101 protein-coding genes, 1 tRNA gene and 1 pseudogene (1 of these 103 running past the window's edge) are annotated in these 114,395 nt (G+C 71.8%); 35 read left to right on the top strand and 68 right to left on the bottom strand.

Annotation, left to right across the window (positions count from 1 at the left end):
• From IH09_RS19080 to IH09_RS19060, 5 genes are all read left to right on the top strand, one after another.
• Positions 1-712, top strand: partial view of a M48 family metalloprotease gene (locus IH09_RS19080; RefSeq protein WP_052857701.1) — the 3' portion only. It extends 224 nt beyond the left edge of the window; the window shows 712 of its 936 coding nt (coding positions 225-936); its start codon lies off the left edge, out of view; the stop codon is at positions 710-712.
• Between the two features lie 153 nt (positions 713-865).
• Positions 866-1,579: an ATP-binding cassette domain-containing protein gene (locus tag IH09_RS19075; protein ID WP_205379647.1), complete on the top strand. Its 714-nt coding sequence runs from the start codon at positions 866-868 to the stop codon at positions 1,577-1,579.
• Entirely contained in the window at positions 1,576-3,090 is a 1,515-nt protein-coding gene (locus tag IH09_RS19070; protein WP_052857697.1) for a hypothetical protein, read from the top strand. The genes IH09_RS19075 and IH09_RS19070 overlap by 4 nt, the downstream gene beginning before the upstream one ends.
• Positions 3,087-3,521, top strand: a complete 435-nt coding sequence (locus IH09_RS19065; RefSeq protein WP_190233339.1) for a hypothetical protein — start codon at positions 3,087-3,089, stop codon at positions 3,519-3,521. Before IH09_RS19070 ends, IH09_RS19065 begins: the two co-directional genes overlap by 4 nt.
• Positions 3,522-3,816: 295 nt before the next feature.
• Positions 3,817-4,074: a hypothetical protein gene (locus IH09_RS19060; RefSeq protein ID WP_052857693.1), complete on the top strand. Its 258-nt coding sequence runs from the start codon at positions 3,817-3,819 to the stop codon at positions 4,072-4,074.
• 30 nt (positions 4,075-4,104) lie between these two features.
• Here the strand turns inward: IH09_RS19060 and IH09_RS19055 are convergent, their stop codons facing one another.
• From IH09_RS19055 to infC, 9 genes are all read right to left on the bottom strand, one after another.
• Entirely contained in the window at positions 4,105-4,635 is a 531-nt protein-coding gene (locus tag IH09_RS19055; RefSeq protein WP_052857691.1) for an NUDIX domain-containing protein, read from the bottom strand.
• 49 nt (positions 4,636-4,684) lie between these two features.
• Positions 4,685-6,022 carry a hypothetical protein gene (locus tag IH09_RS19050; protein ID WP_052857690.1) on the bottom strand — a complete coding sequence of 446 codons (1,338 nt, stop codon included), beginning with the start codon at positions 6,020-6,022 and terminating at the stop codon, positions 4,685-4,687.
• 351 nt (positions 6,023-6,373) lie between these two features.
• Positions 6,374-8,899, bottom strand: coding sequence for a phenylalanine--tRNA ligase subunit beta (gene pheT, locus IH09_RS19045; RefSeq protein ID WP_052857688.1), 2,526 nt, complete (start codon positions 8,897-8,899; stop codon positions 6,374-6,376).
• Positions 8,899-10,023 carry a phenylalanine--tRNA ligase subunit alpha gene (gene pheS / locus IH09_RS19040; RefSeq protein ID WP_052857687.1) on the bottom strand — a complete coding sequence of 375 codons (1,125 nt, stop codon included), beginning with the start codon at positions 10,021-10,023 and terminating at the stop codon, positions 8,899-8,901. Before pheS ends, pheT begins: the two co-directional genes overlap by 1 nt.
• 187 nt (positions 10,024-10,210) lie before the next feature.
• Positions 10,211-11,365, bottom strand: a complete 1,155-nt coding sequence (locus IH09_RS19035; RefSeq protein WP_052857685.1) for a sensor histidine kinase — start codon at positions 11,363-11,365, stop codon at positions 10,211-10,213.
• Between the two features lie 82 nt (positions 11,366-11,447).
• Positions 11,448-12,302 carry a TrmH family RNA methyltransferase gene (locus tag IH09_RS19030; protein WP_052857682.1) on the bottom strand — a complete coding sequence of 285 codons (855 nt, stop codon included), beginning with the start codon at positions 12,300-12,302 and terminating at the stop codon, positions 11,448-11,450.
• 119 nt (positions 12,303-12,421) lie between these two features.
• Entirely contained in the window at positions 12,422-12,805 is a 384-nt protein-coding gene (gene rplT / locus IH09_RS19025; RefSeq protein WP_052857680.1) for a 50S ribosomal protein L20, read from the bottom strand.
• A gap of 104 nt (positions 12,806-12,909) precedes the next feature.
• On the bottom strand, positions 12,910-13,104 hold the full coding sequence (rpmI, locus tag IH09_RS19020) for a 50S ribosomal protein L35 (RefSeq protein ID WP_052857675.1): 195 nt from the start codon (positions 13,102-13,104) through the stop codon (positions 12,910-12,912).
• 124 nt (positions 13,105-13,228) lie between these two features.
• Positions 13,229-13,846, bottom strand: coding sequence for a translation initiation factor IF-3 (infC, locus tag IH09_RS19015; protein WP_216362898.1), 618 nt, complete (start codon positions 13,844-13,846; stop codon positions 13,229-13,231).
• Positions 13,847-14,239: 393 nt separating this feature from the next.
• Between infC and IH09_RS19010 the strand changes: the two genes are divergently transcribed.
• A complete protein-coding gene (locus tag IH09_RS19010; RefSeq protein WP_052857671.1) occupies positions 14,240-14,638 on the top strand; it encodes a DUF1844 domain-containing protein in 399 nt (132 codons plus the stop codon).
• 70 nt (positions 14,639-14,708) lie between these two features.
• Here the strand turns inward: IH09_RS19010 and IH09_RS19005 are convergent, their stop codons facing one another.
• The 4 genes from IH09_RS19005 to IH09_RS39145 form a co-directional block, all read right to left on the bottom strand.
• The gene (locus IH09_RS19005) at positions 14,709-15,464 is read right to left on the bottom strand and encodes an MIP family channel protein (protein WP_052857669.1); all 756 of its coding nucleotides are present in this window, start codon (positions 15,462-15,464) and stop codon (positions 14,709-14,711) included.
• A 134-nt stretch (positions 15,465-15,598) separates the two neighbouring features.
• Complete coding sequence (locus tag IH09_RS19000) at positions 15,599-16,330, bottom strand: SseB family protein (protein WP_052857667.1); 732 nt, start codon at positions 16,328-16,330, stop codon at positions 15,599-15,601.
• Between the two features lie 121 nt (positions 16,331-16,451).
• Positions 16,452-17,624 carry a type VII secretion-associated serine protease mycosin gene (gene mycP, locus IH09_RS18995; protein WP_052857666.1) on the bottom strand — a complete coding sequence of 391 codons (1,173 nt, stop codon included), beginning with the start codon at positions 17,622-17,624 and terminating at the stop codon, positions 16,452-16,454.
• Positions 17,621-18,691 carry a hypothetical protein gene (locus tag IH09_RS39145; RefSeq protein WP_205379646.1) on the bottom strand — a complete coding sequence of 357 codons (1,071 nt, stop codon included), beginning with the start codon at positions 18,689-18,691 and terminating at the stop codon, positions 17,621-17,623. The genes mycP and IH09_RS39145 overlap by 4 nt, the downstream gene beginning before the upstream one ends.
• A 1,064-nt stretch (positions 18,692-19,755) precedes the next feature.
• Here IH09_RS39145 and IH09_RS18985 point away from each other — a divergent pair.
• Positions 19,756-20,973, top strand: a complete 1,218-nt coding sequence (locus tag IH09_RS18985; protein ID WP_052857663.1) for an amino acid deaminase/aldolase — start codon at positions 19,756-19,758, stop codon at positions 20,971-20,973.
• Positions 20,974-21,038: 65 nt separating this feature from the next.
• Here the strand turns inward: IH09_RS18985 and IH09_RS18980 are convergent, their stop codons facing one another.
• From IH09_RS18980 to IH09_RS18965, 4 genes are all read right to left on the bottom strand, one after another.
• The gene (locus IH09_RS18980) at positions 21,039-22,331 is read right to left on the bottom strand and encodes an HAD family hydrolase (RefSeq protein WP_052857661.1); all 1,293 of its coding nucleotides are present in this window, start codon (positions 22,329-22,331) and stop codon (positions 21,039-21,041) included.
• 132 nt (positions 22,332-22,463) lie between these two features.
• Entirely contained in the window at positions 22,464-23,276 is an 813-nt protein-coding gene (locus IH09_RS18975; protein ID WP_381682286.1) for a 3-oxoacyl-ACP reductase, read from the bottom strand.
• Between the two features lies 1 nt (position 23,277).
• Positions 23,278-24,657 (bottom strand): aldehyde dehydrogenase family protein, encoded by a 1,380-nt coding sequence (locus tag IH09_RS18970; RefSeq protein WP_052857659.1) that lies wholly within the window; start codon positions 24,655-24,657, stop codon positions 23,278-23,280.
• A gap of 10 nt (positions 24,658-24,667) precedes the next feature.
• Positions 24,668-26,035, bottom strand: coding sequence for a glutamine synthetase family protein (locus IH09_RS18965; RefSeq protein WP_052857658.1), 1,368 nt, complete (start codon positions 26,033-26,035; stop codon positions 24,668-24,670).
• Positions 26,036-26,108: 73 nt separating this feature from the next.
• On the opposite strand from IH09_RS18965, the gene IH09_RS18960 reads away from it, so the two are divergent.
• The 3 genes from IH09_RS18960 to IH09_RS18950 all read left to right on the top strand — a co-directional run bounded on the left by IH09_RS18960 (position 26,109) and on the right by IH09_RS18950 (position 29,179).
• Positions 26,109-26,840: a FadR/GntR family transcriptional regulator gene (locus IH09_RS18960; protein ID WP_052857656.1), complete on the top strand. Its 732-nt coding sequence runs from the start codon at positions 26,109-26,111 to the stop codon at positions 26,838-26,840.
• A gap of 101 nt (positions 26,841-26,941) precedes the next feature.
• Positions 26,942-28,414 carry an ethanolamine permease gene (gene eat / locus IH09_RS18955; RefSeq protein WP_052857654.1) on the top strand — a complete coding sequence of 491 codons (1,473 nt, stop codon included), beginning with the start codon at positions 26,942-26,944 and terminating at the stop codon, positions 28,412-28,414.
• Between the two features lie 63 nt (positions 28,415-28,477).
• Positions 28,478-29,179, top strand: a complete 702-nt coding sequence (locus IH09_RS18950; protein ID WP_052857652.1) for a gamma-glutamyl-gamma-aminobutyrate hydrolase family protein — start codon at positions 28,478-28,480, stop codon at positions 29,177-29,179.
• A 46-nt stretch (positions 29,180-29,225) separates the two neighbouring features.
• Here IH09_RS18950 and IH09_RS18945 read toward each other — a convergent pair whose 3' ends face one another.
• Entirely contained in the window at positions 29,226-30,170 is a 945-nt protein-coding gene (locus IH09_RS18945) for a LysR family transcriptional regulator (RefSeq protein ID WP_094794613.1), read from the bottom strand.
• 156 nt (positions 30,171-30,326) lie between these two features.
• Here IH09_RS18945 and IH09_RS18940 point away from each other — a divergent pair, with 156 nt between their 5' ends.
• Positions 30,327-31,481 carry a TDT family transporter gene (locus tag IH09_RS18940; RefSeq protein ID WP_052857650.1) on the top strand — a complete coding sequence of 385 codons (1,155 nt, stop codon included), beginning with the start codon at positions 30,327-30,329 and terminating at the stop codon, positions 31,479-31,481.
• Positions 31,482-31,535: 54 nt separating this feature from the next.
• On the opposite strand, the gene IH09_RS18935 is transcribed toward IH09_RS18940, so the two are convergent.
• From IH09_RS18935 to IH09_RS18925, 3 genes are all read right to left on the bottom strand, one after another.
• Entirely contained in the window at positions 31,536-32,288 is a 753-nt protein-coding gene (locus tag IH09_RS18935) for a helical backbone metal receptor (RefSeq protein ID WP_052857648.1), read from the bottom strand.
• 129 nt (positions 32,289-32,417) lie between these two features.
• The gene (locus tag IH09_RS18930) at positions 32,418-35,030 is read right to left on the bottom strand and encodes an ABC transporter permease/substrate binding protein (RefSeq protein ID WP_052857646.1); all 2,613 of its coding nucleotides are present in this window, start codon (positions 35,028-35,030) and stop codon (positions 32,418-32,420) included.
• Positions 35,023-36,183 carry a quaternary amine ABC transporter ATP-binding protein gene (locus IH09_RS18925; protein WP_052857761.1) on the bottom strand — a complete coding sequence of 387 codons (1,161 nt, stop codon included), beginning with the start codon at positions 36,181-36,183 and terminating at the stop codon, positions 35,023-35,025. The genes IH09_RS18930 and IH09_RS18925 overlap by 8 nt, the downstream gene beginning before the upstream one ends.
• Positions 36,184-36,410: 227 nt before the next feature.
• Here IH09_RS18925 and IH09_RS18920 point away from each other — a divergent pair, with 227 nt between their 5' ends.
• Together IH09_RS18920 and IH09_RS18915 are read left to right on the top strand one after the other, a co-directional pair.
• Positions 36,411-37,322: a 5'-3' exonuclease gene (locus tag IH09_RS18920; RefSeq protein ID WP_052857644.1), complete on the top strand. Its 912-nt coding sequence runs from the start codon at positions 36,411-36,413 to the stop codon at positions 37,320-37,322.
• A gap of 49 nt (positions 37,323-37,371) precedes the next feature.
• On the top strand, positions 37,372-38,226 hold the full coding sequence (locus IH09_RS18915; protein ID WP_052857642.1) for an SIP domain-containing protein: 855 nt from the start codon (positions 37,372-37,374) through the stop codon (positions 38,224-38,226).
• A gap of 97 nt (positions 38,227-38,323) precedes the next feature.
• Here IH09_RS18915 and IH09_RS18910 read toward each other — a convergent pair whose 3' ends face one another.
• Complete coding sequence (locus IH09_RS18910; RefSeq protein ID WP_052857640.1) at positions 38,324-39,004, bottom strand: MerR family transcriptional regulator; 681 nt, start codon at positions 39,002-39,004, stop codon at positions 38,324-38,326.
• Between the two features lie 214 nt (positions 39,005-39,218).
• Here IH09_RS18910 and IH09_RS18905 point away from each other — a divergent pair, with 214 nt between their 5' ends.
• Both IH09_RS18905 and IH09_RS18900 read left to right on the top strand, forming a co-directional pair.
• Positions 39,219-40,202 (top strand): hypothetical protein, encoded by a 984-nt coding sequence (locus IH09_RS18905; RefSeq protein WP_110952412.1) that lies wholly within the window; start codon positions 39,219-39,221, stop codon positions 40,200-40,202.
• Positions 40,203-40,206: 4 nt separating this feature from the next.
• On the top strand, positions 40,207-40,713 hold the full coding sequence (locus IH09_RS18900) for an ABA4-like family protein (protein WP_052857639.1): 507 nt from the start codon (positions 40,207-40,209) through the stop codon (positions 40,711-40,713).
• Between the two features lie 149 nt (positions 40,714-40,862).
• Here the strand turns inward: IH09_RS18900 and IH09_RS18895 are convergent, their stop codons facing one another.
• Both IH09_RS18895 and IH09_RS18890 read right to left on the bottom strand, forming a co-directional pair.
• Complete coding sequence (locus tag IH09_RS18895) at positions 40,863-41,582, bottom strand: PadR family transcriptional regulator (RefSeq protein WP_318279486.1); 720 nt, start codon at positions 41,580-41,582, stop codon at positions 40,863-40,865.
• Between the two features lie 63 nt (positions 41,583-41,645).
• Positions 41,646-42,065, bottom strand: a complete 420-nt coding sequence (locus IH09_RS18890) for an L-rhamnose mutarotase (RefSeq protein ID WP_110952411.1) — start codon at positions 42,063-42,065, stop codon at positions 41,646-41,648.
• A 370-nt stretch (positions 42,066-42,435) separates the two neighbouring features.
• On the opposite strand from IH09_RS18890, the gene IH09_RS18885 reads away from it, so the two are divergent.
• A complete protein-coding gene (locus tag IH09_RS18885; protein ID WP_052857638.1) occupies positions 42,436-43,536 on the top strand; it encodes an LLM class flavin-dependent oxidoreductase in 1,101 nt (366 codons plus the stop codon).
• Between the two features lie 67 nt (positions 43,537-43,603).
• Here the strand turns inward: IH09_RS18885 and IH09_RS18880 are convergent, their stop codons facing one another.
• The 11 genes from IH09_RS18880 to IH09_RS18830 form a co-directional block, all read right to left on the bottom strand.
• The gene (locus tag IH09_RS18880) at positions 43,604-46,420 is read right to left on the bottom strand and encodes a DEAD/DEAH box helicase (RefSeq protein WP_052857634.1); all 2,817 of its coding nucleotides are present in this window, start codon (positions 46,418-46,420) and stop codon (positions 43,604-43,606) included.
• 223 nt (positions 46,421-46,643) lie between these two features.
• Positions 46,644-47,609 (bottom strand): twin-arginine translocase subunit TatC, encoded by a 966-nt coding sequence (gene tatC / locus IH09_RS18875; protein WP_052857632.1) that lies wholly within the window; start codon positions 47,607-47,609, stop codon positions 46,644-46,646.
• Between the two features lie 64 nt (positions 47,610-47,673).
• Positions 47,674-47,973 carry a Sec-independent protein translocase subunit TatA gene (gene tatA, locus IH09_RS18870; protein WP_052857630.1) on the bottom strand — a complete coding sequence of 100 codons (300 nt, stop codon included), beginning with the start codon at positions 47,971-47,973 and terminating at the stop codon, positions 47,674-47,676.
• 209 nt (positions 47,974-48,182) lie between these two features.
• Positions 48,183-48,386 carry a hypothetical protein gene (locus IH09_RS18865; protein WP_052857627.1) on the bottom strand — a complete coding sequence of 68 codons (204 nt, stop codon included), beginning with the start codon at positions 48,384-48,386 and terminating at the stop codon, positions 48,183-48,185.
• A gap of 56 nt (positions 48,387-48,442) precedes the next feature.
• Positions 48,443-48,703: a hypothetical protein gene (locus IH09_RS18860; protein ID WP_052857624.1), complete on the bottom strand. Its 261-nt coding sequence runs from the start codon at positions 48,701-48,703 to the stop codon at positions 48,443-48,445.
• 40 nt (positions 48,704-48,743) lie between these two features.
• Entirely contained in the window at positions 48,744-49,694 is a 951-nt protein-coding gene (locus tag IH09_RS18855; protein ID WP_052857622.1) for a helix-turn-helix transcriptional regulator, read from the bottom strand.
• Between the two features lie 17 nt (positions 49,695-49,711).
• Positions 49,712-50,680 (bottom strand): helix-turn-helix transcriptional regulator, encoded by a 969-nt coding sequence (locus tag IH09_RS18850; RefSeq protein ID WP_052857611.1) that lies wholly within the window; start codon positions 50,678-50,680, stop codon positions 49,712-49,714.
• 117 nt (positions 50,681-50,797) lie between these two features.
• Positions 50,798-51,169, bottom strand: coding sequence for an FKBP-type peptidyl-prolyl cis-trans isomerase (locus IH09_RS18845; RefSeq protein WP_052857609.1), 372 nt, complete (start codon positions 51,167-51,169; stop codon positions 50,798-50,800).
• 57 nt (positions 51,170-51,226) lie between these two features.
• Positions 51,227-52,216 carry an FKBP-type peptidyl-prolyl cis-trans isomerase gene (locus tag IH09_RS18840; protein WP_052857607.1) on the bottom strand — a complete coding sequence of 330 codons (990 nt, stop codon included), beginning with the start codon at positions 52,214-52,216 and terminating at the stop codon, positions 51,227-51,229.
• Positions 52,217-52,352: 136 nt separating this feature from the next.
• Positions 52,353-53,714: a Pup--protein ligase gene (pafA, locus tag IH09_RS18835; protein ID WP_052857604.1), complete on the bottom strand. Its 1,362-nt coding sequence runs from the start codon at positions 53,712-53,714 to the stop codon at positions 52,353-52,355.
• Between the two features lie 9 nt (positions 53,715-53,723).
• Positions 53,724-54,983: an MFS transporter gene (locus tag IH09_RS18830; protein WP_052857602.1), complete on the bottom strand. Its 1,260-nt coding sequence runs from the start codon at positions 54,981-54,983 to the stop codon at positions 53,724-53,726.
• 228 nt (positions 54,984-55,211) lie between these two features.
• Between IH09_RS18830 and IH09_RS18825 the strand changes: the two genes are divergently transcribed.
• Positions 55,212-56,369 (top strand): LacI family DNA-binding transcriptional regulator, encoded by a 1,158-nt coding sequence (locus tag IH09_RS18825; protein WP_052857752.1) that lies wholly within the window; start codon positions 55,212-55,214, stop codon positions 56,367-56,369.
• Positions 56,370-56,412: 43 nt separating this feature from the next.
• On the opposite strand, the gene prcA is transcribed toward IH09_RS18825, so the two are convergent.
• From prcA to arc, 6 genes and pseudogenes are all read right to left on the bottom strand, one after another.
• Positions 56,413-57,357, bottom strand: coding sequence for a proteasome subunit alpha (gene prcA / locus IH09_RS18820; RefSeq protein ID WP_052857599.1), 945 nt, complete (start codon positions 57,355-57,357; stop codon positions 56,413-56,415).
• A 66-nt stretch (positions 57,358-57,423) separates the two neighbouring features.
• Positions 57,424-58,269: a proteasome subunit beta gene (gene prcB, locus IH09_RS18815; RefSeq protein ID WP_052857597.1), complete on the bottom strand. Its 846-nt coding sequence runs from the start codon at positions 58,267-58,269 to the stop codon at positions 57,424-57,426.
• Positions 58,221-58,395: pseudogene (locus IH09_RS37450) on the bottom strand (endonuclease domain-containing protein); the annotation flags it as partial. The pseudogene IH09_RS37450 and the gene prcB, both read right to left, overlap by 49 nt.
• 170 nt (positions 58,396-58,565) lie before the next feature.
• A complete protein-coding gene (locus IH09_RS18810; RefSeq protein ID WP_052857596.1) occupies positions 58,566-58,784 on the bottom strand; it encodes a ubiquitin-like protein Pup in 219 nt (72 codons plus the stop codon).
• Between the two features lie 188 nt (positions 58,785-58,972).
• Complete coding sequence (gene dop / locus IH09_RS18805; RefSeq protein ID WP_110952410.1) at positions 58,973-60,484, bottom strand: depupylase/deamidase Dop; 1,512 nt, start codon at positions 60,482-60,484, stop codon at positions 58,973-58,975.
• Between the two features lie 277 nt (positions 60,485-60,761).
• Positions 60,762-62,528, bottom strand: coding sequence for a proteasome ATPase (arc, locus tag IH09_RS18800; RefSeq protein WP_052857749.1), 1,767 nt, complete (start codon positions 62,526-62,528; stop codon positions 60,762-60,764).
• A gap of 249 nt (positions 62,529-62,777) precedes the next feature.
• Between arc and IH09_RS18795 the strand changes: the two genes are divergently transcribed.
• Positions 62,778-63,074: a ferredoxin gene (locus IH09_RS18795; protein WP_052857593.1), complete on the top strand. Its 297-nt coding sequence runs from the start codon at positions 62,778-62,780 to the stop codon at positions 63,072-63,074.
• A gap of 68 nt (positions 63,075-63,142) precedes the next feature.
• On the opposite strand, the gene IH09_RS18790 is transcribed toward IH09_RS18795, so the two are convergent.
• The 3 genes from IH09_RS18790 to IH09_RS18780 form a co-directional block, all read right to left on the bottom strand.
• A complete protein-coding gene (locus IH09_RS18790) occupies positions 63,143-63,727 on the bottom strand; it encodes a hypothetical protein (RefSeq protein ID WP_052857591.1) in 585 nt (194 codons plus the stop codon).
• A gap of 177 nt (positions 63,728-63,904) precedes the next feature.
• Positions 63,905-64,834 carry a tRNA (adenine-N1)-methyltransferase gene (locus IH09_RS18785; protein ID WP_052857589.1) on the bottom strand — a complete coding sequence of 310 codons (930 nt, stop codon included), beginning with the start codon at positions 64,832-64,834 and terminating at the stop codon, positions 63,905-63,907.
• A 67-nt stretch (positions 64,835-64,901) separates the two neighbouring features.
• The gene (locus IH09_RS18780; RefSeq protein WP_052857586.1) at positions 64,902-66,158 is read right to left on the bottom strand and encodes a site-2 protease family protein; all 1,257 of its coding nucleotides are present in this window, start codon (positions 66,156-66,158) and stop codon (positions 64,902-64,904) included.
• Positions 66,159-66,357: 199 nt separating this feature from the next.
• Here IH09_RS18780 and IH09_RS18775 point away from each other — a divergent pair, with 199 nt between their 5' ends.
• Together IH09_RS18775 and IH09_RS18770 are read left to right on the top strand one after the other, a co-directional pair.
• Complete coding sequence (locus IH09_RS18775; RefSeq protein ID WP_052857585.1) at positions 66,358-67,341, top strand: RecB family exonuclease; 984 nt, start codon at positions 66,358-66,360, stop codon at positions 67,339-67,341.
• Between the two features lie 13 nt (positions 67,342-67,354).
• Positions 67,355-68,026: a response regulator gene (locus IH09_RS18770; protein WP_052857583.1), complete on the top strand. Its 672-nt coding sequence runs from the start codon at positions 67,355-67,357 to the stop codon at positions 68,024-68,026.
• Positions 68,027-68,141: 115 nt separating this feature from the next.
• Here the strand turns inward: IH09_RS18770 and IH09_RS18765 are convergent, their stop codons facing one another.
• The 3 genes from IH09_RS18765 to metH all read right to left on the bottom strand — a co-directional run bounded on the left by IH09_RS18765 (position 68,142) and on the right by metH (position 74,572).
• Entirely contained in the window at positions 68,142-69,749 is a 1,608-nt protein-coding gene (locus IH09_RS18765) for an ABC transporter substrate-binding protein (RefSeq protein WP_052857581.1), read from the bottom strand.
• Between the two features lie 374 nt (positions 69,750-70,123).
• A complete protein-coding gene (locus IH09_RS18760) occupies positions 70,124-70,825 on the bottom strand; it encodes an HAD family hydrolase (protein ID WP_052857578.1) in 702 nt (233 codons plus the stop codon).
• A 219-nt stretch (positions 70,826-71,044) separates the two neighbouring features.
• Positions 71,045-74,572 (bottom strand): methionine synthase, encoded by a 3,528-nt coding sequence (metH, locus tag IH09_RS18755; protein ID WP_052857576.1) that lies wholly within the window; start codon positions 74,570-74,572, stop codon positions 71,045-71,047.
• A gap of 262 nt (positions 74,573-74,834) precedes the next feature.
• Between metH and IH09_RS18750 the strand changes: the two genes are divergently transcribed.
• The 6 genes from IH09_RS18750 to IH09_RS18725 all read left to right on the top strand — a co-directional run bounded on the left by IH09_RS18750 (position 74,835) and on the right by IH09_RS18725 (position 81,985).
• Positions 74,835-75,599 (top strand): IclR family transcriptional regulator, encoded by a 765-nt coding sequence (locus IH09_RS18750; protein ID WP_052857574.1) that lies wholly within the window; start codon positions 74,835-74,837, stop codon positions 75,597-75,599.
• 228 nt (positions 75,600-75,827) lie between these two features.
• A complete protein-coding gene (locus IH09_RS18745; protein WP_052857572.1) occupies positions 75,828-76,634 on the top strand; it encodes an MIP/aquaporin family protein in 807 nt (268 codons plus the stop codon).
• A 50-nt stretch (positions 76,635-76,684) separates the two neighbouring features.
• Entirely contained in the window at positions 76,685-78,277 is a 1,593-nt protein-coding gene (gene glpK / locus IH09_RS18740; RefSeq protein ID WP_052857570.1) for a glycerol kinase GlpK, read from the top strand.
• Between the two features lie 2 nt (positions 78,278-78,279).
• Positions 78,280-79,884 (top strand): glycerol-3-phosphate dehydrogenase/oxidase, encoded by a 1,605-nt coding sequence (locus IH09_RS18735; protein ID WP_052857569.1) that lies wholly within the window; start codon positions 78,280-78,282, stop codon positions 79,882-79,884.
• Between the two features lie 233 nt (positions 79,885-80,117).
• Positions 80,118-81,188 (top strand): LLM class flavin-dependent oxidoreductase, encoded by a 1,071-nt coding sequence (locus tag IH09_RS18730; RefSeq protein WP_052857567.1) that lies wholly within the window; start codon positions 80,118-80,120, stop codon positions 81,186-81,188.
• A gap of 125 nt (positions 81,189-81,313) precedes the next feature.
• Positions 81,314-81,985: a FadR/GntR family transcriptional regulator gene (locus tag IH09_RS18725; RefSeq protein WP_052857565.1), complete on the top strand. Its 672-nt coding sequence runs from the start codon at positions 81,314-81,316 to the stop codon at positions 81,983-81,985.
• Positions 81,986-82,026: 41 nt separating this feature from the next.
• On the opposite strand, the gene IH09_RS18720 is transcribed toward IH09_RS18725, so the two are convergent.
• The 8 genes from IH09_RS18720 to IH09_RS18685 form a co-directional block, all read right to left on the bottom strand.
• Positions 82,027-82,818, bottom strand: a complete 792-nt coding sequence (locus tag IH09_RS18720) for an SDR family oxidoreductase (protein ID WP_052857563.1) — start codon at positions 82,816-82,818, stop codon at positions 82,027-82,029.
• 134 nt (positions 82,819-82,952) lie between these two features.
• Positions 82,953-83,786 carry an amidohydrolase family protein gene (locus IH09_RS18715; RefSeq protein ID WP_190233337.1) on the bottom strand — a complete coding sequence of 278 codons (834 nt, stop codon included), beginning with the start codon at positions 83,784-83,786 and terminating at the stop codon, positions 82,953-82,955.
• A complete protein-coding gene (locus tag IH09_RS18710) occupies positions 83,786-84,802 on the bottom strand; it encodes an aldo/keto reductase (RefSeq protein WP_052857561.1) in 1,017 nt (338 codons plus the stop codon). The genes IH09_RS18715 and IH09_RS18710 overlap by 1 nt, the downstream gene beginning before the upstream one ends.
• 12 nt (positions 84,803-84,814) lie before the next feature.
• Positions 84,815-85,849, bottom strand: coding sequence for an ABC transporter permease (locus tag IH09_RS18705; RefSeq protein WP_052857559.1), 1,035 nt, complete (start codon positions 85,847-85,849; stop codon positions 84,815-84,817).
• Positions 85,846-87,474 (bottom strand): ATP-binding cassette domain-containing protein, encoded by a 1,629-nt coding sequence (locus tag IH09_RS18700; RefSeq protein WP_052857557.1) that lies wholly within the window; start codon positions 87,472-87,474, stop codon positions 85,846-85,848. The genes IH09_RS18705 and IH09_RS18700 overlap by 4 nt, the downstream gene beginning before the upstream one ends.
• Positions 87,475-87,479: 5 nt before the next feature.
• Positions 87,480-88,511, bottom strand: a complete 1,032-nt coding sequence (locus tag IH09_RS18695) for a sugar ABC transporter substrate-binding protein (protein WP_052857555.1) — start codon at positions 88,509-88,511, stop codon at positions 87,480-87,482.
• A gap of 43 nt (positions 88,512-88,554) precedes the next feature.
• On the bottom strand, positions 88,555-89,361 hold the full coding sequence (locus IH09_RS18690; RefSeq protein ID WP_052857553.1) for an SDR family NAD(P)-dependent oxidoreductase: 807 nt from the start codon (positions 89,359-89,361) through the stop codon (positions 88,555-88,557).
• Positions 89,358-90,755: an enolase C-terminal domain-like protein gene (locus IH09_RS18685; protein WP_052857743.1), complete on the bottom strand. Its 1,398-nt coding sequence runs from the start codon at positions 90,753-90,755 to the stop codon at positions 89,358-89,360. Before IH09_RS18685 ends, IH09_RS18690 begins: the two co-directional genes overlap by 4 nt.
• A 262-nt stretch (positions 90,756-91,017) precedes the next feature.
• On the opposite strand from IH09_RS18685, the gene IH09_RS18680 reads away from it, so the two are divergent.
• Positions 91,018-92,232: a PAC2 family protein gene (locus IH09_RS18680; RefSeq protein WP_110952408.1), complete on the top strand. Its 1,215-nt coding sequence runs from the start codon at positions 91,018-91,020 to the stop codon at positions 92,230-92,232.
• A 570-nt stretch (positions 92,233-92,802) separates the two neighbouring features.
• Here IH09_RS18680 and mshC read toward each other — a convergent pair.
• The 4 genes from mshC to IH09_RS18660 form a co-directional block, all read right to left on the bottom strand.
• Positions 92,803-94,032 carry a cysteine--1-D-myo-inosityl 2-amino-2-deoxy-alpha-D-glucopyranoside ligase gene (mshC, locus tag IH09_RS18675; protein ID WP_052857551.1) on the bottom strand — a complete coding sequence of 410 codons (1,230 nt, stop codon included), beginning with the start codon at positions 94,030-94,032 and terminating at the stop codon, positions 92,803-92,805.
• A gap of 118 nt (positions 94,033-94,150) precedes the next feature.
• Positions 94,151-95,080: an SCO1664 family protein gene (locus IH09_RS18670; protein WP_110952407.1), complete on the bottom strand. Its 930-nt coding sequence runs from the start codon at positions 95,078-95,080 to the stop codon at positions 94,151-94,153.
• Positions 95,044-95,634: a DUF3090 domain-containing protein gene (locus IH09_RS18665; protein WP_094794588.1), complete on the bottom strand. Its 591-nt coding sequence runs from the start codon at positions 95,632-95,634 to the stop codon at positions 95,044-95,046. Before IH09_RS18665 ends, IH09_RS18670 begins: the two co-directional genes overlap by 37 nt.
• 121 nt (positions 95,635-95,755) lie before the next feature.
• Positions 95,756-96,454: a histidine phosphatase family protein gene (locus tag IH09_RS18660; protein ID WP_052857530.1), complete on the bottom strand. Its 699-nt coding sequence runs from the start codon at positions 96,452-96,454 to the stop codon at positions 95,756-95,758.
• A gap of 58 nt (positions 96,455-96,512) precedes the next feature.
• Here IH09_RS18660 and corA point away from each other — a divergent pair, with 58 nt between their 5' ends.
• Positions 96,513-97,505 carry a magnesium/cobalt transporter CorA gene (gene corA / locus IH09_RS18655; protein ID WP_052857519.1) on the top strand — a complete coding sequence of 331 codons (993 nt, stop codon included), beginning with the start codon at positions 96,513-96,515 and terminating at the stop codon, positions 97,503-97,505.
• A 31-nt stretch (positions 97,506-97,536) separates the two neighbouring features.
• Here corA and IH09_RS18650 read toward each other — a convergent pair whose 3' ends face one another.
• Together IH09_RS18650 and IH09_RS18645 are read right to left on the bottom strand one after the other, a co-directional pair.
• The gene (locus IH09_RS18650) at positions 97,537-98,325 is read right to left on the bottom strand and encodes a hypothetical protein (protein WP_052857740.1); all 789 of its coding nucleotides are present in this window, start codon (positions 98,323-98,325) and stop codon (positions 97,537-97,539) included.
• A gap of 264 nt (positions 98,326-98,589) precedes the next feature.
• Positions 98,590-99,639 carry an LLM class F420-dependent oxidoreductase gene (locus IH09_RS18645; protein ID WP_052857517.1) on the bottom strand — a complete coding sequence of 350 codons (1,050 nt, stop codon included), beginning with the start codon at positions 99,637-99,639 and terminating at the stop codon, positions 98,590-98,592.
• A gap of 127 nt (positions 99,640-99,766) precedes the next feature.
• Here IH09_RS18645 and IH09_RS18640 point away from each other — a divergent pair, with 127 nt between their 5' ends.
• The gene (locus IH09_RS18640) at positions 99,767-100,750 is read left to right on the top strand and encodes an aldo/keto reductase (RefSeq protein ID WP_052857515.1); all 984 of its coding nucleotides are present in this window, start codon (positions 99,767-99,769) and stop codon (positions 100,748-100,750) included.
• On the top strand, positions 100,747-103,524 hold the full coding sequence (locus tag IH09_RS18635; RefSeq protein ID WP_052857513.1) for a helix-hairpin-helix domain-containing protein: 2,778 nt from the start codon (positions 100,747-100,749) through the stop codon (positions 103,522-103,524). The genes IH09_RS18640 and IH09_RS18635 overlap by 4 nt, the downstream gene beginning before the upstream one ends.
• Positions 103,525-103,656: 132 nt before the next feature.
• On the opposite strand, the gene IH09_RS18630 is transcribed toward IH09_RS18635, so the two are convergent.
• On the bottom strand, positions 103,657-104,349 hold the full coding sequence (locus IH09_RS18630; RefSeq protein ID WP_052857511.1) for a hypothetical protein: 693 nt from the start codon (positions 104,347-104,349) through the stop codon (positions 103,657-103,659).
• 47 nt (positions 104,350-104,396) lie between these two features.
• Here IH09_RS18630 and IH09_RS18625 point away from each other — a divergent pair, with 47 nt between their 5' ends.
• The gene (locus tag IH09_RS18625) at positions 104,397-104,585 is read left to right on the top strand and encodes a DUF5703 family protein (protein WP_052857509.1); all 189 of its coding nucleotides are present in this window, start codon (positions 104,397-104,399) and stop codon (positions 104,583-104,585) included.
• Positions 104,586-104,719: 134 nt separating this feature from the next.
• Here IH09_RS18625 and IH09_RS18620 read toward each other — a convergent pair whose 3' ends face one another.
• The 3 genes from IH09_RS18620 to IH09_RS18615 form a co-directional block, all read right to left on the bottom strand.
• Positions 104,720-105,553 carry a chaplin gene (locus IH09_RS18620; RefSeq protein ID WP_052857507.1) on the bottom strand — a complete coding sequence of 278 codons (834 nt, stop codon included), beginning with the start codon at positions 105,551-105,553 and terminating at the stop codon, positions 104,720-104,722.
• A gap of 138 nt (positions 105,554-105,691) precedes the next feature.
• Entirely contained in the window at positions 105,692-105,856 is a 165-nt protein-coding gene (locus IH09_RS37440) for a chaplin (protein ID WP_094794582.1), read from the bottom strand.
• A gap of 196 nt (positions 105,857-106,052) precedes the next feature.
• Positions 106,053-107,378, bottom strand: a complete 1,326-nt coding sequence (locus IH09_RS18615; RefSeq protein ID WP_052857505.1) for a M20/M25/M40 family metallo-hydrolase — start codon at positions 107,376-107,378, stop codon at positions 106,053-106,055.
• 233 nt (positions 107,379-107,611) lie between these two features.
• Here IH09_RS18615 and IH09_RS18610 point away from each other — a divergent pair.
• Positions 107,612-107,699: transfer RNA gene (locus tag IH09_RS18610), tRNA-Leu, on the top strand.
• Between the two features lie 205 nt (positions 107,700-107,904).
• Here IH09_RS18610 and IH09_RS18605 read toward each other — a convergent pair.
• The 3 genes from IH09_RS18605 to IH09_RS18595 all read right to left on the bottom strand — a co-directional run bounded on the left by IH09_RS18605 (position 107,905) and on the right by IH09_RS18595 (position 111,193).
• Positions 107,905-109,248 (bottom strand): hypothetical protein, encoded by a 1,344-nt coding sequence (locus IH09_RS18605; protein ID WP_240150728.1) that lies wholly within the window; start codon positions 109,246-109,248, stop codon positions 107,905-107,907.
• A 122-nt stretch (positions 109,249-109,370) separates the two neighbouring features.
• Positions 109,371-110,720, bottom strand: coding sequence for a KGGVGR-motif variant AAA ATPase (locus IH09_RS18600; protein WP_052857502.1), 1,350 nt, complete (start codon positions 110,718-110,720; stop codon positions 109,371-109,373).
• Entirely contained in the window at positions 110,717-111,193 is a 477-nt protein-coding gene (locus IH09_RS18595) for a hypothetical protein (protein WP_052857500.1), read from the bottom strand. The genes IH09_RS18600 and IH09_RS18595 overlap by 4 nt, the downstream gene beginning before the upstream one ends.
• A gap of 329 nt (positions 111,194-111,522) precedes the next feature.
• On the opposite strand from IH09_RS18595, the gene IH09_RS18590 reads away from it, so the two are divergent.
• The 3 genes from IH09_RS18590 to IH09_RS18580 are packed head-to-tail and all read left to right on the top strand — an operon-like array spanning position 111,523 to position 114,292.
• Complete coding sequence (locus IH09_RS18590) at positions 111,523-111,768, top strand: hypothetical protein (RefSeq protein WP_052857498.1); 246 nt, start codon at positions 111,523-111,525, stop codon at positions 111,766-111,768.
• 11 nt (positions 111,769-111,779) lie between these two features.
• Entirely contained in the window at positions 111,780-112,688 is a 909-nt protein-coding gene (locus tag IH09_RS18585) for an ATP-binding cassette domain-containing protein (protein WP_052857496.1), read from the top strand.
• Positions 112,688-114,292 (top strand): hypothetical protein, encoded by a 1,605-nt coding sequence (locus IH09_RS18580; RefSeq protein WP_052857737.1) that lies wholly within the window; start codon positions 112,688-112,690, stop codon positions 114,290-114,292. The genes IH09_RS18585 and IH09_RS18580 overlap by 1 nt, the downstream gene beginning before the upstream one ends.
• The last annotated feature ends 103 nt before the right edge of the window (positions 114,293-114,395 follow it).

Here is a 114,395-nt window from a genome sequence, read left to right as displayed (position 1 = left end):
CGCCTGGGGCATCAGCAACGGCATCACTGACGCCGACCCCGCACACATCCTGTCGGCCCTCGGGTCGCAGCTGATACTGGCGGCCTCCGTCGTACCGCTGGTGTCACTGGCCGTATCGTTCGCGGCCGGTGCGCTACGCGTGGCGCGCACCGCACGTACGGTCACGATGCTGGCGCCCCGCCAGTGCGGCGGCATCTGGATCGTGGACGACGACGCCGGGTCCCCGCGGAGCCTGGCCAGTACGGTCGGCCTGGTGCGCCCCCGGATCATCCTGGCCGCCGCCGTGGCGGAGTCCGCCGAGGCGTCCGCGATCATCCGTCACGAGCGCGCCCACGCACGGGCGCATCACCCATTGTGGATCTTCCTCGCCACCTGTGCCCTGCGGTCGTGGTGGTGGATTCCCGGGCGGAAGGCGATCCTCGGCGAGATGCGGCTCGCCGCCGAACTCCGGGCCGACCAGGAGGCCCGTGAGACCTACGGCGCCGCGGCCGTGGCCCGTGCCCTGTGCGCGCAGATCGAGGCCGGCTCCCGGGCGGCCGGTCGCGGCCTCGCGCCTGCCGGGGGCGGCATAGCCTTCCTCGACCCCGGCATCGAACTCACCCATCGCGCCAGAGCGCTGGCCGACCCGCCCCGGACGCTGCCGGCCTGGCAGGCGTGGTCGGTCCGTGCCGTGATCGTGGCGGCCGTCGGCGCCGCGGCCATCCTGCTCTGAGACTCCCGCGCGGGCCGCCCCCGGCGGCCCGCCGAGCGCTCGCCACCGTCAACGCATGAGGCATCCCCACACCCAAATGTGCTACAGCGCGTAGCAGAAAGGAGTGCCATGCAACCGGCACCGGTTCCCCAGACGCCCCCGGGAGCGCTCCCGGTGATCGAGACGCGGGGCCTGACCAAGGTCTTCCGCCGCTCGACCGCCGTCGACTCCGCCGACCTCCTCGTACGCCCCGGCAGGGTCTACGGCCTGCTGGGCCCCAACGGTGCGGGCAAGTCGACCACGCTGAAAATGATCCTGGGCCTGCTGCCTCCCACCAGGGGGGAGGTGCGGCTGTTCGGCCGGCCGTGGGACCGGCAGGCCCTGTCCCGCATCGGCGCGAGCGTCAACGGGCCCAGTTTCTACGGCCACTTGTCCGCGCGGCGGAACCTCATGGTGCACGCACATCTGCTCGGCCTGCCCGAGGAGGAGGTGGAGCGGACGCTGGCGGCGGTCGAACTCGCCGGCACGGAACGGAAGAAGGCCAAGACCTTCTCCACCGGCATGAAGGGGCGCCTGGCCTTGGCCATCGCCATGCTGGGCAACCCGGACCTGCTCATCCTGGACGAACCGCAGAACGGTCTCGACCCGGAGGGCATCGCCGCGCTGCGCGCCATGATGCGCCGCTTCACGGACACCGGCCGCACCATCGTCCTCTCCAGCCATCTGCTGGGCGAAGTCGCCTCCGTCGCGGACGACATCGGCCTGATCGCACAAGGGCGCCTGCGCTACCAGGGAAGCCTGGCCGAACTGGCGCCGGACGGGGATCTCGAACGCGCCTATTTCACGCTGGCCGGCCACCCGCAGGAAGCCGGGACGGTGGTGTCGTGACCACCGCCGCACCGACGGCGCCGGTTCCCGGCCTGCCCGCGACCTTGCGCGCCGAGTTCGCCACCTGGCGACGCAGCGCCGTGGCGTATCTGCCGCTGGGCGGACTGGCCTTCGGCCTCGTCAGCAGCGCGGTGTTCGTCTCGGCCGGCCCCGGCAGGTCCTGGCAGGACGTCCTCGGGTACCAGAACCTGTGGGCGATGTTCGTCGGCCCGATGCTCACCGTGCTGCTGGTCGCCACGGCGGCCCGCATCGACCGCGGCGCCCGCGGCGGCGGCACCCGGTACCGGCCCGTCCGCCCGGCGTACCGGCAGCTGAGCCGGTTCGCCGTCCTGGCCGTACGGTCACTGCTGCTCAACGTGCTCGGCGCCGGTACGCCCCTGCTCGTCCTCGGGGCGCTGTCCAGCGCGCAGCGCGTCCCCGCCGACCGCGCGCTGGAAGCCGTCCTGGTGCCCTGGATCTCGCAACTCGGCATGCTGGCGCTGATCTTGTGGCTGGCACGGCAGACCTCGTGGCGGGTGGCGCTCGCCGTGGGACTCGTGTGGACGGTGCTGGGGGTGGTGAACGCCGAGTCCACCGCCTGGGCGGCGTTGCCGTTCACCTGGCTCGACCGCGGAGCCCTGCCGGTGATCGGCACGCACGCCAACGGTGTCGCCCTGGAGGCCCACTCCGCGCTCATCAGCGCCTCCCCGTGGCCATCCGCCCTCCTGGGGGCGCTGCTCGCGGTGCCGTTCCTCCTGCTGCCGCGGCTGCGCCGACCCGGCACCCGGACCGTCGAGCACCGGACGGCGCCCTCGCCGACGGCTTCCGCGCAGGGGGCCACGGCGATCCTGGGCACGGTCACGGAGCCCGCCCCGCACCTTGAGCCGGGCGGTCCCCGGGTGGTGGCCGCCGTGCTCGGCATGCTCCGCGGAACCGCGCTCACATGGCTGTGCCCCGGCTCGGTCGGCCTGATCGCGCTGTGGCTGTCCTGGCACGCCCCGGATGCCAGTGTCCAGTTGTTCACCCTGCTGGTGCTGCCCATCGGAACCCTCGTACTGGGCCTGGTGGTCTGGAGCGCCGCCGGCCAGGGCTGGCGGGCGGTCGCCTCGCGGGCCACCGGCACCCGGGGCCCCGCTCTCGTACTCACCGGCGCCGCGGTCGCCGTCACGGTCGCCGTATCGCTGGTCACCGCCCTCCTCTACCTGACAGCCGGCGTCCCGGCCGGGCATGCCTGGCTGCTCGCGCTCACCGGCGCGGTGGTCGGCGCGATGCTCACCACCTTCACCCTCTGGCTGGCCATCCGTACCTCGCAGGCCGTCGCGGTGGTCGTCGGGATCATCGGCATCCTCTTCGGCGTGCTCGTCGGCGGCACCGCCATGCAGCAGAACCTGTGGGCGCTGATCCCCTACTCCTGGGCCAACTACCTGGATCTGCACCGCATTTCGGTGACCCTTCCGGTGAGCCTCGTCGTGACGGCCCTCTGCACCTTCGGCATCACCCACGCCACACGAAAGGCGGCGGAAAACTCATGACCGCTCCCACTCGCACGTCACGAGCCCGCGTGCTGATCGCGACGGCCGCCGGGCTGGCCGTCCCGCTGCTCGTCTCGGGCTGCTCGGCGCAGGAGGGCGACGCCCTCACGAAATGGCCGGCGGTGACGACCAATCCGCAGCACATCACCGCCGGCCAGCTCGGCTCCGCCTGGCCCGTGCAGCCCGAGGAGGGCGAGGTCCGCTGCGACAAGACCCGATACAGCGGCTTCGCCATCACCTTCACGACGCCCGAGGGCAAGGTCTACGCGCTCAACAACGTCGCCCACGACGAGAAGGGCTACCCCAACGCCGACGCCATCCAGAAACCCTCGACGAAGACCCTGTGGCGACTGCGGTCCTTCGGAATGCAGGTGTGCAGCGTCGACCGGGCCAAGCACCTGCAGGCGTCCCCGACACCGTCGGCCCACTGAACCGGCGCGCACCGAGCGCGTGCCCGCCCGCCACAGGCGCCCGCTGGTTCCGGGTGAACACGCGCGGTCCCGCGTTTCCGGGCAGCGGATGACCGTCCTGAACGTGGACGGTGCACACCCCGCACGTAGGCCGCCCGCACCACTCCCCAATCATCACTCTCCGTAATTTCACACGGGGTGTGCGCCGGTGACTCGCAGCGTCGCTCCGCACACGCTCCCGCCTTTCGCCGCAGGGCAGTTGACTGGTAGCCGTACGGAGAACGAAGTCGTTCGCGAGAGGAATGAGGAGCGGACCGTGACCGCCCACCCCGAACCCGATCTGGTGGCCGCCGACCTGGCGGAGCTGAGGCGCCGCCTCGATGTGCGCACCGCCGAAGTCGAAGGCCGGCTGGCGCTGATCGCCCAGCGCTCGGCACAGTACGAGCGTGACGCGGACGAACTCCACGCCCGCGTCACGCAGTTGGAGAGCGGCCGCTGGCCGCTGCCGTCCCTCGCCGCGCTCACGGGGCTCGCGGCGTTACTGGTCACCCTGTGGCAGGCCGTGGCCCGGTGAGAGAGGGCCGGCAGCGGCGGGGCGGGCCGGTCAGCCGAGCCGGATGTGGTGCAGCATCAGCAACGCCGCCGCCATGTTGGCGGCCGGCACCTCCCCCCTCGCCACCATGTCCGGCACCAGCTTCAGGGAGACCCACTCCCGCCGGTCGGACTCGAAGTCGTCCTGCGGCTGGCCGACGAAGGCGCCCTCGTCGGACCAGTAGATGTGGTGCCGGGCATCGGTGAGGCCGTTGGACGGCTCCACCGTGAGGAGGTGCCGGAGGGGGCCGGGGCGCCACCCGGTCTCCTCCTCCATCTCCCGCGCGGCCGCGGCCGCGATGTCCTCGCCGTCCTCCACGACACCGGCGGCCAGCTCCCAGCCCCAGGCGTCGGTGATGAACCGGTGGCGCCACAGCAGCAGCACCTCATTGGCCTCGTTGACCACTGTGGCCACGGCGACGGGCCGCATCCGGATCAGGTAGTGATCCAGGTGGCGGCCGTCGGGGAGTTCCACGTCGGCGAGATTGACCCGGAACCAGGGGTTCGCGTACACGGTCTGTTCGCTGAGGTTGTTCCAACGCACTTGATGTCACCTTCCGCCGTTTTGAGCCGGCAAGGTGACACGAGCCCGGTCACAGCGGAACGCGCAGCACCTCGTCGATGAGATCGGCGGCCGCGTCGGTCGCGGAGCTCCCGGTCTCGGCCAGATGCTCGCGCACCGCCCGCAGCCGGTCCCGCAACCGTTGCGACTCCATGCCCCTGACCTGCTCGGTCATCTGCGCGGCGTTGGCCACTGCCCGGTCCGCATCGCCTTGGCGCAGCTCGATATGGGTGAGCATGGCCAGCCGGTGGACCCGGCCGCGGTCGTGTGCGGGGGTGTCGACGGCGGCGTCCGCCTGCTCCCGGGCGGAGCGCAGATCACCGAGGCTGAGCAGCGCCTCCGCCACTTGTACGTTCACCAGGCCGGGCTGGACATAGCCCGTCTCCGCCGGTTCGAGGCCCGGCCGGATGCGCTCCGCCGCCGCCTCCGCGCGCCGGATGCACGCCAGCGCGCTGGCGCCGTCGCCGAGCCGGGCGTAGGACTTGGCCTGCATCGCGTAGAGGTCCGCGGAGAGCGCCGGGGTGATCTGCGGGCCCGCGGCCCGCAGCGCCGCCTCCGCGAAGGCGACCGCCTGGCGGTATTCCCGTACGAAGAGGGACTGGTTGACCAGCAGCGCGATCACATACGCGCCGAGGCCGCGGTCCCCACTGGCCTTGGCCAGCCGTAACGCCTGATGGAAGTAGCGCTGGGCCAGCCCGAGAGCGTCCGAGTCGTACGCGCAGATGCCGGCGACGGCGACCAGCCCGCCGGTGGCCCGGTGGAGCTGGCGTCCTGTCGCGTCGGTGTAGCTGCCCCGCAGCAGCGGCGCCGCCTCGGTGTTGAGGAATCCCACGATGCGTGCTCTGGTCGCGATACCACCCGCCTTCCGGTACATCTGCTCGTAGTGGGTCCGCGCCGTGCGCAGCATCTCGATGTCCGCCATGCCGACGCGCGACATCCCGGCGCGCGAGACGTCGGAGTCCTCGGGAGGGTTCTCCCACTCCCATACGGGCATGACCGCCGAGGTGCCGGTGAGCGCGGGGGCGGCCAGGATGTGCGGCCGCTGCTGTTCGTCGGACCGCCACAGGGCGGTGGCGCGCTCGACGAAACCGGAGAGCGGGGTGACGGGGCCGCGGCGCAGGCCCGGCCGGCTGAGCCCGATGTCGTCGAGTCCTACGGCGCGGTGCAGCCGGTCGCCGAGGATCTCGCAGATCAGGTCGGGTACCTGGCCGCGCGGCCGCTGGCCCTTCAGCCAGCGGGCCACCGCGGTGTGTTCGTACCGCAGGGCGAGGCCGCGGGCGCGGCCGAGCTGGTTGATCCGTGCGGCCAGCCCGGCGTGCGAGATGCCGGCCTCGTCGAGGATCGCGTCGAGCAGGGTGTTGGGCTCCATACCGGCCTCCCGGTGAGCCGGGCCGGCCGTGGGCCGACGGCTCTTGGCCTTGTCGACTTACTGACTTCGTCAGATCAGCGTAGTGAACCGCGCTTCACACGGGGTGTGAAGCGGAGACGGGCGCCATGGACGGACGCCGCCGTGAACTGCCCCGCTCCGCACGGCCGTTGCGGCGGTGGCCGGGCCGCCGGGATCACCCGCACCCGCCAGGCACGGGCCCCGCCCCTCCCCTCCGGGTCCTGGACGGGCCGGTTCTCCCCCGGAACGCCGAAAGGGGTGCGGGTGTGGACGGCATCCCTGCCGTCCACACCCGCACCCCTCATACCGTTCCCCGGCGGGGCGGGGCCGCGCTCAGCCGCGCAGCGCCGCTCCGGTGCGCTCCACCGCCGCCGCGACCGCCGCGTCACGGGCCGCCGTGGCGTCCTCCGCGGTCAGCGTGCGGTCGGCGGCGCGGAAGCGCAGCGCGTACGCGAGGGACTTCTTGCCCGCGCCGAGCTGCTCGCCGGTGAAGACGTCGAACAGTCGCACCGACTCCAGGAGGTCGCCCGCGCCGTCGCGCAGCGCCGCCTCGACGTCCGCGGCCGGCACCGTCTCGTCGACGACGATCGCGACGTCCTGGGTGGCGACCGGGAAGGTGGAGATCCGCGGGGCGCGCCGCGGACCGGCCGAGGCCCGCTCGACGCGGTCCAGGTCGATCTCCATCGCGCAGGTGCGCTCCGGCAGGCCGAGCGTCTTGATGACGCGCGGGTGCAGCTCACCGGCGTTGCCGACGAGGATCTCCTCGCCGTCGACGACCGCGAGCAGCGCCGCGCACCGGCCCGGGTGCCACGGGGCGTGCTGGTCCTGCCGGACGATCAGCTCGACACCCGCCTCCCGCGCGACCGTACGGCCCGCCTCGACGGCGTCCGCCCAGGTCGCCGGGCGGGCGGAATCCCACCAGCCGGCCTGCTCGCGGGCCCCGGCGAGCACCACGGCGGCGCGCCGCGGCTGCTGCGGGAGCGAGGCGTCCAGCGAGGCGATCTCGTCATCGGTCGGCCGGCGGTCGACGACCAGCCGGGTGGCCGGCTTCTCGTCGCCGGTCGCCCGGAAGACCGGACCGGTCTCGAAGAGCGCGAGGTCGTGCGAGCCGCGGCCGACGTTGCGGCGCAGCGCGTTGAGCAGCCCCGGGACCAGCGTCGTGCGCAGGTCGGGCTCCTCGTCGGAGAGCGGGTTGACGAGGGTGACGGCCTGCCGGCGCGGGTCGTCCGCCTCGATGCCGAGCTGGTCGAGGACGGCCTGCCCGGTGAATGGGTAGTTCAGCGCCTCGACATAGCCCGCCCCGGCGAGCGCCCGGCCGACCCGGCGGTGCAGCCGCTGACGCTCGGTCAGGCCACGGCCGGCCGGCGGCCGCGGGAGGGTCGAGGGGAGATTCTCGTAGCCCTCCAGCCGGATGACCTCTTCGGCCAGGTCGTTCGGGTCGCTCAGGTCCGGTCGCCAGGACGGCACCGTGACGACCAGTTCGTCCTGCCCGTACACATCGCAGCCGACCTCCTGGAGGCGGCGGACGACGGTCTCGCGGCCGTAGGTCACCCCGGCGACCTTGTCCGGGTGGTCCGCGGAGATGGTGATCGTGCGCGGCCCGCTGGGCGAGACGACCTCGGTGACCCCGGCCTCGGCGGTGCCGCCGGCCAGCAGCACCAGGAGGTCGACGGTCCGCTGCGCCGCGGCGGACGCGGCCTGCGGGTCCACTCCGCGCTCGAAGCGCTTGGACGCCTCCGAGGACAGCTTGTGCCGACGGGCCGTACGGGCGATGGACAGCGCGTCGAAGTGCGCGGCCTCCACCACGATCTCGGTGGTGCCGTGGACCTGCCCGGTCTCGGGGTCGGTCACCACGTCCGCGATCTCGGTGTTGGCGCCGCCCATGACACCCGCGAGGCCGATGGGGCCGCGGTTGTCGGTGATGACCAGGTCCGCGGCGTCCAGCACGCGCTGGGTGCCGTCCAGGGTGGTCAGCTTCTCGCCCGCGAGGGCGCGGCGGACGCCGATCGGACCGTCCACGCTGGTGCGGTCGTAGGCGTGCAGCGGCTGGCCGAGCTCCAGCATCACGTAGTTGGTGACGTCGACGGCCAGCGAGATCGGGCGCATCCCGGCCTTCTGGAGCCGGCGCCGGAGCCAGAGCGGCGAGCGCGTCTCGGGGTCCAGACCGGTGACCGTGCGGGCGGTGAAGCGGGTGCAGCCGATCGGGTCGGCGACCTGGACCGGGTAGCCGTACGCGTTCGGCGGCGGCACGTCCAGCAGCGCCGGGTCGCGCAGCGGCAGGCCGTAGGCGGTGGCGGTCTCGCGGGCGACACCGCGCATCGACAGGCAGTAGCCGCGGTCCGGCGTGACGGCGATGTCCAGGACCTCGTCGACCAGCTGGAGCAGCTCGATGGCGTCGCTGCCGGTCTCGTGCTCCGGCGGCAGCACGATGATGCCGTCGGTGCCGTCGTCGCCCATGCCCAGCTCGTCGCCGGAGCAGATCATGCCGTGCGAGGTCTTGCCGTACGTCTTGCGCGCGGCGATCTTGAAGTCGCCGGGCAGCACGGCGCCGGGCAGCACCACGACGACCTTGTCGCCGACGGCGAAGTTGCGGGCACCGCAGACGATCTCCTGCGGCTCGCCGGTGCCGTTGGCGGTGCCGACGTCGACGGTGCAGAAGCGGATCGGCTTCTTGAAGCCCTCCAGCTCCTCGATGGTCAGCACCTGGCCGACGACGAGCGGGCCCTTGAGACCCTCGCCCAGCCGCTCGACGGTCTCGACCTCAAGGCCGACGGCAACGAGCTTGGTCTGTACGTCGCGGCCGGACTCGGTCGCCGGCAGGTCGACGTACTCCCGCAGCCAAGAAAGCGGGACCCGCATCAGATCTCCATCCCGAACGGCCGGGTGAACCGGACGTCGCCCTCGAACATGTCGCGCATGTCTTCCACGTTGTGCCGGAACATCAGCATCCGGTCGATTCCGAACCCGAAGGCGAAGCCGCTGTACTTCTCGGGGTCGACACCACAGGCGATGAGCACCTTGGGGTTGACCATGCCGCAGCCGCCGAGCTCGATCCAGCCCTCGCTGGAGCAGGTGCGGCAGGGGCGGTCCGGGTTGCCCACGGACTCGCCGCGGCACACGTAGCAGACCATGTCCATCTCGGCGGACGGCTCGGTGAACGGGAAGTAGTTCGGCCGCAGCCGGGTCTTCATGTCCGCCCCGAACAGCGCCTGGACCATATGGTCCAGGGTGCCCTTGAGGTCGGCCATGGTCAGGCCCTCGTCCACGGCGAGCAGCTCGATCTGGTGGAAGACCGGGGAGTGCGTGGCGTCCAGTTCGTCGGTGCGGTAGACCCGCCCCGGGCAGACGACGTAGACCGGCGGTTCGCGGTCGACGAGCGTACGGGCCTGGACCGGCGAGGTGTGGGTGCGCAGCACGACACCGGACTCGTCGCCCCGGGTGCCGTCGCCCTGGACGAAGAAGGTGTCCTGCATCTGGCGCGCCGGGTGGTCGGGCACGAAGTTGAGGGCGTCGAAGTTGAACCACTCGGCCTCGACCTCGGGGCCCTCGGCGACCTCGTAGCCCATGGCGACGAAGACGTCCGCGACCCGCTCCATGAAGGTGGTCAGCGGGTGCCGGGCGCCGGCGGGGACGCGGTCGTAGGGCAGCGTGACGTCCACCGCCTCCTCGACGAGCACGCGTGCGTCGCGCTCCGCCTCCAGCTCTTCCTGGCGGGCCTTGAGCGCCTGGTTCACCCGGCCGCGGGCCTGGCCGACGCGCTTGCCCGCGTCCGCCTTGGCGTGCGGGGGCAGGGCGCCGATCTCGCGGTTGGCGAGGGCGAGCGGCGAGCGGTCGCCGGTGTGCGCGACCTTCACCTCGCGCAGCGCCTCCAGATCGGCCGCGGCGGCGACGGCGGCGAGCGCCTCGTCGACCCGCCGGGCGATCTCTTCCGGTTTCAGGGCTTCGACCTCGACAGGGTCGTACGACTTATTGGGTGCGGACATCTCTTCCCGTGCTTCCGGTGGTCTGGCTTCGCTTCGCTTGGCCTCGGCTCTTCGATCACAAACTTCGGATGCCGAGCCCGCGCTTGTGCCCGCGATGCTTGTGCGCCAAAGGTGCCAAAGGTCAAGTCTAAGGGGATGGCTGCCAGGGCTGTTCCAAGCCCCTGGCCGGGGCGCCCGCCGCTGCTCCTCAGGCCATGAAGGCCGGGGCCGCGACGGGCAGGCTGAATCGGAACTGCGCGCCGCCGGCCGGCGCCCGGCCGACCGTGATCGTCCCGCCGTGTGCCTCGACGATGCCCTTGACGATATAGAGGCCCAGGCCCGTGCCGCCGCGTTTGCTGCCCCGCCAGAAACGGGTGAAGACGCGGCTCATCGACTCCTCGGGGATTCCGGGGCCTTCGTCGCTCACGGTGACGGACGTCCCTTCCGTATCGGCGCGGTCCGCTGCCGGTCCGACCTCGATGGTGACCGTTCCCGCACCGTGCCGCACGGCATTTTCCAGGAGGTTCCCCAGCACCTGGTCCACTTTGTCCGGGTCTGCCCACAGATCGGGCAGGGGCGCCAACATCCGGATCAGAAAGCGGTCCGGCCGCTGTCCCGCGGTCGTCTGCGCCTGGACGTGCCGGCGGACCGCCGCGCTCATATCGACCCGCTGCCGGCGCACCTCCAGCCGCCCGGAGTCGATCCGGGAGATGTCCAGGAGCTCGGCGATGAGGCGGGTGACGCGGCTGGCGTCGGCGTCCACGGTCTCCAGCATCAGCCGCTTCTGGTCGTCGGTGAAGCGCTCCCATTTCTGGAGCAGGGTGGCCGTGAAGCCCTTGACCGAGGTCAGCGGCGAGCGGAGTTCATGGGCGACGGTGGCGATCAGCTCGGCGTGGCTCAGTTCCGTACGGCGCCGGGCCTCGGTGCCGCGCACCGCGATGACCAGCCGTTGGAGGGGACCGGTCGGCCGGCTGCGGACGTAGCGCGCGGAGACCAGCACCTCGCGGCCGCCCAGCAGCAGGTTGCGTTCCGGCTGGCCGCTGCGGATGGCGAGCCCGCCGTAGGGGTCGGTCAGCTGCCACCAGCGGCGGCCTTCGAGGTCCTGCAGCGGCAGGGCCTGTTCGAGGGGGCGGCCCAGCGCGTCCTGCGGGGCGATGCCGGTGAGCTTGGCGGCCGCGGCGTTGAAGCAGATCACCCGGCCGCCCTCATCGGCGACGACCAGACCGTCGGGCAGCGTGTCGGGGTCGAGACCGAGACCGGCCCCGAGCGCGCCCGCGCCGTCGGCGGGCGCCGGACCGTCCGCGGCACCGCCGGGCGGGCAGGGGCCGGCGGCGACCGTGGTGCCGGACGTCCTCACACTCACTCCCGCTACCCCCTTCCGGGCCCCGAGCCCGCAAGACTACTAGGACGGACCGTATGTACCCCGGAGACCGGGCGGACGCCCCTCAGCCGGGTGACACCGCGCGGCAGCCGCCGACGGTGCGCTGGGCACGGGCCGAGGCGTAAAGGCAGACGGCGGCGGCCGTCGCGAGATTGAGGCTCTCGGCCTTGCCGTGGATGGGCACCCGCACCACGGCGTCCGCCAGCGCGCGGGTCTCCTCCGGCAGCCCCCACGCCTCGTTGCCGAAGACCCAGGCGGTGGGCCCGCCCATGGCGCCCGCGTCCAGCTCGGCGTCCAGATCGCGCTCCCCCGCGCCGTCGGCGGCGAGGATCCGCACCCCGGCGGTCCGGAGCCCGCTCACGACCCGGTCGACCGGCACGCCGACCGCGACCGGCAGATGGAAGAGGGAGCCGACCGAGGCCCGTACGGACTTGGGGTTGTAGAGGTCCACGGAGGCGTCGGTCAGTACGACGGCGTCGGCGCCCGCGGCGTCCGCGCAGCGCAGCACCGTACCGGCGTTGCCGGGGTCGCGGACGTTCGCGAGCACCGCGACCAGCTGCGGGCGGGCGGCGAGGATCTCCTCGAACGGCGAGTCGAGGAACCGGCAGACGCCGAGCAGGCCCTGCGGGGTGACCGTCTGCGAGATGTCGGCGACGGTCCGGTCGTCGGCGAGATGCACCCGGACCCCGGCCGCGTCGGCGGCCGCGACGATCTCGGCATGCCGGTCGGCGGCCTCGACGGTCGCGAACAGCTCGATGAGCGTGGGCTCGCCGTCGACGCGGTGCGCGATGGCCTCCCGTACGGCCTGCGGGCCCTCGGCGATGAACCGGCGTTCCTTGCCGCGGAAGGTACGGCGGGCCAGCCGCCGGGCGGCGGCGACGCGCGGGGAACGCGGGGAGATCAGCTCGGGGGTGCCCATGGGCGGCGGCTCGCTTCTTTCGTTCGGTGCGTGGGGACCGGGCGAACGGTCCGGCAAACGGCGGCGGACCCGCAGGCCGTGGCCTACGGGTCCGCGTCACACCGTCGTCAGGCTGAAGTTCAGGCAGCCTTCGGGGCGTTGACGTCGCTCGGCAGCGCCTTCTGCGCGACCTCGACCAGCGCGGCGAACGCGTTGGCGTCGGTCACCGCGAGGTCGGCCAGGATCTTGCGGTCCACCTCGACGTTGGCGGCCTTCAGACCCTGGATGAAGCGGTTGTACGTCATGCCGTTGGCGCGGGCAGCGGCGTTGATGCGCTGGATCCACAGCTGCCGGAAGTCGCCCTTGCGCTTCTTGCGGTCGTTGTAGTTGTAGACGAGGGAGTGGGTGACCTGCTCCTTCGCCTTGCGGTAGAGGCGGGAGCGCTGGCCACGGTAGCCGCTGGCCTGCTCGAGGATCGCCCGGCGCTTCTTGTGGGCGTTGACTGCCCGCTTGACGCGTGCCACTTGTTAACTCCTTGTAGCGGGGCCGCGGTTGTCTTCACGCGACCCGGTTCGAATGTGGACCCGGTCCAGGTCCTGCACCCCGGCCGTCGGCGGGGCGCACGGACTCACTTGCCGAGAAGCTTCTTGATCTTCTTGGCGTCGCCCGGGGCCATCTCGGCGTTGCCGGTGAGGCGACGCGTCAGACGGGACGACTTGTGCTCGAGCAGGTGGCGCTTGCCGGCGCGCTCGCGCATCACCTTGCCGGAACCAGTGATCTTGAAGCGCTTGCTGGCACCGCTGTGCGTCTTGTTCTTCGGCATGCGCCGTTCTCTCCTCGTCAGTGGCGCTCCCACCGGCACGGACCGGCCCGCGGGAGCGTCAGATGTATCGGTTTTGGTTTCCGGGCGGGTGCCCCGGTGTGAATCCGCGGCTCACGCCCGGGAATCACGCCTCGGCAGGCTCCTCGGCGGACTCGTCCGCGGGTGCTCCACCCTGGCGCTCCGCCTTGCGGGCGGCCTGCGCCTCACGGGCCTCGGCCATCGCCTCGGTCTTCTTCTTGTGCGGACCGAGAACCATGATCATGTTTCGGCCGTCCTGCTTCGGGTTCGACTCGATGAAGCCGAGGTCCTCCACGTCGGACGCGAGCCGCTGCAACAGCCGGAAGCCCAGCTCGGGGCGGGACTGCTCGCGACCACGGAACATGATCGTGATCTTGACCTTGTCACCCTGCTTGAGGAACCGGACGACGTGACCCTTCTTGGTGTCATAGTCGTGCGGGTCGATCTTCGGCCGGAGCTTCATTTCCTTGATGACCGTGTGCGCCTGGTTCTTGCGCGCCTCACGGGCCTTCATGGCCGACTCGTACTTGAACTTCCCGTAGTCCATGAGCTTGCAGACCGGCGGACGTGCGTTCGCCGCCACCTCGACCAGGTCGAGGTCGTACTCCTGCGCAAGCTCCAGGGCCTTGGCAAGCGGCACAATGCCGACCTGCTCGCCACTGGGACCGACGAGTCGCACCTCAGGGACGCGAATCCGGTCGTTGATGCGGGGCTCGGCGCTGATGGATCCTCCTCGGTAGCACCACGCGACGGCCTGGCGGACTGCCGCGTAACGTCTGTTTCGGTGTGACCAACCGCGCCGGTACAACAAAAACGCCCCGGACGGGACACAGGCGGGGCTCCGTGAAGTGGTTCAGGAGCACCGCCGCGAAGTCTCCGCGGGGCGCAGCCAGACCGTTGACCCGCCGACCCTGAGGCCGGTGCGGGTGGGAGATCGGAGCCTCCACTTGTGGGCCGGTCACATGCGTGTCCGGCCGGTCGGAACACCAGAATACACGAGTCAAGGGGCGGGCACCCCTTTCGTCCCCGGACGGACCCGACCGGCCCGCGCGAAGGCATCGGGAGGTGGGCCATAAGGTGGGCACGACCCCCTCAGCAGGAAGAGAAGTCCCCAGACATGAGTGAGCAGAGCCCGCAGCAGCCCGCCGCCCCCAACCCGGCGGACCCGGCAGACCAGGCAGCCCCCGGTTTCGACGCCATGACCCGCGATATCGCGGAGGTGCCGGCGGTCGAGGTGATCACGACGGTCGCGGTGCACCTGATGAGCTCGGCGGCGGTCAACCTCGGTCTCGCCGAGGAGGGCGAGGACCACAAGGACCTGGACGAGGCGCGCAAGCTCATCCAGGCGCTGGCCGGGCTGGTCACCGCCAGTGCCACCGAGATCGGCTCCTATCACGCGGCGCCGCTGCGGGACGGGCTGAAGTCGCTCCAGCTGGCCTTCCGCGAAGCCTCGGTCGTCCCGGACGAGCCGGGCCAGGGCCCCGGCGAGAAGTTCACCGGCCCGGTCTACGGCTGACCCGGCGAAACAGACAGGACGAGCCCCGGCCACGACGGCCGGGGCTCGTCCTGTCTCCGGGGCCCGGCCGTCAGGCCGGCTCCTCGCCGGGGGCCTGCCCGGGTACCTCGCCGGGTACGTCCTCGGCGGCGAGGGCGGGGTCCGGCGGGTGGGTGATCTGGTGCACCACGGCCGCCAGCGCACCGCCGATCAGCGGCGCCACGATGAACAGCCACAGCTGGGTGAGGGCCGCGCCGCCCGCGAAGACGGCCGGACCGATGCTGCGCGCCGGGTTCACGGACGTACCGGTCAGCGGGATGCCGACGAGGTGGATGGCGGCGAGCGCCAGACCGATCGGCAGCCCGTCGAAGCCGACCACGGCCACCCGGTGGGTGACCGAGAGGAAGACGAAGACCAGCAGGAAGGTCAGCACGATCTCGGCGACGAAGGCGCCGCCGAGGTTGATGTGCAGCGCGGAGCGGTCGCCCCAGCCGTTGGTGCCGAACGCCTCGTGGGTCTTCAGGCCCGGTACCTGCTTGGCGACCAGGAAGAGCAGGGCCGCGCCGACGATGCCGCCCAGGATCTGCGCGATCCAGTACTCCACGGCCGTACGGAGGGTGATGCGGTGGGCCAGCAGCACACCGAGGGTCACCGCCGGGTTGACATGGGATCCCGAGATCGGACCCAGGGCGTAGGCGAGGGCCAGCAGGGTGAAGCCGAAGGTCAGGGCGATGCCGAAGGTGCCGATGTACTCGCCCGCCAGCACTGCCGAGCCGACGGCGAAGAACACCAGGAGCAGCGTGCCCAGGAATTCGCATACGACGGGACGGGTCTCCGTGGTCTCCATGGGGCTCTCCTCGCGTGGATCTTGAGCTCTCCCCGAAATTGTGGGGCCGTGGAGACGAACGCGCCCGTTGGCGAGGAGGGGCCCGGCGAGGAGAGCCGTCCGGCGGGACGGGACGGGAGGCCGGTACCAGGGGGTCAGCGACGGAAGAGCGGTTCCCCGGCCGGGGCGGCGCCGGGCGGCAGAAGTGCCAGGTCCAGGCCGCGGACGAGGCGGCCGCGGAGTACCTCGTCGGTGGCCAGCGACCGGGCCAGCCGCTCGGCGACCTCGGCGGCGGGGGCGTCGGCCACGAGGCCGATCGCGAGGGTGGCGTCGGTTTCGGCCGACGGGGCGAGATGGGCGACGTGTACGCCCGGCACAGCGGCGAGGAGGGCGCGCAGCGCGTCGGTGACCGCCGGGTCGGCGAGCGGGTCGGCGCTCTCCCGGCCCTCGGCGAGGGCGCGCAGGGCGGCGCCGGTGAGCTGGTAGGTGACCGGTCCGGCCAGGTCGACGACGACCGTGTCGGCCTTCTCGTGGGCGGCGGCGAGCAGCGCCTGCTGGAGCGGTACCGCCACCGGGCGGGCGTCCGCGCGCCAGCGCTTGAGGGTCTCCATGGACGTGAAGGCGGGCAGCGCGCGGCGGCCGTCCGGGGCCTGGAGGGTGGGTACCGCCATATCGCTGGTCTTCTCACGCCGCAGACCGTCCGGGCCGGTCTCGGTCTCGCCCAGTACGGCGACGACCGGCACCAGGACGCGGGCACCGGTCAGGGCCGACAGCAGCTGGGGCTCGGTGCCGCGGTCCTGGTCGTAGGCGGCCAGCGCGGCCGCGAGGGCCGGGTCGGCGGAGCCGTCGTCGTCGGAGTAGCCGGGGTCCGGGATGTTCTTCTGCACGGGGCGAGCGTAGCGGCTCGGTCTTTCCGCACCTCGCGCGGTGTGGCGCCGTGGTGCGGGCGGTGCCGCGCGGGCGTCGGGGCGGGGCGCCGGGCCCCGGAACGCCCGCGCGGTGGACGATTCAGCCGACGGCCGCGGGGCGGGGGCGCCGGAGGTGGACGGCGAGGGTCAGCAGGGCCAGACCGGCGGCCGCGGCGGTCCACGGGAGCCAGCCGGCGGCGCCGTCCTCCCGGGGCGCGGCGGTGGGTCCGGCGCCGAAATAGCGGTGGGCGTAGGCGGCGGGGGCCGGCAGCTGGGGGGCGGGCCGGAGGTTCCGGCCGGCCTCGATGGCGGCGGCCGGGTCGACCAGACCGGCGCCGAAGGTGTCGTCGCGGCCGCCCTCGGGGGCGTCCTGCGCGGTGTCGATGAGCAGCCGGCGGATCTGCGCGGGGCTCAGACCGGGGTGCGCGGCGCGGACCAGCGCGGCGGCGCCGGAGACGAAGGCGGCGGCGGCGCTGGTGCCCCAGCCCTCGTAGTACTTGCGGTCCGGGTTGGCTATCACGACGTCCACGCCCGGCGCGCAGAGCGTGGCGTACCAGCGGCGGGTGGAGAACGGGGCGCGGGCGCCGTAGCGGTCGACGGCGGTGACCGCGATGACGCCCGGATAGGCGGCCGGGTAGGAGGCGCGGTTGCCGTCCTCGCCGCCGTTGCCCGCGGAGGCGACGACGGTGACGCCATTGCCCAGCGCGTACTGGATGGCGGCGTCCTCGCGCGGCTCGGGGTGCGCGGATTTGCTGTCGTCGCCGAGCGACAGGTTGATCACGTCGGCGCCCTGGTCGGTGGCCCAGCGGATGCCGTCGGCGAGGGCGCCGGCGCGTTCGGCGCGGGCTTCCTTGCGCTGCGGGTCGCTGTCTTCGAGGATCACCCGGACCGGCAGGATCCGGGCCTCCGGGGCGACCCCGAGCACCCCGTCCGCGCGGCCCGCGCCATGGCCGTGGCCCGCGATGATGCCGGACATCGCGGTGCCGTGCTGGGCCCATGCCGGGTTGCCGGGGCCGGCGCCGAAGCCGACCAGGTCCTTGCCGGGCAGCACCTGGCCCTTGAGGTCGGGGTGGTCGGCGTCCACGCCCGTGTCCAGGACGGCGACGGTGACGCCGTCGCCCTTGGTGGTGCGCCAGGCGTCCTGGGTGTGCATGGCCTCCAGCGACCATTCCTGGGCGCGGATGCCGTCGGCCCGCGCCGGGGCGGCCGGCAGTACGGCCAGTACGGCGGAGCAGAGCGCGGCGGCGGCGCCGCGCAGTACGGCCCTGGTCATTTCGTCGCCTCCGTGGCCCGGGGGGTACCGGCGGACGCCTTGCGGAAGGCCGCCTCCAGGTGGTCCGCGAGGTCCTTCGCGCCATGGCCCAGCCCGGACTGGGCGGGGGTGCTGGTGGCGCCGGGCCGGGTCGCGGCCTCGGCGTCCTGCGGGTCGGCGACGGAGCGGCCGTCGGCGAAGCCGGAGACCGCGTAGACGACGACCGGGAGGTCGGTCAGTACCCGGACGCTCCAGCTGGCGCGCTGGGCGGTCCCGAAACCGGCGGCGAGGGTGCCCTGGGCGGGGTACGGCCGGGGCATCAGGTCCGTCCGGGCGGTCAGCTTCTCGGTGCTGAAGCGGGCGTGCAGGGCCTGCATGGCGGTCCGGTCGGCCGTGGTGATCTGGGCGCCGACGGTGACGACGCCGGTTCGGGTGGCGTCGGCGTAGGTGGCGCGCAGCAGGCGGGCGCAGCCGACCGGCGAGAGCGCCTTGGCCAGCAGCGGGTCGAAGGCGCCGGCGCAGCCGCTGTCGGGGGCGACGGCGATCCGGGTCCAGTGGCGGTCGGCGCCGCCCGGTCCGGTGCCGAGGCTGTTGAGGGTGCGGGGGAAGAGGGTGTCCACAGGGGCGTTGTGCCAGACGTCGCGGCCCTTGGTGAAGGCGGCCTCGGCCGCCGGGCGGGCGTCGGAGCTGTTGGCGAGCCAGCTCCCGGCCGCCGCACCGCCGATGAGGCCGATACCGAGGACGAGGCAGACCGCGGCGGCGGCCGCCCGGACGCGCGCCCGCCGCGCACCCGCGGGCGCGCCCGGCGGCCGCGGCGGGACGGCGGGGGTGGCCGGAACGGTCGGCGCCGGGACAACTCCCGCGTGAATGGCGGAGGTTGGGATCTCGGCGGGCGTGGGTGGGCGCGCGGTGACGGAGGCGCGCGGCGTGTCGCCGGGGGCGCGCGGCGGCGGGGTGACGGCGCGCGTGCGGGAGCCCGTACCGGGCCGCCGGACTTCCGGGGCAGCGTCCGTACCGCCGCTCCACAGGTCCTGACTGTTGGCCAGGTGGAAGGCCGCGGTGTCACGGAAGGAGGCGGGGCGCTCCACCGGCCGCTCCGGCGCGGGCACTCCGGCGGCCGGGGCGTCCGGCGCGCGTTCCGGCCGGGGCGGCGGCTGCGGGCCGGTGGAGGGCGGCTCCGTACGGGGCCGGGGCGGGACGGCGGACGACGGGACGGCGGACGACGACGCCGGGCCGGACGGCGGGGCCGGTGGCACAGCGGGGCGCGGCGGGCCGGCGGGAGCAGCGGGACGTACGGGGACTGAGGGGGGGACGGGACCGGTGGGACCAGAAGGACTGGCAGGACCAGTGGGACCGGCGGGGCCGGTAGGCCCGGCGGGGCCGGTAGGCCCGGCGGGGCCGGTAGGCCCGGCGGGGCCGGTAGGCCCGGCGGGGCCGGTAGTGCCGGTACGCCCAGTGCCGCCGGTACGCCCAGTGGAACCGGTAGTGCCGGTGGAACCACCGGAACCGGCAGGACCAGCGGCACCAGCGGCACCAGCAGACGAGGCGAGCGCGGCGGCCCCGGCCGGAGTCACCGCACCGGCCGGAGCCACCGGACCGACCGGACCGGCGGCAGCCACCGCACCGCGCGGCATCGCGGGCTCCACCGGCGGCGGCACCACGGGGGCAACCTGCGGCACTACGGGGGCGACCGACGGCATGGCGGGGGCAACCGACTGCACGGCAGGAACGCCCGGGACGGCCGACGGCGCGGCGGCGCGGGCCGGTTCGTCGGCGGCGGCCCGCGGCGGGGGCGTCGAGCCGGTGGGCGGGAGGCGCAGGGCGGTGGTTGTCGGGTCGTCGTCGGGGGGCGCGGCGGTGGCGGGCCGGTGGGGTGGGTGCGGGGGTATGGGCGGGATGCGGTGCGCGTCCGCGAAATCGGCGTCGGTGCTCACCCGCGCTCCCCCTCGCGCCGTTTGCCCCCGGTCCGATCCGCGAGCGGGATCGGACAGGATGGTTCGTATCCGGACAACACGCCATGGACCTGCCGGTGGTGGCGCCCGGCCACTCTACGGGCTGGTGCGGCCGGTCCTCCAACCTGTGTCCACCCCGTGTCCACTCTGTCGCGATCTCTCCCCTACCCAGCGGTAGGCCCGTCTGGCAGGCTGCGGCCATGTCCCCGAACACCGCTGACGCGCTTGGCGACAAGGCCCGTTACGACCGTGCCACCGCCCATCTCGACGCGCCGCTGGCCGTCGTCGACCTGGCGTCCTTCGACGCCAACGCCGCCGATCTGGTGCGCCGCGCCCAGGGGAAACCGATCCGGGTGGCGAGCAAGTCGGTGCGCTGCCGGGCGCTGCTGGAGCGGGTGCTGGCACGGGACGGCTTCGCGGGCGTCATGAGTTTCACGCTCGACGAGTCGCTGTGGCTGGCGCGTTCGGGCCTCACCGACATCCTGCTGGCGTATCCGTCGGCGGACCGGGCGGGGTTCGCCGCGCTGACCGCGGATCCAAAGCTGGCGGCGGCGGTGACGGTGATGGCGGACGATCTCGCGCAGCTGGATCTGATCGACGCGGCCCGGCCGGCCGGCGGCGGCGAGGAGGTCCGGGTCTGCCTGGAACTGGACACCTCCTACCGTCTGCTGGGCGGACAGGTGCGGGTCGGGGCGCGCCGGTCGCCGCTGCGCACGCCCGCCCAGCTGGCCGCGCTGGCCCGGTCGGTGGTCCGCCGCCCCGGTTTCCGGCTGGTGGGGCTGATGGCGTACGAGGGGCATGTGGCGGGTGTGGGCGACGAGGTCGACGGCAAGCCGGTGTTCTCGCGGGCCGTCCGGCTGATGCAGACGGCGGCGCGCAAGGAGCTGGCGCGGCGGCGCTGGGAGGCGGTCCGGGCGGTGCGGGCGGTGGCGCCGCGGCTGGAGTTCGTCAACGGCGGCGGTACGGGCAGTGTGCAGCACACGGCGGCGGAGGCGGCGATCACGGAGATCGCGGCGGGTTCGGGGCTGTACGTACCGCGGCTGTTCGACAACTTCCGTTCGTTCCACGGGCGTCCGGCGGCGCTGTTCGCGCAGCCGGTGGTGCGGCGGCCGGGGCCCGGCGTGGTGACGGTGCTGGGCGGCGGCTATCCGGCGTCCGGCGCGCCGGGGGCGGACCGGCTGCCGGTGCCGTATCTGCCGGCCGGGCTGCGCTACGACCCGCAGGAGGGGGCCGGTGAGGTGCAGACGCCGCTGCTGGGGCCGGCCGCCGACGGGCTGCTGATCGGCGACCGGGTGTGGTTCCGGCACGCGAAGGCCGGTGAGCTGTGCGAGCGGTTCGCGGCGCTGCACCTGGTGGAGGGCGACCGGGTGGTGGCGACGGTGCCGACGTACCGCGGTGAGGGGCGCACCTTCCTGTGACGGGGCCCCGCGGCAGGGCGCCGCGGGGCACGCCACACCGGGCCCGGTGTCCGCCGGAGCGTCCGTCAGCCGTGGACCCGGTCCCGCTGGTCGGGGACGACGGTGCCGTCGGGGCGGCGGACCGGGCCGGGGGCGCCGTCGGTGTTGGTGTAGCCCTTGGTGGCGCAGGGGTAGCCGCCGGACTTGCGGGGCAGCGGATCGATGAACATCGGGTTGACCACCCAGCGGCCGTCGGCGTTGTCGTAGCCGCGGCACATCAGTTCACTCTTGTTGCGGTTGATGGCCAGGTGCGCGCCGGTGGCGTCGCCCACGAACGTGACGTCGGTGTCGGCGTCGCCGCCGCCCAGCGCGATGCGGTGCGCCGGGTCCTGCTTGCGCCATGCCTCGGCGCCCTTGATCTTGAAGATCTCCTGGTTGATCCAGCAGCGTTTGCCGTCGATGTACGGGATGGCCTCGCCGCGCCCGTCCTTGACGTCGCCGCAGCCGCGGATGCCGGTGGTGAACCTGCCGTCGCGGACCGTGCTGCGGATGCCTATGGTGTGCGCCCGGTCCACGCCGACGCCGCCGGACCACGCCGCGGCGACCGTCTCCGAGCTGGCCGAGACGATGTAGACGTCGAATCCGGCGGCCTTGAGCGTGCGGATCAGGTCCTTCTGCTGGTCGTAGTAGCGGATGTAGCCGGCCATCGTGTGGGTGCCGACGGTCTGCTCGGTGCCGACGGGCGCGGCGAGGTTCCGGGCGCGGGCCTGCCGGGCGTAGGAGGTGAGGGCGGCCGGGGTGAGGCCGGCGAACAGCTGCGGGACCCAGGCGTACTGGGGGACGGTGCGGCGGTGGTTCCAGTCGCCGGCGAACGCCGGGGCGCCGCTCATGGTCCTGCCCTCGCCGCGGATCTCCATGATCTCGTCGGTGCAGGCGGTGTTCTTCGCGGTGGGCAGCGGGTGGCCGGCGGGGACGGTGGTACCGCACGCCGTGGTCAGGGCGCGGTCGGCGGCCTTGGTGAGCCAGGGGCTGGTGTCCCGCCAGCTCTTGGGCCGCAGGATCTTGTCGTGCTGGAGGGCCCAGGCGAGCGTGGCGTCGGAGATGTCGTTCTTGACGACGGTGTTGTCCCAGTCGAAAGCGGCGACGGGGCGCCCCTCGGGGCCGGGCGACGGGTGGCCGCAGAGACCGCGTTCGTCGATCATCTTCTGGAGCTTGGCGCGGTTGTCGCCGTACCACGGAATGCTCTTGGAGAGCTGGGGGCAGTGGCTGCGGGCGGGGGCTTTCGCGGGGGCGGCGGCCGTGGCGGGCGCGGTGGCCGCGAGGGCCGAGACGGTGGTGGCGCCGGCGAGTGCCAGGGCGAGGGCGTGCCTCTTGCGCATGGGGTCTCCGAGGTGAGGGGCGGCGACGGGAGCGGGACCGGCACGCGGTGGCGCCGGTCCCGAGGTGGTGTGCGGACGGTACCCGCGGGGCACGCCGGTCCGGCCGGGCGTGGCATCCGCGGGTGCCCCGGGCTACACGGGGGTGACGTACGCGCCCGCGATACCGCCGTCGACCAGGAATTCGGCGGCGTTGACGAAGGAGGAGTCGTCACTGGCCAGGAAGGCGACGGCGGCGGCGATCTCCTCGGGCTCGGCGAACCGGCCGACGGGGACGTGCACCAGGCGGCGCGCGGCGCGCTCCGGGTCCTTGGCGAACAGTTCCTTGAGCAGCGGGGTGTTGACCGGCCCCGGGCACAGGGCGTTGACCCGGATGCCCTCCCGGGCGAACTGGACGCCCAGTTCGCGGGACATGGAGAGCACCCCGCCCTTGGAGGCGGTGTAGCTGATCTGGGAGGTGGCGGCGCCCAGCACGGCCACGAAGGACGCGGTGTTGATGATGGAGCCGCGGCGCTGGCGCTGCATATAGGGCAGCACATGCTTGCAGCAGAGGTAGACGGAGGTGAGGTTGACCTCCTGGACGCGCTTCCAGGCGTCGAGTCCGGTGGTGAGGATCGAATCGTCGTCGGCGGGTGAGATGCCGGCGTTGTTGAAGGCGATATCGACCGAGCCGTAGGTGTCGTAGGCGGTCTCGAAGAGCGCCGCGACCTGGTCGGAGTCGGTCACGTCGACCTGGACGAAGGTGCCGCCCACCGCTTCGGCCGCGGCCTTGCCGGCCGCTGCGTCGATGTCGGCGCAGACGACGTTCGCGCCTTCGGAGGCCAGCCGGCGGGTGGCCGCCAGGCCGATGCCGCTGCCGGCTCCGGTGATCACCGCGGTACGGCCCACCAGGCGGCGGCACACCGGGGTCGCCCCCGCCGAGGACACGGGGAGGGTCTGGTCGCTCACTTCACTGCTCCTTGGTCGTGCTGATGAAGACGTTCTTGGTCTCGGTGAAGGCGGTCAGCGCGTCGGGGCCCAGCTCACGGCCGATGCCGGACTGTTTGAACCCGCCGAACGGGGTCCAGTAGCGCACGCTGCTGTGCGAGTTGACGGAGAGGTTGCCCGCCGCGACGGCGCGCGAGACGCGCAGGGCGCGGCCGACGTCGCGGGTCCACAGGGAGCCGGAGAGCCCGTACTCGGTGGCGTTGGCGAGCCGGATCGCGTCGGCCTCGTCGTCGAAGGGGAGGACGACGGCGACCGGGCCGAAGATCTCCTCGACGGCGGTCCGGTCCTCGGGCCGCCCCTCCAGGACGGTGGCCGGGTACCAGAATCCCTTGCCGGCGGGTACCTCGCCGCGGATGGCGGCGGGGGCGTCCTCGGGGACGTAGGACCGTACCCGCTCGCGCTGGGCGGCGGAGATCAGCGGGCCCATCCGGGTGGCGGGGTCGGCCGGGTCGCCGACGGTGAAGGACCGTACGGCGGGCTCCAGCAGTTCCATGAAGCGGTCGTGGACGGAGCGCTGGACGAGGATGCGGCTGCGGGCGCAGCAGTCCTGGCCGGTGTTGTCGAGGAAGGAGCCGGGGGCGGCGGCCGCGGCGGTTTCGAGGTCGGCGTCGGCGAAGACGATGTTGGGGCTCTTGCCGCCGAGTTCGAGGGTGAGCCGTTTGGTCTGCGCGGCGCAGCGGGCGGCGATCCGGCGGCCGGTGGCGGTGGAGCCGGTGAAGACGACCTTGGCGACGCCGGGATGGTCGACGAGGGCGGCGCCGGTGACCGGTCCTTCGCCGGGCAGGACCTGGAAGAGGTCCTCCGGGAGGCCGGCGTCCAGCGCGTAGCGGGCGAGCCGGAGCGCGGTGAGCGGGGTGGTCTCGGCGGGTTTGAGGAGGACGGCGTTGCCGGCCGCGAGCGCGGGGGCGGTGCCCCAGGCGGCGATCGGCATCGGGAAGTTCCAGGGGGCGATGACGGCGACGACGCCGAGCGGCTCCTGGAAGGTGATGTTCAGGCCGTCCGCGACCGGGATCTGGGTGCCGTTGAGGCGTTCCACTCCCCCGGCGGCGTAGTGCAGCAGATCGCGGACGTTGCCCGCTTCCCATTCGGCGTTGGCCAGGGTGTGCCCGGCCTCCAGCAGTTCCAGTTCGGCCAGTGGCCGCAGGTGCGCGTCGACGACGTCGGCGAACCGGCGCAGGATCCGGGCCCGGTCGCCGGGGGCCAGCGCGGCCCATTTCCGCTGGGCGGCGGCGGCCCGCCGGACGGCGGCGTCGACCTCGGCGGGGCCGGTGGTGGGGACGGTGGCCACCACCTCCTCGGTGGCCGGGTTGATGATGTCCAACTCGTGCGGGACGGTGCTCACTTCTCGTTCCTCACATGCGCTCGAAGGAGCGGAAGCGCTCCCAGTCCGTGACGGCCGCGTCGTAGGCGTCCTGTTCGACGCGGGCCATGTGGCGGTAGTGGTCGACGACCTCGTCGCCGAACGCGGCGCGGGCGATCGGGCTGTGCTCCCACAGCTCGGCCGCCTCGCGCAGGGTGGTGGGGACGTGCGCGGCGTCGCCCCGGTAGGCGTTGCCGGTGGTCGCCTCGGGGAGTTCCAGCTCGTTCTCTATCCCGTGCAGACCGGCCGCGACCATGGCGGCGACCGCGAGGTAGGGGTTCACATCGCCGCCGGGCAGGCGGTTCTCCAGGCGGTGTCCGTGGCCGTGGCCGAGCACCCGTAGCGCGCAGGTGCGGTTGTCCGGGCCCCAGGCGACGGCGGTGGGGGCGAAGGAACCGGGGCGGAAGCGCTTGTAGGAGTTGATGTTCGGGGCGTAGCAGAGCGTGAAGTCGCGCATCGCGGCGAGCTGTCCGGCGAGGAAGTGCCGCATGGTCGCCGACATGCCGTAGGGGCCGTCGGCGTCGGCCAGTACGGGCCGGCCGTCCTCGTCGCGCAGCGAGAGGTGGATATGGCAGGAGTTGCCCTCGCGCTCGTCGTACTTCGCCATGAAGGTGAGCGCCATGCCCTCCTGGGCGGCGATTTCCTTGGCGCCAGTCTTGTAGACGCTGTGCTGGTCGCAGGTGGTGAGCGCGTCGTCGTAGACGAACACGATCTCGTGCTGGCCGAGGTTGCACTCGCCCTTGGCGGACTCCACGGTCAGACCGGCCGCGCCCATCTCGTTGCGGATGCGGCGCAGCAGGGGCTCCACGCGGCCGGTGCCCAGAATGGAGTAGTCGGCGTTGTACTGGTTGGCGGGGTTCATCCCGCGGTAGCCGCGCGACCAGGCGTCCTCGTAGGTGTCCTGGAAGACCATGAACTCCAGCTCGGTGCCGGCGTACGCCCGCCAGCCGCGTGCGGCGAGCCGGTCGAGCTGGCGGCGCAGGATCTGGCGCGGGGAGGCGACGACCGGGGAGCGGTCGTGCCAGGCCAGGTCGGCGGTGATCAGGGCGGTGCCGGGGTTCCAGGGGGTGCGGCGCAGGGTGGCGGTGTCGCCGTGCATCGCGAAGTCGCCGTAGCCGCGTTCCCAGGAGGCCATCGCGTAGCCCTCGACGGTGTTGAGGTCCACGTCGACGGCGAGGAGGTAGTTGCAGCCCTCGGTGCCGTGCTCCAGGACGGTGTCGAGGAAGTGGCGGGCCGCGAACCGCTTGCCCTGGAGCCTGCCTTGCATATCGGTGAAGGCGAGGACGACAGTGTCGATCTCCCCGGCGTCGACGAGGACTCTGAGTTCCTCGACGGAGAGCGGGGGCGTGCGGTCAGCCACGGTGTTGCCTCCTGTCACTGCATCCGGAGGTCATAAGGTAGGCACACGAACCATTACTTGGGAAGGGGTTCCGATGGACGGTGCGGCGGACCGGCTGGCGCCGGTGCTGCGGCCGGTGCGGGCGGGCAACGGTTTCGAGGAGGCGCTGGAGCAGATACTCCAGATCGTCCGGCTGGGCCTGGTCCCGCAGGGCGAACGGCTGCCCGCGGAGCGGGAGTTGGCGGACCATCTGCAGATCAGCCGGGTGACGCTGCGCGAGGTGCTGAAGGTCCTTCAGGACGAGGGCCTGGTGGAGAGCCGGCGCGGACGCTACGGCGGCACCTTCGTCCGGGTGCGTACGGAGAATCCGGACGAGGCCGAGCTGCGGCGCCGGATCGGGAAGGTCGACGTCGAGGACACCCTGCGCTTCCGGGAGGTGCTGGAGGTGGGCGCGGCCGGGCTGTGCGCGGCGCACGGGCTGGGCGGCCCGCAGGGCGACCGGCTGCGCGAGGCGCTGGCGGCGACCCATGACGCACCGTTGACGGAGTACCGCAGGCGCGACACGCTGCTGCATCTGACACTCGCCGAGCTGTCCGGTTCGCCGTCGCTGGCGGCCCAGTACGCGGCGGTGCGGGCGCGCGTGAACGATCTGCTGGACTGCATTCCGCTGCTGGTGCGCAATCTGGAGCATTCGCAGGCCCAGCACAGCGCCGTGGTGGCGGCGGTGCTGGCGGGTGACGCGGACGGGGCCCGCGAGGTGATGCGCGAGCACTGCTGCGGAACGGCCGCCCTGCTGCGGGGATTCCTGACCGCCCCGAGGCCCTAGCCACTGTTTCGCGCACGGGTCTTGCGCGGGAGCGGTACGGACGGCAAAGGTATGCCGCTGGACCTTTACTCCGACACCCCTCGGCGAGGCAGGAGCGGCGCATGGCCGACAGCACGGATTCGCAGACCGCACCGTCCCCTTCGTCCCCGGGCGGCGCCGCCTCCCCCGAGGCCGCCTATCTGGAGCGGCGGGCGCTGCGCCGCGGCAGCGCGGGACCGCTGCTGCTGACCGGCCTGGGCGTCGCCTACGTCGTCTCCGGCGACTTCTCGGGCTGGAACAACGGTCTGGCGCACGGCGGTTTCGGCGGTCTGGCCATCGCCGCCGTCCTGATGGGCCTGATGTACACCTGCCTGGTCTTCGCACTGGCCGAGCTGGCCTCGATCCTGCCGACCGCGGGCGGCGGCTACGGTTTCGCCCGGCGCGCGCTCGGCACCTGGGGCGGCTTCCTGACCGGCACCGCGATCCTCATCGAGTATGTGCTGGCGCCCGCCGCGATCTCCCTCTTCATCGGTGACTACGTCCAGTCGCTGGGCCTGTTCGGCCTGCACGCCGGCTGGCCCGTCTCGCTCGCCTGCTTCGTGCTCTTCATCGGCATCCATCTGTGGGGCGTGGGCGAGGCGCTGCGCTTCAGCCTGGTCGTCACCGCGGTGGCGGTCGCCGCGATCCTCGTCTTCGCCTGCGCGGCGTTCACGGGTTTCCGGGTGGACGCGCTCAATGACATCCCCGTCCGGCCGGGCGCCTTCGGGGCCAGTTCCTGGCTGCCGTTCGGCGTACTGGGCATCTGGGCCGCGTTCCCGTTCGGAATGTGGTTCTTCCTCGGCGTCGAGGGCGTACCGCTGGCCGCCGAGGAGACCAAGGACCCGGCCCGGGTGCTGCCGAAGGCCATGGGCGCCGCGATGGGCATTCTGCTGCTGCTCGCGCTGATCACCTTCACCGCCGCGACCGGCGCCCGGGGCTCGGCCGCCATCCAGTCGGTCGGCGATCCGCTGGTCCAGGCGCTCCAGCCGCACGGCGAGCCGACCACGGTCAGCCGGATCGTCAACTACGCCGGCCTCGCGGGCCTGGTGGCCTCCTTCTTCTCGCTCATCTTCGCCGGGTCACGGCAGCTCTTCGCGCTCTCCCGGGCCGGCTATCTGCCCCGCTTCCTCTCCCTGACCAGCCGCCGCAAGGCCCCCTACCTCGGCCTGCTGGTGCCCGGCGCGCTCGGTTTCGGACTCGCGGCGGCGACCGGCGACGGCGCCCGGATGCTCAACACCGCGGTCTTCGGCGCCACCATCTCCTACGCCCTGATGTCCCTTTCGCATATCGTGCTGCGCCGCCGCGAGCCCGGTCTGCACCGCCCCTACCGCACCCCCGGCGGCGTGCTCACCTCGTCCGTCGCGTTCGTGCTCGCCTGCGCCGCGCTGGTGGCGACGTTCCTGGTCGACAAGGACGCCGCCCTCATCGCGCTCGGCGTGTACGCCGCCGCCCTGGCCTACTTCGCCTGCTACTCGCGGCACCGCCTGGTGGCGGCCGCGCCCGAGGAAGAGTTCGCGGCGCTGGCGGCGGCCGAGGCCGAGCTGTCCCGCGACTGACCGGCCCGGCGGCGCCGCCGGCCGCTCCGCCCGTACGCATCCCCGCACCACCCGGAGGACCCGATGTCCCAGCCGCTCATCGGCATCAGCACCTATCTGGAAGAGGCCCGTTGGGGGGTGTGGACGCTGCCCGCCGCCCTGCTGCCCGCCGGATACCCCCGGCTGGTCCAGCGCTCCGGCGGGCTCGCGGCGCTGCTGCCGCCGGACGACCCGGCCGCCGCCGCGGCGGCGGTGGCCCGCCTGGACGGGCTGGTGATCGCCGGCGGCCCGGACGTGGCACCGGCCCGCTACGGCGCCGAGCCGCACCCCCTGACCGGGCCGCCCGCCGCAAAGCGGGACGCCTGGGAACTGGCCCTGATCGAGGCCGCGTTGACGGGCGGCGTCCCGCTGCTGGGCATCTGCCGGGGGCTGCAACTGCTGAACGTGGCGCTGGGCGGCACCCTCGTCCAGCATCTGGACGACCACGCCGGTCCGCCCGGGGTCTTCGCCCGGCACACCGTCGAACCGGTCGCGGGGACGCTGCTGGGCGCCACCCTGCCCGAACCGGTCTCCGTGCCGACGTACCACCACCAGGCGGTGGACCGGCTCGGGCGCGGGCTGCGCGTCTCGGCGTACGCGGCGGACGGCACCGTCGAGGCGCTGGAGCTGCCGGCCGCGCGCGGTTTCACGCTGGCCGTCCAGTGGCATCCGGAGGCCGGTACGGACACCCGGGTGATGGACGCCCTGGTGGCCGCGGCCCGCGACCGGGCGTGCGCCGCGGGGTGACGGGCCCGGCCGCGCCGAGGGGCGATGCACCCGGCGGGCCCGGCCGTCAGGCCGCGCCGCGGGTCAGCCCCAGCAGGTGCCGGGCCGGACCCGCCGGGCGCTGGCCGGTGGGCCAGACGGCGCGCAGATCACGGACCAGGCGGAGGCCGGCGACCGGGATCTCGACCAGCCGGCGGGCGGTCAGTTCCTCGCCGACGGCCAGTTCGCTCAGCACGGAGGGTGCCGCCTCACTGACCACGGCGGCCTTGACCGCGGTGGTGGAGGCGAGTTCGAGGAGCGGGTCCGCCAGGCCGCCGTGCCCGGCCAGCGCCGCGTCCAGCACCTGACGGGTACCGGAGCCGCGTTCGCGCAGGATCAGCGGGGTCGCGGCGAGTTCGGCGGCGGTCAGCTCCCGGCGGCGCCGGGACCAGGGGTGGGCCGGCGCGGCGACGACGATCAGCCGGTCGCGGCCGATGACCGCGCCGTCCAGGCCCGCCGGTACATCGAGCCCCTCGACGAATCCGAGGTCCGCCTCGCCCGCCAGCAGCCGGGCGGCGACCGCGCTGGAGTTGCCCGCGAAGAGCGAGACGGCGGTCCCCGGCCGCTGGGCGCGCAGCGCCACCAGCCAGCCGGGCAGGAGGTACTCGGCGATGGTCATGCTGGCCGCGACCCGCAGCCGGGAGTCCCGGCGCCCGCGCAGCGCCTGCGCGCCCGCGTCGAACGCCTCGGCCGCCTCCACCACCCGGCGCGCCCAGTCCGTGACGAGGACGCCGGCGTCGGTGAGCTCGGAGCCGCGCGGCGAGCGGTCCACCAGCGCGACGCCCAGCTGCCGCTCCATCGAGCGGATGCGGCTGCTGGCGGCGGGCTGGGTGATCCCGGTCGCCCGCGCCGCCCGCCCCAGACTGCCGAGCCGGGCGACCGCGAGCAGCAGCTCCAGCGCGCCGAGATCCGGCACCCGGTGCGCCAGCGGCACGCCACCCTCCGGTACCCGCTCCCCCGGTGCGCCGCTCATGTCCGCGCCCGTTCGCCGCCGCGCGCCGTCGTCCCCCGGGCGCGCCCCGCACCGCCCGTCACGCCCCCGTCCACCCCGCTGCACATAACTCCAGCTTATGTCCCCATAGACACGATGTCCCTGGTGGGGCCGGACCGGGCGGGCGACGCTGATGCCATGGCAACACTCGCGCAAGCACCTTCCCGGTCCACGGCCGCCACCGGCGCCACCCCCGACGCGGTCCCCTCCGTCCGCCATCTCGGGCCGAACTGGTACGCCGCCGTGATGGGCACGGCGATCGTCGCCAACGCCGGCGCGACCCTGCCGCTCGACATACCGGGCCTGCGCGTGGCGTACCGGGTCGTCTGGGCGCTGTCGGCGCTGATGCTGCTGACGCTGGTGGCCGCCCGGACCGTGCACTGGGCCCGCCACACCGACCAGGCCAGGGGGCATCTGCTGGATCCGACGGTCGCGCCGTTCTACGGGTGCCTGTCGATGGCGCTGCTCGCGGTCGGCGGCGGCACCCTCGCCGTCGGCAAGGACCTGATCGGCGAGAGCGCCGCCGTCGCCGCCGACAGTGTGCTGTGGATCCTGGGCACCCTCGTCGGACTCGCGGCCGCCGCGGCGATCCCGTACCTGATGGTGACCCGGCACCGGATCGAGACCGGTACCGCCTCACCGGTCTGGATCCTGCCGCTGGTCGCGCCGATGGTCTCCGCGGCGCTCGGCCCGGCCCTGGTGCCGCATCTGCCGGCCGGCCAGTGGCAGGAGGCGATGCTGCTCGCCTGCTACGCGATGTTCGGCATGTCGCTGCTGGCCACGCTCATCATGCTGCCGGTCATCCTGGCCCGGCTGATCCACCACGGTCCGCTGCCGCTCGCCCTGACGCCGACGCTGTTTCTCGTCCTCGGCCCGCTGGGCCAGTCCACCACCGCGGTCAACAACCTCGCCGACGCCGCCCCCGGGACGGTCGACGCCTCCTACGCGCACGCGATGGGAGCGTTCGCGGTGCTGTACGGCGTGCCGGTGATGGGCTTCGCGCTGCTGTGGCTGGCGCTCGCGGCGGCCATGGTGATACGTGCGTTCCGCGGCGGGATGACCTTCGCGATGACCTGGTGGGGCTTCACCTTCCCCGTCGGCACCTGTGTCACCGGCGCCGCGGGCCTCGCCCGGCACACCGGTCTGACGGCGTTCACCTGGCTCGCGGTGGCCCTGTACCTGCTGCTGGTGACAGCCGTCGTGGTGGCCGGTACCCGCACCGCGATGGGGCTGGCCAGCGGCCGGCTCCTCGCCCCGCCGGCGAAGCCGCAGCCGCAGCCGGCCACGGCGTAACCGGGCGGGACCCCGTCCGATGACGGCGGGCTGAGGCAGGGCCGGACGCCCGCCTCAGCCCGCCGTCGTGTTCAGCGCCGCGTCCACCGCGGCCGCCAGCTCGCCGGGTGCCCGCGTCAACGACGGTCCGTACCAGGTGAGATGGCGGCCGCTGACCAGCGCGGCGGGCAGGCCGGGGAACGCCTCGGGGCCGTCCTCGGCGGTGAAGCGGTACGGCTCGTCCGGGAGGACCACGAGACCGGCGCCGCAGTCGCGCAGTTCCCCGAGCGGGATGCGCGGATAGCGGTCGGCGTGCCCGGCGTAGCGGTTGTGCACGCCGAGGCGGGCGAGGAGGTCACCGGCGAAGGTGTCCCGGCCCAGCACCATCCACGGCCGCCGCCAGACGGGCACCACGGCGGTCACCTCCGCCGGGCGGGCCGGCAGGTCGCGCCAGGCGGCCTCGGCGGCGTCCAGCCAGCCGGGACGGGGCAGCCCGCAGCCGTGCACCAGTACCCGGGCCAGTTCGCCGAGCGCCTGGTCGAGGGTGCGGATCTCGGTGACCAGCACGTCCAGCCCCGCGGCCCGCAGCGCGTCGAGGTCCTGGGGGCGGTTCTCCTCCTCGTTGGCGATCACGAGATCGGGTGCGAGGGCGGCGATCCGGGCGGTGTCGGGATTCTTGGTGCCGCCGATACGGCTTACGTCGAGTCCGGCGGGGTGGCTGCACCAGTCGGTGGCGCCGACCAGCAGCTCGGGATCGCCCGCCGCCACCGCTTCGGTGAGGGAGGGCACCAGGGACACCACACGGCGGACGGCACGGCGAGGAGTCATCCGCCCACCGTACGCGGGCGGGTGGCGCGGCGGGACGGGCCACAGGTACGGGACGGATGCGGCGAGCCCCGCCGCCGGCTCGGTGCCGGGGCGGGGCTCGCCGCGTCTGCGTCGGTGGTCCGGCGCGGGTTACTTCACCGGGGCCATCTTGTCGACGATGCCCGGGTGGGCGTCGATCCACTTCTCGACGCCCTGGTCCTCATGGCCCTTGCCGGCGTCCTGGATGGCCTGCTCCAGGCTGCCGAGCTCCTCGGGGCTCATCTTCCAGTTCTTCAGCCAGCCGTTGAACTCCGGGAACTTCTCCGGGAACGACTTGTTGGCGATGGTCTTGATCTGGTTGTTTGCGCCCCAGGTGCCCTTGGGGTCCGCGAGCTTGGTGAGGTCGTACTTGCTGTACGCCCAGTGCGGGGACCACAGGACGACCGCGACCGGCTCCTTCTTGGCGTAGGCCCGCTCCAGCTCGGCGAGCATGGCGCTGGTACCGGCCTCGGTGACCTCGAAGTCCGTCAGGCCGTACTCGGGCGCGACGACCTCCTTGAGGCGCTTCATCTGGCCGGTGCCCGGCTCGATCCCGATGATCTTGCCCTTGAACTCGTCCTTGTGCTCCCGCAGATCGTCGAGGGTCTTCACGCCCTTGACGTACGAGGGCACCGCGATCTCCAGGGACGTCTTGTCGTACCAGGCCCCGACGTCGACGAGATCGTTCTGATACTTGTCCCAGTACTGCTTCTGCGCGACCGGCAGCCAGCCATCGGTCTCGACGTCGATCTGCCCCGTGGACAGGCCGGTCCACATCGGGCCGACGTCGAGGTTGCGGATGTTCGGCTTGTAGCCGCGCTTCTCCAGGACGTTCTTCCACAGGTACGTGGTGGCGATGCCCTCGTCCCACGCGGGGTAGCCGATGTTGGGGGCCTTGCCCGCGTCCTTGCCCTTGGCGTAGTCGGCGTTCGCGGACGGGGCCAGCTTGTCGACCAGGCCCGGGTTCTTCTTGAGCCAGGCGCGGACACCGTCCTGCTCATGGCCCACGCCGGCCTTGGTGACCTCGTTCTCCAGGCTGGTGAGCTGCTCCTCGTCCAGGTGGAAGTTCTTCATCCACCCGGCGACCTGGGGCTCGTCCTTCGAGAAGCCCTTGCGGCCCAGCATGTGCAGGCTGTCACCGGAGCCGAAGGCGCCCTTGGGGTCCTTGAGCTTGGTGAGGTCGTACTTGTTGTACGCCCAGTGCGGGGACCAGAGCGTGACGGCGATCGGCTTCTTGTCGTGGATGGCGCGGTCCAGCTCGGTGAGCATCGACGAGGTGCTGGACTCCTGGACCTTGTACTCGTCCTCCAGGCCGTACGCCTTGAGGACCTTGTCCTTGAGGATCTTCATCTCGCCGGCGCCCGGCTCGATACCGGTGATCCGGCCGCCCAGCTCGCCGCCCTTGCCCTTGAGGTCGTCGAGGGTCTTGATGTCCTTCATGTAGGACGGGACCGCGATCTCCAGGGAGGTCTTGTCGTACCAGGTGCCCAGGTCCTCCAGCTTGTCCTGGTACTTCTTCCAGTACTCGGCGTGGGTCGTCGGCAGCCAGGCGTTGGACTGCACGTCGATGTCCCCGCGGGCCTGGCCGGCGAAGAGCGGACCGGCGTCCAGGGCCTGGACCTTGGGCTTGAAGCCGCGCTGTTCGAGGATTTCCTTCCACAGGAAGGTGGTGGCCCGGCCCTCGTCCCAGTTGACGTAGCCGAGGCTGATCGAGCGGCCGCCGCCGTCGCTGGCCGCGGCACCCTTGCCGGCGCTGTCCTTGCCGAAGACGCTCATCCCGCCGGCGACCAGTGCGAGCACGACCACACCGACGGTGGCGAGGGAGGTGGCGGGCTTCCAGTAGAGGAACTTCATCCCGCCGAGCGCCGCCTGCGCCTTGGCGAGCGCGCGCCGGCCGAGCGGGGAGACGCGCTGGTTGAGCGCACCGGTCATCCGGTCCAGGTACACGGCGAGGATGACGACCGACAGACCCGCCTCGGCGCCCAGCTTCACGTCCACGGAGCTGAGCGAGTTGTAGACGGAACCGCCCAGACCGCCGCCGCCGACCATGCCGGCGATGACGACCATGGACAGCGCCAGCATGATGACCTGGTTGATACCGGCCATGATCGTGGGCAGCGCCAGCGGCAGCTGCACACGGAAGAGCGTGCGCCGCGGCGGGGTGCCGAACGCCTCGGCCGCCTCGACGAGTTCCTCGTCGACCTGCCGGATGCCCAGCTCGGTCATGCGGACCGCGGGCGGCATGGAGAAGACGATGGTGGCCACGATGCCCGGGACGACGCCGAGGCCGAAGAAGAGGATGCCGGGGATCAGGTAGACCATCGCGGGCATCGTCTGCATCAGGTCCAGCACCGGGCGCAGCACCCCGCCCACCGCGCGGCTGCGGGCCGCCAGGATGCCGAGCGGGATGGCGACGGCGACCGTGATGATGCAGGCCACCAGCACCAGGGACAGCGACGACACGGTCTCGTTCCACTGCTCGATCGAATCGATCAGCGCGAAGCCGAGGAACGTCAGCAGAGCCGCCGGCAGACCGCGCAGCCACCAGGCGAGGATCGCGAGGATGCCGGCGAGGACGAGCGGTGCGGGGGCGGCCAGGACCACGTGGACCGCGTTGTAGAACCCGTTCAGGACATACGTGATGAAGTCGAAGAGCCAGGCGACGTTGTCCCGCAGCCAGTCGACGAGGCCGCTGGCCCAGCTGCCTATCTGGATCCTAGGCACCGGCGATCACCTTGCCCTCGGGGTCGCGGTCCGCGGTCCGGTGCCCGTTTTCCGGGGCCTGCGCGGCGGGGGCGGGCGGTTCCTGCTTCTTGGGCTCGCCGAGGACGGCGAGCAGCCGGCCGGCCGGTACGGCGCCGAGGACCTCGCCCCGCTCGTCGGTGACGGCGACCGGGACGGTGCTGGTCGAGCAGGGGGTGAACAGCTCGGCGATGGGGGTGTCGACGCGGGCCGTGGCGGGCGCGGCGGCGAGGAACTCCTCGGCGGTGCCGATCTTCTTGCCCTGCGCGGTGGTGGTGCCGAACACGGTGTCGGTGTCGGCCATGATCGCGCCGGCGGTGAGCACCCGGGTGCGGTCCACGTCCTGGGTGAAGGACGCGACATAGTCGTTGGCCGGGGTGACGAGGATGTCCTCGGCACTGCCGATCTGCACGATCCGGCCGTCGCGCATGACGGCGATCCGGTCGCCGAGGCGCATCGCCTCGTTGAGGTCGTGGGTGATGAAGACGATGGTCTTCTTCAGGGTCTTCTGGAGCTCCAGCAGCTGGTCCTGCATATCGCGGCGGATCAGCGGGTCGAGGGCGCTGAAGGACTCGTCCATCAGCAGCAGATCGGCGTCGGTGGCCAGCGCACGGGCCAGGCCCACGCGCTGCTGCATCCCGCCGGAGAGCTCGTCGGGCCAGGACTTCTCCCAGCCCTTGAGGCCGGTGAGTTCCAGCGCCTCGGTGGCGCGCCGCTCGCGTTCGGCCCGCGGTACGCCCTGCACCTCCAGCCCGTAGCCGGCGTTCTCCAGCACGCTGCGGTGCGGGAAGAGCGCGAAGTGCTGGAAGACCATGGAGATCTTCTGGGAGCGGACCTTGCGCAGTTCTTTGTCGCTGAGCGAGGTCAGATCCTGGCCGTCGAAGCGGACGGTCCCGGCAGTCGGCTCCAGCAGCCCGTTGAGCGTACGCAACAGCGTGGACTTACCGGATCCGGACAGACCCATGACGACGAAAATCTGGCCCTCGTCCACCTCGATCGACGCGTCGATCACCGCGGCGGTCGTGCCTTCGGACCGCAGCTCGTCGCGGCTGGCGCCGGCTTCGAGCTTGCGGACCGCGTCCTCGGGTCGTCTGCCGAACACTTTGTACAGGTGTTCGGCTTGCAGCCTGGACACATACACCTCTCTTGTCGCACGAGAAACGACCTGCCACCCCCGTAGGCAGGTCGTGGAGCGGCGCGGGTTCCGCCCGCCTATACCGGTGGAAAAATCGATATTCCGCCGGGTCCACTCCGGCTGCGCGCCTGCCCGGCCCGCCCCGCCTCAAACCGAACAGTGATCCAGTTCACATCCATGGGGCGCTTGAGCCATACGGCATCATGCGGTAGGTGACTCGACGCCTGATGCTCCTCGACACCGCTTCCCTGTACTTCCGCGCCTATTTCGGGGTGCCGGACTCGGTCCGGGCCCCGGACGGCACACCCGTCAACGCGGTGCGCGGCCTGCTGGACTTCATCGCCCGGCTCGTCCAGGACCACCACCCCGACGACCTGGTCGCCTGCATGGACGCCGACTGGCGCCCCCAGTGGCGGGTCGAGCTGATCCCCACGTACAAGGCGCACCGGGTCGCCGAGGAGGCCCCCGGGGATGCCGCGGCCCCGGCGGAGGAGATCCCGGACACCCTCGCACCGCAGGTCCCGGTGATCGAGGAGGTCCTCGACGCGCTCGGCATCGCGCGCATCGGGTCCGCGGGCTACGAGGCGGACGACGTCATCGGCACCCTGACCGGCCGGGCGGACGGACCGGTGGACATCGTCACCGGCGACCGCGACCTCTTCCAGCTCGTCGACGACCGGCGCGGCATCCGTGTCCTGTATCCGCTCAAGGGCGTCGGCACGCTCCAGATCACCGATGAGGCGTGGCTGCGCGAGAGGTACGGCGTGGACGGGCCCGGCTACGCCGATCTGGCGCTGCTGCGCGGCGACCCCAGCGACGGTCTGCCGGGCGTGCCGGGCATCGGCGAGAAGACCGCCGCCAAGCTGCTGGCCGCGTACGGCGACCTGGCGGGCATCCGGGCCGCCGCCGGCGATCCGGCCTCGAAGCTGACCCCGTCGCAGCGCAAGCGGCTGACCGAGGCGGGCCCCTACCTCGACGTCGCCCCGACGGTCGTACGGGTGGCCACCGACGTTCCGGTTCCGGACGCCGGTCACGCGCTGCCGGCCGCGCCCGCCGATCCCGAGCGGCTGGCGGCGCTCGCCGCGCGGTGGGGCTTGGGCGGATCTTTGCAGCGGTTGCTCTCCACCCTCCAAGGGTGAACTGTTAGGTTAGGTAAACCTAACCATTCACCGTGTCAGGGAGACCGCCGTGGCAGCAGAGCGTCCAGCCCGCCAGAAGCCCGTACTGCACCGCGCCGAGGTCGTGCGCACCGAGCGGCTCACCCCGCACATGGTGCGGGTGGTGCTGGGCGGTGCGGGACTGGCGAAGTTCGTGGCGGGCGAGTACTCCGACCACTACGTCAAGCTGGTCTTCCCGCTGCCCGGAGTGGCCTACCCCGAGCCGTTCGACATGGCGCGGATCCGCGCCGACTTCCCGCGCGACCAGTGGCCCAGGACCCGTACGTACACCGTGCGGTCCTGGAACGCGGAGACCGGCGAGCTGGCCGTCGACTTCGTGGTGCACGGCGACGAGGGGCTGGCCGGGCCGTGGGCGGCCACGGTGCAGCCGGGCGCGGAGGCGCTGCTGCTGGGCCCCGGCGGCGGGTACGCACCGCGGGCGGACGCCGACTGGCATCTGCTGGCGGGCGACGAGAGCGCGCTGCCGGCCATCGCGGCCTCCCTCGCGCGGATACCGGCGGGCACGCCGGTGCACGCCTTCATCGAGGTCGCGGACGGCGCGGAGCGGCAGGAGCTGGACGCACCGGCCGGCGCCGAGATCACCTGGCTGCACCGCGACGGCGCGCCGGTCGGCCGTGAACTGGTCGCCGCCGTGGCGGCGCTGGAGTTCCCGCCCGGCCAGGTGCAGGCGTTCGTGCACGGTGAGGCGGGCTTCGTGAAGGAGCTGCGGCGGCTGCTGCGGGTCGAGCGGGAGATCCCGCGCGAGGACCTGTCGATCTCCGGCTACTGGCGCCGCGGCCACGACGAGGACGGCTGGCAGGCGTCCAAGCGCGACTGGAACCGGCAGGTCGAGGCGGAGCAGGAGCCCGCGGCCGCCACCTCCTGATCCACCCGCACCACGCCCGGCCACGCGCGCCTCGGCCGCATCACCGGGCACGCACCCCCGCGCCGCGCACCGGCGCGGTACGCCCCGAGGGCGCCCGTCAGGAGGGCGTGTCCGGTCCGCCGGACACCTCCCGGGCGCCCTCGCCCGCTTCCCGGCCCTCCTCGCCGTACCGGCGGGCCGACGCGTCCATATGCGCGAGGCGGCGCATCGCCGTCAGCACCGCGTCCCCCAGTACGGTCCCGATGACCACGCTCTCCACGATCCCGTCGACCTCCGCATGGCGCCCCACGAACGCCAGATCGGCGACGGCGATCCGCTCGCACGCCGCGGCGTAGGCGTCCAGCACCTCCTCGAACTCGCCGTGCCCGAAGCCCCGGAAGGCGGCCAGCGCGACCGCGATGGCCTCGACGGACGGGTGCGCCGGTTCGATGCACCAGCCGCGGCGGCGCAGCAGCTCCAGGACCGCGCGCCGCGCCTCCTCCATCCCCGCCGGCCGCGCGGTGACCGGCGGGGTGATCGCGTCCTGCGCCGCACCCAGCACCTCGTGCACCGGCCCCGGTGAGTCGACGGCGGCGAGCACCTCGCGGACGGCCGAGACCGAGAGCCCTCCGACATCCATCAGCCCGCGGATCAGCCGCAGTCTGCGCACGTGGGTGTCGTCGTAGCTGGCCTGGTTGGGGCTGGTCAGCCGGCCCGCGGGCAGCAGCTTCTCCCGTACGTAGTACTTGATCGTCGGGACCGCCACACCCGTCTCCCGGCTCAGTTCCCCGATGCGCATCTGCCGCCCTCTCCTACGCCGGGCCGGTGCTCCGGCGTTCCGGCGTTCCGTACCGTCCGGCCGCCGCGCCGCCTCCCGGTATTTGCCAATCCGCTCCCCATCATAGATAGTCCCGCTATCAGATAGCAGAGAGCGCCACTATCCATAACTCTGCTGTCCACTCCATGGGGGCTTCATGACCAGACACCGTTCACTGCTCGCCTTCTCCTGGGCGATGGCCGCACTCGCCGTCGTCGCGGCGGCCGGCCTGATCGTCGACGACCGCGTCCTGGCCGGCGCGCCGATCTGGTTCAAACCGTTCAAGTTCGCGGTGTCGTTCGCGGCATACGGGCTCACGCTGGACTGGATGCTGTCCCGGCGCGCCGCCCCGAGCCGGGCCGGCCGGTGGGCCGCGCACACCGTCGTGGCGTCCGGGCTCGTCGAGATGGCGGTCATCACCGGCCAGGCCGTACGCGGCCGGCGCAGCCACTTCAACGTCGAAACCCCGCTGGACGGGGCCCTGTTCACGACGATGGGCGTCACCGTCGCGGTCCTGTGGGCGGGCACCCTGCTCATCGCGGTCCTCCTCTTCCGAGCCCCGCTGGGCGACCGCGCCGCGACCTGGGCGATCCGGCTCGGCCTGGCGCTGGCCCTGATCGGCCTGCTGCTCGGCGGGCTGATGCTGATACGCACCCCGGACCAGCAGGCCGCCGGGGTGCGGACCGTGATCGGCGCACACAGCGTCGGCGTCCCCGACGGCGGCCCGGCCATGGCGCTCACCGGCTGGAACACCACCGGCGGCGATCTGCGCATCCCGCACTTCGTCGGTATGCACGCGCTCCAGGCGCTGCCCCTGTTCCTGTTCGGGATCGAGGCACTGACCGGCCGGTTCGCCCGGCTGCGGGACGAGCGGGTACGGCTGCGCCTGGTGCTGGTCGCGGCCGGCTGGTGCGCCGCACTGCTCGCGCTGACCACCTGGCAGGCACTCCGCGGCCAGGCGCTGCTCCGCCCGGACGCGGCGACCCTGGTCTCGCTCGGCGCCGTCCTCGCGGCAACGGCGGCCGGGACGTACGTGGCACTGCGGCGGCGGCCCGCCTCCACCGGCAACCGGCCGCCCCGGCCGTCGGAGCCGGTCCTGCCGCCGGACCCGGCCGCCCCCGCACCACCGGCGCACACGAGCACCGAGGCATCCAACACCTCGCTCATGAAGGGGAATTGACGGGATGACCAACAGCACCCTCTTCGATCTGGCCTTCGCTCTCGCGGCACCGTTCTGGGCACTGCTGATCTTCGCCCCGGGGTGGCGGTGGACCGACCGGATCGCCGCCTCGCCGCTGCCGATGGTGCCGGTCCTCGCGGTCTATCTCGCCCTGGCCGTCCCGGTGTTCCCGCAGCTGTGGGCGGCGGTGAGCAGCCCCGGCCTGGCCGGCTTCCAGGAACTGGTGGCGCTCGGCGGCGGCGCCGGGGCGATCTGGGCGCAGGTGATCGCCTGGGACCTCTTCCTGGGGCAGTGGATGTACCGCGAGGCCCGCGCGCTCGGCGTCCACCCGCTGGTGACGGGGCCGCTGCTGGCCCTGACCGTCCTGCTCTCCCCCATCGGCGTCCTGCTCTTCCTCGGCATCCGCGCCGTCCTCCGCCTCCGCACGGGCCGCTGCCTCCAGGCGCCGGGCGGTCCCGCGCCGGACGGCACCCGCCCGAACCGCGCACCGGGCCCGACGGCCGCCCGCTGACCCGTACACACCCACCGGAGCGCGCCGCCCGGCATCCGGACGGCGCGCTCCCGGACGTCCGGGCCCGGGGCCCGGCGAAGGGCGCCCGGCCCCCTTCCCACGGGTCCGTTCGGGCCGTTGGCGCGGCCCCACCGGAGTCGTACCTCCGGTCAGTCCTCCGCCGGACCGCCCTCCAGCGCCCGCCACGCCTCGGGGATCTCCCCGCTCTCGCCCCGCTCGCGCCACTCCGCGACGCCGCTGACGGAGCCCTCCGCCAGTTCCTCACGGAAGGCGCGGATCCAGGCGATCTCGGCCTGTGTCATATGGAGTTGGTACTCCGACTCGATCAGCACGATGCGCGGCACCTTGTCGGCGAAGCCGGTCAGCGCGTCGCGGGCCGCGGCGCACTGCGATGTCAGCCGGCCGACCCGCTCGTCGAGCAGTTCGCACGCCTCGTCGAGCGGCAGCACCAGCAGCATCGAGAGCGCCGCGGCGAACGCCGGGAACTCCCTGACGGGGACGGACACCAGGTCGGCGAGCCAGTCGTGCAGTTCCTCCTGGCCGGACGGGGTGAGCCCGTAGAGCGTGCGCTCGGGGCGGCGCCCCTCGCGCTGGGTGCCGACGGGCTCCACGAACCCGTGCCGCTCCAGGCTCTGGACGACGGTGTAGAGAGATCCGTAATTAATCTTGATGGTCTCGTCCTTGCCGCGCAGCCGCAGCAGCCGGGCCATCTCGTACGGATGCATCGCCCGCTCGCCGAGCAGCGCCATCACCGCCAGCGCCAGGGGATTGCTCAGCTTCCGCCGCCTCGCCATCATGACTTTCACCCCCTCCCGCATATCCGCTCCCGAATATATCTCGACATTGGAAGGCAGGATAATACGCGACATATCGCGTATTGCAGGACACGGGCGCACCCCCGGACCGCGCCCCGTCCCGGCCGCGCCGAGGGCTCAGTCGTGGTGGAAGACCTCGCGCATCGGCGTCCACCACTCCCCCGCCACCGCTCCCTCGGTCTGCTGCTGGCAGGGGTCGGTGAGCCGCCACCACTCCCGGGTCACCGGATCGGCGGCCATCCGCGCCATATCGGCGGCGTAGTCGTCGCCGGCGTACTCGACGTACGAGAAGAGCAGATCGCCCTGGAGGAAGATCGAGTAGTTGCGGAGCCCGCAGGCGGTGATCGTCGCCAGTACGGCGGGCCAGACATCGGCGTGCAGCCGCAGATACTTCTCCCGGTGCTCGGGCCGCAGCCTGATGACCTTCCCGAAGCGCCGCACGGGCGCTGCGGCCCGGCCGGTCCCCTCGCCCGTGCCCGCGGCGGTGTCGGTGTCGGTGTCGGTGTCGGTGGCCGGAAACGTTCTGCGTGAACTCATGGCGTCCTTCCTGAAGGGAGATATCCGGTCGGCCGCGCCCACGGCCGGCGCCCGGCCGCCCGTTCACGGCCCGGCCGCCCCCGGCCCGCCGTGGGACGCGTCCTCCACCATGCGCCCGCCCCGCCCCATCCGCTCCTCCGCTGCGCCGCGAAGTGGGCCGTCCGCCACAGGAATTGGTTGACGCGGCGCACGGACGCCTGTTCAACTGGCGGTATGCCTCCTCAGCCGCGGCTGGTCACCCGCGACCACATCGACTTCGGTCGAGTGTGGTCCGCTTCCTGTTGCCGCTGACTTCTCCGTAGCGCACCACCCTTCCCCGTACGGCGATTCCGTACGCCCGCATGACCTACGAGAAGACGAGGCCGCACCCATGCCTGTCGAGTTCCTCGGCATTGCCGCAACCAACGACGGTTCCGAAGTCACCCCGCGCTCCGGCGTCTCCTTCGACAAGGACTACACGCTGAAGCTGGCCCGCGCCCACCAGGAGTACGGCTGGGACCGGGTGCTGTTCGCCTACGCTTCCGGCTCCCCCGACCCGTCCCCGGCCGCCGCCTATATCGCCGCGCGCACCGAGACCCTCCAACTCCTGGTGGCGCACCGGCCCAACGTCTCCTATCCGACGTTCGCCGCGAAGACCTTCGCCACACTGGACCGGATCAGCGACGGCCGGCTCGCCGTGCACTTCATCACCGGCGGCAACGACCACGAACAGGGCCGCGAGGGCGACACCCTCACCAAGGACGAGCGCTACGACCGCACCCGCGAGTACATCCGCCTCGTCAAGAAGATCTGGACCAGCCACGAGCCCTTCGACCACGAGGGCACCCACTACCGCTTCCACGACTTCGTCTCGGACACCTTCCCCGTCCAACAGCCGCACCCGCAGGTGTCGTTCGGCGGTTCCTCGGCGGCGGCGTACGCGGCGGGCGGTGCCGAGGCGGACATCTACTGCCTGTGGGGCGAGCCGCTGGCGCAGACCGCCGAGCAGATCGCCTCGGTCAAGGAGGCGGCGCGGGCGGCCGGCCGCACCGACGTGCCTCGGATCCAGGTCGCGTTCCGGCCGGTCATCGCGCCGACCGAGGAACTGGCCTGGGAGAAGGCGCACCGCACCCTGGAACGGATCAAGGCACGCAAGGCGGGCGGCACGCTCAGCCGCCGGCACCCGCTGACGAACCCGCAGAACGCCGGTTCGCAGCGGCTGCTCGCGGTGGCCGCCCAGGGTGAGCGGCACGACCGGGCACTGTGGACGCCGACCGCGGCGGAGACCGGCGGCGCGGGCAACTCCACCGCCCTGGTCGGCACACCGGAGACCGTCGCGCAGGCCCTGCTCGACTACTACGACCTGGGCGTGGAGATCCTCTCCGCGCGCGGTTACGACCTGCTCGACGACGCGATCGACTTCGGCCGGTACGTCATCCCGATCGTCCGCGAGGAGGTCGCCAAGCGCGACGCGGAGCGGGCCGCCGCGTAACGCGCCCGGCGCCGGACGACGGCGACGGCGCCCGGCCGGATCCCGGCCGGGCGCCGTCGCTCACCGCTCAGCCCACCGAGGAATAGGCCACGACACCGCGCAGCACACCGTCCACCGCCTTGCGGGCGGCACGTGCGACCGTGCCGCCGGGCGGGGCCGCCGCGGCGATCTGGCCGAGGACGTCGATCAGCTGCTTGCACCAGCGGACGAAGTCGCCGGCCGGCATCTCCGCTTCCTGGAGCACCTCGTCGAGGCCGGCACCGGAGGCCCAGCGGTACGCGGCCCAGGCGAAGCCGAGGTCCGGCTCGCGCTGGCCGACGCCCTCCGCCTGGTTGATCTTGTGGTTCTCCTCCAGGGCGTCCAGCCGGCCCCAGATGCGGACCATCTCCGCCAGCGCGTCCTTGGCCCGGCCGGCCGGCAGCTTGGGCGCCACCGCGTCGTCCGCCTGCCGCGCCTCGTACACCAGCGCCGAGGCGCAGGCCGCCAGTTCGGCCGGGTCGAGCCCCTCCCACACGCCGTCGCGCAGGCACTCGCTCGCCAGCAGGTCCAGCTCGCCGTAGAGGCGGGCCAGCCGGCGGCCCTCGTCCGTGACGGTGTCGCCTTCGAGGTACGCCAGCTCGGTCAGCAGGGCGCAGATCCGGTCGAAGGTGCGCGCGATGGTGTTCGTCCGCCCCTCGATCCGCCGCTCCAGCTGGCGGGTGTCCCGCAGCAGCCGGTGGTAGCGCTCGGCCCAGCGGGCGTGGTCCTCACGCTCGTCGCACCCGTGGCAGGGGTGCGCCCGGATCTCCGTACGCAGCCGCGTGATCTCCCGGTCGTCGGCGGCCGCCGAGCGGGGCTTGCGATGGCGCGACGGTACGAGGTGCCCGGCCTTCGTGCGCAGCGCGGACGCCAGATCGCGGCGCGACTGCGGGCTGCGGGCGTTGAAGGACTTGGGGATCCGCATCCGCTCCAGCGCCTCGACGGGCACCGGGAAGTCGATCGACGCCAGCCGCTTGACCTGCCGCTCGGCGGTGAGCACCAGCGGCCGCGGGCCGTCCTGCGCGTCGAAACCGCGGTAGCCGTTCGTCCGCCCCGGCGGCATGCCCGGATCCAGCACCAGCGCGAGACCCGCGTACTTGCCGGTCGGCACGTGGATGACGTCGCCGGGTTTGAGCTTCTCCAGCGCCGCCGCGGCGGCCGCCCGCTGCTGCACGGCGCCCTGCTTGGCCAGCTCCGTCTCGCGGTCCTTGAGGTTCCGCCGCAGCCGGGAGTACTCCTCGAAGTCGCCGAGATGGCAGGTCATCGAACCGCGGTAGCCCGCCAGGCCCTCTTCGTTCTTCTGCACCTGCCGCGTGATCCCGACCACCGACTTGTCGGCCTGGAACTGCGCGAAGGACATCTCCAGCAGTTCCCGCGAGCGGTGCCTGCCGAACTGCGAGACGAGATTGACGGCCATGTTGTACGACGGCCGGAAGGAGGACCGTAGCGGATACGTCCGAGTCCCGGCGAGACCGGCCAGCGCGCCCGGGTCCATACCGCGCTGCCACAGCACCACGGCGTGGCCCTCGACATCGATACCGCGCCGCCCGGCCCGGCCGGTGAGCTGGGTGTACTCACCGGGGGTGATGTCGGCGTGCTGTTCGCCGTTCCACTTGACGAGCTTCTCCAACACCACCGACCGCGCGGGCATGTTGATGCCCAGGGCGAGCGTCTCGGTCGCGAAGACGGCCTTGACCAGCCCCTTGACGAACAGTTCCTCCACGACCTCCTTGAAGGTCGGCAGCATGCCGGCGTGGTGCGCCGCGATGCCCCGCTCCAGACCTTCCAGCCACTCGAAGTAGCCCAGCACATGGAGGTCGTGGTCCGGGATGCCGGCCGTCCGGGCCTCCACTATGCGGCGGACCTTCTCCCGGCCCTCCTGGTCGTTGAGCCGCAGGCCCGAGTAGAGGCACTGCTGGACGGCCGCCTCGCAGCCCGCCCGGCTGAAGATGAAGGTGATCGCGGGCAGCAGGCCCTCGTTGTCGAGGCGGTCGATGACCTCGGCCCGGCCGGGCGTCCAGATCCGGTTGCGCTGGCGCCGCTCGCGCTCGCGGTCCGCCTCGCGCATGGTGCGGGCCCGCCGCTTGTCCCGGCCGAACGTCTGCCGGCTGTTCTCCATCCGCGCCAGCCGCTCCAGGTCGGGGTTGACCTCGCGGCGGCCGCCGCCCTGTCCGTCGCGCTCCTCGAACAGGTCGTATATCCGGCGGCCCGCGAGGACGTGCTGCCACAGCGGCACCGGCCGGTGCTCGGAGACGATCACGGCGGTGTCGCCACGGACCGTGTCCAGCCAGTCGCCGAACTCCTCGGCGTTGGAGACCGTGGCCGAGAGCGACACCAGGGTCACCGACTCCGGGAGGTGGATGATGACCTCTTCCCAGACGGCGCCCCGGAAGCGGTCGGAGAGGTAGTGCACCTCGTCCATGACCACATAGCCGAGCCCGGACAGCGACCGCGAGCCGGCGTAGAGCATGTTCCGCAGCACCTCGGTGGTCATCACGACCACCGGGGCATCGGCGTTGACACTGTTGTCGCCGGTCAGCAGGCCGACCTTGCCGGCGCCGTAGCGCTTGACCAGATCCTGGAACTTCTGGTTCGACAGCGCCTTGATGGGCGTGGTGTAGAAGCACTTGCGGCCCTGTTCCAGGGCCAGGTGGACGGCGAATTCGCCGACGATCGTCTTGCCGGATCCGGTGGGGGCCGCGACCAGCACGCCCTTCCCGGCCTCCATGGCCTGACACGCCTCGATCTGGAACGGATCCAGGTCGAAGTCGTACATCTCTCGGAAAGGGGCGAGTGCGGTGGCCTGCTCGGCCGCCCTGAGCTTGGCGGCGGCATAGCGCTCAGCAGGGGACATGTCCTCGGTCATCGTGCTTACGAGCCTACCGGCCCCCTCTGACAACGACCCGATCTTTATGAGGGCCGGTACGCGATGAGGGCCGGTACGCGCCGAACCCGTACCGGCGGCCCCCGTCTCGATACGCCCCGTCCCGCCCCCGGCAGCGGAACGGCCCCCGGCTCGAAGCGAGCGCGGGGGCCGTCATCCACGACGGACCGTGTCCCGCCGGTCACCCGGAGGGACGCCGGACGGATCAGGTCACGTCGTCGTAGCCGTTGCGGCGCGGCGGTTCGTCCTTGCCGGAGTCACCGCTCGCCTGCTCCGGGAGCATCCGGTTGGAGGCCACCGGCTCGATCTCGGCGACCGGGGCGGGCGTCAGGTCGAGCTCGGACGCCTCGTCGTCGCTCAGCTCCGCGTCCGGGTTGTTGCGCTGGCGGCGGCGGTCGTTGAAGAGGCAGATGCCGACGGCACCGAAGAACAGCAGCACTATCGGCGCGGCCAGCAGACACATGGTCAGCGGGTCACCGGTGGGGGTGGCGATGGCCGAGAAGATCGTGATGCCCAGCACCATGAACCGCCACCAGCTCAGGATCCGGCGGCCGGAGAGCACCCCGCCCAGATTCAGCAGCACCAGGAGCAGCGGCAGCTCGAAGGCGAGTCCGAAGACGATGACCATGCGGGTCACGATGTCCAGGAACTCGTCGGCCGGGAAGAGGTTGGTCCAATCGCTGGGGGTCAGTCCGACCAGCGCGCCGGCCGTGGTGGGCAGCACCGCGTAGGCGAGGTAGGCGCCGCCGAGGAAGAGCGGCGCGCCGGCGCCGACGAAGGTCAGCGCGTACTTCTTCTCGTGGGAGTGCAGGCCCGGGGCGAGGAAGGCCCAGAACTGGTAGAGCCAGATCGGGCTGGCCGCCACGAGCCCCGTGGTGAGCGACAGCTTGAGCATGATCGTGAACGGCGCCAGCAGACCGTTGGCGGTGACCTGGGCACACGGATGCGTACGCGGCCCGAGGCCGGCGGCGGTGTCGGGGCAGCCGACGGCGTCGATGACCGGACCCGTGACGAAGTGGGCGATCGCCGGGTACTGCCACATCGCCACGGCACTGATCACCACGATCGCCAGCACCGACTTCAGCAGCCGGTTGCGCAGCTCACGCAGATGCTCCGCGAGCGGCATCCGCCCGTCGGGGTCCTTCTCCTGCTTGCGGGCGGACTTGGGCAACCCACTTCCTCGTCTCGTGCGTCAGCCGCTCCCGACGTGGTCGGTGCGGCTGGGTCGGCTCAGGTCAGCTCTGGGGGGTGCGGTTCGGCTCGGCCACCGGACGCGCGCTGCTCACATCGCCGGGAGCCGCCTGGATCGTGCGCGGCACGGTCTGCTGAGCGGCGTCGGGGGCAGCCTCGGGCGCGGCACCGGCCGCGGCCTTCTCCGCCTCGCCCTCCTTCTTCATGGCCTTGGCCTCGCTCTTGAGGATACGAGCCGACTTGCCGAGCGAACGCGCCATGTCCGGAAGCTTCTTGGCGCCGAACAGCAGCACGACGACGACGAGAATCAGAATGATCTCGGTGGGCCTCAGGTTGCTGAGCATGTGCGACTACCTTCTCGCCGGGGCGGCGTCTGCTGTGGTGCCTGCCGATGGGGTCGGACTGGCGTCCTGGTGCTGCGTCGATCGTAACGTTCGGTGGTGAACGCTGGGCAATCCCTGTGCATACTCCGGATTGCCTCCCCCTGCTCGCGGTGCGGTCCGCGGGTGCAGCGTACCTCCCGGATTCCCGTCGCAGCAGGGTGCCGCAGGTGTCAGTCCCGCGTCGCCTCGTGCACCCGCGAGGCGAGCGGCGTCGCGGCCCGCTCCAGGTCCTGTGCGGCCCGCTGGATCCGCTCCGACGCCGCACCGACCTGGCGGGCCAGCCGCCGTACCTCGACGAAGACCCGGATGGCGAGGACACCGAGCACGGCGATACCGAGGAAGCCGAGGGCGACAGCGATCATGGGCCAGAGCATGGGGTGAGCCTATCGGGCGTCCGCGGAAAGCCGCGGGGTGCCGTACGGGGACGGTGTCAGCCGGTGTGCAGCCGGAGCGTACGGACCCCGCCGCCGGTCAGCAGCTCGACGATCCGCTCGCCGGCCGGCCTGCGCACCGGGCGGGCGCAGGCGGGGCAGGTGAAGGAGTAGAAGGTGGTGCGGCGGCTGCCGCCGATGGCCAGCCGGAAGGCGTCCGAGGCCAGTTCGAAGCGGCCCCGGCAGTCCGGGCAGGCCGCCTTGAAGAACACCGGCGCGGCCATCGTCGCCAGGGTGGTGGTCGCCGTCGTGGTCGTCATCCTCCGCTGCCTCCTCCGTACGGTGTCCCGGGAGCCGCGCTCAGTCGTCGTACGCCGCGAGGGCCTGCGCCGCCGCCTGCCGCGCGCTGTCGGCCAGCGCCTGCGGCGACACGATCCGGCCGTCCCGGCCCAGCCGCAGCCCCAGCCGCCGCAGCGACGCCGGGTCGGGGGTGCGCAGGGTGATGCGCAGTCCGCCGTCGGGGAGCTCCTCGGCGCTGTCGTGCGGGTAGTACTCGGCGACCCAGCGGCCGCCCGGCCCGACCTCGATGGAGACCTCGGGGTCCTCGGCGGCGGGCTGCACCAGGCCCTCCGAGAGGTCACGCAGTTCGATGGGCGGTGGGTCGGCGGGCGCGTCCAGCAGCCTGATCTCGGCGACGCGGTCCAGCCGGAAGGTCCGGCGGGCCTCCGAGAGCCGGCACCACGCCTCCACATAGGTGTGCCCGACGGCGAAGAGGCGGATCGGGTCCACCTCGCGCTCGGTCAGCTCGTCGCGGGCCGGCGAGTAGTAGCGCAGCCAGAGCCGGCGCCGCTCGGCGATGGCGCGGTCCACATCGGCGAAGACCCCGCCCTCGGATTCGAAGGTCACCGAGAGCCGGGCACTGGCGCCCGCCGCCTCGCCGGCCGCCGCCTCCAGCTTGGCGGTGGCGCGCAGCAGCGCCTGGCGGTCGCCCTCGCGCAGTCCGGGGAGAGTGGCCACGGCGCGGGCCGCGACCAGCAGGGCGGTGGCCTCGTCGGCCGCCAGCCGCAGCGGCTCGGCGACATCGTCGGGGTTGTGCCACCAGATGCGGTCGCCGTCGGTGTCGATGTCCAGGAGGTCGCCGCCGCGGAAGCTCGTACCGCACATCGGCAGGACGTCGAGGTCGGCGATCAGCTCGTCCTCGGTGATGCCGAAGGCGCGGGCGACGTCGCTGACGCGGGCGCCGGGGCGCTCGCGCAGATAGGTCACCAGGGACAGCATCCGGCGGGTCTGGTCGATCGCGTTGGTCGCCATGGGTTCTCGTGTCCCTCTCAGCCCTTGGCCACGGCGCGCAGCCGGTCCACGACATCGGCCCGCAGTTCGGCGGGTTCCAGCACCACCACGTCCGGCCCGAACTCCACCAGCCAGGCGTCGAGTCCGCGTCCGTTGGGGATCTCCAGCTCGTCCCAGCCGTCGCCCAGCGCCCGGACGGTGAGCGCGCGGGCGCGCAGCGGATAGCCGTGGTCGGCGCGGAGCTTGATCCGGGCCATACCGGTGGCGGTCTCGCCCGCCCAGCTCTCGACCGTCTCGCGGACGGTGACGTGGTCGGGCACCGGCGCGGTGAACGCCCCCTGCCGGGAGCGGACCCGGCCGGTGATCCGGGAGAGCCGGAAGACCCGCTCGGCGCGTCGGTCCCGGTCCCAGCCCGCGACGTACCAGTGGCCGCGCCAGCACTCCAGGATCCACGGTTCGACCTGCCGCGGCTCGGGGCGGGCGGCGTTGGACTTGCGGTAGTCGAAGACCACCGGGCGGCGGTCCCGGCAGGCCAGCATCAGCGGCTCGAAGGCGGCTTCGTGGGCGGGGATGCGGGGTTCGAGCGCGCTGTGCGGCGCCCCCGCGTCGAAGTCGCCGTCGTCGGCGGCCAGCGGCATCCCGGCCGCCCGCAGCTTCTGCAGCGCGCCACTGGCGGCACCGGCCAGCCGGGCCTGCTGCCAGATCTTGGCGGCCAGTCCCAGGGCGGCGGCCTCCTCCGCGTCCAGCGTGATCGGGGGCAGGCGGTTGCTGTCGCGGCGGGCGAGATAGCCGACCTCGCCGTCGATGCTGTCGACGGTCTCGATGACCAGGCCCAGCTCGCGCAGATCGTCCTTGTCCCGCTCGAACATGCGGTTGAACGAATCGTCGCTGTTCGCCTCGATGTACGCCTCGATGGACGACCGCAGTTCGCGCTTGGTCAGCGGGCGGCGCGTCCCCAGCAGGCACAGCGCGAGGTTCATCAGCCGCTCGGCCTTGGCAATCGCCATCGACGCCCTTTCTCGTGGCACTCCCGACCGTTGACCGTACCGTCCAGGCTGCTCACGGCAAAAGCCGAGGGCCCGTGCCTGGGCAGGCACGGGCCCTCGGACGTGTCGGCGGCGGTCTCAGACGGAGACCAGGTCACAGACGAAGATCAGCGTCTCGCCCGGGGCGATCCGGCCGCCGGCGCCGCGGTCGCCGTACGCGAGGTGCGGCGGAATCGTCAGCCGGCGGCGGCCGCCGACCTTCATGCCCTGCACACCCTGGTCCCAGCCGGAGATGACCTGGCCGGCCCCGAGCTGGAACTGGAGCGGCCTGCCGTGGTTCCAGCTCGCGTCGAACTCCTCGCCGGTGCTGAAGGCGACGCCGACGTAGTGGACGGCGACCGTGGCCCCGGCCTGCGCGACCGGCCCGTCACCCTCCCACAGGTCCACGATTTCCAGCTCGGTGGGAGCCGGGCCCTCGGGGAATTCGATCTCGGGCTTGTCGATGCTCACGAATGTGCTCCTACTTACGAATCACGACGATTACTGCGACAGTCTGGCAGACCGCGGTCAGACGGTGCCGACGACGTCGACCACGAAGACGAGGGTGTTCTTCGCCAGCTCGTGCTGCGGGCTCGCGCCGTAACCCAGCTTCGGCGGGATCACGATCTCCACCCGGTCACCGACGTGCTTGCCGACCAGGGCCTTGTCCCAGCCCTGGACGACCTGACCCGTGCCGATCTGGAAGGCGGTCGCGCCACCGTGGTCCCAGGACGAGTCGAACTTCTTGCCGTCCTCCCACTTCACACCGGTGTACTGCGCGATCAGCCCGTCACCGGCCTTCACCTCGGGGCCCTTGCCCTTGATGAGGACCTGCTCCTTGAGATCGGTCGGCGCCTTCTCCCCCTTGGGGACGGTGATCGTCGCGGCCTTCTCGTCCGCGGCCTTCACCTCGGGCATACCGCTCTCCGGCGCCGCCTGCTCACCCTCGGCCTTGGCCTTCTTGTCGACCTTCTTCGCGCCGACCACATCGACGACCCACACCAGGCCGTCCTCGGGCTTGATGCCCGACTGCGGGTTCAGCCCCTCGCCGATCAGCGCCTTGGCGGTGCCCTCGACCTCGAAGCGGCTGCCGACCTTCTGCCCGGCCACCGCGGACATCACCTTCGGCGGCAGCATCTGCTGGGTCATCTGGTCGGTGACCTCGCTGACGACCTGGGTACGCGGCGCACCCGCCTTGGCACCGGGCTGCGGCGTCCAGCTGCTGCCGAGGTTCTGGCCCTTCATCGTCTGTGCGGCGAAGTCCAGCCGGACCAGATCACCCTTCTTGACTACCTCGCCCTTGCCCTCGATGAGGTTCTTGGTGACGGCCTTGTCGGCGGGCTTGGCGTCCTTGGGCACGGTGATCTCGGGCTTCGCCCCCTCCTTGCCCTCCACCTTGACGACGGCTCCGTCGGACGAGCCCTTGCCGTCGTCGGACCCGCAGGCAGCGGTGAACAGCAGGATGGGCACGGTCAGCGCCGCGGCGGCGGCGCGACGGGTGTTCTTCGTGAGGTTCATCAGTCCAACTCGGGATCGTGGGGTGGGTGGGCAATGCCCGCCACTCTACGACCTGTCCTCAGAGGCGTTTCCCGGTGCGACACAGCAATGTGCCGAGAACCCACAGGCCCTCGGCACACCACGGCATTCCCTCCGGTTACATCCCGGCGATCAGCTTCTCCACCCGGTCGTCCACGGACCGGAACGGGTCCTTGCACAGCACCGTGCGCTGCGCCTGATCATTGAGCTTGAGATGCACCCAGTCGACCGTGAAATCACGGCGCTGTTCCTGCGCCCGGCGAATGAAGTCGCCGCGCAGCCGGGCCCGGGTGGTCTGCGGCGGTACCGACTTCCCTTCGAAGATCTTCAGATCGTTGCAGACCCGCGCCGCCTGTCCCTTCCTCTCCAGGAGGTAATACAGCCCCCGGCGGCGGTGGATATCGTGATATGCGAGATCTATCTGCGCCACCCGCGGGTGGGACATGGTGATGTTGTTCTTCGCCCGGTACCGCTCGATGAGCTGATGTTTCATCACCCAGTCGATCTCGGTCGAGATACGGTCCAGGGCCTGGTCCCGGATCGCCTCCAGCGTGCGGCCCCACAGTTCCAGGACCCGCTCCACGGTGCCCGTACGGATTCCGCGGCGCTCGCAGAAGTCGACGGCTTTCTCGTAATACTCCTGCTGGACTTCGAGGGCCGAGGCTTCCCGGCCGCTGGCCAGCCGCACCTTGCGCTGGCCGGTGATGTCGTGGCTGACCTCGCGGATGGCCCGGATCGGGTTCTCCAGCGTCAGATCGCGCATCACCGTGCCCGCCTCGATCATGCGCAGGACGAGATCGGTGGCCCCGACCTTGAGCAGCATGGTCGTCTCGGACATGTTGGAGTCGCCGACGATGACGTGCAGCCGGCGGTAGCGCTCGGCGTCGGCATGCGGTTCGTCGCGGGTGTTGATGATCGGGCGGGAGCGGGTCGTCGCGGAGGAGACACCCTCCCAGATGTGCTCCGCGCGCTGGCTGACGCAGTAGACCGCGCCCCGCGGGGTCTGCAGCACCTTGCCCGCGCCGCACAGCAGCTGACGGGTGACAAGGAAGGGAATGAGGATGTCCGCGAGCCGGGAGAACTCGCCGTGGCGGGCGACGAGATAGTTCTCGTGGCAGCCGTAGGAGTTACCGGCGGAATCGGTGTTGTTCTTGAAGAGATAGACGTCGCCCGCGATTCCCTCCTCGTGCAAGCGGCGTTCTGCGTCGACGAGCAAGCCTTCGAGAATGCGTTCACCGGCCTTGTCGTGGGTGACCAGCTCGGTCACGTTGTCGCATTCGGGAGTTGCGTATTCCGGATGCGAACCCACGTCGAGGTACAGGCGGGCGCCGTTCCGCAGGAAGACATTGCTGCTGCGGCCCCATGACACGACACGGCGGAAGAGGTACCGCGCCACTTCGTCAGGCGACAGTCGGCGCTGTCCCCTGAACGTGCACGTGACGCCGTACTCGTTCTCCAGCCCGAAAATGCGGCGGTCCATGACTGAACATTACGCCTGATGGCCTGCTCTGAAACCGGGTTCGACAGCCCCGTTTCGATCATTTTCCGCCGGTCCCGCGCCGTCCTCGTGCGGCCCGGGATCCCCCAGGAAGCGTTTCGTCGACAAAAGAACGAGCAGCGCGGCGATCCCCCCGGCGCCCGCCACCGCGAATCCGGCCCTCGCCCCGCCGTGCTCCACCGCCGGCCCCACCACCGAGGTGCCCACCGCCGAGCCGACTCCGAAGGTCGTCACCAGCCACGAAAACGCCTCCGTCACCGTGCCCTTGGGCGCGTGCCGGTCCACGACCACGAACGCGCAGGCCAGGGCGGGCGCCAGGAACACCCCCGCGACACCGGTCAGCGCCGTCATCCCGACGACCCCCGGAGTCAGCGCCAGCGGCAGATACCCCAGCGCCAGCAGGGCGACGAGCAGCCGCAGCCGGTTCTCCGGCAGCCCCGGCCACGCGCGGGCGCCGTAGACGACGCCACCGGCCAGCGCGCCGGCCCCCAACGCGGAGAGCAGCCAGCTGGAGACCATGCCGCCGCCGTGCTCATCGGCGTACGCCACCGCCGCGACCGCGATGGAGCCGAGCGCCAGCCCGACGAAGAAGAACGCGCCGATCAGCACCAGCAGCCCGGCGGAGCGCAGCGCGCCCAGCCAGTGCGCCTCACGCGGCGCGCTGCGCCACTGCCGAGACGGCGGGGAGAGCACGACGGAGAGCGCGCCGAGCACCCCGATCAGGTTGATGACCAGCAGCGCGAACCGCTCCGACCAGACCGCCACGCACAGCGTGACCAGCAACGGTCCCACCGCGAACATGACTTCCTGCGCGACCGCGTCCAGCGCGTACGCGGCGTGCACCCGGTCCGCGCGCTTGAGCACCCCGGGCCACAGGGCCCGCAGACCGCCCTCCAGGGGCGGCGTGAAGAGACCGGCGATCACCATGGCGACGAAGGCGAGCCACAGCACGTCGAGGCCGACGGCGGCGAGCAGCGCCATCCCCAGTGCGGAGAGGACCGAGGCGGGCAGCATCACCCGCGGCTGCCCGTAGACGTCCACGGCCCGGCCGAGCAGCGGCTGACCGATGGCGTTGGAGATCCCGTAGACCGCGGAGAGCACACCGGCGAGCGCGTAGCTGCCGCCCTCGGCGCGGACGAAGAGCACCACGGCGAGCGCCGCGGTGGCGTTCGGCAGCCTGCCGACCAGGGTCCCCGCCAGCAGCCGGGCCGCGTGCCGGGTCCTGAGCAGCTCCGCATATCCCGCGGCCATTCCTGCCCCTTTCCGTTTTCCGTCCGGTTCCGTCTGACTTCGTCCAGATCAGCCGGACGTGTTACGTATAACGTGCGGCGTAATACGTACCATGACGGCAGCTCGCGGGTCCACCCCGCAGCGGAGAGCGCAAGGAGCGAACCACCGGTGACCAGCGACAAGGACCCGACACGGGCCCACCGCGAGCCGCCCCGCCGGCCCCCCGGGGAGACCGGACGGCCGGCCGCGGTGGCGCAGGCGGGGCCGGGAGCGGCACCTCCACCGGACGCCCCGGGCACCTCCGACGAATCGAGCACCCCGGGTACGTCCGCCGCCCCGCCCACTGCGCCACCGGCCGCCCCGCGCACCACCAGCCGGGACGTCGCCCGCGCCGCCGGGGTCTCCCAGGCCGCCGTCTCCCTCGTCCTGGGCGACAAATGGCGTGGCCGGGTCTCCCCCGCCAAAGCCGAAGCCGTCCGCGCCGCCGCCCGTGATCTGGGCTACCGCCCCAATCTCGCGGCCCGCAACCTGCGCATGGGACGCACCCGCACCGTGCTCCTCGTCGTCCCCGCCCTCACCACCGAGTTCTACGCCCGGGTCTACACCGGAGCGGCCCGGGTCGCCGCCGACCACGGTTTCGGCGTGGTGCTCTACCCGTCCCCCGAGGGCATCGGACCGGCCCGCGACCCCTTCGCCTCCGCAGCGGCCACCCTGGACGGCGTGCTCGCCTCGTCCATGGCCGCCGACGCGCTCACCGCCCTGCGCACCGCCGGACTGCCCCTGGTGATGCTGGACAGCGACCCGGACGACGAGCGGGCCACCGCCACCGTGAACCTCGACATCGCCGGCGGCGTCCGGCAGTTGGCGGCCCATCTGCTCGGCCTCGGCCACCGTCATCTCGCCCATCTCGCGGCCGATGTGGACTCCTGGACCTTCGCGCTGCGCGCCCGCACGCTCGGCGCGGCGCTCGACGAGGCCCCGGGGGCCGTGCTGCGCCGCGAGCCGGCCGAGCTCAGCGTGGCGGCCGGTCTGCACGCGGCGCACACCGTACTGACCGGCCCCGGCCCGCGCCCCACGGCGCTGCTCTGCGACGACGACATCCTGGCCGCCGGCGCGCTCAAGGCCGCCCGCCGACTGGGCCTGCGGGTACCGGAAGACGTCTCGGTGACCGGCTTCGACGATCTGGCCCTCGCGGTGGCGGTCGAGCCGGAGCTGACGACCGTGCGGCTGCCCGCCGAGGAGTTCGGCGAGGCCGGTATGCGGGCGCTGCTGGCGGTACTCGACGGCGGCCCGGCCGCGGTCCCCGCCCTGCCGGTCGAGCTGGTCGCCCGGGGCTCCACGGCCCCGCCGGCGGGCGCCGGTATTCCGTCCCGGACCGGGAACGCCGCGCGCCCCGGCGGGCGTTGACCCACCGGGGCGCGCGGCCCGGACCCATGGCCCGGTTGCGGTGCTAGTCCTTCGCGTCCGACGATCCGCCGGACTCCTCCGGGGAGTCCGCGCCCGAGGCACCGGAGCCGCCCTTCCGCGCGACGCCGTTGCCCTTGGCACCATTGCCCTTGGTGCCGTTGTCCTTGGCGCCGTTGTCCTTGGCGCCGTTGTCCTTGGCGCCCTTGCCGGACGGCCCGGCCGAGCCTCCCGCGTCCGACGCTTCCTCGGCGCCCGCGTCCGCCACGGGCTTCGCGCCGCCCGCCGGGGCGTTCTCCTCCAGCAGCCGGGAGAGCTGACGCCCCAGGATGCGCTTGAACTTCCGCTGCTGCGGCCGCGTACGGTCCAGCGTCGCGACCTCGAGGTGTTCGGCGGTCAGCGTGCGCTCACCGCCGTTGTTGTCGCGCGACAGCGAGTCGACGGCCAGCCTCAGCGCCTCGCCCAGCGTCATACCGTCGCGGTGCCGCTGGTCGAGATAGTTGCTGATCTGGTCGGCGTTGCCGCCCACCGCGACCGAGCCGTGCTCGTCCACGATCGAGCCGTCGTGCGGCAGCCGGTAGATCTGGTCGTCCTCGGCGGCGTTGCCGACCTCGGCGACGATCAGCTCGACCTCGTACGGCTTCTCGGCGGCGCTGGAGAAGATCGTGCCGAGCGTCTGGGCATAGACATTGGCGAGACCGCGCGCGGTCACGTCCTCACGATCGTACGTATAGCCGCGCAGATCGGCATAGCGCACGCCGCCGATTCGTAGATTCTCGAACTCGTTGTATTTGCCGACCGCCGCGAAGGCGATGCGGTCGTAGATCTCGCTGACCTTGTGCAGGGCGCGGGAGGGGTTCTCGGCGACGAATACCACGCCGTCGGTGTACTGAAGCACCACGACGCTGCGGCCGCGTGCGATGCCCTTGCGGGCATACTCGGCCCGATCGGCCATGGCCTGCTGGGGTGAGACATAGAACGGCGTCGACACCGGCTATCCGTCCCTTTCTGTCAAGAGCTCTATCAGTGGCGAATGCATTCCGGAACATCCGTCCCGTCAGAGCAGTTCGGCGCGCGGGCCGTCGGGCAGCTCCAGCCGGCCCTCGTGGATGGCGCGCGCGATCTCCGAGACCTCGGCTTCGGTGAACCTCCGGAAACCGTCCTCGGTGATGACCGTGACGATCGGGTAGATCCGCCGGATCAGATCGGGCCCACCGGTCGCCGCGTCGTCGTCCGCGGCGTCGTAGAGCGCCTGAACGACAGCCGTGGCGGCCTGGTTCTCCGAGAAATCGTGGCGGTAGAGCTTCTTCAGGGCGCCACGGGCGTAGACGGAACCGGATCCCGTCGCCGTGAAACCGTGCTCCTCGGACCGTCCGCCGGTCACGTCGTAGGAGAAAATGCGGCCCTTCTGCCGGTCCACGTCCCAGCCGGCGAACAGCGGCACCACGGCCAGGCCCTGCATGGCCATCCCGAGATTGCCGCGGATCATCGTGGAGAGACGGTTCGCCTTGCCCTCCAGGGAGAGTTGGGCGCCTTCCACCTTCTCGAAGTGCTCCAGCTCCAGCTGGAACAGTTTCACCATCTCGACGGCGAGACCGGCCGTGCCGGCGATGCCGACCGCGGAGTACTCGTCGGCCGGGAAGACCTTCTCGATATCGCGCTGCGCGATGACATTGCCCATGGTCGCCCGCCGGTCACCGGCGAGCACCACGCCACCGGGGAAGGACGCCGCCACGATGGTCGTGCCGTGCGGCGCCTCGAAGGCGCCCTGGACGACCGGCAACGGCCGGTTTCCCGGCAGCAGATCGGGAGAGTGCGCACCGAGGAAGTCCATGAACGACGAGGATCCAGGCGTCAGGAAGGCAGCTGGTAGACGCCCGGTGCTACGAGTGTTGGCTTCCACACGTTTCCTTCCGGATATTCGGCCGCCCGCCAAGGTGTCCGGCCGATCCTTGAATTGGCCCCTGCCTGCGTTGCAGCCGAGGCTGAGTACGCCTCGGACCCTACCCGCCCCGTGGTCGTGATCCACGCGAGTTCCGGAACCGGACCGCGGACGCGGTATCTCCGGTGCGACGCACCGCACCGGCCTGCCGCCGGGACGGCCTCTGCGGACCCCCGACCGGCAGCCGCCCGCGCTCCCGGCACCGCGGGTGGCGTTCCGCGGAACGCCACCGACACGGCCACCGGAACCACGGCCGGCTACTCGCCGCCCTTCTGCACGAAGGACCGCACGAAGTCCTCGGCGTTCTCCTCCAGGACGTCGTCGATTTCGTCCAGCACCGAATCCACGTCGTCCGACAGCTTTTCCTGGCGTTCCTTGAGGTCCTCGGAAACTTCCGCGTCCTGCGTCTGCTCCTCGACCTCTTCGGTGGAACGCGTCGCCTTCTGCTGCCCGCCGCCGCTGTCCTTGGTCGCCATATCCCTCACCCCGCTCGGTTCGCCCCGCTCGATGTGACCTGCAAGATCAGACCCTACAAGCAGGGTCTGACATCGGCCCTGCACTTGGTGCAACGTCCGGGAGTCACCTCGATGATTCCCGCACCGTGACCATTTCAGCCGCCGAACGGCGGCGGATCGCGGCGAATGTGCCGCGTATCCGCCGCGGCTCAGCGGCCGGAAAGCACCCGCACCAGTTCCTCGGCCGTACGGCACCGGTCCAGGAGTTCCTTGACGTGCTTGCGTGTGCCGCGCAGCGGCTCCAGTGTGGGCACCCGTTGCAGGGAGTCACGGCCCGGCAGGTCGAAAATGACCGAATCCCATGAGGCGGCCGCGACGTCGTCCGCGTACTGCTCCAGACAGCGGCCGCGGAAATAGGCCCTGGTGTCCTCCGGCGGCTTCAGCTGGGCCCGCGCGACGTCGGGCTCGTCCAGTAGCCGCTGCATCTTGCCGCGGGCCGCCAGACGGTTGTACAGGCCCTTCTCGGCCCGTACGTCGGCGTACTGGAGGTCGACGAGATGCAGCCGCGCGGCGTCCCAGCCCAGGCCGTCGCGGTGGCGGTAGCCCTCCATCAGCTCCCGCTTGGCCACCCAGTCCAGCTCGCCCGACAGGCTCATCGGATCGTTCTCCAGCCGCCCGAGCACGTCCTCCCACCTGGTCAAGACGTCCTTCGTCTGATCGTCCGCATCCGCTCCGTAACGGTCCTCGACGTACTTGCGGGCCAGCTCGAAGTACTCCATCTGGAGCTGTACGGCGGTGAGCGTGCGGCCGCTGCGGAGCGTGACCAGATGCTGCAGTGTGGGGTCGTGCGAGATCTGGTGGAGCGCGCGCACGGGCTGGTCGACGGCCAGGTCGACGGCGATGAAGCCGTCCTCGATCATGGAGAGCACCAGCGAGGTCGTGCCCAGCTTCAGGTACGTCGAGATCTCGGAGAGGTTGGCGTCGCCGATGATGACGTGCAGGCGGCGGTATTTCTCCGCGTCCGCGTGCGGCTCGTCGCGGGTGTTGATGATCGGCCGCTTGAGGGTCGTCTCCAGGCCGACCTCGACCTCGAAGTAGTCGGCGCGCTGGCTGAGCTGGAAGCCGTGCTCATGGCCGTCCTGGCCGATACCGACCCGGCCGGCGCCGGTGACCACCTGGCGCGAGACGAAGAACGGGGTCAGGTGCCGCACGATGTCCGAGAAGGGGGTCTCCCGCTTCATCAGGTAGTTCTCGTGCGTGCCGTAGGAGGCGCCCTTGTTGTCGGTGTTGTTCTTGTAGAGGTGGATCGGCTGGGCGCCGGGGACCTGGGCGGCGCGCTCGGCGGCCTCGGCCATGACCCGTTCGCCGGCCTTGTCCCACAGCACCGCGTCGCGCGGATTGGTGACCTCGGGAGAGCTGTACTCGGGGTGCGCATGGTCGACGTAGAGCCGGGCCCCGTTGGTGAGGATCACATTGGCGAGGCCGATGTCCTCGTCGGTGAGCTGGCTGGAATCGGCGGCCTCGCGGGCGAGGTCGAAGCCACGGGCGTCCCGCAGCGGGTTCTCCTCCTCGAAGTCCCAGCGGGCACGCCGTGCCCGGTGCATCGCGGCCGCGTAGGCGTTGACGACCTGGGACGAGGTGAGCATGGCATTGGCGTTCGGGTGACCGGGGACGGAGATCCCGTACTCCGTCTCGATGCCCATTACTCGCCGTACGGTCATGCGGCCCTCCTTGCCCGGCGGCGCCCCCGGACGGGGACGGCGCTCAAGTACCGCTGCGCTTCCGGTCCGTATGCGATCTCCGCTCCCGGACAGCGCGACGCGGCGGTACCGAAGAGCCTAGAACGCCTTTGCGGTGCTGGGGAGATCATTACAGTCATTGCTCCAGTCCGGTTTTCCCTGCTCCACCGTGCCCCATTGCGGGAACGGTCCGGGCGCCCCCGGAAAAGCAACCGGCTGCGGACGCCCCGTGCAGGACATCCGCAGCCGGAGGGCGGCGTTACAGGTATTGGCCGGTATTCGCCACGGTGTCGATGGAGCGACCGGTGTCCGCGCCCTGTTTTCCGGTGACCAGTGTGCGGATGTAGACGATCCGCTCACCCTTCTTACCGGAGATACGAGCCCAGTCGTCCGGATTGGTGGTATTGGGCAGGTCCTCGTTCTCCTTGAACTCGTCCACGCATGCCTGGAGCAGGTGGGAGACCCGCAGACCTTTCTGGTTGTGTTCCAGAAATGCCTTGATCGCCATTTTCTTGGCACGGCCGACGATGTTCTCGATCATGGCTCCGGAGTTGAAGTCCTTGAAGTAGAGGACTTCCTTGTCACCGTTGGCGTAGGTGACCTCCAGGAAGCGGTTCTCCTCGGATTCCGCGTACATCTGCTCGACCACCGACTGGATCATCGCGCCGACCGCGGCCGTGCGCGAGTCGCCGTGCTCGGCGAGATCATCGGCGTGCAGCGGCAGCCGCTCCGTGAGGTACTTCGAGAAGATGTCCTTCGCCGCCTCCGCGTCCGGGCGCTCGATCTTGATCTTCACATCGAGGCGGCCGGGGCGCAGGATGGCCGGGTCGATCATGTCCTCGCGGTTCGAGGCGCCGATCACGATGACGTTCTCCAGGCCCTCCACACCGTCGATCTCGGAGAGGAGCTGCGGGACGATGGTGTTCTCCACGTCCGAGCTGACCCCGGAGCCACGGGTGCGGAAGAGGGAGTCCATCTCGTCGAAGAAGACGATGACGGGGGTGCCCTCGCTGGCCTTTTCTCTCGCCCGCTGGAAGACCAGGCGGATGTGCCGCTCCGTCTCGCCGACGTATTTGTTGAGCAGCTCGGGGCCCTTGATGTTGAGGAAGAAGCTCTTCCCCGCGGGCTGCCCGGTCACCTCGGCGACCTTCTTGGCAAGGGAGTTGGCGACCGCCTTGGCGATGAGCGTCTTGCCGCAGCCGGGCGGGCCGTAGAGCAAGACGCCCTTGGGCGGGCGGAGTTCGTGCTCCTTGAAAAGGTCGGGGTAGAGGTACGGAAGCTCGACGGCATCCCGGATCAGCTCGATCTGGCCGCTCAGGCCGCCGATCTTGGTGTAGTCGATGTCCGGGACCTCTTCGAGGACGAGCTCCTCGACCTCGCTCTTCGGGATCACCTCGTAGACGTAACCGGAGCGGGGTTCGAGCAGCAGGGCGTCGCCGGGGCGGATGGTGATGTCCAGCAGCGGCTCGGCGAGCCGCACCACCCGCTCCTCGTCGGTGTGCCCGATGACCAGGGCGCGCTCGCCGTCCTCAAGGATCTCCTTGAGGGTGACGATGTCCCCCGCGCTCTCGTACGCCATGGCTTCGACCACGTTGAGCGCTTCGTTGAGCATGACCTCCTGGCCGCGCCGGAGGTCCTCGGTCTCCACGCTGGGGCTGACATTCACCCGGAGCTTTCGGCCGCCGGTGAAAATATCGGCCGTACCGTCCTCGTTCGCCTGCAGGAAGACGCCGAAGCCGGCCGGCGGCTGTGCGAGCCGGTCGACTTCCTCCTTGAGCGCGACGATCTGGTCGCGGGCCTCGCGGAGTGTATTGGCGAGTCGCTCGTTCTGAGCGGAGACGCCGGCCAGGTTGGTCTGCAGCTCGACGATCCGCTCTTCGAGAATCCTCGTGTGCCGCGGAGAGTCGGCGAGCTTGCGTCGCAGGACGGCGATCTCCTGCTCAAGATAGGCAACCTGGCCGGCGGGATCTTCAGACCCTCGCCCCGGCCGGATGCCGCGGTTCATGTCGTCGTCGTGGGCTGCCACGGTCCTCACCTCCTCCAAGGAGCTGGACGCTTCCTGACCCTACCTGGGCCGGTGCAGGTTGAAACCCCTAGATCGAAAAGACTGTCGGGGTGTGTCCGATCTTCACCCTTGCGCACGTCCTCACGCCAAGGGAATACCCACCCAACAACATCGGAAAGCGAGCGGTTGTATCGTCGAGTCGGTCAACACCCGTCAGGGCTGGCACCACTTAGTCAAAATTGGTTCACGTAAGTAGGAACGGCAGGCGAGATGACCGCACAGGATGAAGCCCGTCCAGAGCTTGAAGTCTGGATCGACCAGGACCTGTGCACCGGCGACGGTATCTGCGCGCAGTACGCGCCGGAGGTCTTCGAGCTCGACATCGATGGCCTGGCCTATGTGAAGAGCGCCGATGACGAGCTGCTTCAGGACAAGGGCGCCACAACGCCCGTCCCGCTGACACTGCTCAATGACGTACGGGACTCCGCCAAGGAGTGCCCCGGGGACTGCATTCACGTCCGCCGCGTCGCGGACCGGGTCGAGGTGTACGGTCCGGACGCGGAGTAGACACGGCGTCGACGAAGCGTAGGCGTGGCGTAGACACCACGGAAGACGCTCGTACGCCAGGTGACGGGTCAGGCACGCTCGGTGCTCGACGTGGCGGGGAGTTCGCTCTGGACGAACTTCCCGCCTTTCCATTGCCACTTGACGGCCGTGCGGACGTCGGGGCAGCAGCGCGGTACGTCGGTGGTGGAGTAGCCCAGGAGCGTCGCGGAGATCACGCCGCGCCGCAGGGCGAAGTCCTCGACGCTGAGCTTCCGGGCGGGCGCGAGCAGGGTGGCCACGATCCGCGGTGCGGCCTTGGCGTCGGCGGGCTGGGCGAGGACGTAGATGCCGCTGGGCGGGGTGCCGGCCTCGGAGTGGCAGCGGACCACGGCGACGGTCTCGGCCGTGCCGTCGCCGTCGAGGTCGCCGGACGCCTTCGTCACCACGTCGAGGCGGTGGGGGCCGCAGTCGACGGGAAAGGTCGCCTTGGCCGGATCGGGGGCCGCCGCGGACCGCCGGCCGGTCCCGGCGTCGCCCGAGGTGGTGGCGGTGGCGTCGGGCGGCTGGACGAAGGATGCGGCCGCGACGACCGCCGCGAGGGCGGCGGCGGTGACGAGCCAGTGCATGGGGCGGGGCTGGGTGTGCGGAAGGTCCGGGCCTGCCAAGGGCTGCACGCGGGGTAACTCCTGTGAAGAGCTGTGGCGGTGGGAGTGACCGGCATCGTTCCACAGGACGGGGCGCCGAGGAACCAGCCGATCCGGAGTTTTGCGGGGAGAACGAAACAGCGCCGCCGACGGTTCCCGAGGGGAACTCGTCGGCGGCGCCTGGTGGTTCGGTGTCCTGAGCGCGGGTCAGCCGCGCTCTCCGGAGCCGCTGCCCGCGGCCGCCGCACCCTCGGCCTTGCCGGGTCCGGTGTAGTCGTCGCCGTACGCGCCCTTGGCGGGCCGGCGGCGGCGCAGCGGGGGCTCGACGCCGTCGGCGAGGCGGCGGGCGGTGAGCAGGAAGCCGGTGTGGCCGATCATGCGGTGGTCGGGCCGGACGGCCAGGCCCTCGACGTGCCAGGTGCGGACCATGGACTCCCAGGCCGACGGCTCGTTGAAGGTGCCGTGCTCGCGGATCGCCTCGACGGTGCGGGCCAGCTGCGTGGTCGTGGCGACGTAGGCGCACAGGATGCCGCCGGGGACCAGGGCCTTGGAGACGGCCTCCAGGCACTCCCAGGGGGCGAGCATGTCGAGGATGACGCGGTCGACGTCGGTGTCGGAGAGGTTGTCCTGGAGGTCACCGACGGTGAGCGTCCACGCGGGGTGCGGGCTGCCGAAGTAGCGCTCGACGTTCTGCGTGGCGATCTCGGCGAAGTCGGCGCGGCGCTCGTAGGAGTGCAGCATGCCGTGGTCGCCGATGGCGCGCAGCAGGAAGCTGCTGAGCGAGCCGGATCCCACCCCCGCCTCGACGACCCGGGCGCCGGGGAAGATGTCGGCCATCGCCAGGATCTGCCCCGCGTCCTTGGGGTAGACCACGGCGGCGCCGCGGGGCATGGACAGGACGTAGTCGGGGAGCAGCGGGCGCAGCGCAAGGTAGGCGACGTTCCCGGTGGTACGGACAACACTGCCCTCGGGAGCACCGATCAGCTCGTCGTGGGGGAAGGCTCCCTTGTGGGTGTGGAAGCTTTTTCCCTCTTCGAGCGTGAAGGTGTAGTGGCGTCCCTTGGGGTCGGTGAGCTGGACCTGGTCCCCGACCTTGAAGGGCCCGCGACGGCGGGCGGCACCGGTCGGTTCGGACATGTGACCAGCCTACCGGCCCCTGGGGACGCCCGGGACCAGAGGGTTCCCGGCGGGGTGGGCGGGCGGCTCAGGAGTGGCGGGCCATGGCGGAGACGAAGGCGCGCTCCACGTCCGCGGTGGACAGCACTCCGTAGATCTCGCCGGTGTCCTCGACCACGAGGTACTCGGTGGCGGGGGTGGCCCGCAGGTATTCGAGGAGGTCCTCGCCGGCGAGCTCGGCGGAGACCCGCATACCGTCCCTGAGGTCCTGGGCGAGGGTGCCGACGGCGACCCAGGGGCGGCGGTGCTCGGGGACGCCGACGATGGCGGCCTCGCGCACGAGGGCGGTGGGCTCGCCCTGTCCGTCCACGACGACCAGTGCGCTGGCGCCGGCGTCGTTGGCTCGGCGCAGTGCCTCGGAAAGGGGGGTCTCGGTCTCGACGGGGACGGCGCGCCGGGTGAGGTTGCGGGCCTGGAGGTCGGGGAGGCGTTCGCGCAGCCGGGCGACGCGCAGGCTGTTGCCCGCGCCGGTCCAGATGATGGCGGCGAGGATCGCCGCGAGCAGGGCGTCGGTGAGCGAGTCGGCGCCGCCGATCTCGGGGCGGGTGTTGCCGAGGGCGCCGGTGTGGGTGAGCAGGGGGAGGCCGATGAGGACCGTGACGGCGAGGGCGCGGCCCACCCAGGCCGCGGCGACGGTGCCGCTCATGGGGTTGCCGGTGAGCTTCCAGACGACGGCGCGCAGCATCCGGCCGCCGTCCAGCGGGAGGCCGGGGAGGAAGTTGAAGACGGCGACGATGAGGTTGGAGATCATCAGGCCGGCGAGCAGGACGCCGGGGACCGTACCGGGCTCGACCAGTTGCATACCGGCGTAGAAGACACCGGCGAGGACGAGGGAGAGCAGCGGGCCGACGAAGGCCAGGACGAACTCCCGGCCGGGGGTCTCGCTCTCCTTCTCGATCTCCGAGACGCCACCGAAGAACTGGAGCTGGATGCGGCGTACGGGGAGTTTGAAGCGGAGTGCCGCGACGGTGTGCGCCAGCTCGTGGATGAGCACCGAGGCGTAGAAGGCGACGGCGAAGAAGAGCGAGACGAGGTAGCGGGCGCTGCCCAGCTCGGGGAGTACGCGCTCCAGCTGGCCGCCGAAGACCCAGGTGATCAGGGCGGCGACGAGGAACCAGCTGGGGGCGACGTAGACGGGCACGCCGAAGGGGCGGCCCATGAGGATGCCGCCGCCGGGGCTCCGCTTCCCGCCGTCCGGCGCGGGCGCCCGGCGCTCCTTGCCGCCCTTGGGCGGCTGGGGCGGCCCGGACTCCTGGGGGTCCTGCGGCTTCCCGCTCTCGTCCACGGCGTCCCCTCGTCGAAATACGGCCTTCGCACCTGCTCGGCGCGATCTCTCTCGATCATGCAGGGCAAAGGGGTCTGGCGTCGATGGTATGCGGAATGCGGTGTTGTGATCCGCCGCGGGGCCCCCGGCCCCCGGACGGCGCCCGGACACCGTTCGGAACGGTGCGCGGTGTCAGTGGCGGGCCGTAGGGTCTTATGGCATGGGAACGAGCACCGAGAAGGCCCGGGCGGCCACGCAGGGTGAACAGGGCGGGCCGGACCCGCGGCAGGCCGCGGCCGGACCGGGGGCGCCGCGCGGACCGCAGCCGGGTGAGAGTTCGCCGGCGGGGGCCGGCGGGCGTCCGGTCGCGCTCTCCCCGTCGCGGGCGGGCGATTTCATGCAGTGCCCGCTGCTCTACCGCTTCCGGGTGATCGACAAGCTGCCGGAGAAGCCGAGCGCCGCGGCGACGCGGGGCACGGTGGTGCACGCGGTGCTGGAGCGGCTCTTCGACGCGCCGGCGGCGGAGCGTACGGCGCCCGGGGCGCGGGCGATGGTGCCGGGCGAGTGGGAGAAGCTGCTGGCCAAGCGGCCGGAGCTGGCGGAGCTGTTCGCGGACGATCCCGGGGGCGAGCGGCTGGGGACGTGGCTGGCGGACGCCGAGGCGCTGGTGGAGCGGTGGTTCTCGCTGGAGGATCCGACGCGTCTGGAGCCGGCCGACCGCGAGCTGTATGTGGAGACGGTGCTGGATTCCGGGCTCCGGTTGCGGGGGTTCATCGACCGGGTCGATATCGCGCCGACGGGCGAGGTGCGGATCGTCGACTACAAGACCGGCAAGGCGCCCCGGCCGGAGTACGCCGAGGGCGCGCTGTTCCAGATGAAGTTCTACGCGCTGGTGATGTGGCGGCTGCGGGGCACGGTGCCGCGGCGGTTGCAGCTGGTGTATCTGGGCAGCGGCGATGTGCGGACGTACGACCCGTCCGAGGCCGATCTGCGGGGTGTGGAGCGGAAGTTGCTGGCGCTGTGGGACGCGATCCAGCGGGCCACGGACTCCGGGGACTGGCAGCCGCGGCCGACCAAGCTCTGCGGCTGGTGCGACCACCAGGCGCACTGCCCGGAATTCGGCGGCACTCCCCCGGTCTATCCGCTGCCGGTCCGCCCGGCGGACGGCGACGGGGCGGCGCAGGGCAGAATGGAGCAGATCTAACGAAGGAGTGTTCGTGGCTATCCGCGTCCTGCTGGTCGACGACCAGCCCCTGCTGCGCACGGGATTCCGGATGATTCTGGAGGCCGAGCAGGATCTGGCGGTCGTCGGCGAGGCCGGCGACGGTCTCCAGGCGCTGGACCAGGTGCGGGCGCTACAGCCCGATGTGGTGCTGATGGACATCCGGATGCCGCGGATGGACGGTGTCGAGGCGACCCGGCAGATCACCGGCCCGGCGAAGGACGGCCCGGCCAAGGTGCTGGTGCTGACGACCTTCGATCTGGACGAGTACGTCGTCGAGGCGCTGCGGGCGGGTGCCAGCGGGTTCCTGCTCAAGGACGCGCCGGCCAATGAGCTGGTGCAGGCGATCCGGGTGGTGGCGGCGGGCGAGGCGATGCTCGCGCCGAGCATCACGCGCCGACTGCTGGACAAGTACGCCGGGCATCTGCCGTCGGGCGAGGAGCCGATGCCGGACACGCTGCACACCCTCACCGAGCGTGAGGTCGAGGTGCTGAAGCTGGTGGCCCGCGGGCTGTCGAACGCCGAGATCGCCGCGGAGCTGTTCGTGAGCGAGACGACGGTCAAGACGCATGTCGGCCATGTGCTGACGAAGCTGGGGCTGCGCGACCGGGTGCAGGCCGCGGTGTACGCGTACGAGAGCGGGCTGGTGCGCCCCGGCGCGCAGTAGCGGCCGCGGCACCCGGCACGGCCGGAGCCGGAGACACGACGGCGGGGCCGGCCCGAGGATTCCTCGGGCCGGCCCCGCCGTCGTGTCCGCGCCGGACGCTCGGCTCAGCCGGGCGTCACTTGCCGACGCCGCGGCCCAGCTCCCAGATCTGGAGCGAGGAGGAGGAGTTGAGGGCCCACTCGGAGCCGGTGACGGTGTCCCGGGCGGCGACGTACTGCTTGCCTTGCCACAGCGGGAGGATCGGTACGTCGTCGGCGATGATGTTCTGGGCCAGCTGGAAGCCGGTGGCGGCGGCATTGCGGTCCGCCTGCTGGCGGGTGCCGATGATCGCCTGGCTCTCGATCTTGGCGTTGCGGTAGGGGATGTTGAGGAAGTTCCCCTTGCCGATGAACGGCGCGATGTAGTTGTCGGCGTCCGGGAAGTCGGCGTACCAGCCCATGCCGTAGATCGCGTACTTGCCCTCGGTCTGGTCCTTGCGGAACTCCTGCCAGTTGTCGATGCCCTTGATCTCGACGTCGAACAGGCCGCTCTTGTTGAACTGGTTCTGCAGCTCCTTGAACTCCTTGGCCGTGATGGCGCCGTAGTGGTCCTTGGTGTAGGTCAGGGTCGTCTTCACCGGGGTGGAGACGTGCGCCTGCTGGAGGATCTTGCGGGCCTCGGCCACGTTCGGGTTGCCGTACTTGGTGAAGAAGGAGTTGACGTGGCCGGTGAGGCCGGCCGGGACCAGCGAGTAGAGCGGGTTGCCGGTGTAGGCGTACACATCGCGTACCAGCGCGGCGCGGTCCACGAGCTGGGCCATGGCCTGGCGTACGGCCTTGTCGGAGATCACCGGGTCGTCGGTGTTGAAGGCGAGGTAGCGGATCTCCGCGCCGGGCATCTCCTGGAGCGTGATGCCCTTGTCGCGGGCATTTTGCAGACCCTGGATCTGCTCGGGCGACAGGCTGCGGTTCATCATGTCGATGTCGCCCTTGCGGAGCGCCTGTTCCATGGACTTGGAGTCCTTGAAGAACAGCATCTCGACCTTGTCGCTCTTCACCGTGATCCCGCCCTTGTAATTCGGGTTCTTGGTGTAGATCGCCTTGGTGACACGCTCACCGCTGCGTTCGATCTTGACCGTGTACGGGCCGGAGCCCGTGATGTCGAAGCCCTTGAAAAGGCGGTCCTTCGGGTACACGGCGCTGTCGAGAATGGACGCGGACGGCGTCGCGAGCTTCTGCGGGAAGGTGGCGTCGGGCTTCTTGAGGTGGAAGACCACCTCGCTCTCGCTCGGCGTCTCGACCTTGTCGATACCGCTGAGCAGCGAGACCGGACCCCGGGCGAAGTTGATGGTGAGCATGCGCTCGATGGAGAACTTGACGTCCTTCGCCGTGAGCGGATGCCCGTTGGAGAACTTCAGGCCGCTGCGCATGGTGCAGCGGTACTGCTCGTTCTGGGTGTCGCGGAAGCCGCAGGATTCGGCCGCTTCGGGCACCGGCGCGTTACCGGTCCTGGGCAGCCGCAGCAGCGTCTGAAGGCTGGGGCGCAGCACGTTCATCGCGTCGACGTCGTACGCCTGCGCGGGGTCGAGAGGGGCCGGCGCGTCCTTGATGGCCTCGATCGCGGCGGTGGTGCCGACGACGATCGGATCACCGCCCTCGCCCGCGCCGTCCGTACTGCCACAGGCCGCGAGTGCGGGGACGAGCAGACCGGCCAGGGCCGGCAGCACCAAGGTCTTGCGATTCATCGTCGGCAGGTTCCTTATCAGCGCAGAGGTGTTGCTCGCGTCGACATTAGTAGGAACGGCCAGCGGGTCCGGGACACAACAGAGTTGACCGGATATCACGCCCGGATAACAGCAGCCAGGTCACCGATATCCGGACGGTGGAACGTTTCGTACGCTGCCCCATCAATCCGGACACTTACCCCCGGGAGGAGTCCCGAAAAGGCTCCGTGGAACAACAGTTGACCTTGCTGTCGACGCACTGGCGCGTGAGAAACCTCACTCACGCAATTGTGCACATGTGTACGGGAATTCGTTCGGTGCATTCGTCACGGAAAATGAGCACACCGCTGCCCACAGTTCCTTCCGCTTTCGGCAGGACACGCTCAGTGCACGGCTCACCGGCTTTCCGTGATGAGGGCCCGGAGAAAAGGCAGATCCACTTCTTCGAGTGAGCCGACGACCGTGCGGCCGGACGCGGGGGCGATCGGCGTGACCGACGGCACGGCGACGACCCGGCAGCCCGCGGCCTCCCCCGCCGTCACTCCCGTCACGGTGTCCTCCACGACCGCACAGCGCGCCGGGTCCACGCCCAGTCGCGCCGCCGCGGTCAGATAGGGGTCCGGATGCGGTTTGGTCCGGGGCAGCTCGTCACCGGCCAGCGTCAGCCGGAAGTTCTCCCGGCCCAGCGAATGCAGCATCCGGTCGATGACGCCGCGGTGCGAGGCGGAGACCAGGGCGGTGGGCACTCGGTGGGCGGCGAGTTCCGCCAGGAGCCGGCGCGCGCCCGGCATCAGGGGCACCCCGTGCGCGATCCGGGTCATGAAGCGCGCGTTGAGCAGCAGCGTCAGCTCGGCCAGGGCGATATCGGCGCCGGTCGCCTGGATCAGATAGGCGGCGCTGCGCGCCATCGGCCCGCCGACCACGACCTCGCGGTGCGCCTCGTCCAGGGTGTGGCCCAGTTCGGCGAAGACCGCGGACTCGGCCTCCCACCAGAAGCCCTCGGTGTCGACGAGCGTGCCGTCCAGGTCGAGGAAGACCGCCTGGAGTGTCGCGGGATCGGCCGTACGGGTGCCGACCGCGGGGACGCTGCTGGTCATCCAGCCACCTCCGTGAGGGTGTCCCCGAAGGGACGAAAGGGCCGGCCGCCATCCCGGGCGGGGGAGGCGGCCGGCCACTACCGGACCGACCAGTCTACGACGGTTGGCCGCGGCGCGCGGGGCGACGGCGGACGGGGCCGTCCGGGGACTCCCCGCACGGCCCCGCGTCGATCACGTGACCGGCCGTGTGACCGGCCGCCCGGCCGGTCACACGGTGTCTCACCTGGCGTTGAAGTACGTCGCCTCGGGGTGGTGGATGACGATGGCGTCGGTGGACTGCTCGGGGTGCAGCTGGAACTCCTCGGAGAGCTCGACGCCGATCCGGCCCGGTTCGAGGAGGTCGGCGATCTTGGCCCGGTCCTCCAGATCGGGGCAGGCGCCGTAGCCGAGGGAGAAGCGGGCACCGCGGTACTTGAGGGCGAACATGTCCTCGACCTCCGCGGGGTCCTCGCCGCCGAAGCCCAGCTCCGCGCGGACCCGGGCGTGCCAGTACTCGGCCAGCGCCTCCGCCAACTGCACGGACAGGCCGTGCAGTTCGAGGTAGTCGCGGTAGGAGTTGGCCGCGAAGAGCTCGGCGGTGGCCGCGCCGATCTTCGAGCCGACGGTGACGACCTGGAGGCCGACCACGTCCGTCTCACCGGACTCCTCCGGGCGGAAGAAGTCCGCCAGGCAGAGCCGGCGGCCGCGGCGCTGGCGGGGGAAGGTGAAGCGGGTGCGCTCGGTGCCGTCCTCGTGCAGCAGGATCAGATCGTCGCCCTTGGACACGCACGGGAAGTAGCCGTGCACGACGGCGGCCTCCAGCAGGTTGTCGGTCTGGAGCTTGTCGAGCCAGCCGCGCAGCCGGGGGCGGCCCTCGGTCTCGACCAGCTCCTCGTAGGTCGGGCCGTCGCCGGTACGGGCCTGCTTGAGGCCCCACTGGCCCTTGAAGAGCGCGCCCTCGTCCAGCCAGGAGGCGTAGTCGGCGAGCTGGATGCCCTTGACGACCCGGGTGCCCCAGAACGGCGGGGTGGGGACCGGGTTGTCGGTGGCGGTGGCGGAGCGCACCGAGCCCTCGGGCTCCTCCGCCTCCGGGGCGGCCGTCTCGCGCTTGGGCACCCGGCGCTGCTTGAGCTCCGGCAGGGTGGCGCCGGGGACGCCGCGCTTGACGGCGATCAGCGCGTCCATCAGGCGCAGGCCCTCGAACGCGTCGCGGGCGTAGCGGACCTCGCCCTCGTAGATCTCGTGCAGATCCTGTTCGACGTAGGCGCGGGTCAGGGCGGCGCCGCCGAGGATGACGGGGAAGTCCGCGGCCATCTTGCGCTGATTGAGCTCCTGGAGGTTCTCCTTCATGATCACGGTGGACTTGACCAGGAGTCCGGACATCCCGATGACGTCCGCGCGGTGCTCCTCGGCGGCCTCCAGGATCGCCGAGACGGGCTGCTTGATGCCGAGGTTGACGACGTTGTAGCCGTTGTTGGACAGGATGATGTCGACGAGGTTCTTGCCGATGTCGTGCACGTCGCCGCGGACGGTGGCCAGCACGATGGTGCCCTTGCCGTCGGCGTCGGACTTCTCCATGTGCGGCTCCAGATAGGCCACCGCGTTCTTCATGACCTCGGCGGACTGGAGCACGAACGGCAGCTGCATCTGGCCCGAGCCGAACAGTTCACCGACGACCTTCATGCCCTCCAGGAGGGTGTCGTTGACGATCTCCAGGGCCGGACGGTCCGCCAGCGCCTCGTCCAGGTCGGCTTCCAGGCCGTTCTTCTCCCCGTCGATGATGCGCCGCTTCAGGCGCTCCTCCAGGGGCAGTGCGAGGAGTTCCTCGGCCCGGCCGGCCTGCATCGACTTGGTGTTGACGCCCTCGAAGAGCGCCATGAGCCGCTGCAGCGGGTCGTAGGCCGGCTCGTCCCCCTGGCGGGGGCGCCGCCGGTCGTAGACCAGGTCGAGGGCGACCTCGACCTGCTCCGCCTCCAGCCGGGCGATCGGCAGGATCTTGGAGGCGTGCACGATGGCGGAGTCCAGGCCGGCCTTGACGCACTCGTCCAGGAAGACGGAGTTCAGCACGAGGCGGGCGGCCGGGTTGAGGCCGAAGGAGATGTTGGAAAGGCCCAGGGTGGTCTGGACGTCGGGGTGGCGGCGCTTGAGCTCGCGGATCGCCTCGATGGTGGCGATGCCGTCGCCGCGGGACTCCTCCTGGCCGGTGCAGATGGTGAAGGTCAGGCAGTCGATGAGGATGTCCGACTCCAGGATGCCCCAGTTGCCGGTGAGGTCCTCGATGAGCCGCTCGGCGATGGCGACCTTGTGTTCGACGGTGCGGGCCTGGCCCTCCTCGTCGATGGTCAGCGCGATCAGCGCCGCGCCGTGCTCGGCGGCCAGCGCGGTGACCTTCGCGAACCGGGATTCGGGGCCGTCGCCGTCCTCGTAGTTGACGGAGTTGATGACCGCCCGGCCGCCGAGCTTCTCCAGCCCGGCCCGCAGCACGTCCAGTTCGGTGGAGTCCAGCACGATCGGGAGGGTGGAGGCGGTGGCGAACCGGCCGGCCAGCTCCTCCATGTCGGCGACGCCGTCCCGGCCCACGTAGTCGACGCACAGGTCGAGCATGTGCGCGCCCTCGCGGATCTGGTCGCGGGCCATCTCCACGCAGTCGTCCCAGCGGCCCGCCAGCATGGCCTCGCGGAACCGCTTCGACCCGTTGGCGTTCGTCCGCTCGCCGATGGCCAGGTACGAGGTGTCCTGCCGGAACGGGACGGTCTGGTAGAGGGAGGCGGCGCCCGGCTCGGGGCGCGGGCTGCGCGGTGTCGGCGCCAGGCCCCGTACCCGCTCGACGACCTGCCGCAGATGTTCGGGGGTGGTACCGCAGCAGCCGCCGACCAGCGAGAGCCCGTACTCGCCGACGAACGTCTCCTGGGCGTCGGCGAGTTCGCCGGGGGTCAGCGGGTAGTGCGCGCCGTCCTTGCCCAGGATCGGCAGGCCCGCGTTGGGCATGCAGGAGATCGGGACGCGGGAGTTGCGCGCCAGATAGCGCAGGTGCTCGCTCATCTCGGCGGGGCCGGTGGCGCAGTTCAGGCCGATCATGTCGATGCCCAGCGGCTCCAGCGCGGTGAGCGCGGCGCCGATCTCCGAGCCCAGCAGCATGGTGCCGGTGGTCTCGACGGTGACCGAGCAGATCACCGGGAGCCGGGTGCCGGTGGCCTGCAGGGCGCGGCGGGCGCCCAGGATGGCGGCCTTGGTCTGCAACAGGTCCTGGGTGGTCTCCACCAGCAGGGCGTCCGCACCGCCGGCGATCATGCCCTCGGCGTTCTGCTGGTAGGCGTCGCGCAGCGTCACGTACGGGGCGTGGCCCAGCGTCGGCAGCTTCGTGCCGGGGCCCATCGAGCCGAGCACCCAGCGCTGCTGTCCGGTCGCGGCGGTGAACTCGTCGGCGACCTCGCGGGCGACGCGGGCGCCGGATTCCGAGAGCTCGAAGACCCGGCCGGGGATGTCGTACTCGGCGAGCGCGGCGAAGTTCGCGCCGAAGGTGTTGGTCTCCACACAGTCGACGCCGACCGCGAAGTACGCCTCGTGCACCGAGCGGACGATGTCGGGGCGGGTGACGTTGAGGATTTCGTTGCAGCCTTCGAGCTGCTGGAAGTCCTCCATGGTGGGGTCCTGCGCCTGGAGCATCGTGCCCATCGCGCCGTCGGCGACCACCACCCGGGAGGCGAGCGCCTCGCGGAGCGATTCGACGCGGGATGTGCTGGTGGACGATGGCGTGTACGAGGCCATGGAGATGCTCCCCTGGTTGCGACGGCTGTCGGCTTTGCGGCCTCCGGTAGAGGGCGCACCCGGCCAGCGTAGCTGGCGGCCCGCCGCAGGTGTTCCCCGTTCCACGGCGTGGACGGGGGGAAGGACGGCGGGGTGGCGACGGTCCGACGGCGGGGGCCGGTGCACCGTCCTTGATCGTTCATCGACCGGAATTGATCCCCTGGGTCGGCATGGGCCGATATCGTTCAGCATTGTCGAATCGCTCATTTTGGAGGTTGCCCTCATGGCACGCACCATCCAGTCGCTGGAGCGCGCCGCAGCGATGCTGCGGCTGCTGGCCGGCGGGGAACGGCGGCTGGGACTCTCGGACATCTCCTCCTCGCTGGGGCTGGCCAAAGGCACGGCCCACGGGATCCTGCGCACGCTCCAGCAGGAGGGTTTCGTCGAGCAGGACCCGGCGTCGGGCCGCTACCAGCTCGGCGCCGAGCTGCTGCGTCTGGGCAACAGCTATCTGGACGTGCACGAGCTGCGCGCCCGCGCCCTGGTGTGGACCGACGACCTGGCCCGCTCCAGCGGCGAGAGCGCCTATCTGGGGGTCCTGCACCAGCACGGGGTGCTGATCGTGCACCACGTCTTCCGGCCGGACGACAGCCGGCAGGTGCTGGAGGTCGGGGCGATGCAGCCGCTGCACAGCACGGCGCTGGGCAAGGTGCTCTCGGCGTACGACCCGGTGGCGCACAGCGAGGCCGTCGAGGCGACGCAGGAGGCGTTCACCGCGCGCACGGTGACCGGGCCGGCGGACTTCGAGAAGCTGCTGGACCTGACGCGGGCGCGCGGCTGGGCGGCGGACGTGGAGGAGACCTGGGAGGGCGTGGCGTCGGTGGCCGCGCCGATTCACGACCGGCGGCGGATGCCGGTGGGGGCGGTGGGGATCACCGGAGCCGTGGAGCGGGTGTGCCGGGACGGTGAACTGCGGCCCGAGCTCGTCGCCGCGGTGCGGGATTGCGCACGCGCGGTGTCCCGGGATCTTGGCGCAGGGCGATTCTGACCCGATTCACCCCATATGTTCATCTAGGTTTCTGGTCACGGAACTCTTGACGACGTCCGGTTGGTGAATAAAACTGCCGTTCGTCGGTCGACATTGTCGAACACCTCTCGGCTATCTTCGTTATGGTGGGGCAATGCCGCGGGCCGACCACCGCCCTCTCGGAGGGCGCGGGCCACCGGAGGGACCCGGGGTTCGCTTTTCTCTGGACGAAGGACAAAGGAGTCGCGGGTGTCCAGCTCCGACATCTTCATCAGCGAGACCATCGGTACCGCTGTTCTGATCCTGCTGGGCGGGGGCGTCTGCGCCGCCGTCACGCTCAAACGCTCCAAGGCGTACAACGCCGGATGGCTCGCCATCACCTTCGGGTGGGGCTTCGCGGTCCTCACGGGTGCCTACATCGCCGCGAAGTCCGGCGCGCACCTGAACCCGGCGGTCACGATCGGCCTCGCCATCAAGGGCGGCATCGAGTGGAGCCAGGTGCCGGTGTACTTCGCCGGTGAGCTGCTCGGCGCCATGATCGGCGCGGTGCTCGTGTGGATCACGTACTACGGCCAGTTCCGGGCGCATCTGACCGACCCGACGGTGCTCTCCGAGCACTACGGCTACCTCGACTCGGTCGACCACGAAGGCATGGTCGAGCAGTCCGCCTCGCCGAAGGCCGGTCCGGTCCTGGGCATCTTCTCCACCGGCCCGGAGATCCGCAACGTCGTACAGAACCTGGCCACCGAGATCATCGCCACCGTCGTACTGGTGCTGTCGATCCTCACTCTCGGCCTGAGCGCCGACGGCAAGGGCGTCGGTGTCCTGGGCTCGCTGCTGGTCGCGTTCGTCGTCGTCGGCATCGGTCTGTCGCTGGGCGGCCCGACCGGTTACGCCATCAACCCGGTCCGTGACCTCGGCCCGCGCATCGTGCACGCACTGCTGCCGCTGCCGAACAAGGGCGGTTCCGACTGGGGCTACGCATGGATCCCCGTCGTCGGCCCGCTGATCGGCGGAGCCATCGCCGGTGGCATCTATCAGGTGGCGTTCGCCTGAGCCGCACGACCGCCCCGCACGAGCCCGCACAGACTTCCTTGGAGCACACCATGAGCGACACCCACCACACCGGTACCTCCTCCCACAGCACTTCCTCCCACGGCCACGGGACTTCCTCCCACGGGCATGGCCCGTTCATTGCCGCCATCGACCAGGGCACCACCTCCAGCCGCTGCATCGTCTTCGACAAGGACGGCCAGATCGTCTCGGTCGAGCAGAAGGAACACGAGCAGATCTTCCCGAAGCCGGGCTGGGTCGAGCACGACGCGAACGAGATCTGGGCCAACGTCCAGCAGGTCGTCGCCGGCGCCGTCGAGAAGGCCGGGATCACCGCCGCCGACGTCAAGGCCATCGGCATCACCAACCAGCGCGAGACCACGCTGCTCTGGGACAAGAACACCGGTGAGCCGGTCCACAACGCCATCGTCTGGCAGGACACCCGCACCGACGCGCTCTGCAAGGAGCTCGGCCGCAACGTCGGCCAGGACCGCTTCCGCCGCGAGACCGGCCTCCCCCTGGCCTCGTACTTCGCGGGGCCGAAGGTCCGCTGGCTGCTGGACAACGTCGAGGGCCTGCGCGAGCGCGCCGAGCGCGGCGAGATCCTCTTCGGCACCATGGACTCCTGGGTCATCTGGAACCTCACCGGCGGCGTCGACGGCGGTGTGCACGTCACCGACGTCACCAACGCCTCGCGCACCCTCCTGATGAACCTGCACGACCTGGCGTGGGACGAGAAGATCCTGCACTCCATGGAGATCCCGGCCGCGCTGCTGCCGGAGATCCGGTCGTCCGCCGAGGTGTACGGCACCACCGCCCACGGCGTGCTGGCCGGTGTCCCGGTCGCCTCCGCGCTCGGCGACCAGCAGGCCGCGCTGTTCGGCCAGACCTGCTTCGAGCAGGGCGAGGCCAAGTCCACGTACGGCACCGGCACCTTCATGCTGATGAACACCGGCGCCGAGCCCGTCAACTCGTACAACGGGCTGCTGACCACCGTCGGCTACCGCATCGGCGACCAGAGCCCGGTCTACGCCCTGGAAGGCTCCATCGCCGTCACCGGTTCGCTGGTGCAGTGGATGCGCGACCAGATGGGCCTGATCAACAGCGCCGCCGAGATCGAGACGCTGGCCAGCACCGTCGAGGACAACGGCGGCGCCTACTTCGTACCGGCCTTCTCCGGCCTGTTCGCCCCCTACTGGCGCTCGGACGCGCGCGGTGTCATCGCGGGCCTGACCCGCTATGTCACCAAGGCGCACATCGCCCGCGCCGTGCTGGAGGCCACCGCCTGGCAGACCCGCGAGATCACCGACGCCATGACCAAGGACTCCGGCGTCGAGCTGACCGCGCTCAAGGTCGACGGCGGAATGACCTCCAACAACCTGCTGATGCAGACCATCTCGGACTTCCTGGACGCCCCTGTGGTGCGCCCCATGGTCGCCGAGACGACCTGTCTCGGCGCTGCCTACGCGGCCGGACTGGCCGTCGGCTTCTGGTCCAGCACCGACGAACTGCGCGCCAACTGGCGCCGGGCCGCCGAGTGGACCCCCCGGATGGATGCGGCCACCCGGGACCGCGAGTACAAGAGCTGGCTCAAGGCCGTGGAGCGTTCCATGGGCTGGCTCGATGACAGCACTGTCGAGGAGTAATCATGACCACCACGCAGAGCGTCCCGGCACTCGGGACGCACCCGGCCGACGGTTCGAACCCGAGCCGCGCCGAAACTCGGGAGCAGCTTTCCAAGGCGACGTACGACCTCCTGGTGATCGGCGGCGGCATCCTGGGCATCTCCACTGCCTGGCACGCCGCGCAGGCCGGGCTGCGGGTGGCCCTGGTGGACGCCGGCGACTTCGCCGGCGCCACCTCCTCCGCCTCCTCCAAGCTGCTGCACGGCGGACTGCGCTACCTCCAGACCGGTGCGGTCAAGCTGGTCGCGGAGAACCACTTCGAGCGGCGCGCCGTCTCCCGTGAGGTCGCCCCGCATCTCGCCAACCCCCTGACCTTCTACCTGCCCGTCTACAAGGGCGGCCCGCACGGCGCGGCCAAGCTCGGCGCGGGCGTCTTCGCCTACTCCGCGCTCTCCGCGTTCGGCGACGGCGTCGGCCATGTCATAAGCCCGGCCAAGGCCCAGCGTGATGTGCCGGAGCTGCGCACGGACAACCTCAAGGCCGTGGCCGTGTACGGCGACGACCAGATGAACGACTCCCGGATGGCCCTGATGACCGTCCGCGCCGCCGTCGCGGCCGGCGCCACGGTCCTCAACCACGCCGAGGTCACCGGCCTGCGCTTCACCCAGGGCCGGGTCACCGGCGCGGAGCTCAAGGACCGGCTGGACGGTACGGAGTTCGGCGTCAACGCCCGCCTGGTGCTGAACGCCACCGGCCCGTGGGTGGACCACCTGCGCAAGCTGGAGGACCCGAACGCGGCCCCCTCGATCCGGCTGTCGAAGGGCGCGCACCTGGTCCTCAAGCGGACCGCTCCCTGGAAGGCCGCACTGGCCACCCCGATCGACAAGTACCGCATCACCTTCGCCCTCCCCTGGGAGGACATGCTGCTGCTGGGCACCACGGACGAGGAGTTCGAGGGCGACCCGGCGGACGTCGCGGTCACCGAGAAGGACACCGCGCAGATCCTGGACGAGGCCGCGTTCTCCATCCGCGACCAGCAGCTCTCCCGTGACCTGATCACGTACTCCTTCGCGGGTCTGCGGGTGCTGCCCGGCGGCCCCGGCGACACCTCCAAGGCCAAGCGCGAGACGGTCGTCACCGAGGGCAGCGGCGGCATGCTGTCGGTCGCCGGCGGCAAGTGGACGACCTTCCGGCACATCGGCCGTACGGTCATGAACAAGCTCGCCGCGCTGCCCGGCCACCCGCTGGCCGACGACATGGAGCCGATCTCGCAGCTGCCGAAGAAGCTCCCGCTGCCCGGTATCGCCAACCCGAACGCGGTCGCGCACCGGCTGCTGATCGACGGCGGCACCCCGGGCCCGCGGATGTCCCCGGAGACCGCCCGGCACCTCGCCACCCACTACGGCTCGCTCTCCTTCGACATCGCGCGGCTGGCCAACGACGACCCGGCGCTGGCCGAGCGCATCCACCCGGACGCGCCGGAGATCTGGGCCCAGGTCGCCTACGCCCGGGACCACGAGTGGGCCGAGACGGTCGACGACGTGCTGCGCCGCCGGACGACCCTGACCATCCGCGGTCTGGACACCGAGGACGTGCGCGCCAAGGTGAAGGACATGCTGGCCGGCTGAGGCACGCCGACGGCACGTCATGGTGCCGGAACGATGGGGCGGTCCCTCCGGGGCCGCCCCATCGTCGTACCGCGGGCCGCGGCCGGGCCCCCGGCGCGGTCCCCGGTCAGCCCCGTGGCGGTGCCATGCGGCTGCCATACGGCGGCAACGTCCGGCGCGCACAGTGGGAGAACCCACCGACCGCCCCGGCACCCGCCGGCGGACCCGGGCGGCCCCGACGCCGGAAGGACACCATGAAATTCTCCGTGCTCTCGCTCATCGGCCACGCACCGCATCCGCTGACCGGTGAACTCCCCTCCCCCGCGGACCGGTTCGCCGAGGTCGTCGAGACCGGGGTGGCGGCCGAGCGGCTGGGGTTCGACGGATACGCCGTCGGGGAGCGGCACGCCGGCCCGTTCCTGTCGTCCAGCCCGGCGGTGGTGCTGGGCGCGCTGGCCGCCCGGACCACCCGGATCAGGCTGCTGACCGGGGTCACGGTCGTCGCGATCCTCGATCCGGTCCGGGTCGCCGAGGACTACGCGACCCTCACCCAGCTCGCGCGCGGCCGCATCGAGCTGGTCGTCGGCAAGGGCGCCGAGGCCGGGCACTTCGACCTCTTCGGACTCGACGAGGACCGGCAGTGGGACCTCCAGGCCGAGAAGTACGAGCTGCTGCGCCGGCTGTGGACCGAGGAGAACCTCGACTGGGCGGGGGAGTTCCGGGCGCCGCTGAAGAACGTGACGACGCTGCCGCGGCCCTACGGCGGGCTGCCGCGGATCTGGCACGGCTCCGCCACCAGCCGCAACTCCCCCGAGCTGGCCGCCCGGCACGGCGATCCGCTGTTCACCGCGAACGCGATACAGCCGCGCGCCGCGTACGCCGAGCTGATCGCGTACTACCGCGAGCGCTACGCGGCGTACGGCCACGACCCGGCCGGGGCGCGGGTCGCGGCGGGCTCCGGCGGGCTGCTGATCGCGGACTCCGACCGGCAGGCGGTGGCGCGGTACAAGGAGCTGTACGAGGCGCGGGTCGCGCAGACCTTCCAGCCGCACCTGGCGGGCCGGACGGGCTACAACACCCCCTTCCGGACCATCGAGTCCGCCATCGCCGACGGTCCGCAGCTGATCGGCGGCCCGCAGCAGATCATCGACAAGATCCTCGGCTACCACGAGGTCTACGGGCACGACCTCCAGTCGGTCACCGTCGACGGTTTCGGGCTCGGGCACGCCGAACAGCTGGAGACCCTGCAGCGGTTCGCCGAGGAGATCGCGCCCGTGGTCCGCCGCGAGGCCCCGAGCACGCTGTGGGAGCCGCCGCGGCCGTGACGGGGGCGGGCTCCCCCGGCGGACCCCGCACCGCCGCGGCCGGCCCGGCGGCGACAGGTCATAATGGGCCCATACATCGGATGTCTGTGCGGACGTCCGGGCGGGTCCTAGCGGGGAGGGCGGCCATGGCGGTCACCGACGAGGCGATAGAGAAGATCAAGGGGATGATCGTCTCCGGGGCGCTGCGGCCGGGCGACCGGCTGCCGAAGGAGAGCGAGCTGGCGGCCGGACTCGGCCTGTCCCGCAACTCGCTGCGCGAGGCGGTGCGCGCGCTCTCCCTCATCCGCATCCTGGACGTCCGCCAGGGCGACGGCACGTACGTCACCAGCCTCGATCCGCAACTCCTGCTGGAGGCCATGAGTTTCGTGGTGGACTTCCACCGCGACGACACGGTGCTGGAGTTCCTCGCCGTCCGCCGGATCCTGGAGCCGGCCGCCACGGCGATGGCGGCCGGCCGGCTGGCACCGGAGCAACTGGACGCCCTGGAGGACCAGTTGAACGCGCTGGGCCCGGAACCCTCCGTCGAGGACCTGGTCGCCGGCGATCTGGAGTTCCACCGCGGGATCGTCGCCGCGTCCGGCAACTCCGTGCTCTGCTCGCTGCTGGACGGCCTGTCCGGGCCGACCACCCGGGCCAGGATCTGGCGCGGGCTGACGCAGAAGGACGCGGTGCGGCGCACCCTGACCGAGCACCGGGCGATCATCGGCGCGCTGCGGGACCGGGACGCGGAGGCGGCGCGGGCCTGGGCGACGGTGCACATCGCGAGCGTGGAGCAGTGGCTGCGCTCGACGCTGTGACCGGCGCCCCGGTCACCGGGTGCCCGCGCCCCGGCGGCGGATCAGACCGCGAAGCCCCCGTCCACCGAGATGGCGGCGCCGGTGACATACCGCCCGCCCTCGCCCGCCAGATGTGCCACGGTCGCCGCGACATCCGACGGCCGCCCGTACGAGCCGAGGGCGGTGAGCCCGGCCTGCAGTGCCGCGCTCTCGCCGTCGGCCGGGTTCATATCGGTGTCGATGGGGCCGGGGTGCACCAGGTTGACGGTGATCCCGCGCGGCCCCAGCTCCCTGGCGAGGGCCTTCGTCAGTCCGGTGAGCGCGGCCTTGCTGGTGGTGTAGAGGGCGCCGCCGGGGAAGGCGGACCGCTCGGCCATACAGCTGCCGATGGAGATGATCCGGCCACCGTCGGCCAGGTGCGCGGCCGCGGCCTGGGCGGCCAGGAACGGCGCCCGGACGTTGGTCTGCAGCACCCGGTCGACATCGGCGAGGGAGACCCCCTCGAACGGGCCGATCAGGCCGACGCCCGCGTTGTTCACCAGGATGTCGAGCCGTCCGAACCGGTCCGCGGTACCGGCCACCGAGGCCCACACCGCTTCCGGGTCCCGGCTGTCGGCCCGTACCGCCCAGGCCCGTCCGCCGTCCCGTGTGATCCGCTCGACGACCTGCGCCGCGCGGTCCTCACCGTGCTGGTAGGTGAGCGCCACCGCCGCGCCGTCGGCCGCCAGCCGCAGCGCGATGGCCGCCCCGATGCCGCGGCTGCCGCCGGTCACCAGGGCCACCCTGCCGTCGAGCGGCCGGGTGCCGGTGTCCGCCGCGGCCGTCTCTGTCGCCGTCCCGGCGGGGGTCGTCATCGCCATCGTCCTCATCACCTTTGCATCGAGCATGGTTCCCGCACCGCGGTCCGCCGCGGTACGACTCGATCCTGCGGTGAGGCGGCGCCCGAAGCTGGCGGAATCCGGACGTCGCTGTGGAGTGCTGGGCTGGGCTATCCGGCCGCCACGCGGTACACCCGCCCGGCCGTCCCCCCGAAGACGGCGGACCGCTCGGCCGGGGTGAGGTGGCCGGTGGCCGCTTCCGCGAGGGCGACGACATCCGCGTAGCCGGCGGCGAGGGTGCACACCGGCCAGTCGGAGCCGAAGAGGACCCGCTCCGGTCCGAAGGCGTCCAGGACGTGCCGGGCGTACGGCAGGATCTGCGGAGGCCGCCAGGCCGCCCAGTCGGCCTCGGTGACCAGGCCGGACAGTTTGCAGCTGACGTTCGGCAGCCGGGCCAGGTCCGCGATCCCGGCCGCCCACGGCTGCCAGTCCCCGCGCGCCACCGCGGGTTTGGCCGCGTGGTCCAGGACGAAGGCCAGCTCCGGCAGGGCCCGTACGGCGGCCAGTGCGGCGGGCAGTTCGCGCGGGGTGACCAGCAGGTCGTAGACGAGGCCCGCGCCGGCCACGGCGCCCAGGCCGCGCAGCACGTCGGGCCGGGTCAGCCAGTCGGGGTCCGGCTCGTCCTGCACCTGGTGGCGGATGCCGACGAGACCGGCGGGCAGCGCGGCCAGCACACCGGCCAGCCCGGGGTCGGTGAGATCGGCCCAGCCCACCACACCGCGCACCGGCCCGTCCCCCGCCGCCACGGCCAGCAGATCGGCCGTCTCCGCGTACGAGGCCGAGGACTGGACGAGCACGGTGGCGTCCACGGCGTGCGCGGCCAGGTGCGGCACCAGGTCGGGCAGCGCGTAACTGCGGCGGATCGGTTCGGCCCAGGCCCCGTCCAGCCACGGCTGGTCGCGCCGGGTCAGGTCCCACAGGTGGTGATGGGCGTCGATACGCATCAGGGGTGTGCTCCCGGTTCGGCGAGGGGCAGCGGCAGGTCCGCGTCGAGCAGACCGCGGGCCACCAGGGTGTGCCACAGCTCGTCGGGGATGTCACGGGTGAAGAGCGCGGCGTTCTCCACGACCTCCCCGGGGGTGGCGGCGCCGACGACGGCCGCGGCGACGCTGGTGTGCCCGAACGGGAAGCGGAGCGCGGCGGCCTTGAGAGGGACATCGAACTCGGCGCAGACGGCGGCGAGTTGCCGGGCCCGGTCGAGCAGGGCGGCGGGCGCGGGGGCGTAGTCGTAGGGTGCGCCCGGCGACGGGTCGGCCAGCAGACCGGAGTTGTAGACGCCGCCGACCACCACCGACGTGCCGCGGCGCGCGCACACCGGCAGCAGTTCGTCGAAGGCGGTGCGCTCCAGCAGGGTCCAGCGGCCCGCGCAGAGCACCACGTCCACGTCGAGATCGGCGACCAGCCGGGCCAGCGGACCGCTGTGGTTCATCCCGAAGCCGATGGCCCGTACGGCCTTCTGGTCGCGGAGTTCGGCGAGTGCCGGGAAGCCGGTCTCGTAGACCTCGCGCAGATGGTTCTCCACATCGTGCAGATAGACGATGTCGACGGCGTCCACGCCGAGCCGGGCCAGGGACGCGTCGAGGGTGGCCCGGATGCCGTCGCGGGAGAAGTCCCGTACCCGGGCGCGCGCGGGGGCGTCGACGAAGCCCTCGCCGTCGGCCGCCTCGCCCGGCGCGAGCGACCGCAGCCGGCGGCCGACCTTGGTGGAGAGGGTGTACGCACCGCGGTCGTGGCCGCGCAGCGCCCGGCCGAGGCGCTCCTCCGAGAGGCCGGCGCCGTAGTGCGGGGCGGTGTCGAAGTACCGGGCGCCGGTGGCGAAGGCGGCGCGCACCACGTCCTGTGCGCGCTCCTCGGGGACGGCGCGGTAGAGGTTGCCCAGGGGTGCGCAGCCCAGGCCGAGGGGCGGAACGGTGACGCCGCTGCGCCCCAGCTCCCGTGGTCCGTACGGTGCGGACGGCATCGCGGGCACCCTTCAGTCCTGCTGTTCGCCGCTGGTGAAGCGGGAGATGACCAGCGCGATGATGATGATCAGGCCGTTGAGGAACTGCGTCCACAGCGGCGGCACCCCGCCGAGTGTCATCACGTTGATGACGAGTTGGAGGGTGAGGACGCCGGTCAGTGCGCCGAAGAGAGTGCCGCGGCCGCCCTTGAGGCTGATCCCGCCGATCACCGCGGCGGCGAAGACCTGGAAGATCCAGCCGTTGCCCTGGCTCGCGGAGACGGCGCCGTAGTGGCCCGTGTAGAGGATGCCGGCGAAGGCCGCCAGGACGCCGCCGACGGCCAGCACGATCCAGGTGATCCGGTCCACCCGGATACCGGCCGCCTTCGCCGCCTCCGGGTTGCCGCCGATCGCGTACAGCGCCCGCCCGTGCCGCAGATAGCCCAGCGCCGCGCCGCCGAGCGCGAAGAGGGCCAGGCAGATCCAGACGGCGGCCGGGACGCCGAGCCAGTCGGCCTTGCCGAGGTAGGCGAAGGACTCCGGGACGTTGCCGATGGAGCGGCCCTCGGAGATGCCCACTTGCAGGCCGCGCAGCATGGTGAGCATGCCGAGGGTGGCGATGAAGCCGTTGACCCGCAGTCTGAGGATGAGGAAGCCGTTGGTGGCGCCGACCGCCGCGCCCACGGCCAGGCAGAGCGGGATCGCCGTCCAGGCGGGGAAGAGCTCCAGGCCGGCGAAGCGGGCGCCGTGCGCGGGCATCACCAGCCACAGGGCGATCACCGGCGCCAGCCCGATGGTCGATTCCAGCGACAGGTCCATCCGTCCGCTGATCAGGATGAGCGCCTCGCCGAGCACCAGCAGGCCCAGTTCGGTGGACTGCTGGATGACGCCGATCAGGTTGTCCCGGGTCAGGAAGGCGGGCGAGACGATGAAGCCGATGACGCCCAGCACGAAGATCACCGGTACCAGGGAGAAGTCCCGCCAGCGGGCCAGGCCGGGCCACGGCCGGGCCCGGCCGGGCACCCCGGCGGCCGCCTCGGTGGCCGGCGGCGATGCGGTCTCGGTCATGGCGCGGTCCCTTCCGTTCCGTCCGTGCTGTCGGTGCCGTCGGTGCCCGCCGGCCGTCCCGGGTACCGTTCGCGTGGTCCGCCGGGCCCGCTCCCGCCGGCCGCCATCCCCTCCATCGCCGCGACGAGTTCGTGATCGCTCCAGCCGCTGCCGAACTCGGCGACCACCCGGCCGTGGAAGACGGCCAGTACCCGGTCGCAGACCCGCAGATCGTCCAGTTCGTCGGAGACGATCACGGCTCCGCTGCCGCCGTCCGCGACCTCCCGGACGACGCCCAGCAGCGCCTCCTTGGACCTGACGTCCACGCCGTTGGTGGGCCGGACGGCGACCAGCACGCTCGGCTCGCGGGCCAGGGCGCGGGCGATGACGACCTTCTGCTGGTTGCCGCCGGAGAGGCCGGCGACGGGCTGTCCGGGTCCGGTCGTCCTGATGTCCAGCGAGGTGATCATGCGGTGGGCGAACTCCCGGGTCCTGGCGGGCAGTACGGTCCCCAGCGGCCCGAGCTGGTCGGCGACGGTCAGGGTCGCGTTCTCGGCGACGCTGCGGCCCGGGATCAGCCCCTGGCGGTGCCGGTCCTCGGGGACGTAGCCGATGCCCGCCTCGATGGCGTGCGGCACGCTGCCGGTACGGACCGGCCGGCCGCGCACCGTGATCCGGCCGCCGCCCGGCGTCCGCAGCCCGGCCAGGGTCTCGCCGATCGCGGTGTTCCCGCTGGCCGTCGCGCCCGCCAGGCCCACCACCTCACCGGCCCGTACGGTCAGGTCCAGCGGTGCGAACCGGCCGTCCAGCACCAGCCCTTCGGTCCGCAGCACCGGCTCGCCCGCGGGGGGCCCGGCCGTGCGCACCGGGCGGGCCGCGGCCGGCTCCTCCCCCGTCATCGCCCGCACCAGTTCGGTCCTGGGCAGCCCGGCGACCGGGGCGGTCAGCACATGCCGGGCGTCCCGGAAGACGGTGACGGTGTCGCAGAGCTCGTAGACCTCCTGGAGGTGGTGCGAGATGAACAGGAAGGCCACGCCCTGGGCGCGCAGACCGCGCAGCTTGCCGAAGAGCCGCTCGATACCGCCCGCGTCGAGCCGGGCGGTGGGCTCGTCGAGGACGATCAGCCGGGCGCCGCAGGACAGCGCCCGCGCGATCTCCACGAACTGCCGCTGCTCGACGCCGAGATCCTTGATCCGGTCGGCCGGGTCGACCGCGACACCGTACTCGGCGAGCAGTTCGCGGGCGCGGGCGCGCAGGGTCCGCCAGCGGATGGCGCGGCCGCCCGGGAAGCGGTTGAGGTAGAGGTTCTCCGCGACGGTCAGCTCCGGCACGGTCATCGACTTCTGGTAGACGCAGGCGACCTTGCGCTGCCAGGCGGCGGTATCGCCCCAGCCGGGCGCGGGCGCACCGCCGAAGGCGACGGTGCCGCCGTCCGGCCGCACCATCCCGGTCAGCACGGAGACCAGGGTGGACTTGCCCGCGCCGTTGCGGCCGACGAGCGCGTGCGCCTCCCCGGGCCGCACCGTCAGGTGGACGCCGTCGAGGGCGAGGGTGGATCCGTAGCGTTTGACGATGCCCGTGGCGCGGACCGCGGGGTCCGCGGCGGGCCCTGCGGGGCCGGGCGCGGTGTGGCCGGTGCTCGCCACCGCCGTTACTTCTTCTTCTCTAGCTGGTTGGCCCAGAGCTTCGTGTCGTCGACGTTGTCCTTGGTGACCAGGGGCGCCGGCAGCTGGTCCTCCAGACCGTTCTTGATCTTGACGATGGTCGAGCCGTGGTCGGTCGGGCCGGGCCGGAAGGTCTTCCCGGCCAGCCCCGCCCTGGCGTAGAAGAGCGCGTACCGGGCGTAGAGATCGGCCGGCTGGGAGAGGGTGGCGTCGATCTTGCCGGCCCGGATCGCGGCCAGTTCGTCCGGGATGCCGTCGTTGGAGATGACGGTGATGTGGCCGGCGCTCCCGGCCGGCCGGAGCCGCTTCTGCTGCTCCAGCAGGGCCAGCGTCGGCTGGAGGAAGGCGCCGCCCGCCTGCATGTAGATGCCGTCGAGGTCGCCGTGCTGGGCGAGCAGGCTCTGGAGCTTGGCGGAGGCGACCTCGCCCTTCCAGTCGGTGGCCAGCTCGTGCACGGTGATCTTGGGGTACTTCTGCCGCATACAGGCCGCGAACGCCTCGGAGCGGTCCCGTCCGTTGATCGAGCTGAGGTCGCCCTGGAGCTCGGCGACCCGGCCCTTGCCGCCCAGCTTCTTGCCCAGGTAGTCGCAGGACTTCTCGCCGTAGGCGCGGTTGTCGGCGCGTACGACCATGTAGACCTCGCCCTCGTCGGGGCGGGTGTCCACGCTCACCACCGGGATCTTCTTCGCCGCCAGCCGCTGGAGCTCGGCGGTGATCGCACCGGTGTCCTGCGGGGCCATCACGATCGCCTTCGCGCCCTGGTCGGTGAGCGCCTGCACATTGGCCACGACCTTGGCGATGTCGTTCTGCGAGTTGGACAGCGGCAGCGCGGGCACCTTGTCCCGGTCCAGGTCCTTCTGCAGGTACTGCTGGTAGGAGTTCCAGAAGTCGGTATCCGTACGGGGCATATCGATACCGATCTTGCCGCCCGCGGTGTCGCTGCCGCGGTTGCAGCCGGCGAGCGCGGCGGTGGCGAGCAGGACGGCGCAGGCCGCCGCGCCGGTCGTACGCAGTCTCATGGAGGTCCCTCGGTCGTGGGGTGCGGCTCGGGTGCGGTCGGGGTCAGGTGGCGGGGCGCAGGCGCAGGCCCTGCATCCCGCCGTCGACGGCGAGTGCGGTGCCGGTGATGCCGGAGGCGGCCGGGGACGCCAGGTGGGCGATGGCGGCGGCCACTTCGGCGGCGGTGACCATCCGGCCCATCGGCTGGCGGGCGTTGAGCGCGGCACGTTCGGCGGCCGGGTCGTCGGCCTGGTCCAGCAGCCGGCCGACCCAGGGGGTGTCGGCGGTGCCGGGGTTGACGCAGTTGACGCGGATGCCCTCGCGGACGTGGTCGGCGGCCATCGCGAGGGTCAGCGAGAGGACCGCGCCCTTGCTCGCGCTGTAGAGGGCGCGCTGCGGCAGCCCCGCGGTCGCGGCGATGGAGCAGGTATGGGTGATGGAGACGTGGCCGGGGCGGCCGGCCGCGGCGCGGCGCAGATGCGGCAGCGCGGCGCGGGCACCGCGCACCAGCCCCAGGACGTTGACCTCCAGGACGCGCTGCCACTCCGCGTCGTCGTTGTCCTCGACGGTGCCGACGGCGCCGATACCGGCGTTGCCGACGAGGGTGTGCAGGGTGCCCAGCTCCGCCACCGCCTCGTCGACCGCGGCCCGTACGGCGGCGTCGGAGGTCAGATCGGCCCGCACCGGGAGTGCCCCGGCGGGCGCGCCGGACGGGTCGCGGTCCAGCACGGCGACCTTGGCGCCGCGGTCCAGCAGCAGGGCGGCGGTGGCCGCGCCGATGCCGGAGCCGCCGCCGGTGACGAGGGCGCCCATCCCCTCGAAGTCGCGTAGCTGCCCGGACCGCGCCGCGGTCCGCTGTCCGTCGGTCATGCGGAGACTCCTTCTTCGCCGTTCCTGCCGTACCCGCTCTGCTCGTTCTGCCCGTCCGGGGCGGCCGGTACGTCCGGTGCGTCCCGGGGGCGCCGCCGGGCACGCCACACCGGCCCGTCGGGGAAGCGGTGGGCGGCGACCGATTCGGGCCGCATCCGGGCCGAGAACCCGGGCGCGGCCGGGGCCCGGTAGCGGCCCCGCTCCACCACGACGGGTTCGGTGAAGTGCTCGTGCAGATGGTCGACGTACTCGATCACCCGGTCCTCCCAACTGCCGGACACCGCCACGTAGTCGAACATCGCGAGGTGCTGCACCAGCTCGCACAGCCCCACCCCGCCGGCGTGCGGACAGACCGGTACGCCGTACTTCGCGGCCAGCAGCAGGATCGCGAGATTCTCGTTCACCCCGGCCACCCGGGCCGCGTCGATCTGGACGAAGTCCACCGCGCCGGCCTGCAACAGCTGTTTGAAGACCACCCGGTTGGCGACGTGCTCGCCGGTGGCGACCTTCACCGGCTGCCCGGCGCGCACCGCCGCGTGGCCCAGGACGTCGTCCGGGCTGGTCGGCTCCTCGATCCAGTGCGGGGCGTACGGCGCCAGCGCGGTCATCCAGCGGACCGCTTCGGCCACGTCCCAGCGCTGGTTGGCGTCGACCGCGATCCGTACGCCGGGCCCGACGGCGTCCCGCGTGAGCCGCAGCCGCCGCAGGTCGTCGTCGAGGTCGGCGCCCACCTTCAGCTTGATCTGCCCGAAGCCGTCGGCCACCGCCTCCCGGGCGAGGCGCACCAGTTTGGTGTCGTCGTAGCCGAGCCAGCCGGGCGAGGTGGTGTACGCGGGGTAGCCCTCGGCTCTGAGGCGGGCGGCGCGGGCGGCCCGGCCGGGCTCGGCGGCGCGCAGCAGGGCCAGCGCCTCTTCGGGGGTCAGCGCGTCGGTCAGATAGCGGAAGTCGACGAGCGAGACCAGTTCCTCGGGGGTCATCGCGGCGAGGAACTCCCAGACCGGCAGGCCCGCGCGGCCGGCCGCCAGGTCCCAGGCGGCGTTGACCACGGCGCCGGCCGCCATGTGCAGCACGCCCTTCTCCGGGCCGAGCCAGCGCAGCTGGGAGTCATGGGTGAGGTCGCGGTGCAGCGCCGCCAGACCGGCCGCGGTGGTGGGCGCGGGCCGCCCGACGACGTACGGGGCGAGCGCCCGGATCGCGGCGGCCATCACGTCGTTGCCGCGGCCGATGGTGAAGCAGAAGCCGTATCCCGGCGTTCCGCCGTCGGTGTGCAGCACGACGTAGGCGGCGGAGTAGTCGGGGTCCGGGTTCATGGCGTCCGAGCCGTCGAGCTGCTCCGAGGTGGGGAAGCGGACATCGTGGACCTCCAGCTCCGTGACGGTGTCGGTTACGGCCATGCGCACGCCCCCTGAGGTGCCGCGGAAGAACATCGGACCTTTCCTGGTCATCCGATGTATAGCCCTGCCCGCAAGGCAGCGTCCAGACCCCGTACGGAAGTTGAACGAACAATCCCGGAAACAGGTCGGATGAATAGGTACGCCTTCTTGCACAGGGGCTGCGGACGGGCACCCCGGACGCCGTAGTGTGGGGAACGCACGTAACGGAACTGCTGCCGGCGGCCGCCCCGAGGCGGTCCGACCGGTCGGAAGGAGGCGCTGGGTGATCGAGCTGGAGGGGGTGCCCGAGCTGATCGACCCGGTCATGGTGGCCGCGTTCGAAGGCTGGAACGACGCCGGCGACGCCGCCTCCGCCGCCGTCGCCCATCTGGACCGGGAGTGGAAGGGCCAGGTCTTCGCCGCGCTCGACGCGGAGGACTACTACGACTTCCAGGTCAACCGCCCGACCGTCTTCCTCGACGGCGGCGTCCGGAAGATCACCTGGCCCACCACCCGGCTCTCCGTCGTCCGCGTCGGCGACGCCGACGGCAAGGGACACCCCCGCGATCTGGTCCTGGTCCGCGGTGTCGAGCCCAGCATGCGCTGGCGGTCGTTCTGCAACGAACTGCTGGGCTTCGCCCACGAGCTGGGCGTGGAGATGGTGGTGGTGCTGGGCGCGCTGCTCGGCGACACCCCGCACACCCGCCCGGTCCCGGTCAGCGCCGTCACCTCGGACGCCGACCTCGCCGCCCGGCTGGATCTGGAGGAGTCGCGCTACGAGGGCCCCACGGGCATCGTCGGCATCCTCCAGGAGGCGTGCACCCACGCGGGCGTCCCCGCGGTCAGCCTGTGGGCGGCGGTGCCGCACTACGTCTCCCAGCCGCCCAACCCGAAGGCCAGCCTCGCCCTGATCAACCGCCTGGAGGACCTGCTGGGCGTACGCATCCCGCTCGGCGAGCTGAGCGAGGACGCGCGCGCCTGGCAGCTGGGCGTCGACCAGCTGGCGGCCGAGGACAGCGAGGTCGCCGAGTACGTCCAGTCGCTGGAGGAGGCGCGCGACACCGCGGAGCTGCCGGAGGCGTCCGGCGAGGCCATCGCCCGCGAGTTCGAGCGCTATCTGCGGCGCCGCGACCCGCAGGCCGGACCGGGGGTGGCGACCGAGGGCGGGCTCGCCGACGGCCGCGACGGCGGCTATCTGCGCGACCCGGCGGGCGGCCGCACCCGGCCGGCCCGGCCGGTGTCCAAGGAGCCGCGCGACACCGGGTCCGCCGCCGACGGCACGGAGCCGGCGAGCACCGGTACGACGGACGCCGAGGGCGGGACCGCGCCGTCCACGACGCCCGCGGACACCGCCGGCCCGGCGGCCGCACCCGCCCCGGACGCCTCTCCCGCCCCCGACGCCGCGGACACCCCGGACCTCTCCGACGGCCCGGACGCCGCCGGCGCCGAGAAGCCCGCGGACGGCCCCGCGGACAAGGACACCGGCACCGGGCGCTGAGCCCGCTCCCGCCCGCGCACCGCACCGGGGGCGCCGGACCGGCCGCACCAACGGCCGTCCGGCGCCCCCGTTCCGTACCCGGCGGACACCCGGTGGGGGCGTCGCGGGTCACCCCGCCGTCCTCGTGTCGGGTACCAGAGGGCGCGCCTTGCGGGTGGACGTCCCGGGCAGGCGGCGAGCGGCGAGCGGGCCGTCCGGTCCTGGTACGGCCTGACGTCCCGCCATCTCGGCACCGCCGGGCCCGCGTTGACGAACGGCGGCACGCCGTCGCTCCGGCGAGGCGGCGGTCCGGCGACGACGGCCGCCCGCAGCCCTGTTGGTTCCGTCGCATCCACCGGCCCGGCGCGGACCTGATCCCCCTCAACCGCGCTGCCGGACTTCCGGCCGCTGCGGCAGCGCGGGCCGATGACCGAGTGACGGACGGCGGACGGCGGACCGCGGACGGCGGCAAGGAACCGTCAGGCTTCAGGCCACCGGCAAGGCACCAACAAGAAAGAGGGGCGCCCCCGCCATCCGGCGGAAGCGCCCCAGGGTCGGCGGGCGGAGGTCAGCGCGGCGCCGTCGGCACCGTCACAGGGCCACGCCCAGGAGCGCGTCGACGGCGCGCGACACCAGGCCGGGGGCGCCCTCGTCGCTGCCGCCATCGGCCTGTTGCGCGGCGGCCCAGCGGTCGACCGCCGCGAGCGCGGCGGGCGAGTCCAGGTCGTCGGCGAGGGCCGTGCGGATCTCCTCCAGGAGGGCGTCGGCGGGCGGTCCGTCCGGGCGGGAGACGGCGGCGCGCCAGCGCGCGAGCCGCTCCTCGGCCTCGGTCAGCACCGAGTCGGTCCACTCCCAGTCGGCGCGGTAGTGGTGGGCGAGCAGCGCGAGGCGGATCGCGGCCGGGTCGGTGCCGGCCCGTCGCACCGTGGAGACGAAGACGAGGTTGCCCTTGGACTTGGACATCTTCTCGCCGTTCAGGGCCACCATCCCGGCGTGCACATACGCCTTGGCGAACGGGTACTCGCCGGTGAGCGCCTGGGCGTGCGAGGCGCCCATCTCGTGGTGCGGGAAGGCGAGGTCGGAGCCGCCGCCCTGGACGTCGAAGCCCATGCCCAGATGCTCCAGGGCGATGGCGACACACTCGATGTGCCAGCCGGGGCGGCCCCGGCCGAGCGAACCGCCGTCCCAGCTCGGGTCGCCGTCGCGGGCGGCCATCCACAGCATCGGGTCGAGCGGGTTCTTCTTGCCCTCCCGCTCCGGGTCGCCGCCGCGCTCGGCGGAGAGCAGCCGCATCGCCGCGGCGTCCAGCCCGGAGACCGCACCGAAGTGGGCGTCGGACGCGACGGAGAAGTAGATGTCGCCTTCGAGCTCGTAGGCGGCACCGGCGTCGAGCAGCCGTTCCACGAGCGGCACGATGCCGGGTATCGCCTCGACGGCGCCGATGTAGTGCCGGGGCGGCAGCATCCGCAGGGCCGTCATGTCCTCGCGGAACAGGGCGGTCTCGCGCTCGGCGAGCGCCGTCCAGTCGTCGCCGGTGGCGACGGCCCGCTCCAGCAGCGGGTCGTCGACATCGGTGACGTTCTGCACGTAGTGCACCTGGCGCTTCGTGTCGAGCCACACGCGCTGAACCAGGTCGAACGCGTTGTAGGTCGCCGCGTGCCCCATGTGGGTGGCGTCGTACGGCGTGATGCCGCAGACGTAGATACGGGCGACGGGACCGGGGTCGAGGGATACCCGTCCGCCGGTCGCGGTGTCGTGGATCCTCAGGTCGCGGCCCTGGCCAGGCAGGGCGGGGACCTCAGAAGCGGGCCATGCATGCATGCATTGAGCGTAACCGGACGCATGTTCCGGATTCGAACCGGACCGGATGTCTTGGCCGGATAGGCGGTCTTGCGTTCGACGGCGAAGCGTGCGAGAGGCGACCGGCCGGCCGCCCCGGTCAGACCGGCGGCCAGGGGATCGGCGGCCACTGGCCGCCCGGCTCGGGGTGCCGGCCGCTGCGCAGCAGTCCGGCCACCCGCGCCCGCAGCGCCGCGATCTCGGCGCCGGTGATCAATTCGGCCAGTCGGGCGGCGAGCGGCGTGGCGTCCGCCAGCGCCTCCTGGAGGCCCCGCAGGACCGTCAGTGCCTCCTCGGTCAGCGGCTCCCCCGCCCACCCCCACAGCAGCGTGCGCAGCTTGTCCTCGGCGTTGAACGTCACACCGTGGTCGATGGCGAAGAGCCGGCCGCCGGCCGCGGGCAGCAGATGGCCGCCCTTGCGGTCCCCGTTGTTGATCACCGCGTCGAGTACCGCGAGCCGCCGCAGCCGCGGATCGTCGGCGTGCACCAGCAGCGCGGTGCGGCCCGCGCCGGTCTCGGCGAACCCGACCGCCTTCCAGCCGGGGCCCGGCTCCGCGTCCTCGACCAGGGCGAGCAGTTCCGGAACCGCGCCGTCGGGCGCCTCGATCCACTCCTGGACCATGCCGGTGCCGTACGGGCCGTCCCGCAGCACCGTCGGCGGGATCAGGTCCCAGCCGCTCGCCCGGGAGATCTCGTACGCGGCGACCTCGCGCTGGGCGAGCGTGCCGTCGGGGAAGTCCCACAGCGGGCGCTCCCCGGCGACCGGTTTGTACACGCAGGCGGCGGTGCGGCCGTCGAGGGCGACCGTGCAGTAGAGCACGGCGTTGGACGCCTCCCGGATCTGGCCGCGCACGGTCAGCTCGCCCTCGGCCAGCAACGCGACGGACACCCCGGTGGCGGGCTCCGGCGCCGCTCCCGCGCCGTCCCGCGGCGGCGCGGGGGACGGCACCGCCCCGGCCTCTCCGCCCGGCCCGCCCGAGGGCTCCATGGCGCTCAGGCGTCCCGTCGGTATCCGTTCTGGCGCGGGCATACGTGTCCCTCCGGGTCGAGCGGCAGGCTGCACAGCGGGCACGGCGGGCGCCCGGCGTTGACGACTTCCAGGGCCCGCTTGGCGAACGCCCTGGCCATGGTTCCGCTGAGGCGCACCCGCAGCATCGGCGGGCCGTTCTCGTCGTCCTGGAGCAGCCGCTCCTCGGCCTCGGCGAGGTCCTCGTCGCTGCCGGCGTCCATCTCGACGAGCGCCTGCGCCTCCACGATCATCCGCTGGTCCTCGCCGTCCCAGGCGAGCGCCATGGTGCCGACCCGGAACTCCTCCTCGACGGGCGATTCCAGCGGGGCGGAGTCGGCCAGCTCGGTGGGGGCGACGGCGGGCACCGGGGCGTTGCCGCCGCTGCGCCGCACCACCTCGTCCAGCAGCTCGTCGATCCGCTCGGCGAGGGCGGCCACCTGGGTCTTCTCCAGGGCGACGCTGGTGGTGCGGCCGGCCGCGGTGGCCTGGAGGAAGAAGCTACGACGGCCAGGCAGCCCGACCGTACCGGCCACGAAGCGGTCCGGCGCGTCGTAGAAGAACACCTGACGGGACAACGTCCTGCTCCGATTGCTCGACTGCGGGGTCAGTGCGGTCGCTGCAAGGTCCTGCGGTCACGGTGCGGATCGCAGGGACAGGGCGGACAGCGCCGTGGACCCACCCTACTGCGCCCGCTGATCACGGCGCTCCCGCGCCGCCTCCGACGGCCGCGTCCCGCTCCCCGTCCACAGGGCCGGCGTCCTCGCGGGGCACCAGACCCCCGAAGTCGCCGGTGTCACCGAGCCGTACGAGGTAGGGGCGCAGCCGGGTGTAGCGGATCACGGTGACCGAGCAGGGCTCCACGGAGATCCGCTGGAAGAGGTCGAGGTGCATCCCCAGGGCGTCGGCGACAAGGGATTTGATGATGTCGCCGTGCGAGCACATGAGGTAGGCGGCCTCGGCGCCGTGCGCCTCCTCGGTCCGGGCGTTCCAGTCGCGGACCGCGTCCACCGCGCGGCCCTGCATGGCCCGCATCGACTCGCCGCCGGGGAAGGCGGCGGCGGACGGGTGCCGCTGGACGACCTCCATCAGCGGCTGATCGGCCAGCTCGGCGAGTTTGCGGCCCGACCAGTCGCCGTAGTCGCATTCGCTGATCCGGTCCTCGGCGTACAGCGGCAGTCCGGGGCGGGCCGCCAGCAGGGGCCGCAGGGTCTCCCGGCAGCGCTGGAGCGGGCTGGAGACGGCGGCGGTCAGCGGTACGCCGGCCAGCCGCGCGGGGAGCGCCGCGGCCTGGGCGCTACCGCGCTCGTCGAGGGCGACACCGGGCATCCGTCCGGCGAGCACACCGGAGGTGTTGGCGGTGGAGCGGCCGTGCCGCACCAGGATCAGCGTGGGCATGTCCGCCAGCCTACGTGCCGCGTCCACGGTGGCGACGGGCGGCCGGGCGAGGGGGAGAATGCCGGGTGTGATCAAGGACTGTGCCATCTACCGGGAGGGCCGCCGCACCGAGCGGACGGCCGACTTCGCCACCGCCCTCGCCGCGGCGCGGGCCGACGGCGACTCCTTCCTGTGGCTGGGGCTGCACGAGCCGACGCAGCAGGAGTTCGACCTCGTCAGCAGCGAGTTCGGGCTGCATCCGCTGGCCGTCGAGGACGCGCTCAAGGCGCATCAGCGGCCCAAGCTGGAGGTGTACGAGGACTCGCTGTTCGTGGTGCTGAAGCCGGTCGGCTACGACGCCGGGACCGACACGGTGACCACCTCCGAGCTGATGGTCTTCGTCGGTGACTCGTTCGTCGTCACGGTGCGGCACGGCGAGGCGAGCCCGCTCACGGCGGTGCGCCAGCGGCTGGAGCACCAGCCGGAGATCCTCCGGCACGGCCCGACGGCGGTGCTCTACGCGGTCAGCGACGCGGTGGTCGACGACTACATCGAGGTGGCCGGTGAACTCCAGCTGGACCTGGAGGAGTTGGAGGCCGAGGTGTTCTCCTCGAACGGCGGCGACACCAAGAACATCGCGGCCAGGATCTACGCGTTCAAGCGCGAGGTGCTCGAATTCCGGCGCGCCACCGGTCCGTTGCTGGAGCCGATGGTCCGCCTCCAGAACCCCGGGGTGCCCTTCGTGCCCGGCCATGCCCGGCCGTTCTTCCGCGATGTCGGCGACCACCTCACCCGCGCCAACGACTCCGTGGAGGGCCTGGACCGGCTGCTCTCGGACATTCTCGCGGCCCATCTGGCACAGGTGGGCGTGCGACAGAACGACGATATGCGCAAGATCTCGGCGTGGGCGGCGCTGGCCGCCGTCCCCACCCTGATCGCCGGGATCTACGGCATGAACTTCACCGACATGCCCGAGCTGAAGTGGCCGCTGGGCTATCCGGTGGTCCTGCTGGTGATGGTGGGCATCGAATTCGCGCTGTACCGGCTGTTCAAGCGCCGCGGCTGGCTGTGACCGGGCGCCCGGGGCCCTGCGGCCGGGCCGCTCAGGCGTATTTTGGTGCGTTGGTGGCCGGGCCGCCCGGCGCGTCGCGCCGCTCGGGCATCCGCAGACCGGTCATGCGCCGCCGGCCGCCCAGCCGCTCATGGCCGTGCATCGTCCGGACGGCCGTGGCGAGCACCGCGGACCTGGCCGCGGACCAGCCCAGGATGCGGCCCATGCGGTCCAGCACGGCGAGGCTGACGTCCCGGTGGACGCCGGTCTCGGCGAGCGCGCAATCGCACAGGATCCGCCGGATCGCCCGGCCGTGCCCGGCGCGGGCCGGCCGGAGCAGTTCCTCGTGGCAGTGGGCGAGGTGGTTCTCCTCGTCCCGGGAGATCATCCGGATCGCCCGGCCCACCTCGGGGTGGTCGCCGAAGGAGTTCCTGAGCATGCCCATCTGGTCGGCGGCGCGCTGTTCGGTGACCCGGCTGTGCGCGAGGTAGGTGACGATGTCGAGTTCGCCGAGCGGTTCGTCGCGGCGCAGCCTGTCGTGGGCCAGGCCGATGCCCCGGCGCTCCAGCAGCATGGTGTGGTCGATCGCCGCGGGGACTTCGACGGGGGTGAGACCGCGCTTGCGCAGCAGGGCGTGAAAGGTCCGGCCGTGCTTGTCCTCGTCGGCGCCGTGCCGGGTGACCTTGGGCGCCGGCTCGCGCAGCGACGCGGGGAGCAGCGCGGCGATCCGGCCGTTCTCCCAGCCGCCCTGTGCCTCGCCGCCGGCGGCCACCGAGCAGAACAGCCGGTAGGACTCGTCGTGCTCGATGATCTCCTGGAACAGGCTCCGGGCCGAGAACAGCTGCGCCACCTCCGAACGGACACGCCCGCACGGGAAAGTGAAATGCGGGGCAGGGGCGGCGGCAACCGCACGGCCCGTCCGGTCACCCGTCCGGACGACCGGTGCGCTGGTGTCCGGGCGTAACCGGTGCGCTCACGGGGGCGTTGTGCTGGGCGACGGCCGTGGCGGGGAAGACCCCCGAGCCCCCACCACGGCCGCTGCGCCGGGGCCGCCCGGCGCCACCGGCGCCGGGCTTTCCGTATGTCCGGCCCCCCACGACCGCCGTTACGCCAGCCCGGCGCGCTCCAGCGCCTCGGTACCCGCCCGCAGCGACGCGACCCGGTCCGCCAGCGTGAAACCCGCGGGCGCCAGCGTCAGCGTGGTCACCCCGGCCGCCGCGTACGCCTGCATCCGCTCCGCGATCCGCTCGACGGAGCCGAGCAGCGTGGTCTGGTCGATCAGCTGCTGCGGGATGGCCGCGGCCGCGCCGTCCTTGTCGCCGGACAGGTACTTGTCCTGGATCTCGGCGGCTTCCTTCTCGTAGCCCATCCGCCGGGCCAGCTGGTTGTAGAAGTTCTGCTTGCGGCTGCCCATCCCGCCGACGTACAGGGCGGTGTACGGCCGGAACATGTCGGCCAGCGCGCCGACGTCCTCGCCGACGGCGAGCGGCAGCGTCGGACAGACGTCGAAGCTCTCCATCGTCTTGCCGGCCTTCTCGCGGCCCGCCCGGAGGTGCGAGACCGCGGTCTCCTCCAGGTGGTCGGCGGAGGGGAAGATCAGCAGTGCGCCGTCGGCGATCTCACCGGTCTGCTGGAGGTTCTTGGGGCCGATCGCCGCGATGTAGAGCGGGATGTGCTCCCGCTGCGGGTGCACGGTGAGCTTGAGCGGCTTGCCGGGGCCGCCGGGCAGCGGCAGCGTCCAGTGCTCGCCCTCGTAGGAGAGCCGCTCGCGGGTCATGGCCTTGCGGACGATGTCGACGTACTCGCGGGTGCGCGCCAGCGGCTTGTCGAACTTGACGCCGTACCAGCCCTCGGAGACCTGCGGCCCGGAGACGCCGAGACCGAGCCGGAACCGGCCGCCGGAGAGCGAGTCCAGGGTCGCGGCCGTCATCGCGGTCATCGCGGGCGTACGGGCCGGGATCTGGAGGATCGCCGACCCGATGTCGATGCGCTCGGTCTGGGCGGCGACCCAGGAGAGCACCGTGGGAGCGTCGGAGCCGTACGCCTCGGCGGCCCAGCAGACCGCGTAGCCGAGGCGGTCGGCCTCCTGCGCCACCGCGAGATTGTCCGCGTCCATGCCGGCGCCCCAGTAGCCGAGGTTGATGCCAAGCCTCATGCCGCTCCCCTTACTGATCAGTAACGTCGCTGTTGCGGGGACTCTAGCGCCCAGGGCCGCGAGCCGTCATCGGCGGGTTGTCCACAGGTCCCCTGATCCGGACCGGCGGCCAGTAATCTCAAGGTCCATGGAGCAAAGGCACCTCGGCCGTACGGGGCTTCGCGTGTCCCGCCTCGGGCTGGGCACCCTGACCTGGGCACGCGACACGGACGAGCAGGAAGCCGCCGATCAGCTCAAGACGTTCTGGGAGGCCGGGGGCACCCTCGTCGACACCGCGGACATCTATGCCGACGGCGGGTCCGAATATCTCCTGGGCCGGCTGACGGATGCGCTCGTGCCGCGCGCCGATCTGGTGATCGCGACCAAGGCCGGCGGCGTCCTGGAGGCGGACCGCCGCGCCGACGGTTCCCGACGCCACCTCCTGGCCTCCCTGGACGCCTCTCTGGAGCGGCTGGGTACCGACTACGTCGACCTGTGGCAGCTGCACGCCTTCGATCCGCACACCCCCCTGGAGGAGACCCTCCAGGCCCTCGATCTCGCCGTCACCAGCGGCCGGGCGCGCTATGCGGGCCTGTCGAACTTCTCCGGCTGGCAGCTCGCCAAGGCCGCCACCTGGCAGCTCGCCGCACCCGGTGTCCGCAGCCGGCTGGCGAGTACGCAGATGGAGTACTCCCTCCTCCAGCGCGGTGTCGAGCGCGAGGTGCTGCCCGCGGCCCGCGACCTCGACGTCGGCGTACTGGCCTCCTCCCCGCTGGGCCGGGGCGTCCTCACCGGCAAGTACCGCCGGGCCACCCCGGCCGACTCGCGCGGTGCCTCGGAACATCTCGCGCCGTTCGTCGCGCCGTATCTCGACGAGGCGGCGAGCCGGATCGTCGAAGCGGTCAGCACGGCCGCCGACGGCCTCGCCGTCACCCCGCTCCAGGTCGCGCTCTGCTGGGTCCGCGACCGCCCCGGGGTCACCGCCCCGCTGGTGGGAGCCCGTACCGGAGAGCAGCTCAGAGCGGCTCTGTCAGTGGAGACCCTTAGTCTTCCTGACGAGATCCGCCGGGCGCTGGACGATGTGTCGGCCCCGGTGCACCACTATCCCGATCACGACTGGAGCACGCTGTGAGTACCGACCGCCCCGCCGGCGAGACCGCGCCCGAGCAGGAGGCCGCGCCCGGCACTACGGATGCCCGGTCACCCGGCGAGGACGCCGGGGCTCAGGGGGCGGACGTGGTGGCGCCGGACGCGGATGCGGCAGCGGGCGCGGATTCCGGGGACCCGGTTGCCGGGGCTCCGGCAGCGGAGCAAGGAGCCGGTCCGGAGGCGGGCACCGAGACGGCGGCCGACGGCGGCGGTGACGGCGCGCCGGGGGCCGATGGCGGCGAACCGGCCCCGAACACCACGGCACCACACCCGGCAGAGACGAACGGCACGCCGCCCAAGCCAGCAACTCCGGCACCATCCGGGAACTCCGGTCCGGCCACCGCGACAGCTACGGCACCGGCTGCTGACCAGGCGCCCGGCTCGACTGCGGGCACCGGGACGACAGCCGGCATCAGCGATGACGGCACACGAGCCAACAGCGACGAACCGGCCCCGAACACCACGGCACCGCACCCGGCAGAGACGAACGGCACGCCGCCCAAGCCAACAACTCCGGCACCATCCGGGAACTCCGGTCCGGCCGCCGCGACGGCTGCGGCGCTGGCGGCGGCGGTGCGGGCCGTGGAGAGCGGTGAGCGCTCGGCCGCCTCGTTCTTCGCCGAGGCGCCGCGCCGCACCGCACCCGCGGCGCCCGTCGTCAAACAGCCCGCCCCGGTGGGCGGCCCGGCGCCCGAGGCGGCACGGCAGCGGACCGCGAACGGGTCCGCCGGCCCGTCCAGGCCGGCCGCCGCCCCCGGGGACGGCACCCCGGCCGCCCCCGCGTCCGCCCCCCGCCCCGTGGTGGCGACGGTCCCCGGTGTCGACGGCGTACGACAGATCCTCGCGGCGGGCGGCGCTCCCGAGGCGCTGGCCGAGAAGGCCGCCGAGGCGCTCGGTGAGCGGGCCGCGGAGGCACTGGCCGCCGACCCCTGGCAGCTGCTCGGCGTGCCCGGGGTGCGCCCCGAGCAGGCCGACGGCTTCGCGCGGGCGCTGCTCGGCGCCGCCTGCGGACCGGCCGACGAGCGGCGCGCGCAGGCGCTGGTCGGCTGGCTGCTGGAGCAGGCCGCCGTGGCGGGCCACTCCGCGCTGGAAGCCTCCGCGCTGCGGGCCGCCCTCGCCCAGCGCGCCGTTCCGGACCCCGACGACGCCCTCCAGACGGCGATCGCCGACGGCGCGGTCCTGGTCTTCCAGGACGCGATCGACACACCGGGCCGGGCCCGCCCCGCCACGGATGACGAGGAGGCCGAGCAGCCGGTCCGGATCCTGCTCGGCCTGGACCGGTTCGCGATGGCGGAGGAGAGCGTCGCCGACGGTCTGGCGCGCCTGCTCAACACCTTCGAGGCCGCCGGGGCGGAGCGGGATACCGCGGACGCAGCCGAGTCGGGCGACGACGGTGCGGCGGACGAGGCCGCAGCGGCGCCCGGGTCCACGGACGGCGCGGATGGCGTGAGCGGCGCCCCCGCGGCTCCCGACGCCCGGCAGGAGGACGACGGGGCCGGGTACCGGCGGCCGCGGCCGTCCGCGGCCGACTGGGCCGCCGCGGCGGCCGCCGCGCCCTCACCGTCGGCCGCCGAGCTGATCCGGGCCGCCGCGGACAGCGGTCTGGTGGCGCACACCGGCGCCGAGGCGGCCCGCGCCGAGCCCGCCGCACTGATCGCCGCGGCCCGCGCCCTGGGGCTGCGGGCGTTCGGCGCCACCCACAGCGAGAACGGCCGCCGGCGCCTGGCGGCACACCTCACCGAGGCCGCACCGGACACGGACGCCGCGGACCCGGGCGCGGCCGCGGTGACGGTGGCGGACCTGCTCTCCGGGCAGCAGGGCCCCGGCCGGGACACGGACGGCGCGCTCGCACTCGATCTGCTGGTCGTGCTGGACGCACCGCAGCTGGATCTGGAAACGGCCGCGCTGCTCATCGAATCGCTGACCGACGGGACCCGGCTCGTGCTCAGCGGCGACCCCGGGGTCCTGTGGTCCGCCGGACCCGGCCGGCTCTTCGCCGACCTTCTCGCCGCCCGGTTCTGCCCCCAGGTCGCCTCCCGCACACCGGACTCCGGCCCGATCGGCGAGCTGGTGTCGGGCATCGGCATCGGCGAGCTGAACCAGGTCGAGGCCCCCGGTAAGGAGGTCGTGATCGTCCCGGTGCGCGATGCCGGAGAGGCGGTGCACCGCACCGTCCAGCTGGTCGCCGACTCCGTACCGCGGGCGCTCGGCGTCCCGGCGGAGCAGACCCGGGTCATCACCGTCGGCCACGGCGGCGCGGCCGGCACCCGCGCGCTGAACACCGCGCTCAAGGAGCGGCTCAACCCCGGCCCCGGCCGCTTCGGCGGCTTCGACCCGGGTGATCACGTCGCCTACGCCCCGGCCCCCGGCCGCACCCTGCCCGGCAAGGTCACCGGCGCGGACGCCGCCGGTCTGCGTCTCGACTGCGACGGCGGGACCGTCGTGGTGCCGCGCGAGCAGGTCGGCGCGGGTGCGGTCCGGCACGGCTGGGCGCTCACCGCTCATCAGGCGGCCGGTATGCGCTGGCCCGCCGCGGTGGTGGTCCTGCCCGGCGACGCCGCCGGCGGCCTGACCCGCGCCTGGGTCTACACCGCCTTCAGCCGCGGCGAGCGCCATCTGTCGGTCGTCCAGGGCGTCGACCAGGCGCTGCCGCGCGCGGTCGCCGAGGTGCCCGTCAAGGAGCGCACCACCCGGCTGCGCACCCTGCTCCAGACGCAGAGCGTCCAGGCCGCGGCGGACGCGGCGGCGGCCGGCTGACCGCCCCGGGAGGGCCGTCCCGGGCCCCTGACACCGCTGCCCGGCCCGTCGGTACATTCCCGACGGGCCGGGGCAGCGGCATATGCGAGGCGGCGGTGCGCACGCCCCAGGGGCAGGCGCACCGTCCCGCCCTCACCGTTCCCGGTCGAGTGCCTCCAGCAGGTCGTCGTCCTCCTCGCCCGGTTCTTCGTCGAAGACCGAGCTGACGTCGAAGCGGCACACCACACGCTGGGGGTCGGCTTGGTCGAACGGCGTGGACAGCCACTCCCCCGGCTCGGCCGGTTCGTCGGCGGCCGTGACCCACAGCGTGGAGTCGCCCTCCTCCAGGCCGAACTCCTTGTGCCGGGAGGCGATCTCGTCCGGTTCGAACTCCCCGAACAGCACGCCGAGCGCCGCGTGCACGCTGCTGCCGACCACCCCGGCCGCCATACCGGCGCTGTCGGCACCGTCCCGCACCGCGGCGTCGGCGGCGTCCGGATCGAGATCGGCGATGCGCTGCGCCTGATGCAGCAGACGCTGGGGCTCGGCGACCGTGTAGTCGCGCCGGATGAGCACGCTCAGCGCGCTCGGCTCCTCCGGGCCCGCGTAGGCCGGCAGCGTGTCGCTCCCGGGGATCTCGAACGGCGTGACCTCGTCATAGGTGTCGTACAGCAGCTCGTCGTAGACCTCTGCCGCCGCGGCGAGCTCGTCGAAGGCGGCGTACACGGCCGGATCATCCTGCCCCGAGCGGCGTTCCACCGCGTCGAGGTGACGGTCCAGCGCGGCTTTGACCGCCTCGGCGGCGGCACGTACCTCGGCAGCGGAAGGCTGCGCAGCATCAGACATAGTGCAGACGCTATCCGTACCGGGGCCGGTCCCGCACAATAGATGCGATGCCGGAATACGAATTCTGCGATGTGTATGTGCCACGGGGGGTCTCCCGCAAGGCCGCCACACGCCTGCTGACCGACCATGCCGAGTACGGACACTGGGAGTTGGACCGACTTCGCCTCTACCCCGACGGGAGCCGCAAGGCGCGGCTGCGCCGCCGGATCATCCGACAGCTGCGCGCCACCTGGTGAGCGCCGTCGCCGGGTGAGCACGGCGACGGTGTGCGCACAGCGGGTGAGCACACAGCAGAGCGGGCCCCGTCCGTGCGGGGCCCGCTCCCTTCAGCGCCGGTCCGGCCGACGAGTGCCGGTCAAGCCGGCCCGGCTCACCTGCGCGCGGTGCGCGCCCGGCGGTAGAGCAGCGCGCCACCGAGCAGCAGCCCGGCGCTCGCCGGTACCGCGTAGCCGATCGTGCCGGCGCCGGTGTGCGCGAGCTGCTTGACGGGCGCGGGCGTCGTCACGATCTGCGAGTGCGGCGCGTTCACGGTAGGCGTCCGCTTCGCCGGGGTGTCCGGCGTGACCCGGTTCCCCGGAGTCCGGGGGCTCTGCGGGTGCTCCGGGCTCCTCGGGTGCCCCGGGCGCTCCGGGGTCCGCGGGTGCTCCGGAGTCCGCGGGTGCGACGGGATCCGCGGGGTCGGCTTGTCCGGGTGCTGCGGGTGCTCCGGGTGCCGCGGATACTCCGGGCTCGTCGGCGATACATGCCCGCACTCGTTCCCGAAGGCGGGGTTGAGCAGCCCGACGACATCGACGGTGTTGCCGCAGGCGTTGATCGGTACGTCGATCGGTACCTGCGCGGTGTTGCCCGAGCCGACGCCGGGCGAGTGCACGGCCGATCCGTGCGCTTCGGCGCCGTGGTGCCGGCCGGAGGTCTCCCGGTTCCGGCCGCCGCCGTCGTGCGCGCCGTGCCGCCCGCCATGGGAGGCGTGGGCGCAGTGGTTGCCGAACGCCGGGTTGAGCAGTCCGACGACGTCGATGGTGTTGCCGCACGCGTTCACCGGTACGTCGACCGGCAGTTGGATCGTGTTGCCGGCCACCACACCGGGTGAATGCGCCGAGAGCCCGTGGGCTCCCGCATCCGCGAACGCGTAGCCACCGGTGACGGCGATTACGCCGCCCGCGGCCGCCATAGTGATCAGGCCCTTTCGCGCGACCTGTCTCATAGGTTGGTTCCCCTGCCTTGTGCCTTCATGAATGCGCGCGAGTGGCGATCCCACCCGCCCGCCGAAATACCCAGCGGCTCCGGAACGCAGGTGATGCGCTCCGGAGCCGACCGGGAACAGACCCTTACGGGTACAACGTCACGTGGTGATACAGATGTTGCCGAAGGCGGGATTCAACAGTCCGATCAGTGAGATCGAGTTGCCGCGGGCATTCGGCGGTACGTGTACCGGCACCTGGATGTCCTTGCCGGCGAGCACGAGACCACCGGAAGCCGCCGCGGCAGCGACGATCTTCTTGATCATTGTTCCTCCTTGTGGCAACGCGACCCCAGCCGCGGATCGCACACACTGCAACGAGAAACGGACCATTGAAGCTACGAACCGATGGTGGCATTCACTCTTTTCAGCTAAGTCCGTACAGATGGCAGGTAATCCGCACAGACTTCGGCTTCGAGGTTTCCGCTCCCGGAATTCAGCTCTGCCGTCGCGACCCCGCGTTTCAGCTCTGGTCGATGAACCGGTCGAGGACGCGGACGCCGAACTTCAGCCCGTCCACCGGAACCCGCTCGTCCACACCGTGGAACATGCCGGCGAAGTCCAGCTCCGGCGGCAGCTTCAGCGGCGCGAACCCGAATCCGCGGATTCCGAGGTCGTCGAAGGACTTGGCGTCCGTACCGGCCGAGAGCATGTACGGCACGGCGCGCGCGATCGGGTCCTCGGCCTGGAGCGCCGACTGCATGGCGTCCACCAGGGCGCCGTCGAAAGTGGTCTCCAGCGCCTTGTCCGCGTGCACGTCCTCGCGCTCGACCCGCGGGCCCAGGATCCGGTCCAGGTCGGCCAGGAACTCCTCCTCGTAGCCGGGCAGGAAGCGGCCGTCGACGTGCGCGGTGGCCTGGCCCGGGATGACGTTGACCTTGTAGCCGGCGCCCAGCTGCGTCGGGTTGGCGGTGTTCCTGAGCGAGGCGCCGATCAGCTTGGCGATGCCGCCGAGCTTGGCCAGCGTGGCGTCCATGTTCTCCGGGTCGAGCTCGGTGCCCAGCGCGTCCCCCAGCTCGTCGAGGAAGGCCCGCAGTGTCTTCGTCACCCGCACCGGGAACTCGTGCCGCCCCAACCGTCCGACGGCCTCGGAGAGTTCGGTGATGGCGTTGTCCTTGTGGATCATCGAACCGTGTCCGGCAGAGCCGTCCACGGTCAGCTTCATCCAGTGCATGCCCTTCTGCGCCGTCTCGATGAGATAGAGCCGCAGGTTCTCGTTGACGGTGAAGGAGAAGCCGCCGACCTCGCTGATCGCCTCCGTCACGCCCTCGAAGAGCCCCGGGTGCTTGTCGACGAGATAGCGCGCGCCGTAGGTGCCACCCGCCTCCTCGTCCGCGAGGAAGGCCAGCACGATGTCGCGCGGCGGCTTGCGGCCGGACCGCAGCCGGTCGCGGACGACCGCCAGCGTCATCGCGTCCATGTCCTTCATGTCGACCGCGCCACGGCCCCACACACAGCCGTCGGCGATCTCGCCGGAGAAGGGGTCGTGGGTCCAGTCCGCGGCGTTGGCCGGTACGACGTCGGTGTGCCCGTGGATCAGCAGCGCGGGCCGGGAGCGGTCCTCCCCCTCGATCCGGGCCACGGTCGAGGCGCGGCCCTTGGCGGACTCGAAGATCTGCGGCTCCAGCCCGACCTCGGCGAGCTTCTCCGCGACGTACTCGGCCGCCACCCGCTCTCCCGGGCCCGAGTGGTCGCCGTAGTTGCTGGTGTCGATCCGGATCAGGTCCCGGCACAGGTCGACGACCTCGTCCTCGCCGGTGACCGTACGGGCCGGCTGCGACTCGCTCACACTGCCTCCTCTTGGTTCACGGCCGCGGACCGCGCTCCCCCGAGGAGCGCGGTCCGCGGCGGGGGTCCACCGCCATCCTCCACCTCGCGGCCGCTGCGCCCAAGGCCGCAATACTCCCGACATCCGCAGGTCACAGCCGCCCGCCCGGTCACATGTACGGGTGATCGACCACCCCCGAACGTTTGCTATTGTTTTCCATGTCGGAACGGCCCAGCCGCCCCGGCAGACACCTTGTCCGGGTGGCGGAATGGCAGACGCGCTAGCTTGAGGTGCTAGTGCCCTTTATCGGGCGTGGGGGTTCAAGTCCCCCCTCGGACACCAGCAGAGACCCCAGTTGATCTGGGGTTTTTCTGTTTCTCCGGCTGTGGCGTGACCAACGGTTCAGCGTTCCCCAGGTCAGACCAGGAGAACGCTGAACCTCTCACCAACTCTCCGTCGGCATACGGCGCAGGCCCGTCCGCCCTGCCGAGCCCCTACTGCTGGCCAGCGGAACCAGGGCAGGGAGACAGAGCGAGGCGAGGCGGATTCAGGATTGCACCTTCGGCACGCCTCCCTTGCGCCCGATGGAGAACGCAATCCGGTACACGTCCGGCAGGTCAATCCGGCCATCCTTGCGCCGCCGCATCACGCCGAGGGCAATCAGCTCGTCGATCAGGCGCAAATAATCGTCCGGGTACCGGGGGCCGGTCCGTACTTCCGCACCGTTGCCTGAGGCACTGGCACGGGCCGACTCGCGCTGGAGCTGCACCGTCAGGTCAGCCTCTGCCCACCGCCCCAGCAAGAGATTCTGGTCGATCGGAACCTGCTGACCGTTCAAGGGGGCGATGGCGGTGTGCACCCACGGCATGTCCTCTCGGATTTCGTCGACGCGCGTACGCGATGCGGACTGCACACCGCGCCGGATCCCCTCGTGGTGGATGGCGTATGGGTGCGCCGCGTAGTCGCTGCGTGTCTCGTTGACCGCCATCCCCAGAGCGTTGAGAAAGCTACGCGGGCTGACCTGTTCGACCCCGTCCATGAGGTGGTTCGGCAACCAGGTGTACGTGATGCCCTTACGGAAATTCGCTCCCATATAAGCGCCCGCCAGCCGGCCGAACATATCTGCCTGAGTGCCTTGATCACCCAGCAGCGCGGGGGGCAGCCGGTGCCGACCGTGCGTGTGCCCGGTCCAGCCGTCGTGCAATGCGCGGAAGCGCTCCGCCCCCTCGCTGTCATAGTTGCCGAGGTAGTGGAAGAAGAGGCCGTAGAGGTTGGTGGTGCTCCACTTCAGGCTGGCCGCATTGGCCGTCAGCTTCGAGGCATCAGGGAAGTGCAGCAGCGCGCCGTCGAACATGTCAGGTCGGATAAAGATCTTGCAGCGGATGTTCCTCGTCCCCAGGCGCATCTCCAGGGCAAGCTGCAGGATGCCGGCGACGAGGCGGTCAGCCTGGCCACGGTCCCAATGCAGATGCTCCAGGGCGTCGAAGAGGATGAGGTGCGTGGCCTTCTCGGCCAGGGCCTGGCGATCGGCCTCAGCGATAGTCAGGTCGCGCTCTTCAGGGTGCGCCCGAACCCACTGGATGCGTTCCGGCCACTGCATGGGCTGCTGAATCTCGGGCTGGCCGAGTGCCATGAGCAGCACGGTGTTCCACAAGTCGTACGGGGTCACTCCGGCGTCCAGCAGGCTACGCAGCACGTTTGGACTCGGGTAGAGCTGGGGGGCGATTCGCGTGCCGTAACCAGGGTGAACCTTGAGATGCCGAAGTCGCTCGATGCGGTACTCCTCGGCAGCAACCTCGCGCAGTTGATCATCCAGGAGTGTCCTGTACCAGAAGGTCTTGCCCACCCCGCGACCGCCGCGTACGACAGTCGCATCCATGTGGAGCGCCAAGCGATGACTGTCCGGGGTGAAGAGATTCGAGAGCGTGGGCTCTACCGTGTCCGCATCCTGAGCGTCTGGGAGTGCCGCAGTCAACAGGTCTCGGTACTCCTCGGCTCCAAGCGGGGTAGTCATCACGGTCCTTCGATCATGAGGCGGGTGGCAGTTTCCAGGAAGGAATCGTACGCAGTCCGAACGAACGAGCGATCATCCCAGCCGGATGTCGCGGCGGCATCGAGACCGACGAGTTCCAGGGTGAACAAGATAGGAATCGGCGCGTGTGGTGCCGACTCGTCCTCTGGGCTGGGGTTGAAACCCGAGGCGTCGTCGCCGACAAGATCGTCGTAAAGGACAGAGAAACAAGACCAGGCGTGGTCCCGGAATGCCTCCAAGTACTGTTCCTTGGGGCGGTCCGTCGAATCCGGAACCATCGAGGCGATCATTCGCAACTTCTCTCGGATCACAGGAGCCTGCCCCGAAGAGCGCCACGCTGCGAAAAGGTCGCGGTAGCCCTCCCACGTCTGCCGGTTGTCGCTACCGAAGAGAAGTGCCAGGTCACAGAGACGTGAGAGGGCGACGGCCGCAATGTCGTGGATCCCGGCACGACTATCGATGATCACGACATCCGGGCGCCGACTCGCCCTCGTGACGGCCTCTTCGCAAGCGCTGACGGCCGCCTCCAGCCGGTCCGCGAAATCCGAAAGGCTCTGGGTGGGCACGTCGGCGTAGACGCGGTTGAGTTTCTCGACGTAGGCGTACTCGGTTCCAGGGACCCCCCGCCCGCGGGCCGGCGCGACCCAAAGCTCACCATTGCCCTTGACGTGCGCATGGGTGGCCTGCGCCACCAGGTCCAAGCCCTCGTCGTTTCCCAATGCCGACTCCACAAGCTGGTCGACGATTCCGTACTGGGGAAGTTGATCCTCCGCGACCAGCAACGGGCCTGAGCCGGGGGACTCCAGGTCCAAGTCGGCGACAAGTACGCAATGCCCCAGGTCAGCGAGGTGCTTGGCAAGCATGAAGGTAGCTGTGGACCGGCCCACGCCTCCCTTGATCCCGTAGACGGCGGTGCGTGCCGTACGGACCCCGCCGGCTTCCGCGACGGGGGTGCTGACCTTGGCCCAGTCCTCGCCCACAACAGTGTTCTCGAGCAAATGGATGTGTCCCTCCCCGGGGCCTGGGCTGTAGCCGATCAGGGGGGAGACCCGCGGTGAAGCGAACAGGGAATCGGGCTGGAAGAGGTCGGAGGCGAAGAGAAGCGGCCGGTCGGTCGCATATTTGCCGAGAGTGGTCGTGAGTCGATCCCGCCAGCCTTCGGCTTTCCCCGCATCGATTGCGGTCTCGCGGTCGTCCACGAGTAGGGAGAACCTGCCCAAGATGTCTCTGACGAGTAGAACATCGGCCCCCGAGGCTGCCGCGTTGCGGGCAGTGGCCTCCGCAAACGGCCGTGCTTGGTCAAAACGGACCGGATCGGTCAGGTAGGTCACGTGAGCACTCCGGCGATGAGCGCCTGCTGGTGCAGACTGAGAATCTGTTGGGCCGCCGCCCTGCGGCTGCGGACCTCGGGGTCGGCGACAGCAGCCCCATCAAGGTAGCGATCTTCCACGGCCCAGGTGTCGAAGGGCTCCGAGGCTGCGAGGACACCGGACAGTATGCTTCCGCCCCGGCCATGCAGCAGGAGTGCCACGTCGGACCACAGGCCCGGGAGGTGACCGAAGTGCTGGGGCTTACCCGCCGCATCGGGAGCCCAGGGTTTCACGCTCGGAGGCTTGCCCGGCTTGGTCGGATTCATCGACACCTGGGTGTACCGAAGGATCACACTCTTCAGAGCGCACTCCACTGCGAAGCCGAAGTGATGGTCTGCGTTGGGCAGTCGGCCGTCGTCGTGGAGATAGATCGCGTCGTCATGATGGCGTATCGCGGCACGCGCATAATGGTCTTCCGTCGAGGTCTGGGGCACGGCGAGATCCTATTTCGGACCGCGGGGGGCCAACACCGCAGTCCAGAACATCTCATTCCATCCGTATGAGATGAAATTGGGTGGTATCCCTGCGAGGAGTTCAAGTCCCCCTCGGACACCAGCGAGAACCCCAGTTGATCTGGGGTTTTTTGCGTTTCCGGGAGTTGGCGCGACCCACCGGATGGCCAACGGCCCGGTGGTTTCCCCGCCCGGCGTTCGCCGTGGTCGTGGGCCGGCGCCGCGTCCCGGATATCTGCCGAACGGCAGATGTGCCGGGGGTCCCCGACGGCGAACCTGGGAGCGTCCCGCCAAGATCTCCGGAGGTAGCTGTGTTCCGTCGTACGGCGACAAAGGGCCTGAGGGCCGCCGCCACCCTCGCCACACCGGCCGCGCCCGGCGCACCGGCCGCCGTCGCGGGGTGCGCCGACGCCGGGAGGGCGAAACCCGGGGCGCGGCGCCGCCCGTTCGCGGGCGGGGCGCCGAATGTCCGGGTGCACGGCGTGCCCACGGGACAGGACGGCATCAGGGCCGCGGCACCCGCACCGCGGACCGCCGGCCGCACCTTCGACGCGTGAGGACCGGAACCGTGCTGGAACTCATCGACGTCACCAAGGTCTACCGCGGCGGCAAGCGTGCCGTGGACGGTATGACCATGCGGCTGGACACCGGGCTGCTCGGGCTGCTCGGTCCGAACGGCGCCGGGAAGTCCTCCCTGCTGCGGATCGCCGCGACCGTCACCCGCCCGACCGGCGGCCAAGTCCTGTTCCGGGGGACGGACGTGGTGGCCGAACCGGGCGTACTGCGCCGGGCGCTGGGCTATCTTCCGCAGGACTTCGGGGTCTACCCGAACCTCACCTCACGGGAGTTCCTCGCCTATCTCGCGGCGGCGAAGGGGCTCTCGGCCCGCTCCGCGCGTGCCCGGATCGACGAACTGCTGGCGCTGGTCAATCTCACCGAGGCGGTCAAGCGGCCGCTGGGCACGTACTCGGGCGGCATGCTGCGCCGGGTGGGTATCGCCCAGGCCCTGCTCGCCGACCCCCAGGTGATCATCGTGGACGAGCCCACGGCCGGTCTCGACCCCGAGGAGCGGGTGCGTTTCCGCAATCTGCTGAGCGATCTCGCAACGGACCGGGTGGTCATGCTCTCCACGCACATCGTCTCCGACGTGGAGTCGGTGGCCTCGGACATCGCGGTGGTCGCCCAGGGACGGCTCCTGAGCCGCGGGGCGCCGGACCAGCTGCTCGCGGCGGTCGAGGGGCGAGTGTGGGAAATCCTGGCGGACCCGGCCGACGTCCCGTCGATCCGGCAGCAGAACCTGGTCAGCCGGCTGGCGCACACCTCCGGCGGGGTACGGGTGCGGCTGCTGGCCGACGCCCCGCCGTACGCGACCGCGCAGCAGGTGCCGCCCGATCTGGAGGACGCGTACCTGGCCATCGTGAACCAAGTCCCGGCCCGGCCTGCGTGCACCGCCGCCCGGCGCGACGGGCGGGCGTGATGGTGCCGATGCTCGTCCGGCTCGCCGTCGCCGACTTCCGGGACCGGGTGCGGCGCCCGGCCTATGCGGCGATCCTCATCGCCGCCGTCGCCCTCGGGTACCTCGCCACCCCGGCCTCGTCGTCCAACTGGGTCGTCGTGCAGGTGGGGAGCTACCGCGGCACCTACAACAGCGCCTACATCGGCATGATCGTCGCTTTGGCCAGTGCGGTCTGGCTCTCGCTCGCCGGGTTCTACGTGGTCCGCAACGCCCTTTCGCGCGACGAGAGCACCGGCGTCGGCCGGCTCCTCGCGGCGACACCGCTGCGTACCTCCGCCTATCTGGTCGCGAAGTTCCTCAGCAGTGTCCTGGTACTCGCCTCGATGCTCGGGGTCCTCGCGGTGACGGCCGTGGTCATGCAGCTGGCGCGCGGGGAGGACCTGGCCGTCGATCCGGTCCGGCTGCTGTCGCCGTTCGTGCTGATCGCGCTGCCGCTGACGGCACTCACCGCCGCGGCGGCGCTGCTCTTCGAGACCATTCCGCTGCTCCGCGCGGGACTTGGCAACATCGTGTGGTTCTTCGTCTGGTCCGTCGTCGCGATCGGCGGACAGTCGCCCCAGGCGCCGCTCGGCGGCATCGGCGTCCACAGCGTCGTGCAGTCCCTCAGCACCGGTATGGCCGCGCAGGGCATCGACCCGCACCGGGTCGGCGAGTTCAGCCTGGGCCTGACCTTCGTGGACGAACCGCTGCGCACCTTCGACTGGGCCGGTTTCGATCCGTCGCCGGAGTTCCTCGTCAGCAGGCTGGTGCTGGTGCTGCTCGCTCTGGTGCTGGTGGTGCTCCCCGCCCTGTGGTTCCCGAGGTTCGACCCCGCGCGCTCCGGCGGGCAGCCGTCCGGGGCCGAGAGCACCGGCGGTGCGCAGGACGCATACCTCGGTGCGCCCGCAACTGTCGTCCCGGCGGCGGGGCCGGCCGCCTTCCAGGACGTCCCGCGCGCTCCGGTCCGGCCGGGCAGTCCGGCCCTGCGGCTGCTGGCAGGTGAGGTGCGCATCCTGCTCCAGGGCACCCCGCGGTGGTGGTGGGCCGGGGTCCTGCTGCTCACCGTGGTCGCCCAGATGGTCACGTCGGCGACCGGTGCGAGCCGGATCCTGCTTCCGCTGGCCTGGATCTGGCCCGTACTGCTGTGGTCCCGGCTCGGCACCCAGCGCCATGAGGCCGGTGTCGAGGCGGTCCTCGGTGCCTACCCCGCGGCGCGGCGCCGGATCGCCGCGGAGTGGGGCGCGGGATTCCTGCTCACCGCGGTGAGCGGTATCGGGCCGGCGCTGCGCATGCTGACGGGCGCCGACTTCCCCGGGCTGCTGCACTGGCTGTGCGGCGCGCTGTTCATCCCGTCGTTCGCCCTGGTGCTGGGCACCCTGAGCCGTACGCACCGGCTCTTCCAGGCGGCCTACCTGCCACTCTGGTACGGCACGGTCAACGGCTTCGCGCCACTCGACTTCATGGGCGCCGTCCGGGGGCCGGACGGACAGCCGGCCGGGCTGCCACCCGCCGTGCTGCTCGGCGCCGTCGTCGTGACCCTCGGGATCGTGTACGGGGCGACCGCTACGCGGCGGGCGGCGTCATGAGGCGCGGGGGGTGCCTCTATGTTTTTCGTCAAGCCCGAGTTGGTCATGTGGTGGCTGCTTCGGGGGTTCGGGGTTCGTAGAAGGTTCCGTCGCGGAGCATGGC

This window comes from Streptomyces celluloflavus, from assembly GCA_000720995.1.
Lineage (GTDB): Bacteria > Actinomycetota > Actinomycetes > Streptomycetales > Streptomycetaceae > Streptomyces > Streptomyces celluloflavus.
The sequence above is the reverse complement of the archived record's forward strand: the minus strand, read 5'-3'. Positions and strand labels throughout refer to the sequence as shown.

Bases quoted from the DNA above. Each gene is read 5' to 3' on its own strand.
- IH09_RS18645 (WP_052857517.1), bottom strand. From the start codon at position 99,639: ATGAGGCTTGGCATCAACCTCGGCTACTGGGGCGCCGGCATGGACGCG.
- IH09_RS18840 (WP_052857607.1), bottom strand. From the start codon at position 52,216: ATGAACCTCACGAAGAACACCCGTCGCGCCGCCGCCGCGGCGCTGACC.
- pheS (WP_052857687.1), bottom strand. From the start codon at position 10,023: ATGTCCGCACCCAATAAGTCGTACGACCCTGTCGAGGTCGAAGCCCTG.
- rpmI (WP_052857675.1), bottom strand. From the start codon at position 13,104: ATGCCGAAGAACAAGACGCACAGCGGTGCCAGCAAGCGCTTCAAGATC.
- IH09_RS18760 (WP_052857578.1), bottom strand. From the start codon at position 70,825: ATGACCAGCAGCGTCCCCGCGGTCGGCACCCGTACGGCCGATCCCGCG.
- IH09_RS18730 (WP_052857567.1), top strand. From the start codon at position 80,118: ATGAAATTCTCCGTGCTCTCGCTCATCGGCCACGCACCGCATCCGCTG.
- IH09_RS19050 (WP_052857690.1), bottom strand. From the start codon at position 6,022: ATGGAGCCCAACACCCTGCTCGACGCGATCCTCGACGAGGCCGGCATC.
- IH09_RS18900 (WP_052857639.1), top strand. From the start codon at position 40,207: ATGACCAACAGCACCCTCTTCGATCTGGCCTTCGCTCTCGCGGCACCG.
- IH09_RS18880 (WP_052857634.1), bottom strand. From the start codon at position 46,420: ATGACCGAGGACATGTCCCCTGCTGAGCGCTATGCCGCCGCCAAGCTC.
- tatA (WP_052857630.1), bottom strand. From the start codon at position 47,973: ATGCTCAGCAACCTGAGGCCCACCGAGATCATTCTGATTCTCGTCGTC.
- IH09_RS19030 (WP_052857682.1), bottom strand. From the start codon at position 12,302: ATGGGCACCCCCGAGCTGATCTCCCCGCGTTCCCCGCGCGTCGCCGCC.
- eat (WP_052857654.1), top strand. From the start codon at position 26,942: ATGGCCGACAGCACGGATTCGCAGACCGCACCGTCCCCTTCGTCCCCG.
- IH09_RS18660 (WP_052857530.1), bottom strand. From the start codon at position 96,454: ATGCCCACGCTGATCCTGGTGCGGCACGGCCGCTCCACCGCCAACACC.
- IH09_RS18865 (WP_052857627.1), bottom strand. From the start codon at position 48,386: ATGCTCTGGCCCATGATCGCTGTCGCCCTCGGCTTCCTCGGTATCGCC.
- IH09_RS18910 (WP_052857640.1), bottom strand. From the start codon at position 39,004: ATGCGCATCGGGGAACTGAGCCGGGAGACGGGTGTGGCGGTCCCGACG.
- IH09_RS18985 (WP_052857663.1), top strand. From the start codon at position 19,756: ATGTCCCCGAACACCGCTGACGCGCTTGGCGACAAGGCCCGTTACGAC.
- IH09_RS18885 (WP_052857638.1), top strand. From the start codon at position 42,436: ATGCCTGTCGAGTTCCTCGGCATTGCCGCAACCAACGACGGTTCCGAA.
- IH09_RS18960 (WP_052857656.1), top strand. From the start codon at position 26,109: ATGGACGGTGCGGCGGACCGGCTGGCGCCGGTGCTGCGGCCGGTGCGG.
- IH09_RS19010 (WP_052857671.1), top strand. From the start codon at position 14,240: ATGAGTGAGCAGAGCCCGCAGCAGCCCGCCGCCCCCAACCCGGCGGAC.
- IH09_RS18765 (WP_052857581.1), bottom strand. From the start codon at position 69,749: ATGAATCGCAAGACCTTGGTGCTGCCGGCCCTGGCCGGTCTGCTCGTC.
- IH09_RS18775 (WP_052857585.1), top strand. From the start codon at position 66,358: ATGGGAACGAGCACCGAGAAGGCCCGGGCGGCCACGCAGGGTGAACAG.
- IH09_RS18945 (WP_094794613.1), bottom strand. From the start codon at position 30,170: ATGAGCGGCGCACCGGGGGAGCGGGTACCGGAGGGTGGCGTGCCGCTG.
- mycP (WP_052857666.1), bottom strand. From the start codon at position 17,624: ATGACCAGGGCCGTACTGCGCGGCGCCGCCGCCGCGCTCTGCTCCGCC.
- IH09_RS18735 (WP_052857569.1), top strand. From the start codon at position 78,280: ATGACCACCACGCAGAGCGTCCCGGCACTCGGGACGCACCCGGCCGAC.
- IH09_RS18640 (WP_052857515.1), top strand. From the start codon at position 99,767: ATGGAGCAAAGGCACCTCGGCCGTACGGGGCTTCGCGTGTCCCGCCTC.
- IH09_RS18750 (WP_052857574.1), top strand. From the start codon at position 74,835: ATGGCACGCACCATCCAGTCGCTGGAGCGCGCCGCAGCGATGCTGCGG.
- mshC (WP_052857551.1), bottom strand. From the start codon at position 94,032: ATGCATGCATGGCCCGCTTCTGAGGTCCCCGCCCTGCCTGGCCAGGGC.
- IH09_RS18890 (WP_110952411.1), bottom strand. From the start codon at position 42,065: ATGAGTTCACGCAGAACGTTTCCGGCCACCGACACCGACACCGACACC.
- IH09_RS18920 (WP_052857644.1), top strand. From the start codon at position 36,411: ATGCTCCTCGACACCGCTTCCCTGTACTTCCGCGCCTATTTCGGGGTG.
- IH09_RS18935 (WP_052857648.1), bottom strand. From the start codon at position 32,288: ATGACTCCTCGCCGTGCCGTCCGCCGTGTGGTGTCCCTGGTGCCCTCC.
- IH09_RS18580 (WP_052857737.1), top strand. From the start codon at position 112,688: ATGGTGCCGATGCTCGTCCGGCTCGCCGTCGCCGACTTCCGGGACCGG.
- IH09_RS18785 (WP_052857589.1), bottom strand. From the start codon at position 64,834: ATGTCCGAACCGACCGGTGCCGCCCGCCGTCGCGGGCCCTTCAAGGTC.
- IH09_RS18810 (WP_052857596.1), bottom strand. From the start codon at position 58,784: ATGGCGACCAAGGACAGCGGCGGCGGGCAGCAGAAGGCGACGCGTTCC.
- IH09_RS18895 (WP_318279486.1), bottom strand. From the start codon at position 41,582: ATGTCGCGTATTATCCTGCCTTCCAATGTCGAGATATATTCGGGAGCG.
- IH09_RS19005 (WP_052857669.1), bottom strand. From the start codon at position 15,464: ATGGAGACCACGGAGACCCGTCCCGTCGTATGCGAATTCCTGGGCACG.
- IH09_RS18625 (WP_052857509.1), top strand. From the start codon at position 104,397: ATGCCGGAATACGAATTCTGCGATGTGTATGTGCCACGGGGGGTCTCC.
- IH09_RS18705 (WP_052857559.1), bottom strand. From the start codon at position 85,849: ATGACCGAGACCGCATCGCCGCCGGCCACCGAGGCGGCCGCCGGGGTG.
- IH09_RS18710 (WP_052857561.1), bottom strand. From the start codon at position 84,802: ATGCCGTCCGCACCGTACGGACCACGGGAGCTGGGGCGCAGCGGCGTC.
- corA (WP_052857519.1), top strand. From the start codon at position 96,513: ATGCCGGGTGTGATCAAGGACTGTGCCATCTACCGGGAGGGCCGCCGC.
- IH09_RS18685 (WP_052857743.1), bottom strand. From the start codon at position 90,755: ATGGCCGTAACCGACACCGTCACGGAGCTGGAGGTCCACGATGTCCGC.
- IH09_RS18795 (WP_052857593.1), top strand. From the start codon at position 62,778: ATGACCGCACAGGATGAAGCCCGTCCAGAGCTTGAAGTCTGGATCGAC.
- IH09_RS18670 (WP_110952407.1), bottom strand. From the start codon at position 95,080: ATGCCCGCGCCAGAACGGATACCGACGGGACGCCTGAGCGCCATGGAG.
- IH09_RS18850 (WP_052857611.1), bottom strand. From the start codon at position 50,680: ATGGCGATTGCCAAGGCCGAGCGGCTGATGAACCTCGCGCTGTGCCTG.
- IH09_RS18855 (WP_052857622.1), bottom strand. From the start codon at position 49,694: ATGGCGACCAACGCGATCGACCAGACCCGCCGGATGCTGTCCCTGGTG.
- IH09_RS18715 (WP_190233337.1), bottom strand. From the start codon at position 83,786: ATGCGTATCGACGCCCATCACCACCTGTGGGACCTGACCCGGCGCGAC.
- IH09_RS18695 (WP_052857555.1), bottom strand. From the start codon at position 88,511: ATGAGACTGCGTACGACCGGCGCGGCGGCCTGCGCCGTCCTGCTCGCC.
- IH09_RS18725 (WP_052857565.1), top strand. From the start codon at position 81,314: ATGGCGGTCACCGACGAGGCGATAGAGAAGATCAAGGGGATGATCGTC.
- IH09_RS18690 (WP_052857553.1), bottom strand. From the start codon at position 89,361: ATGACCGACGGACAGCGGACCGCGGCGCGGTCCGGGCAGCTACGCGAC.
- pheT (WP_052857688.1), bottom strand. From the start codon at position 8,899: ATGCGGGTCCCGCTTTCTTGGCTGCGGGAGTACGTCGACCTGCCGGCG.
- IH09_RS18940 (WP_052857650.1), top strand. From the start codon at position 30,327: ATGGCAACACTCGCGCAAGCACCTTCCCGGTCCACGGCCGCCACCGGC.
- IH09_RS37440 (WP_094794582.1), bottom strand. From the start codon at position 105,856: ATGATCAAGAAGATCGTCGCTGCCGCGGCGGCTTCCGGTGGTCTCGTG.
- IH09_RS18630 (WP_052857511.1), bottom strand. From the start codon at position 104,349: ATGTCTGATGCTGCGCAGCCTTCCGCTGCCGAGGTACGTGCCGCCGCC.
- IH09_RS18980 (WP_052857661.1), bottom strand. From the start codon at position 22,331: ATGCGCAAGAGGCACGCCCTCGCCCTGGCACTCGCCGGCGCCACCACC.
- dop (WP_110952410.1), bottom strand. From the start codon at position 60,484: ATGACCGTACGGCGAGTAATGGGCATCGAGACGGAGTACGGGATCTCC.
- IH09_RS18905 (WP_110952412.1), top strand. From the start codon at position 39,219: ATGGCCGCACTCGCCGTCGTCGCGGCGGCCGGCCTGATCGTCGACGAC.
- IH09_RS18860 (WP_052857624.1), bottom strand. From the start codon at position 48,703: ATGACGACCACGACGGCGACCACCACCCTGGCGACGATGGCCGCGCCG.
- IH09_RS18950 (WP_052857652.1), top strand. From the start codon at position 28,478: ATGTCCCAGCCGCTCATCGGCATCAGCACCTATCTGGAAGAGGCCCGT.
- IH09_RS19065 (WP_190233339.1), top strand. From the start codon at position 3,087: ATGACCGCTCCCACTCGCACGTCACGAGCCCGCGTGCTGATCGCGACG.
- IH09_RS18830 (WP_052857602.1), bottom strand. From the start codon at position 54,983: ATGGCCGCGGGATATGCGGAGCTGCTCAGGACCCGGCACGCGGCCCGG.
- pafA (WP_052857604.1), bottom strand. From the start codon at position 53,714: ATGGACCGCCGCATTTTCGGGCTGGAGAACGAGTACGGCGTCACGTGC.
- IH09_RS18620 (WP_052857507.1), bottom strand. From the start codon at position 105,553: ATGAGACAGGTCGCGCGAAAGGGCCTGATCACTATGGCGGCCGCGGGC.
- glpK (WP_052857570.1), top strand. From the start codon at position 76,685: ATGAGCGACACCCACCACACCGGTACCTCCTCCCACAGCACTTCCTCC.
- metH (WP_052857576.1), bottom strand. From the start codon at position 74,572: ATGGCCTCGTACACGCCATCGTCCACCAGCACATCCCGCGTCGAATCG.
- IH09_RS18720 (WP_052857563.1), bottom strand. From the start codon at position 82,818: ATGACGACCCCCGCCGGGACGGCGACAGAGACGGCCGCGGCGGACACC.